Genomic DNA, 115,343 nt, shown 5'->3' on the forward strand with positions numbered 1-115,343 from the left:
GACGGGCGGTGTGTACAAGACCCGGGAACGCATTCACCGCGACATTCTGATCCGCGATTACTAGCAACTCCAACTTCATGTAGGCGAGTTTCAGCCTACAATCCGAACTGGGACCGGTTTTAGAGTTTTGCTCCTTCTCACGAGATTGCTTCTCTCTGTACCGGCCATTGTAGCACGTGTGTAGCCCAGAACATAAGGGGCATGATGATTTGACGTCATCCCCACCTTCCTCCGAGTTATCCCCGGCAGTCTCACTAGAGTGCCCAGCCGAACTGCTGGCAACTAATGACAAGGGTTGCGCTCGTTGCGGGACTTAACCCAACATCTCACGACACGAGCTGACGACAACCATGCACCACCTGTCACCTCTGCTCCGAAGAGAAGTCTCGATTAAGAGACGGTCAGAGGGATGTCAAGCCCTGGTAAGGTTCTTCGCGTTGCTTCGAATTAAACCACATGCTCCGCTGCTTGTGCGGGTCCCCGTCAATTCCTTTGAGTTTCACACTTGCGTGCGTACTCCCCAGGCGGAGCACTTAATGCGTTAACTACGGCACCGAAGGATCGCTCCCCCGACACCTAGTGCTCATCGTTTACGGCGTGGACTACCAGGGTATCTAATCCTGTTTGCTCCCCACGCTTTCGTACCTCAGTGTCAGTTACAGTCCAGAAAGCCGCCTTCGCCACTGGTGTTCCTCCTAATATCTACGCATTTCACCGCTACACTAGGAATTCCGCTTTCCTCTCCTGCACTCAAGCCATGCAGTTCGTAAGGCTAACAATGGTTGAGCCATTGCCTTTCACCCCACGCTTACATAACCACCTACGTACTCTTTACGCCCAATAATTCCGGATAACGCTTGCCCCCTACGTATTACCGCGGCTGCTGGCACGTAGTTAGCCGGGGCTTCCTCCAAGGGTACCGTCATTTTTTTCTTCCCCAAGGACAGAGCTTTACGACCCGAAAGCCTTCATCGCTCACGCGGCGTTGCTGCATCAGGCTTGCGCCCATTGTGCAATATTCCCCACTGCTGCCTCCCGTAGGAGTTTGGACCGTGTCTCAGTTCCAATGTGGCCGATTACCCTCTCAGGTCGGCTACTGATCGCTGCCTTGGTGAGCCGTTACCTCACCAACTAACTAATCAGACGCAGGCCCATCCCATACCGATAAATCTTTGGCGAAAGTGTCATGTGACACTCGCGCGTTATGAGGTATTAATCCCGGTTTCCCGAGGCTATCCCTCTGTATGGGGCAGGTTGCCTACGCGTTACTCACCCGTCCGCCGCTTTCCGCTCAATCATTCGACCGAAGTTTCATTCATGAGCTTCTCGCTCGACTTGCATGTGTTAGGCACGCCGCCAGCGTTCATCCTGAGCCAGGATCAAACTCTTAATAAATTTGGTATCTAAACGCTCCTTACGGAGCCTTCAAATCTAGCTCAGCCAAACGCATTGCGTTTCGCTTCTTTTTTTCATTTCATATTTGCATACGAATCTGAAATTATTGTTTTTAAGAAATTGTACGAAGATCCATCCAATTCATTGAATGTTTCTTACCAATCTTTTGCAGATTGTTTTTGTACTTAAGTCTTTTTCGTCTCTGTCAGTTTGCACTGTTTCGACGTTTGAGATTTACTTAAAAATCTCTTTGACTCAATTTCTACACTATGGAGTTTTCAAGGTTCGTGAACCTATCTTCATTTGTGCAATGCGCAAATGCCAGAAGGCTCTGGACTGAAAAATCACAAACTTTAATTTGTAGATTTTTATCGTCCGATGCGCTTTTTTCAAGCGCCGCTCCGTGGTAACGAAGCTTTTTTATTATAGCTTACTGCGCTCATTTTGTCAACCACTTTTTTCTGTTTTTCAACTTTTTTCGTGGTCGCCGTTTTGGCTTTCGAAGGTGAGATTCTCACGTTTCGAGCGCCGCATCTTCACGAGACAGCTTATTTATAATATCAATTTTCTTTGCATCTGTCAACCACTTTTTTTCGTTTTTTCAACTTTTTTCGCGGTGCACATTCAGTTAATGAAGAACCAATCAAGGACTCCGTGAAACCGCCTGTGCAAGACAGCTATATTAGAATAGCAAAGTAATTCGCATCTGTCAACCAATTTTCTAATCTTTTTTCCATTTTTTTATGCGATATTTATTAAACATTTCTCAATTCCTTTAATTGCAACAACTTAAGTCTGTCAAGTTATTTACTTGCTACTCCATTCCCAGTATATCTTTTCCAAAAAATAAAACTATATACATGATTTCCAATCAAATGAACAAAAAAAACTAAAATATTCTCTTACAGGATCGCTGACAATGCTGGAAGTAAAAAAGGTACTAAAAATGTTAATATGGTTCCGGTTATTAAAGTAACCAGTCCCAATTCCGCTCCTACAAACTTTGTTACCGGAGCAAGCATGGTATCCATATTGCCAGCTGCTCCACCAGCAATCGGACTGCCTTTACTGATTTTAATCAACATCGGCATTAAAAGAACAGTAAAAAACTCTCTAAGCACATTTACAATAAATCCATAGGTTCCCACCTCAACTCCATAAGCTTGTGTCATAAACGCACCTGTAATACTATAAAAGCTCATACCTGATGACGATATAACAGATACATGGAGGGGGATTTTTAACAAAACTCCAGAAACTATCCCGCCAATTAAACTCCCTGCTAATATTGCGGCTGAAAGCCATAGCACTCTAAGACCTAATTCCTTTACAAAGATAAATACTTCTTTGTTCGAGCCTTGACTGATCCCTACACATATATAAAGTATGATTAAAAAAACAGTAAAAAAAGAATCCAGACTAGAGCTTTCAATCATTCCTCTAGATAACAATCCGAAAACCAACCCTAAAATGATGCTGCCTGGCATAATCCAAACTAAATGAGATGTTTTGTTTTCACCTTCCTCAATTAAATTAACTTCCTGCAATCCATTTAATGAGTTAGTATCCAAGCTTAATTTCCTATTCTTCAGTTCTCTGTCAATGTCCTCCAATGGAAGCACCGTTTTTTCACATAAGTATGTCATTAAAATACTAAAGAACACCGCAGATAATGAAATAACTATACAATGAAATCCAATGCTTGTAAAACGACTCATAATTGAATCATTAAGTCCGATATTCGTACCTATAGTAATCATAAGTAAAATAAGTGAAACCGTCGAAACCTTATCAGCTACTGTTAAAAATTTTTGGTTTTTTATAAACAATCCTAAAAATATGCCAATTCCCAAACAGACAAAAGGTAATAAAGCCATAGTATACTCCTTGTAAATATAATAATAAGTGCAAAATTTATAACATAATCAACATTGTTAATAACTGGTATTTCTTCAATTACTAATTAAAAAAGAGAAAACAAAAACTTATTTTCGAAAGGAAAATAAGTTTTTATATACCTTCTAAGCTTTCTGCTCTCGTCTTTTATATTCCTCATAGAGCATAGAATAGATGATTTGATCCAGATAACCTCTTTCGCTTTTGTAATTCTGACGAAGGGTACCGTCACAATGCATTCCCAATCCTTCATATAATTTAATGCCGATTAAATTATCCGGATATACATCCAGCCAAAAACGATTCATTTCTAATTTATCAAATGCATATTTAAAAAAACCATTCATAACTTCTTTTCCAAAACCATTTCCTTTTTTAGAAATGGCAATACGTCGTAATTCCCATTTTTTCGAAGCATAATCCAAACGTATCAATGCATACCCAACAACTTCTTTGCTAACTTTTTCCTGAAATACTACTAATTCATGATTCGGATCATTGATTTCATTTTTATGCTCCTCATATGTACCAATCCATAGATAATCTCGATTTTCTCGATGGCTTTCAAGTGCGATAATATCGTCTATATCCGTTTCCTTTGCTCTTAATATTCGAAGTCGTTCTGTTTCAAATAAACATTCTTCGTTTTCGTTGGTTTTATACGAACATTCCTCTGCTAAAGCTTTTAGTGGCTCATCACAAAGTCGATATACCCGAATGTAAGGTACCTGAAAAGCCCCCCAATTACGATAATGTTCTGCGGCATCATGATTCCAATCATGAACCCACCATTCTAAACGTTCCATTCCACTGCTCACAGCCAAATCTGCTAAATAAGCTAACATTTGTTTGCCGCATCCTTTTCCTCTCATTTGCGGCTCTACATATAAATCAACCAATGTAAGCCCTTGTTTTCCTAAAAAAGTAGAAAAACTTCTATGGAAAAAGGCAAATCCTACTGGCTCTCCGTCAATTTCAGCGATTAATGCTTCTGCACCCTGATCAGCAAACATTTCTTGATCCAACCGTTGCGTCGTTACACAAACCTGATCCAACTCATTTTCATAATCTGCAAGATCTTTGATATACTTTATAATTAGTTGAGCATCTTCTTTTTTTGCCATACGAATATTCATATTATTTTTACTCATGAAATTCCCCTCCATCGCATATTAACTTGCATTCTATTATACGTTATGAATTTTAAAGAACAAGTGGATTGGCCTGAAAGGGCAATCTATGGAATGAAATGGCACTGTTTTTTAACTTCCTCGTAAAAAGTTGCACTTACATAACAAACATCTTTTCGCTCATTAAAATGAAGGGTCCATAGTCGACGATCTAGCTTTGTACACCCTCTCACTTTCTTCGTATTAACCGCAAAGCAACGATGACATTTCTTAATATACGGTACATCCAATCGTTCAATGAAGTTAGAAAGCCCTTCTCGTTTACATTGAAATATTTCTCGTTCCGTGTATATATAACAATCTTTGTTCCTCACTTCTAAAAAAAGAATTGAATCCGTATTTAAAAACGTTTCTCCTCTTAAATGGTGTATATAAATTGCACGGGATTCCTGCAGCCGTACTTTCTTTTTCACTAAACTTTCAAGAAACTGACTTAATGCCTTTTCTGATTCTGAGTTTAATAATGGATTAATTAAAAAACTGTTTGTTTGGTTATGAGATATATGCGCTAAACCATGAAACGGTCGTTCTGTAATAAAAACAATTGGAATTTGTTTATACCTTGGTTCTTTTCGTATTTGCTCTGCCAATCGAAATCCATTACCCTCTTTTTGTATAGATGCTAAAAAAATCAAGTCAAAATACCGTTCTTCTTGATAAATCAAAAATAAAGCTTCCTCTGCACAAGAAGTTCTTAGCAATTCTACTTCCTCAGTTAAGTTCATAATCACAATTCCGGCAACCATAGCGCAACGACTTCGATTACTATCTACCATTAATATTGAAACCATCGACTCCTCCATGTTAAATCACTTAAATTACAATTAATCAATAAAATTTTCTTGTGGCTTTTTATGCAATCCAAATGATAAATACACCAAAACCCCTAATAAATTCATAATTGCAAATCCGATATATACTGCACCACTCCCAAATCGATCCATAAAATAACCTCCAATCAGCTGGCACAATATCGTACTCCCATTGCAAGATATGGCTTGTATTAATGTCATAGAAAGTCCTAAAAACGCAACATCAACAACTTTAGCAGCATAACGAATAAATTCAATTAGAAGAATACCATTTACAATTCCCTGCAAAAAAAAGGTTGCCATTAACAAAATAGCCGAAGGGCCCGTTCCATACCAAAAAAAGCGGCAAGCTGACAATATCATCGCGAACAAAATCATTCGTTCCAATGTAAATCGATTGGAAAAACGATGCACCCAAGCCATACAAGGTGCTTCACTTCCTGCCATAAATAAAAAAACCAATCCGATTCCGCTGATGGTTCCACCCCCGCTTGTATATAAAAATCCAAAAAAAGTATTATTTGCAATATTGGTTCCCATTACAAAAAATGCGCTTAATAAAATAGCCACATATTTTTTATTGCATAATAACTTTGGTATACTTACAGTTTTTCGTTTACTATAAATATCATTTTTATGTTCAACCTCTTTCAAAACCGTCTTTGCTCTCATAATGAATAACACCATAATTCCGGCCGCAAAAGAAGTCATCGAAAACATAATAAAAATCCAGTGCAATCCAAGATAAGCCGCCAATTGACCTGCAACAAATACCCCACCGGCATATCCAACAGCCCCCCATTTTCGAATGGAACCAAAATCATGATTTCCCTCTAAAGTCATTGTGTCAATTAAAGGGCAAATAGGAATTTGAAAAAAGAATAAAATAATATAACCCATAAGAAATAGTGCAAAATTAGAAATAGGCAAAAGAAGAACAGGAACGATAACTGCTGCAAAACAAAGTAGCAATACTACTCGTTTACTGTTATTTGTTTTATGATATACACTTCCCCAAAAAGGTGCTGCAACAATACCAATTGCAGTTGCAGAGGCAGTTACAATACCAATTTGAGTACCCGTAAATCCCAATTTCATCAAATATTGTCCAATTAAAGGAAAGACCGCTCCCATGGCTGAATACACAAATATATAAAGCAAGGCAAATTTATAACTATTTTGTTTCATATTTATCTCCTGTTGAATCTGTTTTTTCATCTTTTATTATATAACATATTTTTGTATAGACTACAAAATTGTGCACAAAATAATTGATAATTGTAATTTAATCTCACTTAAATAAGCTGTGATTGGTAGGTATAAAATGATTATTATATTAATAAGGACATTCATATTATATTTAGTTGTATTATTTGTGCTTCGAGTAATGGGAAAAGGCGAGCTATCAAAAATGGATCCCTTCCAAATGGTTATCCTTTTTATGATTGCAGAATTGGCTTCTTTGCCGATTGAATCTCCGGACGTCTCTCTGCTTAACGGTGTTACTGCATTATTTTCTTTACTTTTTCTTCAAGTGCTGATTTCAGTGTTGTCTTTGAAAAGTGAACGTTTTAAAAAAATTATAACTGGAACTCCATCTATTTTAATTGACAAAGGAGCTCTTGACTTGCGAGAAATGAAACGTTTGAGAATCAGCATTGATGATTTAGTAGAACAACTTCGCCTAAAAAATTATCCTTCCATTGCAGATTTGGATTATGCCGTTTTAGAGGTAAATGGTGATTTAAGTGTGATTCCAACGCCAAACAAACGACCTGTTACTCCATCGGATTTGTCCATAACTATGAAAGAAGAAACAATTCCTATGGTGCTCATTTCTGATGGTGTTCTATATATGCAAAATCTTTGTCACTTAGGCATCTCTGAAAATGAATTAAAAAGTGAACTTTTAAAACAACAAATTACGCATTATAAAAACGTTTTCCTCTGCTATGCGGATGAAAAGAAAAACCTTCATATTTATCAACACAATGATTCAAAAAATCCAATCAAACACATTGTTAAAGAAGGGGGGAAATAAAAATGCGTTCTTTTATTATTTCAATTATTAATCTCCTTTTGATTTTAGGAATTTGGCTTGTCTTTATGTTTTATTGTGAAAAATCGATTGACGAATTATCAAAAAATCTTGAACAGAATATCATGATTGAAATTGAAAATGACGACTGGGGTTCAGCAGAAAAGCATTTTAGTGATTTTTCAGACAAGTGGCATGATAATAAAAAAATCTATACTTTCTTCTTAGACAGTAGAGCATTGCTTGATACAGATTTCTCCATTGGCCGTGCAGAATCTTATATAAAGTCTAAAGATTCATCACTTGCACTTGGAGAATTATCGTGCATTCATGAACAATTAAAATTCCTTTATTTAAATGAAAAAATCTCTCTTGAAAATCTTTTCTGAGCATAGTATGCTAAAAGCAGTAGAGTAAATATTGCGCGTTAAGTGTCATAAGATGGGATGTTGCTTATGAACGAAAAGCGGAAGCTTGCGATGTAATGTTGCGTCCACTACTGCATTAGAGAAATGAATAAGGAAATCGTAAGGAATCCTTTCCTCTTTAGTGTAGTTTTTTGCTATAGCTATTTAGAATAGAAAGGATTTTTTTAGTATGAAAAAAAAGTTAACCACAAAAAATTTATTATTAATTACACTCTTTGCTACGATCAGTATTGTATTGACTCGATTTTTAGCCTTCTATCTTCCATTTCTCGGATTTAATTCCGTTCGTATTAGCTTAGGAAATATCCCTCTTATGCTGGCTGGTTTTCTCTTAGGTCCTTTATCCGGTGCCATTACAGGCATCCTTTCCGATTTAATCGGAGCTACTTTATTTCCGGCAGGACCTTATTTTCCGGGCTTTACTTTGACCGCGTGTCTTACAGGTTTTTTACCGGGGCTATTAAAATCAATCATAGGCGGTCAAATGAAATGGAAAAACGTTTTATTGATAACACTCCTAACAGAAGGTGTATGCTCGATCGGTCTTAATACACTCTGGTTATCTATCCTCTTTGGAACAAGTTACCTTGCATTGCTTTTTCCAAGAGTGCCTGTAACCATTTTAATGACAATTGTATACTCTCTCTTAGTAACAATTTTATACCATCGTCTCCGAAAAGAGATTTACTATTAAAATTTGAATGCTCTAGAAAGGAATTGCTGTCAACATAACCCATAGGATAATCCCAGGTATACCAAGCAATCCAACAACCGCTGCTGAAATAAGGTTTAGAGCTAAATGGAACCCAAAACATCCACCAATCCAATTTAAAACCAAAATGGTAATTCCACCAAGAATACTATTCATTATTAATCGAACTACTAGCTTAATTGGTACTAAAAACATGTACCCTAAAACATAAAGTAATAAAATTCCCATTGCATAGGCTAGTAAGATACCGATTTCAGCTTGCATATCCATAAAAATCACACTCCCTCCCGTATAATTTATGATAATTGGCATAAAATAGAATGAAAAAGCGGAAAGGGATGTGAAAGTAATGTGGAAAAATTTTATTAATCTTCCTCAGACAGTCACAGAAGAAAGTAAATTAATCAACTCGATCGATAAAGCGCAAAGAGATTGGCGTGATGCAGAATCACGTTTTAATGAAGCGGTTGACGCTGATTTAATCGATCAAGCCATTTATGATATGCTGGCAGCAAAAACAAAATATAGTTATCTCATGAAATTAGCAAAAGAAAAAGGCCTCCATGGTTAAGGAGGTCTTTTTTTAATTCTCTTTTAAAATAGAGACGGATGCACTTGCTCCAATACGGTCCGCTCCAGCTTCAATCATTTTTTCCATTGTCTCTAATGTTCGAATTCCACCAGATGCTTTTACGTGCATTCCATCTCCTACTGTTCTCTTCATTAGTGCTACATGATGAACTGTTGCACCTCCGGTTGAAAATCCCGTTGATGTCTTCACAAAAGCAGCCCCCGCTTCTTTTGAAAGATTGCAGGCAATAACAATTTCCTCATCGCTTAAAAGACAAGTTTCTAAAATAACTTTAACAATGGCATTCTGCTTTTTCGCTGTTTCTACAACAGCGCGAATATCATCACGTACCATTTCGAATTTACCATCTTTTAACGCTCCAACTGAAATGACCATATCAATTTCGTTCGCCCCTTGAGAGCAAGCCCATTCAGTTTCGAAAACCTTTACCGGTGTGCCACAAGCACCCAAAGGAAAACCGATTACAGAAGCTACCTTTACTTCACTGCCTTCTAATTGTTTTTTCGCTAAATTAACGTAACATGCATTGACACAAACCGCATAAAATCCATATTTTTTTGCTTCGTCACAAATTTTAATTACATCGCCTTCAGTCGCTTCTGCTTTTAAAATTGTATGATCGAAGTATTCATTTAGATGTTTCATTCTTCGTTCTCCCTTCTATTTATACTAAATAAAAATCAAAGAAAAAAAGAGGCATTACTTTGCATTTTATTCAAAACATGCTACGTAATGCCTTTAATCAAGCTAAATTATTTTAGAAGTTCACCGAAAGAATTGTTTCCAAGGCCAGCTGCGTTTCCTTCATCTGTATCCAAATGAATTTCACATTCATGACCATTTCCGGAACGTACTAATACGTTGTCGAAGATTAAACCTCTATCGCCTTCAACTTTAATGCTTACGATGTCCTTGTCTTTTACACCAGCTTCCTCTGCCTGTGCTGGAGAAAGGTGAATGTGACGCAATGCTACAATCACTCCATGATCCAACTCAACTTCTCCTGCAGGTCCAACCAGCTTTACTCCTGGAGTTCCTTCAAGCTTTCCTGATTCACGAATCGGGGCAGCAATACCGATGGTTCTTGCATCTGTCATTGCAAGTTCAATCTGAGTTTCAGGGCGAACCGGACCCAATACACGAATTCCTTTTAAGGTATTTTTAGGTCCTACAATATCAACTTTTTCTTCACATGCAAATTGTCCCGGCTGCTTTAAATCTTTAGTAGGGTGCAGCTCATAACCCTTTCCAAACAACGCTTCAAGATCTGCCTGACTTAAGTGCAGATGCTTATTGGATAATCCGATTGGTGCTTTGTAACTCATTTTTTTACTCTCCTTTTTTATGTACGTAAATTCTATTATTAAAAGGCTCAGAATTGAGTCTCCATAAACATTTATTTTTCAACAAGAGAAGTGATATAAGGAAGGTTACGGTATTTTTGATTGTAATCAAGTCCATAACCAACAATAAATTGATCTCCAACTTCAAAACCAGAATAATCTGCAGTAACATCCGCAGTTCTTCTAGCTGGTTTATCAAGTAACGTACAAATTTTTAAACTCTTTGGTTTTCTTCCTAATAAATAATCTTTAAGATATTTTAAAGTCAATCCTGAATCAACAATATCTTCTACAATTAAAACATTCTTACCCTCTATCGCTGTATCCAAATCCTTTAAAATACGTACGACACCAGAACTTTTTGTAGAAGCCCCATAACTGGAAACAGACATAAAGTCAATCATAACGTCCAAATCGATTTCACGAATCAAATCCGTCATAAACAACACGGCACCTTTTAAGATGCATACTGCTAAAATGGATTCACCTTTATAATCCTCTGTAATCTGCTTTCCTAATTCTTTGGTTCTTGCTCTCAATTGCTCTTCGCTAATTAAAATTTCACCAAATTCATATTGCTTTTCTTTCACGATCGTCTCTCCTTACTTTTCATGCAATCTTCTTTGCATTCTTCATCACTTTCCTGTTTCGTACACTCCTCATCCTCGCATACTTCAAAGTTTACATCATTTATAATGTTTTTTCCACGATATTTTTTTGAAGTTGTTTTGATTTCTTCATCTCCAACCCAATATTTGTCCAGCTCGTCCTTCAAGTAGCTCAAGATAAATAACCATAAAACAATATCATCCAAAAACCCCAAAACAGGAATGATGGGTGGTATTAAATCAAAAGGAAGAATCAAATATACAATACCTGCTATAATCAATGCCTTCTTTCTTTTTGGCACAGACTTATCTTTCATCATATATATGATTGCCTTAATTCGCTTTATTAGTACACTCCAGCTAATAAATTGCATGGTTTAATCCTCCAGCAGTAAATCAAAAACCTCCAGCAATTCGGTACTTCCGGTTTTCTTAAGTGAGGAAACCGGAATCACCAAATCATCTTGTGATAATTTTAAAGTTTTTCGAATGACTGAGATATTCTTAAACATCTCATTTCTTGAAATTTTATCCGCCTTCGTTGCCACTACGATACCATCTAAATCATAATACCGAAGCCATTCATACATTTGCACATCTTGCACAGATGGTGCATGACGAATATCTACAAGCTGTATTACTTTTAATAGATTCTGACGGTTGGACAAATAATTTTCCATCATATCTCCCCAACCCTCAGAAATAGACTTTGATACCTTTGCATATCCATATCCCGGAAGATCAACAATGCGAAAGCTATCATTGATTTCATAAAAATTAATGGTTCTTGTTTTCCCTGGATTGCCACTGACACGAGCAAAGTTTCTTCGATTTAATAGCATATTGATGAGTGAAGACTTTCCAACATTCGATCGTCCAGCAAAAGCAATCTCTTTTTGGTTGTCCTCTGGATACTGGGATTTTTTTACTGCAACCGCCAGCAAATCTGCCTTTTTAATAATCATAACTTTCCTCCGTCGTTTTATTGCTTTTACTTTACCAAAGCTTCTTTCAATGCATCTTCCACGGTATCCAGTAAAACAAAAGTTAAGTCTTTTCGTACCGCAGAAGGAATTTCTTCAATATCCTTTTCATTGCCTCTTGGCAAAAGAACTTTTTTGATGCCGGCACGATGTGCTGCCATGACCTTTTCACGAATTCCTCCCACAGGAAGAACTTTACCCCTAAGTGTAATTTCTCCGGTCATGGAAACATCTTTTCTGACTGGCGTATTTGTCAAAGCAGAAATTACGGAAGTACACATTGTAACACCAGCCGAAGGGCCATCCTTTGGCGTTGCCCCTTCCGGAATGTGAATGTGCAGATCTTTCTCCTTATAAAAGTCTTCATTGATGCTAAACTCTTTACATTGAGAACGAATGAAGCTGATACCAGCCTTTGCTGATTCCTGCATAACATCTCCAAGCTGACCGGTTAGAACCAGTTTTCCAGTTCCCGGCACTACGGTAGTTTCAATAAACAAAGTATCTCCACCTACAATTGTCCATGCCATCCCTGTTGCAACACCAATTTCATCATTATCTTTGATGCGATCGTAGTGATAACGCTTTTTTCCCAAGTAGTGTTCGATATTCCTTGGAGTAACTCGCTTCTTTTTATCTTTTCCCTCAACAACTTGACGTGCAGCCTTACGACACACATTTGCAAGTTCACGTTCCAAATTTCTTACTCCAGATTCTCTTGTATAGTCATTTATGAGAGAACGTATTCCATCTTCGGAAATGGTAAGATCCTTTTCTTTCAGACCATGCTCTTTTCTTTGTTTCGGAAGCAGATATTTCTGTGCAATTTTCACCTTTTCTTCTTCCGTATAACCGGAAACAGAAATTACTTCCATACGATCAAGAAGCGGTCTTGGTATTGTTTCCGTTGAATTTGCTGTCGTAATAAACATGACCTTGGATAAATCAAATGGAAGTTCTAAATAATGATCCATAAATTCTTTGTTTTGCTCCGGATCTAAAACCTCTAAAAGTGCCGAAGCAGGATCTCCTCGGAAATCTGCACCAATCTTGTCCACTTCATCAAATAAGAAAACGGGGTTACTGCTTCCTGCATCCTTCATAGCGGAAACGATTCTGCCCGGTATCGCACCAATGTAAGTTCTTCTGTGTCCGCGAATTTCTGCTTCATCGCGTACTCCACCAAGTGACATACGGACAAAGTTTCGATTTACTGCTCGAGCGATGGATTTTGCGACAGAAGTTTTTCCCACACCTGGAGGCCCTACTAAACATAAAATAGGTCCTTTCATACTTCCTGCTAACTTCATAACAGCTAAGTACTCTAATACACGTTCCTTAACCTTATTTAAGCCATAATGATCCTGATCCAAAATCTTCTTTGCTTCTTTGAGATCAATGCTATCCTTTGTAGATTTATTCCAAGGCAAAGCCAAAACCCATTCGATATACGTACGAATGACGCCACCTTCAGCGGATGACGGCTGAATTTTATTCAGTCTTTTTATTTCCTTTTCCACTTTTTCATGCAACTTTGCCGGCAACTTTAATTTCTTTAATTGTTTCAGCCACTTTTGGATTTCATCCTCAATCCCCTCGTCTTGTCCCAATTCTTCTTGAATTGCACGAATCTGCTCACGTAAATAATACTCTTTCTGAGTTTTATTCATTTGAGTCTTTACCTTTGTACTGATATCGTTTTCAATATGAAGAATTTCAATTTCTCGGCTAAGCAATGATCCAAGAATCTCCAATCGTTCTTCTATATCAAAGGCATTTAAAATGGATTGTTTCTCCTCAATTTTAACATCAAGGTTAGAAGTTATAATATCTGCGAGTCTACCCGGCTGATCCTCAGATGCAACCGAAGAAAGAACATCCATACCGCCCTTCGGTGTAAAGCTAAGATATTCTTCAAATTCATTTAGAACAGTACGCATAAGTGCTACAATCCGTGGAGGCAGCACTTCAAAACGTTCGTCATAAATTTCATCAACCTCACATTTAAAATAAGGGACTTCCTTTAATAAGTTACACATTTCTCCACGACACACGCCCTCAACCAAAACACGAATATTGTCTCCTGGAAGTTTTAGCATCTGTTTAATTTTAGCTACTGTACCTATATGATAAAAATCTTTTTTAGTAGGTAAATCTGTTTCTGCATCTTTTTGTGCAGTCAAAAATACCATTTGATTAATCATCATAGCTTTTTCTAAAGCTGCAATGGATTTTTCTCTGCCTATATCGAAATGAAGAACCATATTTGGAAATACAGTCAATCCTCTAAGAGGAATCAAAGGCATAATATGGGAGCCTTTTTCCTGTGTTCTATCTATTTCATCTTGTTTTTCATTATCGGCATTCATTTCAACATCTATATTTGTATTGATTTCAACAGGTTCTTGTTCTTCTAGGGCAGCCTTTTTCTTTTTCTCTACCATAGTTGTTCCCCTCCTTCTTAAAAAAACTAGATGCGCAAAGTAACAAAAACAGGCGGCAGAGCCGTCTGTTTATGATGCGGATTCTTCCTTTTCACTGCCTTCAGTGCTTTGGGTTCCCTCCAAAAGCACCAATGCCGGCCCAGTGTTACAATCAATTGTGCCTTTCGTTATAATACATTTGCGTATATCGTTTCTCGACGGAATCTCATACATAATATCTGTCATAACCTGCTCTAATATACTTCGTAATCCACGAGCACCGGTTTTTCGTTCAATCGCTTTTTCAGCTACACGCATAATTGCGTCTTCTTCAATCTCTAATTCAACATCATCCAGTTCAAAAAGCTTTTTATATTGTTTTAAAATTGCATTCTTAGGCTCTCTGATAATTCTTACTAAAGCATCTCTGGTAAGTTCTTCCAAGGTAACCATAACCGGTAAACGTCCAATGAATTCTGGAATCAAACCAAATTTCAGTAAATCTTCTGGTTGTACTTTCTTTAATAAATCAGAAGAGTCAACTTTAGTTTGAACAATCTCTGAATTAAAACCAATGGTTTTTTCACCAATTCTTCTTTGAATGATTTTATCCAATCCATCAAAAGCACCGCCGCAAATAAATAATACGTTGGTTGTATCAAATTGAATGAAGTCTTGATGTGGATGCTTTCTTCCACCTTGCGGCGGTACACTGGCAACCGTTCCCTCCAAGATTTTCAACAATGCTTGTTGAACCCCTTCTCCACTTACATCACGTGTAATGGAAGGATTTTCTGATTTCCTTGCAATTTTATCAATTTCATCCACATAGATGATACCTTTTTGAGCTTTATCTACATCATAGTCTGCGGCTTGGATTAATTTTAAGAGTATATTTTCTACATCCTCACCAACATAACCAGCTTCTGTAAGTGCCGTAGCATCAGCAATGGCAAAAGGTACATTTAATATCTTTGCCAATGTCTGTGCAAGCAATGTTTTACCTGAACCAGTTGGTCCAATCATAACAATATTACTTTTTTGAAGTTCAACATCGTCACTCTTTTGTTTTTTTATGCTGTTAATTCTCTTGTAATGGTTGTATACTGCTACAGCAAGCGTTTTCTTTGCACTATCCTGATCAATAACGTAATCGGATAAAATCTGTGCAATTTCTTTAGGTCTTGGTAAGGACCCAGATTCTATTTGACTTTTTCCCTGTTCTTCAACCACAGAGAACTCTTCATTTATAATATCTTGACATAACTCGATACATTCATCACAAATATATACATTGGGCCCTGCAACTAATCTGCGAACCTGGTCTTGCGGTTTCCCGCAGAAGGAGCATCGAAGCTGCTTGCTTTCATCATACTTGCTCATATATCCTCCCCTCATTTTCTAGTGGCAATCACCTTGTCAATAATCCCATACTTCAAGGCATCTTCTGCATCCATGAAATTATCACGATCGGTGTCACGCTCAATGGTAGCAAAATCCTGCCCTGTGTTTAAGCTTAAAATACGATTCAGCTTATCTTTTGTTTTGATAATCCGCTCTGCATGAATTCTTAAATCCTCTGCCTGACCTTTCATACCTCCCAAAGGCTGATGAATCATAATTTCTGCATTTGGCAGCGCAAATCTCTTTCCCTTTTCACCCGAGGATAACAGAAATGCCCCCATACTTGCTGCCATACCAATGCATATCGTTGAAACATCTGGTTTGATGTACTGCATCGTATCATAAATTGCCATCCCTGCGGTAATTGAGCCTCCCGGGCTGTTAATATAAAAGCTAATATCCTTTTCAGCATCCTCAGATTCTAAAAACAAAAGCTGAGCAACCACAAGACTTGCTGTGGTTTCATTTACTTCCTCACCTAAAAATACAATTCTATCTTTCAATAATCTTGAATAAATATCATAGGAGCGTTCGCCTCTGCTGCTTTGTTCCACTACCATAGGAATTAAACTCATTTTTTCTTTACCCCTCTCTTTTTGATGTATATACTATTTATTACTCAATTATCGCATTTTCAAACATAAATTCGATGGCTTTTCTCATTTTTATATCCTGCTGTAAGTAAGCAAGGTTTTCCATCTGCATCATAGCCTGTAGCTTAGACAGTTCCATTTTATACATATCAGCCATAGCCTGCATTTCTTTTTCCATTTCTTCTTTTGAAACTTCCATTTTTTCTGCATCAGCAACTGCTTCTATTACAAGACGAGTTTTAACCTTTTTCTGAGCATCTGGACGAAGGTCTTCTCTCAAATCTTTCAATTCCTTATTCAAATATTGACAGTACATTTGTAAATTTAGTCCTTGGCGTGACAACTGCTGCTCAAACTCCTGAAGCATTTCATTTAACTGATCTTCAACCATGCAATCCGGAATATCAATTTCATTTGCTTCGTATACCTTTTCCAATACAGCATTCTTTGTTTCATATTCTACCGCTTCTTCTGCTGCTTTTTCTAATTTTTCTATTGTTTCCTTTTTTAACTCTTCGAGAGTGTCAAATTCACTTACATCTTTTGCAAAGTCATCATCAAGTACTGGTAATTCCTGTTCCTTAATTTCATGTACCTTGCATTTGAAAACAGCTTCTTTTCCAGCTAAGTTTTCTGCATGATATTCTTCAGGGAAAGTAACCTTCACATCTCTTTCCTCACCGGCATTTGCACCAATCAACTGTTCCTCAAATCCAGGAATAAATGTATTGGATCCTAAAGCTAACGGCTGTCTTTCTGCAGTGCCACCTTCAAACTGTTCTTCGCCTACAAAACCAGCATAATCAATTAATACAGTGTCGCCTTCTTTTGCTGCTCTATCAACAACAACCATTCTTGCATTTCTCTTCTGTAATCCTTCTAACTCTTTATTTACATCTTCATCCGTAACTGGATGTTCGATTTTTGCTACCTTAACGCCTTTATAATCCTTAACTTCAAATTCAGGCATACAAGTTACGGTAATGGTAACTGTAAAATCTTTACCTTTTTCAATTTTATCCTCACCAAAATCAGCAGATGGTCGATCTACCGGGTTCAATGACAAGTCTTTTAAAGCCTGCGGATATCCTGCTGCAAACATTTCGTTGATTGCATCCTCATAAAAAACATCTTCGCCAAACTTAGATTCAATTAATTTTCTCGGAGCCTTTCCTTTACGAAAACCATCCACTACAAATTTACCTTTGCTCTTCTGATAAGCCTCTTCCAATGCCTTTTCGAAATCTTCAGCAGAAAAGGTCATAGTGAATTTTGCGTCATTTTTTTCTTTAGTTAATAAAGTTGCTTTCATTTTTGTCCTCCATCTCAACGAACAAGGCAAACAAAATGACCATATCTCTTTAGGAATAACCATAAATTTGCCTAGCTATATTTTTATTTTATTTTATTCCCATATGCAGAATAGCAAATGGGTATAAGTGTAAATCTTTTTACACTTGTTTTTTCTTATTTTCTACGTCTAATTTACGAAAATGCATAAACTGCGCACATTATTATATCGTTTTCCCACTATAAAGTAAAGAGTATTTACGAAAAAGAGGCTTTTGACCACATTTATACCCCTTTATCACCCTATATTACCCTTTTTTTATTAAAAATAATAGAAGAGACTCGATTTTTTCATCAAGTCCCTCATTATTTTTCTATTTTTTATCGTTTTTTTTGGCCATTCCTACCTTTAACAGATCCAGGCCTCTCGCATATTTACTTCGATTCTCAGCCTTTAGATTGTATTTTTGTGCAAGTCGTTCCCCAATTACGCTTACTTCTTCCTCCTCACCAGAGAATAATTCAATCTCCAGTTCACAAATCGGTACCGTACCAAAATCTGTCACAATTTCACCTTCATCAATTGCAACTTCACAAATGGCATTTCCCGAATCAATGCGCATACGTTTGCGTAAAAAACAGGTTTCAATTAAACTACGCAACTGCTTATCCCCTAAAAGTTCAAGGACAGCTCTCCCTTGTTCACTTTCCTTAAAAACTTCCGGTGACGGCATAATTAAACATGCCTCATCGTTGATTGGAACATTAATTTCCTCTCTACTATGAAGTCCTTCTTCGCAGCTTCCGTTCCATTTTAAGGAAGCTACCACTCGATTTCCTTCCATCCGTACACGAAAAGCAATATCATGCTTAGACAAGACATAATCATCGGTGTCAAAATACGCGGCTTTCATTAAAATAGTTTCTCGTGATTCTATGTCTGCTATGCGTAAAAGATCCTCGTCATCCCAAATATTTTCGGCACATTCTTTATCCCCTATGCCATATTTCATTTCTATTTCCATCTTAAGACCTTTTCCTTTTTTTCTTCAGTTTTCACAGTAAGAGTTCCTTCTTTGGAAAAAGAAGACTATTAGATAGTACCATTTTTTAAGCAATATTACAACTGAAAGTTCTTGTTTGGTTTTGTCGAATAAAATTGAAATAAACATTTTATTATCATGTTTGCTTGGTTTTTATCGTGGGTATAATAAAAATATTAATAAAATATAAACCTATATTAAAGGAGGAAATGATTATGTTATGGAAATGTAGTGTATGTGGTTATATTACGGAAGGGGATTCCGCTCCAAGTACCTGTCCAAAATGTGGTGCTCCAGCAGAAAAATTCACTTCTCTTTCCGAAGAGGCATCTGAAAAGATATATAAGGCAGATCGTACCAATGATATTCACCATGAAATTGCAGCTTTAGCAGCAAAAATCAATACACTTTGCAAAGAAGGCTTGGAAATCAACCTAGATCCAGGATGCAACAGTGCTTTCTATGCCTCTAAAAAGCGTGCTTGGCAAATTAAACAGCTTGTAAAAGCAGAAATTGCTTCTCACGTTGCGAAAGAAAAATATTAATCACTTAATTTACATATTTAATGAGATAGATTGATATTTATTTTAATAATTAAAAGGACGTTTCAACTGAAACGTCCTTTTTCATACAACTATTATAGATCTAATTTATAATCGCCTACTTTAATTTTTCCTAATTTTTTCAAACCATAATCTGTAATCCAAGCAATAACAGCTGGAAGAATAAAATGTAAAATTAAAATAAAAAAGAAGACTTGTCCATGAAATCCCATAGAGGTAAATGTTCCAATTTGTCCAACAAATCCAGATGTTCCCATGCCTGAACCAGCCGGTATATTCGTCATTGTAAAGTATTTACTGGTTGCAATCGGACCGATGATTGCACCCGCCAACGTTGGTGGAAGTAATATCCAAGGATTCTTTATAATATTTGATACCTGCAGCATAGAAGTACCAATACCTTGCGCCAGTAATCCTCCAACTCCATTTTCCCGAAAACTAATGACTGCAAATCCAATCATTTGTGCACAGCACCCTACCGTTGCTGCGCCTCCGGCTAATCCGCTCAAATCCAGCATAATGCAAAGTGCAGCACTTGAAATCGGTGCAGTCAAAACTAATCCAACAACAACTGCAACTATAATCCCCATCAAAAATGGTCTCATCTCCGTAGCTGTCATAATAATTTTTCCAAGCCCAGTCATCAATGCTGAAACAACAGGTCCAAAAAAATGAGCAGCAACCGCTCCCATAACAATTGTCACAAATGGTGTTACAATAATATCTACCTTTGTTTCTTTTGAAACCGCTTTCCCAAACTCTGCTCCAAATGCTGCGGCAAGAAAAGCACCTGCCGGTCCACCTAATTCAGCACCCATTCCTCCTGTAATGATACTTGCAAAGAGTACTAAAGGTGGTGATTTTAGTCCAAAGGCAACAGCACCGCCAATCGCTGGACCCATAAATTTCATTGCAGTACCCCCAGTGGCAATAAAGAAGTCAGACACTACATTACCACCTAAAAGCAAAGCACTTTGCTCCCCCAATGTTTTTATAATTAATCCAATTAAAAGAGAGGCAAATAAACCTAAGGCCATTGCCGATAAAGCATCATTAAAATAACGCTTGGCAGAAAACTCAATATCCTTTCGTTTTAAAAACTGTTTTACACGCTCCATTCTTCCCTCCAAATAAAAATCTATGTACTAAAACGTTTTTATTTTATCAGACAGCAAGATACATGTCAAGACACATATCAAGTTGTCATTTGACCTATGTGTTTATGTATGCTATCATAATCATATTAAATTATGAAGGGAGCATCGTTCATGCAAACAGAAACAAGACGTCAGCAAATTCTAACTGCGCTGCAAAAGTCAGATTCACCAATCAGCGCAACAGCTCTGGCTTCCCAATTTAAGGTAAGTCGTCAAGTAATTGTTGGAGATATTGCTATTTTACGAGCTTCCGGCAACAATATATCTGCTACCCCTCGAGGATACCTTTATACTGCAGAGGATGATACCCAAAATTCCTTTGGATACATCGGTGTAATTGCTTGCAAACATACTGCTTCACAGCTAATTGAAGAACTTTATACAGTTGTCGATTATGGCGGCTGTCTCATTGATGTAACCATTGAGCATGCAATCTACGGGCAAATATCCGGTTCTCTTGCTATTCATTCCCGCTATGATGCTGATTTATTCGTTGCAAGAGTGCAAGAGGGAGAGGGCAAACCGCTTAGCGATTTAACCGAAGGAATTCATCTGCATCGGATTGGTTGTAAAGATATTTCTGCATTTTTGCGTATAGAAAATGCCCTTTTAAAAAAGGGCATTGCTCTGCAAAAATAATTCTCATAATTATTTATTATTTAAGTAAAGATTTGATTCGTTCGTTTAACATTTGGAGTGCAACCACGTTATATCCGCCTTCTGGAACGATAATGTCGGCATATTTTTTACTTGGCTCAACAAATTCCTCGTGCATCAATTTAACCGTTGTTAGATATTGATGAATGACGGATTCCAAACTACGTCCTCGATCACTGACATCTCTTAAAATTCTTCGAATAATCCTTACATCTGCATCCGTATCAACAAAAACTTTAATGTCAAACAAGTCTCTTAATTGTTTGTTTTCAAAAATCAAAATACCTTCTACTAAGATTACTTTTTTGGGTTCTACAGAAATAGTTTCTTTGGTACGATTATGAATTACAAAATCGTATACGGGCCGAAGGATCGTCTTTCCTTTTTTTAAAGCTATAATATGCTCAATCATCAAGTCCGTATCAAAAGCATCCGGATGATCATAATTAAGTTTTTCCCTATCTTCAAACGGCAATTCATCATGACGCTTATAATAAAAATCATGACTTAATATAGATACTGCATTGTCAAATTCATTTTTGATACGATCGATTAACGTACTTTTTCCTGAGCCCGTTCCTCCTGCAATTCCAATAACGATTACCTCTTCCAAAAAATTAATCCTCCTTTATCTTTTGTGCCTTTATCTCAATGGTTCTCGGTTCTTCTTCCAGCGTGATCGTTGAACCTAAATTTAATGTACTCTTCTGCAATTCCAATATAATATTGTTTATTTCTATGAGGCGCTCTGGGGTAATGGAATCTCCCATCGCCAAATTGGTACGGTATAGAATGTTTTCTAAATCGTCATGAATGTCTGCAATGCGATCCCGCATTTTTAATACTTCTTCTTTATCAACGATTTCAGCATTTGCTTCTTGTGATGTAAGTGTGGTAACATGATTCAATTTATATTCGGATACACTATTAATAACCGTACAATCATATCCCAATTCTTTCTTTACCGTCTCTGCAAAATCATTTTTTGATTCTTGTTCACCATGCACTAAGAAAATGTCGTGAGGAGCCTTTTGAAATCCGCTCAGCCAATCCAGCAAGCCTTCTCTGTCTGCATGACCCGAAAAACCTTCTAAATTATGAATTTCCGCATTCACATGAATTTTCTCTCCAAAAAGTGTAATATCCTTTTCTCCCTCAACAAGATATCTGCCTAAAGTACCTTCTGCTTGGTATCCTACAAAAACAATGCTGTTGCGAGAATCCCATAAATTATGTTTTAAATGATGACGAATCCTTCCTGCCTCACACATACCACTTGCAGAAATGATTATTTTGGGCTCATGATTAAAATTAATCGCTCTTGATTCATCACTCGTTCTGGTAAATACTAGATTCTTAAAATCAAGCGGATTGTTACCATTTAATATATAAGCTTTTGTCTCTTCGTCAAAAACCTGTGCATTTTTTCGGAAAACCTCCGTTGCTGTGGTTGCCATTGGGCTATCCACATATACAGTAAGTTTGTCCAACTCTTGTTTATACTTTGAATTTTCTTCATAAAAACGATTAAATTCGTAAATTAATTCTTGTGTCCTTCCAACTGCAAAAGAAGGGATGACAACATTTCCGCCTCTCTTCGTTGTTTCTAAGACAATGTCAATTAACCGGTCAATACTAATGGAATTTTTTTCATGAAGACGGTTTCCATATGTTGTTTCCATAATAACGTAATCTGCTTTTTTTATTTTCGTTGGGTTTCTTAAAATAGGCCGATTCATAACACCCAAATCACCTGAAAAAACAATTTTTGATACTCGCTCTTCTTCCTCAACCCAAAGTTCTATGATAGAAGAACCTAAAATATGCCCCGCATCATTGAATACAACTTTCATTTGTTCATTGATTTCGACTAGTTGATCATAAAGTACAGGAGTAATGTATTTTAAAGAATCCAAAGCATCATTATAAGTATAGAGAGGTTCTACCAATGCTTTTCCTGCACGTTCAGCCTTACGGTTTTTCCACTCTGCCTCTTTCTCGTGAATGTATCCACTATCCTTTAACATTACCTCAACCAAATCAGCAGTTGCATCTGTGCAATATATTTTCCCTTTAAATCCACTCTTTACTAATAAAGGGATTCTCCCGCAATGATCAATGTGAGCATGGCTGAGTAAAACATAGTCAATTTCTGCCGGATTAAATCCGAAATCTTCATAATTCATGGCATCCATTGCTTTGCCACCCTGAAATTGCCCACAATCCAGTAAAATTTTATACTTTTCGGTAGTAATCAAATGGCAGGAACCCGTTACCGAAGTTGCTGCTCCGCAAAATTTAATCTTCAATGCTTTTTTCCTCCATTACGTTTCTTTCATACAGGAATAATTGCTGTTATTATTTTTTTTATTCTAGCATAGTTTTCTGATAAATAAAAGACTGCCCTCATTTTTTAGGACAGCCTTCTACAATATCTTGCTTAGTTCTTCTTATTTCTACTTAATATTTATATAAACAAATTAGTGTCGGAAGTTTCAGCTGCTCCAAGGAAAGTGGCCACACCACCGATTTCTACACCGTCAATCAATTCCTCTGCACGTATTCCCATTACATCCATTGACATTTGACAAGCTACAATACGTACACCATTGTCTATCGCTGTCTGAATTAACTCTTCCAAAGAAGAAACGTTCTTGGATTTCATAACACGACGAATCATTTTTGCCCCCATACCGCTCATATTCATTCGTGATAATCCGAGCTTCTGACTTCCTCGTGGCATCATTTTTCCAAACATTCCTTCCACAAGTGATTTATTGACTTTTACAGCCTGATGTTTGCGAAGAATGTTAAGGCCCCAGAAAGTAAAGAACAAGGTCACTTTACGATCCATTGCTACAGCACCGTTTGCAATAATAAAGGCTGCAATTGCTTTATCCAAATCACCGCTGAATACAACCATCGTTTTATCATTTCCACCGATTGGCTGTGTGAGATCATTGCTGCAAGCGCCTGGTACTGATCCTTCCATCTTTTGTAATTTAACTTCATAAATACCTTTTTGATTTTTAATTCCTTCCAGATGATTTCCAGTACGTTCGCACCACACCTTTATATCTGATGCAAATGCAGGATCACTTGCACGAATAATTAGATGCTCACCGTCTTTCATTTCTTTCATCGCCGAAGACACCTTCATAATCGGCCCCGGACACTGTAAACCGCAGGCATCAACTTCGATAGTTTTTGTAGTTTGTGCAGTTTTTTGTTGTTCAGTCACATCTTGCTGTGCTGGTTCAAAATCACTTTTTTCAATCAAAAGAGGTTCCTCCTCATCTATTTTATAAGTTACATGGCTATAGGTTCGATAACCACCACTTAAATTTCTAGCATCAAATCCATTTTGTCTTAACATACGAGTTGCAATGTAGCCTCTAAGTCCTACTCTGCAAGTTACATATACCGGCTTGCTTTTGTCAATCTCATCAAGATGCTGACGTAAAGAATCAAGATTAAGATTAACCGCGTTCGGTAATGTTCCCATCATAATTTCTTCCGGTGTACCGATGTCTAAAAAGGTTACAGAATTTAAGTCCATTGTTTCTAATTCCTCTGCATACCATACTGGCATATCACCTTTTAGAATGTTTGCAGCAGTGAAACCCAACATATTTACCGGGTCTTTTGCAGAAGAGAACGGCGGTGCATAACATAGCTCCAAATTTTCTAAATCATAGACCGTTCCGGAAAAACGCATAGCAGTTGCAATAACATCAATTCGTTTTTCAACGCCTTCATAACCTACAGCCTGAGCACCTAAAATCTTTCCATCCTTATCAAAGAGGAGCTTCATGCTGATTGGAGTTGCCCCCGGATAATAAGAAGCATGAGATTGTGGATGTACATACGTTTTTTTGTACTCCATCCCTTCTTTTTTAAGTTGTTTCTCATTCATTCCGGTCGATGCAGCTGTTAATTCAAATACCTTTAGCACCGCACTTCCCTGCACACCCATACCAATGGTTTTTTGTGCACCAAGCGCATTTTCTGCCGCAATACGGCCTTGCTTGTTTGCTGGTCCTGAGAGTGGAATCAAGCCCTCTTTTCCACTTACAAGGTTTACAATACTAATTGCATCTCCCACTGCATAAATATCCGGATCAGAAGTCTGATAAGAATCATTGACCGAAATACTTCCTCCAAGTCCAAGTGTCAGACCAGCATCCTTGGCCAAACGGCTTTCCGGAGCAACCCCCATACTTAATATTGCCATTTCACAATGGAGTGTTTTTTGCTGTGTTGTTTCAAGTTCCAGACTTCCATCCTCTTGTTTTTTAAAGGAAGTAACTCCGGTATTTAAACGAAGCTTTATCCCATTTTCAATCAAATGCTGATGTAAAATATTAGCCATTTCCACATCCAAAGATGCTACCACTTGATTGCTGTATTCCACAACAGTAACGTCGAGACCTTTTTCCTTTAAATTCTCTGCCATTTCAATCCCAATAAAACCACCGCCGATCACGACTGCCGATTTTGGATTACGTTCCTTTATATATTCATCAATCTTAAATGTATCCGGAACAGTACGTAGAGTAAAGATACCATCTTCGTCTACCCCTGGAAAACTAGGCTTTTTAGCCGCTGCTCCAGGTGAAAGAATCAATTTATCATAAGTTTCTTCATATTCCTCTCCGGTAATATGATTTTTAACCACTATTTTTTTATCCTTCGGATGAATCGCAAGTACTTCACTATTTATTCTCATATCTACATCAAAACGATTACGTAACAATTCCGGCTTCGTGACAATTAAGTTTTCCTTTTCTTTGATTACTCCTCCTATATAATAAGGTAAGCCGCAATTTGCATAAGAAATATATTCTCCCTTTTCAAACAAAACGATTTCCGCATTTTCATTTAAACGACGCAAACGTGTTGCCGCACTTGCACCACCTGCTACGCCTCCAACAATACATATTTTCATTTTGTGCCTTCCTTTCTTTATTTTAAAAATCAAAATCTTTTTTTCTTTATTTAGCATAGCCAATTTTTATTTTTTTGTATGTGACAAAGTCACTTTATTTCATTATTTTTTCGTGATTAAGTTACAGAAAAACATTTTTTTTAGACTTATACTTATCTCAACAAACAGCTTTCAAGGCTGCAAAATTAAAAATCACTCTTAAAAAATGTGAATGTAAAGGAGAGAAATGATATGACTATGAAGATTACAAAAAATAATTTCGAACAGGAAGTATTAAAAAGCAACAAACCGGTTTTATTGGATTTCTGGGCACCATGGTGCGGACCTTGTCAACAGCTTGGCCCTATCATGGAAGAACTTTCTCAGGAAATCGAAGGGGAAGCAATTGTTGCTAAAATTAACGTAGATGAACAGCCGGAACTTGCAAGAAAATACCGGGTTATGTCCATCCCAACAGTAATGATTTTCAAAGATGGTGTATGCACACGTACATCCGTCGGCGTAAAATCAAAGCAAGAATTTATCCAAATGTTAAAATAAACAACTCTTTATTGGTTTGATTCTTTCAATGTTTGCTTTGCTTGTAACAATGGCTTTGATAAGGTATAATTTAATCCAATAAAGGAGGTCAATCATATGCCTTTTACAAGCAAAGAAATTGAATTTCTTCAAACCACCTTGCCTTTTTGGAACCATTTAACACCAGTGCAACAGGATTCTCTAAAAAAAGATATTGTAAAGCAACACTTTTCAGTTGGAGAATCCTTACATACTGGTTCAGAAAATTGTTCCGGTTTATTTTTGATCCAATCAGGACAGCTCCGTGTATACATGATTTCTGAAAGTGGAAGAGAAGTTACTCTCTACCGACTTTTTGATCGAGATGTATGCATTTTTTCTGCTTCCTGCATAATGCGAAACATTACTTTTGATGTTTACATTGAAATTGAAAAAGACACAGATTGTTTTCTTTTACCAACAGCATCTTATCGTCAACTTGCAAACGAAGCCATTTCTGTGCAAGCATTCATGAACGATTTGATGGAATCTCGCTTTTCTGACGTAATGTGGGTTATTGATCAAGTTTTATTTGCCAGTTTCGATCGTCGTCTATCTAATTTTTTATTAGAGCAATCCAATATTGAACAAAGTGATACTATAATGATTACGCATGAAAAAATTGCAAATAATATTGGTTCTGCTAGGGAAGTTGTTACCCGTATGTTGAAATACTTTCAAAGTGAAGGAATTGTACGTTTATTTCGTGGAGGCATCGAGATCCTAAATAAGAAAAAATTGCAGGAATAATCACACAAATGCTGTATTTATCTGTATTAATATGTAGAAAAATAATTAATTTTATGCTATATTATTAATTAGTTTATTTAACATTATTCCCAAATTAGGGGAAATTCATTTAAGGATTGAGGAGTTTCAATGATATATCTTCCATTGCAGCATCTACAACCAGGTATGGTACTTGCACGATCGGTATATTACCATCCGACATGTCTTCCGCTTATCGTTGCAGGCCAGCAGCTATCTCCAGCAATGATAAGAAAACTTACTGAATTGAATATTTGTGGTGTGTATATTGAAAGTAAATTTGCAAGTGACATCGAAGTGAAAGAATTTATTGATCCAAAGGTAAAACAGCAGGTTACAAATGATTTGAGAACACTTTATAGCGGATACATTCATAATGTACCACTTTCTTCTTTTACAATTGATTCCATGCGCAACATCGCGGAAAATTTATTAAATTACATAGCTTCAAAAGAAGAGTTTCTACTAAACATCATTGATATAAAGGATTATGATACCTATACCTACTCACACAGTATTTATGTAGGTACTTTAAGTGTTTTAATTGGTATGCAGCTTAATTATTCACAAAACCTTCTTCTCCAGCTTGCTATGGCAGGGCTTTTTCATGACATTGGAAAATTAGATATTTCTTTAGATATTATCAACAAAAAAGGTCCTCTAACACCTGAGGAATTTAATGAAATTAAAACACATCCCAAAAAAGCTGTTAGTCGTTTGGAGTTTAGTCAAAAAATCCCAAACATTGTGTTGTCTGCTATAGAAAGTCACCATGAAAAGTATAATGGTACAGGATATCCATATGGACTAAAAGGAGATAACATCCCAATTTACGGTCGTATTTTAGCTTTGGCTGACGTTTACGATGCATTAACCTCCTCTCGTTCTTACCGACGAGCATGGTTACCGAACGAAGCGGTAGAGTATATGATGGGATGCGGAGGCACCCATTTTGATCATGATATTTTAAAGGCATTCCTTAAAATCATTGCGGCTTATCCAGTTGGTACTATCGTTCAACTCAGTAATGGTTCTTTGGCTGTTGTAATTCAAAACTCACAAGAACACATTTTACGCCCAGTAATTCGTTTATTAACACCAGACCATCTGGCAAATACAGACGTAAACCTTGCAACAGATCGTACTTACTTTAATGTTACCATTACAGGTACCATCACAGATATCGAGGAATTACCAAGTACGATTTTTGAATAATAATTAAAAAATAGAAAATGCATAAAGCATTTTCTATTTTTTTTAGTAAGTACATATACCTGTAAATTCTTGTATCTGATACAATTTATATTTAAAAAAGCTATTATCTACATAGGTATTAAACTCTACCGTATATTCACCATCCTCATTATTCCATATCCTCTCAAAATAAGATTGAATATCCTTTGAAATGTCTGAATCTTTTACAGTAATAATTTCTAAATCACTTTCCAAATTATATCCTTTCATATTTCTTCTGGTATAATTTGCAGAACCCATAAGAATTGTATTATGTACCGGATAAGTAAAGGAAGCTATCTTTGCATGATATTGTTCATCACCGATGTTATACCATTTGATACTAAAATTATCCCATTTATCGCCAAGTTTTGATAAGGATTGGCAATTGGGTGATCCATTCATTTTAACTCCAAACGCATTTTTGTTTGGGTCAGCAATCATCTCTATAGAAACTCCACGTTCTGCGGCTTCCTCCAATGCATCAATTACAGAAAACTCACTGAGATAAAATATTCCAATTTGAATTTTATCCCCTTTTTTCGTAGCTTTAATACATTCAAGCAACCGAGTATAAATTGCTTTTTCCGTTAAATACCTTACTTTTGTATTAGGAACATAATTTTGATTTGCTTGCTTATACTCAAGAGAAGGTAACGTTTCCCCAGAAAATGCTGCAATGGTTCTTTCTGCCTCAATAATATCATTAATGACTTCACTTTTTAGTCTTATTGCTATATTCGAATGGTAACTGCTTGGATCGTGAGGATTTGCAGATGTAATCATACCTTCTTGATCCGTAACAAGAATCTTTCGATGATTTGCTTTTAGATTTAATAATCTTAAAAAATTTCGAATTGTTACTTTTGGCTTATTATTATCGGTAGGATTTTTTATCCAACCAGGGCCACTTGTTCCAAACCACTTGATATAAGATCTATAATAACCGAAAAAAAGTGGGTTGGAGTCTTTCATTTGATCTAAATCTGTAACAATTACTTGAATTCCATTTTCTTTCATACGCTTTATATTCGCTTCTTCGTATGCACCGTAAAATCCATTGATTGGGTCTGTTATGAAAACAATCATCATATCGGGATTGTCCTTTTTTTTCCCAATCAGTGCATTGGTAACACTTTCAACTGATTTTGGATATTCCATAATGCTTCGATCATAGGCATCGTTAAATAGGAACATATCCATTAAAATAAATTCCTGCGCTGCTTCAATCATATCCAATTCTTGTGTTAAAATATTTAATTCATGGAGTACAGCTCCTTCTTTTTGATAGGTCAAATCAGCTAAAAAATCAATTGAGCTTACTTGATGATAATCACCTTCAAAGGAAGTACCCTCCGGGACCTTTTGTATGAGACTCCATATAATCGGCACCACAATTACTCCAAATAAAACAATAAAAATTATTATCTTCTTCATAAAATCCTCTAACTAAGTTATTACAAAAAATTATTTATAAAAGCATTATATCATAATTACTTTTATAATAGAAAATTTTAAGCTTAAAAACCTTTTAACGAATATTATTAAAATACTATATCATATTCTTGCTATTTTTTTCTTTTATCGTCAATTTGCGATAACCGTTAAATCAGATTTTAGATATTTTTCTTTTACATTGTATGTCCGTATCCTGCATACTTTGTTAAGAGACTAACTATTAAAAGTCAAGCTAAAAATAAGTGAAAATATAAAAACTAATTAACCTTTTAAAATTGCACAACAAAAAGAGCATTGTAACAATGCTCTAAAAACAATATTAAAACAGAATAAGTTAAGCTGCTCTAATATATATTTGACCTGATTTCTCAAGCTGATAAATTACTCGAACAAGTTTTTTTGCTGCATGAGAAATTGCAACATTATAGTGTTTGCCTTCTGAACGTTTCTTTGCAAGATAGGCAGCAAAAGTAGGATCCCACTTACAAACAAATTTAGCAGCATTAAAAATAGCATACCTTAAATATCTCGATCCACGTTTTTCCATCTTGGCATGAGTGGAATAAAGCTGACCCGATTGGTAAGTTGACGGAGACAATCCGGCGAAGGCAAGGATTTTGTCAGGTGAACCAAAATTTGTAAAGTCACCTATTTCAGCAATAATCATAGCTCCTGTAGCTAAACCGATACCTGGGATTGAAAGAATGGGTGAATTAATTTCTTCCATTATGCGTTTGATTTCCGTTTCAATTTCTTCAATTTCTCTATCAAGCTCGGCTATAGATTTTATGGTATGTTTGAGTTCTAAAGATTTTGCAGGCATGTGAGAACCTATAGAATTTCTAGCGGTTTCACGAAACAAAATTGCCGTTTCTTTTGTAAAACGACCTCTTGAGGATTCAGAAAGTAGGTTTGTCAATTTTAATAAATGAGCATTTGATATAGCTTTCGCACTTGGGAATTCAAAAAGAAGTGCATAAATAGATACCATATGCAATGTTGCAACTAAGCCTTCAAGTTCAGGAAAGAGTATGTTTACCAGCCTTGAAATAGATTGTTTTAATTTTGCACGTTGATTTACCTTATCAAAGCGATAGCGAGTGAGTGATTTTAATTCTTCATTATGGTATAATGTGTCTGTGTAGGACTTTAAGTTCACATCAGACATTAACATACTTGCAATAGTGCGGGAATCAACTTTATCCGTTTTCGTCTTTCTAAGGCTTAGACTTTTTCTATAAAGATTGGTATGTAACGGATTGATGACAAAGGTGGGAAGACCTTTATCTAGGAGATAACCCAAAATGTTGTAGGAGTAATGTCCTGTGGCTTCCAGTCCTACTTTTATTTTGCTTAAATCCTTTGTGGTAGATGAAATCTTCTGATAAAGATCAATAAATCCCTCCATGTTGTTCGTGATGGTAAATGATTTAAATAAAACTTCCCCTTCACTGTTCATAATAAAACAATCATGCTTGTCCTTTGCTACATCAATTCCTACTAAAATCATATCATTCGCTCCTTATAAAAGTATTTGATACTGTTTTTAGACCACGGTTGCTCTTTGCAATTGTAACCTCGTTCTAAATTAACCGTCATGCGGTATCTAACTAATTAACAACTGTACAAAGAGACTGTGGTTAGAGCCTCTCTAAAAACCATCAAGTGGTAGGTGATTAACACTAATCCACAGTATCTATAACAGTATAGCATTTAGTCCTTGAAGAGGGACTTTAATAACTACGACTTTATTATACGAGGTGATTTATATGACTCCGCAAGAAGTGACTACTTTTATTACATTTACTGCTAATATAATATCAAAAGATATGTCTTCGGATGAAATAGATTGCTTAGCAGATTGCTTTTACTATCTATCTAACACTCTTTATTTGCTTTCAAGCCTAACGGAAGATCGAGAGAATTTAAATGGTTCAGATAATCTAAATAATTTCGATCAATTAGATAATTTAAATCCTTGAATTTTATCAAACATATTTTTCAAAATTATATTATTATAATTTTCATTATGGAAAATCTTTTAAATTTTAAAAAATAAAAAACGCACAAATTAATTATTTATGCGTTTTTTCTATTTTTTATATAATTATATTTAAGCTTCTATATTTTTCTATACCATTTATTTTTTTGATAAAGCACGAATGATTAAATCCTCCATTAAAGAATAATCTAAATGAAATGCTTTTACACTTGCATCTAACATCTCTTTACTGCTTATTTTCATAAAATCCAATCGATATCCATTAAATGCAGCAAGTTTTTCTAGAAACATTCTCTGAGCTCGGCCATTTCCTTCCCGAAAAGGATGTATCGCGTTCATTTCACTCAAATAATATGCAAGACGCTTTCCAATTTCATCGATACTCTTACAGTCTGTTAAATAATTTTCTTGTTTAAGTGTTAAAAAAATTTGAATCATCTGCTCATCAATGTATTGAAATAAGCAAAATTGATTTCCTTTTGATATATTTACATTTCTAACCTTTCCAGCCCATTCATAAATATCTTGAAAAAGAAAATGATGGATAGCCTTTAAATGTTCATAATCAAATTTCCCATCTATGCCTTCCACCATAATTTGTGCTGTACGAAGTGCAGTAATTTCGCGTTCTACATGCCTCAATTCATCTGCATCCAATATATTCAGTTTATTTTTCAGAGTATTAGAATTTGGGTAGCAATAATAGTTGTCCCGATCATACTCATAAAAATACATTTCGTCCATAACTATACCGCCTGCTTACGGAAATATTTTGTAACTAAATTTTTAACTGCATCTTGGAATGAAATCGAACCCTCTAAGCAATTTTTAATTCGTTCTTTATCAATAGGCTTAAGAGGCATATCTTCCATACTCATCGTAGCATTTACATTTTCAATTATACGCTCAAAATCACTCATATGCGTGTTTTTTCCTTTCTATTGTTCTAATATATTATAACATTTTTTTGTTTTTTTATAAAGATAAATTTATTAAAATATCACGGTTTCTGAAGGTCAATATTTAAAATTAGTCAGCTGTGAATTAATTCTTAAATAGTAAATTAAAAAACGTCATTCGCTCTTATAAGAGAACGATGACGTTTTTTATTTGTTATTTATTATAATATTGATTTGATTTTTTTTAAGTTTCTCGTTAGTATATTCAAGTCTTCAATTCTTCTAGCAACTACATAAGTACTAGTCTCTCGATACATCATGATTCGATTTAACGTAGTATGCAGTTCACTGCACAGCTGTTCCAGCTCATTAGAAAATCGTTTGCTAAGATCCGATACTTTGTTTTTTAAGAGAATGGTATAATCCAAGATCATTTTCTCAAAAATACGATCAAAATCATCTTTAGATAATTGAATATTTTTATCTATTGTCTTCTCTAAAAATTCTACATCTATATTCTTTTCTGAGTGGTCCATTCTACTATCCCTATTTAGATTAAGGGTTTTAATTTCATAGTGATACTCCATACCAAAAAGCTCGGATACGGTAGATGCCAATGAAAGCTTTATTTCATTCAAATTTGCTTCCAAATCATTGGACATTTCCCAACAAGCATCCTCAATCTTTTGAATCCCCTCTTTGTAAAGTTGAATCAATTCAATCTTAATCAAGCCATCTTCTGCTTTTCGAATGTGATCGCCACGAAGGGAAAGCATCTTCTTTAGTTCTTCGATAAGCCTTTCGGCTTCTTCCTCAAATTGAAAAACAACTTCATTCTTTCTTGTTTGGAAATCACTAAGATATTTTCCCATCTTATTAAATCGATTATCAAATCTACCAATCGGCATTTTTAATGCATTCCAATATAATTCTAATTGTGATAAAGTACAGCTGATGATATCTTTCAATTTCATAGCAACCGAATCTTCTATAATTTTTTTTGCAGCAGCTTTGCAATCGTTTAGAATACTATCTTTTAACTGAACAATCCCATCCCCGTTTTTTGCACTTACTGCATACATATTTATACTTTCAACGTCCATCAGACGGCAAAGTAATTTACGACAATAGTTCAAATATGCGGAAAGTTCCTCTTCAGATACAACATCTATCTTATTTACTACAAAGTAAAATTTAGATGCATATTCTTTTGCATTCTTCAAAAACTCAATTTCTATTTCATTAATTGGGCTATCAACAGATAGTGTAAAGATTACAGCATCACTTTCTTTTACAAACGCATACGCTGCATCAGAATTGTGTTTATGAACAGACCCCACACCAGGAGTATCTACAACTGTCAAACCATCTTTTAAAAACTCAGAAGGAGTCTGTAATGTTACTGAGGAAACTCCTAGCTCGTTATCTGGATTTTCCTGTTCACTGATATATTCTGACAGAGCTTCAAAAGCTACGGGTCGAATAATACCATTTTCAAAATGAACAGCAGCTGATTTTTCTCCATATTGAATTCTGGTAACGGCAGACGTTACAGGAACGATGCCTACCGGAAGTAGTTTCTCACCAAGAATTTCATTTACTAAAGTACTCTTTCCCCTTTTAAATTGTCCAATAACCGAAACTGTAATTTGTTGATTTTTTAGCTTATCACTTAATTCTCTAACCCTTACGGCTTCCTTCCCACATATTTCAGAAGAATTCAATAAATCCTCCGTCTGTTTTACAATATCTATAATAGAAGTTCTCATGTTACTTTCTCCTAATTTTATAATTAAATTAAAAACTTTTACATTCCATAATATCATAAATTTAGATAGATTTCACTCTTAAATGAGTAAATTCAGTTCTTGCAACATTTATCGCCAATTTACAATATAATATATCTTTTGTCTTAAATATTTATTTACTTCTTATATTAAAAAAATATGAGTCTTATACTCATATTTCAGACTGTAGACAAAATACCTTGCTAAATTTATATTCTTATAATTTCTGCAAGGTATTTTCTATTTTTTCTATAAAGCTTTTAAAAAAAGAAAAAATAAAAGGATATCTCTATGCCATTTGATTCCTTCTTTCAGATTTATGAATCCATGTTGCTAGTTTTTTTAGATTCATGGACGCAAAAAGAAGATTCAGTTCCATTTCTATCTTCTGAATCCCTCGATATTGTGTATAACGCATATTATGTTTTTCTTTTGCATCGGCAAAGACTCGCTCAATGGTTTGACTCCGTAGTTTGTAAAGATCTCGATACTTTGGAGTATGACGAATGTCCTCACATTGCTCTATGTAGTTTTCCCATATATGACGTGTGACTACTTTTACATGGTCTTTACTTGCTGTGCATTCTGATAAGGAAGGGCAACTCTTGCAAATTTCTCCTTTACTCTTATATTCCCGATACCCTTCTCTATTTGTTGTAGTATAGTTTAACACTTGGTTTTCTGGGCATACAAAGCAATCATAGTATTCATCATAAGCATATTCGTGTTTTTTAAAATAACCATTTTTTGTCATAGGTCGTTTGTATGGTAGGATAGGAATTCGTTTATCTTTGAGTATTTCTCTAGCAATTGCAGGTGTTTTATATCCGGAATCCATTACAATATTTTTTACACCTTTATATCTTTTTACTTTTTCATAAATCTTTGGGAATGCAACTGAGTCATGTACATTTCCTGGATTTGTATGAAAAGCAAGTATGTAATTGTTTCGATCGCAAGCTACATTTGCAGCATAAGCAAATACTACCTTATGCTTTCCTTTATGAAATACACCGCAATCCGGATCTACGGTACTTTTCTTGATTACTTTTGTCTTTTCTTTGGCTTCCGTTTTTTTTTACAAGCTTGTTTTCCTCGTTCAATGCGATCTTCGTTAATTTCTTTCATTAGTTCTTTTTCATAGTATTTAACGGATTCCAAAACGGTTTCTTTTTCACTGTTATGGTTATTTGCACTTGCTTTAATATGTGTACCGTCAATGAAAATGCTTTCTGAATTAATGAATTCATATTCCATAATTTCAGCAATGACTCTTTGAAAGATTTGTTCGAATAAGTCAGTATTTTGAAACCGACGAGAGTAGTTTTTACCAAAGGTAGAAAAGTGAGGAATTTCTTCCTCTAAACTATAACCAAGATACCATCGATAAGCTACATTCGTTTGAATTTCTTTAATGGTCTGCCTCATGGATCGAATACCAAAGGTATATTGAATGAGGGTAATTTTAATTAAGACGACAGGGTCGATGCTTTCTTTTCCCACATCAGAATACAAATCTTTTACAAGGTCATAAATGAAAGAGAGATTAATCGCAGTATCTATCTTACGAATAATATGATCTTGTGGAACAAGAGAATTCAAGGTTACCATTTGAAATTGATCACGACCTAATAAATCTTTCTTACCCATCATAAAGCAAATACCTCCATGTATTTATACATATATTTTACCATAAATACAATAAAATGTATTACATTATGTAAAAAAAACTGTAGGCAAAGATAGAGATATCCTTGTCTACAGTCTGAAATATGAGTCTTATACTCATATTTTTCTTTTTCAATTATCCGATTAAATATTTTTATAAACAACAGATTAATAATTTAAACTGCTTGCCCACTTAAGCGCATCCAGATACAATTCCATATACCTTTTTGAACTAATTTTATAAAGCAAGGATGATTGATTTGTATCTAAGGCAGCTGATTCATAATTGATAATGCAATTTAATAATTTTCTTTGATCATTTTCAACCCCTAGCAATGCCATTTTAACATTGTCTGTAAAAGGCAACCATTTTATAATTTCCTCCATATTTTTATTTAGAAGGATATCTATAAAAGAAAACATACCTACGAAAAAATACTCTGAATTTGAGGTATCCATTCCTAACTCCATTGCCAGTGAGTCCATAAGCTTCCCACGTATAAGAGATAGCTTTATGAGTTCCGAATTTTCTATGCTTTGAAAATCCTTCAGCATCATCAGTGATACCCATTGATAAATTTTGTTCATTCCTAAATAGGATAAAGCCTGATGAATGGATGTAATTTTATTTTTTGACCCAAAATATGCAGAATTCGCAAGTTTTAAAATCTTATAAGTTAATCCAAGATCACTTTGAATAATTTCAGCTATTTTTTTATAACTCGGTTCCGGTTTATTAAGCTCTTCAATAATACAAAAAAGATTACTATTTAAACTGGCTATCTCTCTTGTTTTCATTACAAAAGGCTTACTGAAAAAATAGCCTTGGAATAAATCATATCCCAAATCAAACGCTTTTTGATACTCTTCTCTTGTTTCAATTTTTTCTGCTAAAAATTTTACCTTTGATTTATATTTCTGAATGAGATTACGTTGAATGTTATAATTAACAGAAGGAAATTCAACCTTTACAATATCAATTGTTTCCATTAAAGACATAAATTTATCTTCTAAAATAAAATCATCCAGCGCTAGCATATATCCCATAGAACGCATTCTTTTACAAGCATCTATGATTTCTTGAGTGGTATCCTCATGTTCTAAAATTTCAACAACAACATTATTTTGGGGAAGCAATAATGGAACACTGCTATTTATAAGACCCTTAGAAAAGTTTATAAACGCTTTGGTCCCATCTGTTAAATTATTAATACCAAAAACAAGAAAAGAATTACAGATTAGCTCAGCGGTAGCCTGATCATCGTCAATCCCCGTATACATGTTAGTACTGTTTTTCCGATAAAGCAATTCGTATCCATATACGTCCATATTTCTATCAAATATTGGTTGCCTTGCTATATATACATCCATATTTACACGTCCTTAAAAATATAAACATCAAATGATGAATAAGCGATAAATGAGATAAACTATTTATTTTTTTCATCCATTATTATTTTTTCTGCAACATCAGTCATATTTGGAAAAAGACTAATTGGAACAAATGCTTCTCCAAGTTCATTAAAAACCATATATCTTGCACATAATTGATTGTTCCCTTCACAATATTTTTTCTTATAAATTGAACCGATTCCTTTTTCCATTGGCATCTTATCATGATAAAAAAGGCAGTTGTTTAATTTTTCGCACATCATATTGTTTTCTCCTTTCAAGTATTTACATGGAAGCAACAATAGAGCATACTATGTCTAATTTTTTATTTTATCTAAAACAAAAGACCCCTTTGTTTACTTTTCATCAAGCAATCTTGAATAATATGCATTTGCTTGATATAATGCAGCAACAGGATTATGACCTAGAACTCTATCCTTTGCAATTAAAGTAGTTACTAGTGCATCTGAATATTTATAAAATAGGCTGTCATGACCCACGCACAATCCAATTACTACATTTAATTGTGTATGCTGACTGTTAAGTATCTTGGCCTGTAAAATAGGATTACACATATTTTTCCCTACAACTTCACATTTTTCAGAGATGCCAATTTTCGTTTTAAGTTGAGCTCCTACCTTACAGCCAACTCCATACACCTCAAAACCATGTTTTCGAAAAATTTTGGCCGCAATTCTCGCTTCTCCAAGTAAACCAACACAATTTGCAATACCAATTTTTTTTGCACCAATTTTTTTTGCAAATTCCATAATTTCTTCAATTCTGGTCATCTTACAATAATTTTCCGCTTCCACTTCTGCCGATGCATTGGCAATTTTTCTATTATCTTCATTTTCTAAATAAAGTTCCATGGCATCTTTTAGAATCTCCTTATCCATATTTGTTGTTGGACAAAAATCAGGATATTCCTTATCCATAAAATCACAATTTATGGTTCCGCAATCAACACAGCTCCTACTTATATCTTTTTCATTCATTTTTTCTCCCTTTCTTTTATTTTTAATTAATTCCAGTTATGTGTCTTTCTATTTCAAACTCCTAGTTTTATTATACACTAATTTAAATGGATACCCCAATACCTTCACGTTGCGTAAATATATCTTTTTCTGCAGCTAGATATATTGTTTACATCTATTTCAAAATTCGACTTTACAACCTTAAAATCTTGTCATTGCAACAGTAATCGTTCATTTACGATGCACACTTTTAATAAAATTACCACCCTCAAATATATATGCTAGCCGTATCTGCATAAAAAAAATATGGGGTACAAGCCCCCATATTTTATTTTTTTAACTTACCAATTTCATCTGCCCAGTATCCCCAGATTTCTTGTAACAATTTTCTTCCTGCAAACATAGAAGCAAGAGAGGGGTCTAATGAAGGTGCAATTTCCACAACATCAAATCCAATTACATTTAAGTTTGTAAATAATTTTTCGATTAAAGTCATTACCATACGTGAAGTAAGTCCTCCGAACTGAGGTGTTCCAGTTCCTGCTGCATATGCAGGATCTAATGCATCAATATCAAAAGTAATATATGTTTTCTTATACTTACTCATAGCTTTAATGCAGTCATCAGCAACTTTCTCAATGCCCTCATGATAACAATCATATGCGGTTTTTACTTGAATCTTATTTTCTTGCATGAAAGAAAATTCATCCTCTTCAATTGAGCGAATTCCTATGAAAAATAAATTTTCTAACCCTGAAATATTTTTTAATTCCAATGCTCTTCTTTCTGTACTCCCATGAGATAATGGATCTCCTTCTAATGCTTCACACAAGTCCATATGCGCATCAATATGAATGATTCCAAATTCCTCATCCAATGCATTATTGATACCTCTTTCAACTGGAATGGTTACGGAATGGTCTCCACCAACCATAATGAATTTTTTTCCTGCTCTTACTAACTTTTCAGTGTAAGTTTCCACTTCTTTGAATATTTCATCTCTTGTACCGTCTTTAAAATCACCTGCATCTACAATGTTTAATTCATCATAATATTTTAATCTTTCCGTTGATGGCGTTGAAGACAATGTATTTTTTCTTAACATATCCGGTGCTTCTGCCGCACCACCTCGATAGCTTACTCCTCCATCAAAGGGGATTCCAAACAATATAACATCTGCTTCTTCTTCTTTCATATTCGGTTTGTTTAAACCACACCATGCCTTACTGTTTTTTGCAAATTCATCTTTTTTTAACATAATCTGACTCCTTTAATATCTTATTAATCTTTTTTATAACTGCTGCGCTAAAAATTCTTCTTTTTCGCCTTCTTTAAATTGTTCAATCGTAAATCCTGTATATCCATATATTATCGATACAATAGGGTTAATGTAATTAAAGAATGCAAATGGAACATAAGCCAATGTCGGAACGCCAAATACACCAAAAACAAACGCTCCACATACATTCCAAGGTATCAACGGTGAAGTAATTGTACCAGCATCTTCAAGACATCTCGATAAATTTTTAGGTTTTAAATTGAAATTAAGATACATTGAATTAAATATTTTTCCTGGTAATATAATTGCTAATGCCTGGTCTCCAGTCACGACATTCGTACCGAATGAAGTTAAAATTGTAGCAGTAATCAGTCCACCTTTTGTATGGATCAGCTTTAACATTTCATCTGCCAAAATCTGCAACATTCCCGATGATTCAAGAACCCCACCAAACATCATCGCACATATGATTAATGAAACCTGATACATCATACTATCCAAACCTCCTCTTGAAAGAAGGTTATCAACTAATTCCACACCAGTTGTTGAAACATTTCCGTAATGTGCGGTATCTACTACTGTATATAAATCAGAACCCTGCACCACCATAGCTACTGCAGCACCAATAATAGCACCAATCATCAAAGTCGTAATGGCAGGAACTTTTTTTACGGCTAAAACTACAACAACAAGTACCGGTATGATTAACAAAGGTGATATTACATAATTCTCCTGCAAAGTACTAGTAATCAACTGTACTTCTTCCATCGAACTGCTTCCAGCACTGTGCTTTGTACCTAATATGAAGAAAAATATGATTGCTAAAGTAAAACTGACTCCTGATGTGTACACCATATGTTTAATATGCTCAAATAAATCTGTGCCTGCAATGGCAGATGCCAAATTGGTTGTATCAGACAGTGGTGACATTTTATCACCAAAATACGAACCTGAAACAATTGCACCTACTGTAATCATAGGAGAAATACCCAGACCCATTGATATACCATATAATGCTATACCTACTGTACTCATCGTCGTCCATGAACTTCCCACACACATAGCAACAACACCACACAAAATAATAGCTGTTGGAAGGAAAAATGATGGCGATATGATTAATAAGCCATAATAGATCATCGTAGGCACTACTCCGGAAAGCATCCATAATGCGATTAATATACCTACTATCATTAATATTACAAATACTTGTGAAGCAGTATTAATAGTCCGCACCATTCCTTTTTCCATGTCTTTTAGAGAACATCCACTACTCACTGCTAAAAACATTGCAAATGCAGTGCTTGTAATTAAAGGGATATGTGACAATCCCGTCCCCCATTTTAAAGACCATACTAATGAAAGTGCCAAAAATGTAACGGCACATATCGCTTTGCCTACTGTCATTTTCTTTTCCTTAGTTTTTTTAACATTTTCCATGTCATCTTACTCCTCATTTTTTGTTAATAAATAATGGCGCCTCATAATTTATTACACTTATTTTTAACGCAAAATATATGCCAACTTTAAAAGGCTTGCAATTTCTATGATCTAAAATTCAAAAAATAAAAAAGCAAAAAAACTTGCATAAAAAGGCAAGTTTTTTTGTTTTTATAAATTATATTTATCAATTTTATATTGTAAAGATTGTCTTGTTATTTTTAATTTCTTCGCTGCTATTGTAACATTTTTGGAATTCTTCAAGGTTCTAATAATTATATCTTTTTCAAAGTTATCTACCATCTGATTCAAATTAAGATCTTCATCAATTTCAATCACCTGCTCCATATCTTTCATATTAGTTAATAGTAAATATTCTGGTAAATCAGAAACTTTTATGATACCACCCATTGATAAATTAAAGGCTGACTCTATCACATTTTTTAATTCTCTTACATTTCCCGGCCATGAATAATCATAAAGAATATCAGCTACAATACCGTCAATACCAGTAATATTTTTATCCATTTCATTATTGAAAACTTTAATAAAATAAGACACTAATTCCGAAATATCTTCTTTTCTTTTTTCTAATGGAGGTATTTCAATCTGAACAACTCCCAATCGATAAAATAAATCTTTTCTCAATTTTCCATTTTTAATAGCATCAAAGGGATTTATGTTCATCGCTGATATAATTCTGACATCCGTTGATAAATATTTTTCTCCGCCAACCTTCATATATCTTTTTTCTTCAATTGCCTTAAGAATTTTTGCCTGTAATTCAATATTCATTGAATTTATCTCATCAAAAAAAATAGTACCCCCATCCGCTATTTCAAAAATACCTTTTTTATTTTCGGCACCTGTAAAACTACCTTTCACAGTACCAAATACGGTACTTTCAAGAAGATTTTCCGGTACTGCCGCACAATTTAATGACATAAAAGGTTTTGAGGCTCTATTGCTCGATGTATGCAGTGATTGTGCAACTAATTCTTTTCCGGTTCCAGAATCACCATAGATCAATACCGCAGAATTTGTTAGCGCACTCTTAAGTATTTTTTCCTTTATTTTTAACATCTGCTTATTTTTCGTTATAATATCATCAATCTCAAATAATTTATGACATTCATCAATTTTGACCTTATTGGGAAATACGGATACATCCATCGTTCCTATCACTTTTTCATCATGAATAATAGGAAAAGTGCTGTTAATCAGTTGAATCGTTCTTCCATTTAAATCCGTTAATGTCTGCAATTCATTTAAAATAGGTTTACCGGATTTCATAACACGTACATGACTACTCTTTTCATACTCTAAATCAGGGTAAGCGTCAAACAAGTTTCTTCCTATAATATTTTCTGCTCTAAGCTGCTTACTTTCATCGGTTATCATCGCAGAATATTCAATAATACAATCCTTGTTTACAATAAGCATAGCATCTATTTTTCCATACATTTTAGTTGAAAATTGTAAATCTTTTATTATCATAGTACTTACTCCTTGCCGGTATTTTAATTACTTTTATCCCACATTCTAACATTTAATAATCATTATGACAATGATAGCTGCGACTTCTTATACGATTCCAATTCCTGGTATACACATAGTTTGATCTTTCATTGCGAATGCAATATTAAAGTAAACAAAATAAAATCAGAATATTTCATACTTTTTAATTATTTTGCGTTTTCTTCTTGCTCTATAACTTACCTTTCATTTAAAATAACCTTGAGTCATATTGTTTTAAATTACCATTAAATTTATGAAAAATAAATCAGGAGGTTTTAAATATGAAGAAAAAAAAGAATGCTATCGTTAGTCTCACCGTGACGGCCCTTTTGGTGACAAGTTTAAGTGGCTGTCAACCACCTGTAAAGGAGGCAGTAAATCAATCCATTCCGACATTAGTCTCACAGACTAATTTTGCGTCTTACCGCGAAGTTCCTGTAGACGTTCATCCATCAATAAAGGCCTACCGAGTATCTGACGGTCTAAGCAACGTTACCAACCAAGATCGCTTCGCTTTCTCTACCGAAGCACAGGATTATTTGATTAAAAATGGTTTTGTTGTAATTCCTGGATATAATAAAGAATTCTTTACTACCTATGAGTTAAATCGCTACGACTTAACTCCTAATTTTATTACAACGGATGCAATGCTTCATAACTATCATCTATTTTTCAATTACTTACTTAGAACCTTAGAAAAGGACAACCTTAGCAATGAGTTGCATGCTTTAACAGAATCCATGCTAGAAAAAAGTCAGAAACAATATGACTTATTACAAGGCTCAAACTGGGAAAATTCTGCAAAACGTAATGTGGCTTTTTTTGCCGTAGCAGCGAAACTCTTAAATCCCGAGACTGCCATTCCTTCCTACGTACATGAAGAAGTGAATACAGAATATCAATTCATTACCGATCATGAGCAATCTTTTACTCCATCCCCAGTTATGAATATAGGCAATACCAGTTCCGGATTAGCAGAAATACTGAATGAGGATTATACTCAATATATTCCACGCGGACATTACACCAAGTCAGATGACTTAAAAACATATTTTAAGACTATGATGTGGTACGGCCGTATGACCTTCCGCGCTTCCAATACCGATGAAACAAAATCTGCAGCTTTACTTACCCTGCTTCTCAGTAATCAAGACGACTATAACCACTGGAACAATATATACGAACCCACCAATTTTTTTGTAGGAAAAAGCGATGATTTAGGCTTCACCCAGTATTATCCGCTGTTAAAAGATGTTTACGGTAAGGTTCCTACACTAGAAGATTTGACTGCAAATACAAAGCAATGGGATACATTCCTTAGTGAAATAGAAAAATTAAATCCTCCGGTTATAAATTCCCTTCCAATCTATGATACCCCTCTTTCATGCAAAATCAAGGTTGGACTCGAAAGCAGCTGGAAACTTATCTAGGTAGCTGGACTGAGCTCAAACACGATACCGTACTCTATGCAAAGCAGGTTTATGCTGAAATGGGCGGAGGCGGAGAGGAGCAGGACGATAGAGGTTATGTGGAACCAAATCCAGCAGTTTATGGACGTCTTGCCTCCCTGACAAGAATGACGATCGATGGATTGCAAAGCCGAGGTCTTCTGGATGAGAATATAATTACTTCATTAGAACAACTGGAAGAGCTGTCTTTACAATTAAAAACAATTTCTGAAAAGGAATTGACTGAACAGCCTCTTAGTGATGAAGAATATGATTTAATCCGAAGCTTTGGTGGTCAGCTAGAGCATTTCTGGCTCGAAGCATTGAAAGACGAAGGAGTGGACAGTCCATCATCCGTGGTTGAAAATCCAGCTGCCTTAATTACTGATGTAGCAACTGATCCCAACGGACAGGTTCTTGAGGAAGCAACCGGATATGTCAGTGATATCTACGTAGTTGTACCTGTTGCAGGAAGTTTGCGTATTGCCAAAGGTTCTGTTTATTCCTATTATGAATTCCCATGGTTATCCAATGACCGACTGACGAATGAAAAATGGAAGGCTATGCTAGAAAACGACAAAGCTCCTTCTGCACCTTCTTGGACTAAAACCTACACTGCACCAAAGGGGTCATCCAAATGGTAAATAAAAATATTCTTTCAAGATCGCTCCTGTTGCTGCTGTTGCTCCTAACTTCCATTCTATTTCTTTCGGGTTCTCGGAACTTCGGTGCTCAGCTTTGTACGAAAGGGGATCTTGATGGAGATGGTATAACAGAGGAATATAAGCTAACTAATCACGTCCTCACCGTAAAGGAAGGTTCACAGGAAATTTGGAAATCCTCCTCGGACTATTATATAGACAGTTTCGCTCTAGGAGATATCAATAATGATGGAGAAGTTAATCTTGTTGTCAGCCTTTGGAAAAAAGGCAGTTTTGGAGAGATGAAGCCATTCTGGCACACCGGAAAAGATAACGATTATAAGAATCATCTATTTGTATATCAACTTAAGGAGAATACATTCCGTCACGTATGGTGCTCCTCTAATTTAGATCATCCGATTCTTTCTTTCGACATTAAAGATAATAATGGTGACGGTCGAAACGAATTGGTTGTTGAGGAGGGTCAATACAAAAAAATAGTCGGAGAGAAATACACCGCTAATCCTAATGGAACAAAACGAACTGTCATTTGGCAGTGGGAAGAATGGGGTTTCTGTTTGCAGAAAATCCTTTAATGTTATTACCTTTTTAAAATCTATTATACAAAATAAAATATAGGGCTTTGACCCTATATTTCAGACTGTAGACAAAATACCTTGCTAAATTTATATTCTTATAATTTCTGCAAGGTATTTTCTATTTTTTCTATAAAGCTTTTAAAAAAAGAAAAAATAAAAGGATATCTCTATGCCATTTGATTCCTTCTTTCAGATTTATGAATCCATGTTGCTAGTTTTTTTAGATTCATGGACGCAAAAAGAAGATTCAGTTCCATTTCTATCTTCTGAATCCCTCGATATTGTGTATAACGCATATTATGTTTTTCTTTTGCATCTGCAAAGACTCGCTCAATGGTTTGACTCCGTAGTTTGTAAAGATCTCGATACTTTGGAGTATGACGAATGTCCTCACATTGCTCTATGTAGTTTTCCCATATATGACGTGTGACTACTTTTACATGGTCCTTACTTGCTGTGCATTCTGATAAGGAAGGGCAACTCTTGCAAATTTCTCCTTTACTCTTATATTCCCGATACCCTTCTCTATTTGTTGTAGTATAGTTTAACACTTGGTTTTCTGGGCATACAAAGCAATCATAGTATTCATCATAAGCATATTCGTGTTTTTTAAAATAACCATTTTTTGTCATAGGTCGTTTGTATGGTAGGATAGGAATTCGTTTATCTTTGAGTATTTCTCTAGCAATTGCAGGTGTTTTATATCCGGAATCCATTACAATATTTTTTACACCTTTATATCTTTTTACTTTTTCATAAATCTTTGGGAATGCAACTGAGTCATGTACATTTCCTGGATTTGTATGAAAAGCAAGTATGTAATTGTTTCGATCGCAAGCTACATTTGCAGCATAAGCAAATACTACCTTATGCTTTCCTTTATGAAATACACCGCAATCCGGATCTACGGTACTTTTCTTGATTACTTTTGTCTTTTCTTTGGCTTCCGTTTTTTTTTACAAGCTTGTTTTCCTCGTTCAATGCGATCTTCGTTAATTTCTTTCATTAGTTCTTTTTCATAGTATTTAACGGATTCCAAAACGGTTTCTTTTTCACTGTTATGGTTATTTGCACTTGCTTTAATATGTGTACCGTCAATGAAAATGCTTTCTGAATTAATGAATTCATATTCCATAATTTCAGCAATGACTCTTTGAAAGATTTGTTCGAATAAGTCAGTATTTTGAAACCGACGAGAGTAGTTTTTACCAAAGGTAGAAAAGTGAGGAATTTCTTCCTCTAAACTATAACCAAGATACCATCGATAAGCTACATTCGTTTGAATTTCTTTAATGGTCTGCCTCATGGATCGAATACCAAAGGTATATTGAATGAGGGTAATTTTAATTAAGACGACAGGGTCGATGCTTTCTTTTCCCACATCAGAATACAAATCTTTTACAAGGTCATAAATGAAAGAGAGATTAATCGCAGTATCTATCTTACGAATAATATGATCTTGTGGAACAAGAGAATTCAAGGTTACCATTTGAAATTGATCACGACCTAATAAATCTTTCTTACCCATCATAAAGCAAATACCTCCATGTATTTATACATATATTTTACCATAAATACAATAAAATGTATTACATTATGTAAAAAAAACTGTAGGCAAAGATAGAGATATCCTTGTCTACAGTCTGAAATATAGGGCTTTGACCCTATATTTTTATTTTTGTAAATCTATATAATTATTTACTTTTTAATATAGTACCATAATAGATTTTATGTAAATGTCACCTTAATTCTCATATGTTTCCATTAGATTGTTCACCGCTATCCTATTAAAATAGTAATAGAGTTGAATTTCTTAAAAGCTTGCCTAGACGGCATAAGGAGGAAACATGAACAAGATAAAAGCAATCAGACCATTCTACTTAACTATTTGCTTAATATTTAGTATTACTTTATTCTTAATTAATGCTTCATCACCAATTACTTTAATTGACATTGATTCCAGTCAAAAGGCAAGTCAATTATCCAAATCCGCGGAAAATAAAGAAATAATAAACAATACCTCAAATATTGAACAGTTACCAGATGCTTCTTTCGATACAGAAGAAGATAAACCAATATCGTTACTTGATGAACAAAATAACGGTGTCCAAAATGTCGTATCCCGAGGAACAAGTGATAGAAATACATATTCTACTGAAAAAGAGAAACTTAAAAAAACAGCTACAAAATCCGCTGCTCCAACTGAAGTATCATCGAATACGATTCCCCAAGCTGTACCAAGTACTCAGTCACAAACTGAATCCCAATCTGATAATGACTTGGACTTGCTTGCAAGGTTGATTACTGCAGAAGCACAAGGTGAACCATACGACGCAAAAGTTGCAGTGGGTGCTGTTGTGATAAATAGATTAGAGAGTGGTTTATGGGCAAATACAATCAAGGATGTTATCTACCAAAAGATTAACGGCTATTATCAATTTACTCCAGTCGCAAACGGATGGATTAATAAGCCTGCTAAACCGGAGTCCATTGAAGCAGCAAAAGCTGCTATGCGTGGAGTGGATCCAACAAACGGTGCACAGTTCTATTATGATGATAACTGTACCAATGAATGGATCTTATCGAAGCCCATCTCTATACAAATCGGACATATGATCTATGCCTATTAAAAAATAGTAAAATAACCACCGATATTTAATAATTCGGTGGTTATTTTATTTTTTGTGGTGAAGGCGGTGAGAGTCGAACTCACGTCCGAAAGCATTTCCACAGGACTTTCTCCGAGCGCAGCTGGTGATTTAAAACTTCGCCTTAACAATCGCCCATCAGCAGGCTATCATCTCGGCTATCCTATTGTTCCCCTGTGCTACTAGGAGCTCACACAGAGTTTTCCTGTATAATTGACGCCAGATTTCCCACCTACAGGTGAATCGGAGCTGACGACGCGCCGCTTTGCGGCAGCTGCTTAAGCAGCTAAAGCGTAATTGTTATTATTTTTAGCGTTTATATTTAAACGTGCCACTTTTAACGTAGACTTGGCAACTACGGCTCGCTTATCCGGCTTCTACACCCCCGTCGAAACCTTTACGCCCCCAGGTAGTGATAAAGCTTTTGCTTTACATATACATTATACCTTAAAATTATTATTTTAACCATTAAAAATTTATTAAATATCGAGGTTATATTTAATATTTATGGATATATTTTACATTGATTTTTTTGTAAAAAAAACATATAATAAAACGATTTTATTTCATTTTTTGACTAAGGAGATGTTTATGACTAAAAAATTGGCACAATATTTTCAGCTTGAAGAACACAAAACAACACTGCAAACAGAAATCATTGCAGGAATTACAACCTTTGTTGCTATGGCTTACATTTTAATTGTTAACCCAATCATTTTAGAAGAATCGGGTATGAATTTCGGAGCAGTGTTTACAGCTACCGCAATTTCTGCAATCTTAGCTACATTTTTTATGGGAATTTGGGCCAAGCTTCCAATTGCCCTTGCCCCTGGAATGGGACTAAATGCCTTTTTTACTTATTATGTTGTCTTACATTTAGGATATACTTGGCAATTTGCCCTAACGGCAATTCTAATCGAAGGTATCATTTTTATGCTATTATCCTTATTTGATGTACGTGAATCTATTATAAATAAAATGCCTGCAACACTAAAAAATGCTATTTCCGGTGGTATTGGTTTTTTTATCTGCTGCATCGGCTTAAAAAATGCTCATATTATTGTTGCAGATACCTCTAATTTAGTCACACTTGGAGATCTTTCTGAACCAACAGCATTGCTTGCTTGCATCGGTTTAATGATCACGGGAATTTTTCTTGTAAGAAAAGTTCCTGCAGCTCTGCTTCTGGGAATCATCACTACAACAATCATTGGATTCTTCTTAGGTGTAACAACACTTCCAGACTCCTTTATCAGTCCTCCGCCAAGCATTGCTCCTGTATTTTTTCAGTTTGACTTCACAAACATTTTAAGCACTGATATGTTATTTGTCGTTTTCACATTCCTTATGGTTGATATTTTCGATACAGCAGGAGCGTTGATTGCCTTCGCAACACGAGCTGATCTATTGGATGAAAACGGAAATTTTCCACATGCAAAGAAAGCACTTTTATGTGATGCCATTGGAACCACAGTAGGTGCTTGCCTTGGAACAAGTACTGTTACAACCTTTGGTGAATCCGCAGCAGGAATGGCGGCCGGCGGTAGAACCGGATTAACTGCGTTAACAACAGCAATTTGTTTTGTATTTGCTTTATTCTTATCCCCGATTATTTTAATGGTTCCAAGTGCAGCAACTGCCCCGGCACTTATTTTAGTCGGACTGTTTATGGCTGTTCCTCTAAAGGACATCCCTTTTGATGATTACTCAGAAGGAATCCCTGCATTTTTAACCGTTACTATGATGCCGTTTGCTTCCAGTATTGCAGATGGAATTGGATTCGGTGTCATCTCTTATTGCTTATTAAAGCTAACTGGCGGTGCCGAAAAAAGAAAGGATCTAAATGCAATGATAATTATAGTTGCATTGTTATTCTTATTTAAATACTTATTCTTATAAAAGTTCAAATGACATAATCAAATATTCATATATGAAAATAACCTATAATTGTAATAAAAAATAAAGCATTGGCTACTGCCAATGCTTTTTCATTTGCTTTTCCATACGGCGATCCGCGTCTTTTTTCGCAATGTCATCTCGCTTATCGAACAATTTTTTTCCTCTTGCAACAGCGATCTCCATCTTTACCAAGCCACGATCATTCAAATATAATTTAAGAGGAACAATGGTTAATCCTTTTTGTGTAGTATACCCAATTAATTTACGTATCTCCTGCTTGTGAAGCAGCAGCTTTCTTTCACGCATCGGGTCAACATTATAACGATTCCCTTGTTCGTAGGGACTGATGTGCATATTATAAATCATCACTTCCCCATTATCAATTTTTGCATAGCTTTCTTTTAAGTTTACTTTTCCCTGACGAACGGATTTGATTTCTGTACCTGTCAGTACAACTCCTGCTTCATAAACTTCATCGATGAAGTAATCGTGTCGTGCTTTTTTGTTATTGGCGATCAGTTTCTTTTGTCCCACTGCAATTACCTCCTTTTTCTCTATAGAAAGCCTATTTCATCAAATGGATAAAGTCGTAAAACAACCTTTCCCAGAATGTCCTTTATTTCCACTTGCCCAATACTTGGATCTCTGCTATCCAAACTGTTTCCGCGATTATCACCCATTACAAAAATACAATTTTCTGCAACAGTAATTTCCTCCAACTCTCCAGGAGTAACGCCATCATAAGTATAATCTTCTTTTAATGCTTCCCCATTTCGATATACCACTCCGTTGCTTACAGAAATGCGATCACCGGGTATACCAATTACTCTTTTAATTAGATCCTTTTCTTCGCCGTTTTCCATATAAATATGTGCCTTAAATACAATAATATCCCCATGCTGTGGCATACCCTTAATATAAGGAATTTTATTCACAATCATGTAGCTGTTAGGCTGTATGGTTGGATACATCGAATAACCTTTTACTAACGTTGGCTTAATAAAACTTGTAATAAAAATGGCAATTACCAAAGCCATTAATATTGTTTTTAAAAAATCCCAAATTGCCGACTTCATTCTTTTCTCCCCTTTTAATCGTTAAACTATTTAAGTAATCCAATTTTATCAAATGGATAAAGACGTAAAAATGCTTTGCCGACCAAACGGCTCTGCCCAATACATCCTACGTCTGGATCTCTACTGTCAATGCTGCCTTGCCTGTTGTCCCCCATTACAAACAAACTGTCCTCCGGTACCGTAACCTCCGACATAATCGTAGAGGTATATTGTTCTAAAGTAAAGGGTTCATTTAATGGCTGTCCGTTTCGAAAAACAACACCATCCGTTATGCTGATAACATCCCCCGGCAACCCTACGATACGCTTAACTAACATTTTTTCTTTTCCGTCTGCAGTTTTTAAATCACTGTGAAATACAACAATATCACCATACTTTGGTTCTTCAAATACATAGGATTGCTTACTTAAAAAAATATAATCATTTTCATTTAATGTAGGCATCATTGAATGTCCTTGTACAATGGTTGGCTTTATAAATTGTATAATAATAACTCCAATTGCGACTGCAAATATTATATCTTTCATCCATTCCTTGATATTTTGGCTCAAAACAATCATCCCTTTCCTTAATTATTTGAGTAACCCAATTTTATCAAATGGATAAAGTCGTAAAAATGCTTTACCGACCAAACGACTTTGTTCAATACATCCTACGTCCGGATCTCTACTGTCAATACTATTTTGTCTGTTATCCCCCATTACAAACAAACTGTCTTCCGGTACTGTTATATCCGACATTATTGTAGAAGTATATTGCTCTAAAGTATACGGCTCATCCAATGGTTGTCCATTTCGAAAAACGACGCCATCCGCTATGCTGATGACATCACCCGGTAATCCGATAATGCGTTTAATTAGCATTTTTTCTTTCCCCTCCGCAGTTTTTAAATCACTGTGGAATACAACTATATCACCATACTTTGGTTCGCCAAAGGTATAAGATTGTTTGCTTAAAAAAATATAATCGTTTTCATTTAGTGTGGGCATCATTGAATGTTCTTTTACTATAGTTGGTTTAATAAATTGTATAATTATCAATCCGATTACAATTGCAAATACAATATCCTTAATCCATTCTTTGGCATTTTGACTCAAATTAATCAACTCCCTTTCATTTTTACATTTGTAACTACTTATCTTATTCTTTTGGGTACAAATAAATCTTTTTTAATCGACTCCATATAGGAAGATAATGGTGCTATAACTTCTTTTCCGCTTAAGTATTTTACCGGTTCATACGCATCGTTAAAATACAGTTTGTATGCATGTAAAAATTGTGTGGATAATCCAAAACGATGTTTCAATTCACGATTCACCTTTGCATTTCCATATTTTTCATCACCAATTACGCAATATCCTGCTTTCTGCATATGAGCACGAATTTGATGTGTTCGACCGGTCACCAATTCAATTTCTACCAAAGTGTATCCATTGGCATACTGTAAGGGACGTGCAATGGTTTCCATAATCTTACCGTCCATAGCATCCGATAGTTTGTGTACGGTAACTTTATTGCTTTTTTCATCTTTAGACATCTTATCTTTTAAATGAATCTCCTGCTTTAATTCCCCAGAAACAATCGTTAAGTAGTATTTTTTCACGCAGTCTTTTTCTCTTATCATTTGATTTAAAGTTTGTAAAGCGCGATTATTTTTACCGAATATTACTAAACCCGTAGTGTTTCGATCAAGTCGATTTACTGGTGAAGGCACAAATGTACGTTCGATACGAGGACGATAATCTCCTTTTTCAATTAAATAACTAACGACTTGGTTGGCTAACGTATTCTTCTTTTCCGTTTGATCACCATGCACCAAAAGTCCAAAAGGCTTTTCTACAATAAGAATATGTTCATCCTCATAAGCAATGTTAAATTGTTTTTTTGAGTGCTGCAGTTTTTTTGATTTTTGAAGATTAGTTACCTCATCTTCACTGATATAGACAGTTAACTCATCTCCTAGATTCAAAATAGTCTCTGCCTTGCCTCGTTTTCCATTTATTTTTATGTCCTTACGAATTAGCTTATAAAGATAGCTTAACGAAGCACCGCTAAAGTACTTTTTTAAAAAACGATCCAACCTTTGATTTTCTTCGTTTTCCGTAATGACTAATTTTATCATACTTCCTCCCGATGCAATTATTACTTTGCTATTATACATCATTTTTTAAGAAATGGGAAATACAAGAAACCTGTAATTGAAATTTAATAATCCTATTAAGTGTTTTTATTGAGATTATTAGACGATTATGATAAATTATAAGAGAAGTTTGACGAAAGTCATCAAAAAGGGGAATCAATATGAATAAGTTAAAAGATATTTTATATGATAAAAATGACATTCTAGTTGTACTTATTATACTTGCCATTGCAGCATTGATTATATCAAATAGGATTGATGCAATTATGGCTTATCCACAAATTGTTCTTGCACAAGATGAAAAAGAAAACAAGGAACCGGTTTTAGTCAGTGACCTTACAGACTCAGATGATTCAAATGTCTCAAAAGAAAATAATAAAGAGCCGGAAAAAGAAAATCCTGCCGAAGCTCCATCGGACAAAAGCAATAACAATGCAGTTTCCAATGAAACAACGGCAGAATCTGCTGAAGTCAACTATTCCGTTTACATAGAATCTGGTTCCACGGGATCAAAAATAGCGCAAACGCTAATTGATTCTGGGCTAATTAAAGACAAAAATGAATTTTATGACGCTGTTTCAGCCGCCAATGCAGAAAGTAAGCTGAAAGCGGGGAACTTTATTATTCCCGAGGGTTCTACACCTGAACAAATTGTACAAATTCTGAGCAAATAATAATACAACTGGTAAATGTCAATCTTCTTCTAATAGTTGTAATACTCGATCCATACGAGCCTTCTGTTCTGCGTTCATCATACCACGCAAGGAACGGATGGCTCTTATTTGTTTTTCATACTGTGTACGATCTGCCTTCATGCTTTGCTTTAATTTTAAAATTTCTTTCAATAGCTCATCTTCTCCTTTTCCTTTATAATTTTCCGCCATTCTCTCAGCACGTTTTACGCTTTTTTCATTGTCGCCGGAAAAACCAACTTGATTAGCAAGCTCCTTTAATAACTTTTCATTAATATCCATAAAATATCCTCCTTTTTCTCTAACGATTCCTTTATATATATGCACCTTTTGTGCTTCACTTTCATAGAATAGGAAATAAACATAAAAATGGAGGCTACTATGAATCCATTATTACTTTTAATTGTTTTTTTAATATTTTCTAATGGAGGAAAATCATCTTTGAAAGGAAATCCTTACATAAACATTCCATCAATTAGTAAATCCTTCCTATCGCCTTTTTCGATTACCTACTTTGATACATTTAAAATGGAACTGCTCTTAGACCGTTTAAAAGCAATTACAGAAGCACTCGATAAAATCAATCATTTAAATCAGATGCGAACATTACCTCCAAGCAAAGAAAATTCAATGAATCGCATTCAAGAGTCACTGGATGCTGCAAAAGGTTTTTTAGCGGATACGAAAGCTGAGAAAAAAATTGATACTTTGAGCAATACTATTTCAGGTGTAAAGCAATTTCAAAACATGGAAAGCCTTATCAGCAACATGGGACCTATTCTATCTATGCTTAACAGCAATAATGAAAATGACAATTAGGGATAGCAACTTTTCCTCTTTCGGTGTATACTCTTCATAGAGATATGTGAAAACTTACCTTTTCACATTACGTAAAGCCATTGAAGGAGGATTTATTATGGCATTGGTAACAACAAAGGATATGTTTGCAAAAGCATTAAAAAGCGATCATGCAGTCGGTGCTTTCAACGTAAACAATATGGAAATCATACAAGGTATTGTAAACGCAGCACAGGAAGAACAAGCCCCACTTATTTTACAGGTTTCAGCCGGAGCAAGAAAATACGCAAAACCAGTTTATCTTTTAAAGCTGGTTGAAGCAGCAATTGAAGATTCCGGTCTGGATATTGCACTTCACTTAGATCATGGTGAAGATTTTGAAATCTGCAAAAAATGTGTGGATGATGGTTTCACTTCAGTAATGATTGATGGTTCAAAACATTCATTTGAAGAAAACATTGCTATAACAAAACAAGTCGTAGAATATGCACATGAGCACGGTGTTGTAGTAGAAGCTGAACTCGGAAAGCTTGCAGGAATTGAGGATGATATTAAAGTGGACAGTCGTTCCGCAACATTTACCGATCCGGACGAAGCTGCAGAATTTGTAGAACGAACTGGAGTAGATTCGCTAGCCATTGCGATTGGGACTAGTCATGGTGCTTATAAGTTTAAAGGAAATCCATATTTAGATTTTGAACGATTACAAAAAATTCACTCTCTGATTCCAAATACACCACTCGTACTTCATGGCGCATCAACCGTACTTCCTGAATTCGTAGCACGATGTAACCAGTACGGTGGTAACATTCCGGGCGCTCAAGGCGTTCCGGAAAACATGATCCGTACTGCAACAAAATATGGAATTTGTAAGGTAAACATCGATACCGATTTGCGTTTGGCAATGACAGCTGAGGTTCGTCGATACATCGTAGAAAATCCAAGCGATTTTGATCCAAGAAAATACTTGGGACCTGCAAGAGATGCTATCCAAGCGATGGTGCAGCATAAAATTAAAAATGTGTTAAATGCAAGCAATCAAAGATAATATAAAAACTATTATTTAAAGTAAAAAGGAGCATGAATTAGTCTATGCTCCTTTTTATAATTCTTTTTTTAATCTATGTTATTTCACTTGATTTAATTATTTGTCTATTGAATATGCAGCTTTTTTAATTTATATTTTAAAGTCTGACGAGGTAACATTAACATTTTAGCAGCCTTACTTTTATTTCCGTTACACTTATCTAAAACTGATTGTATGAGATTCTTTTCAACCCTGTTTATTATTTCAGTATACGCAATAGCACTACCCTGTGTTTTCTCTTCTATATCACTTTTTATATCTTTCATTATTTCTTTTTCAATTAATTCTTGATTTTCTTTCTTTTCCTCGAACAGGTTAGAATGAGCTTCCCCAATACGCTGCTGCAAATACTTTGGTAAATACTCTACACTTAAAAGAACGTTATTTTCTGCAAACTTTATCATAAGTTCAATTGTGTTTTTTAATTCACGCACATTTCCTTCCCATGAATATTCCATCATAATTTCTCGCAAATCTTGTGTGATTCCACGTATCTTCTTTCCATATAAATCTCCAAAATATTTGATATAATATTCAATAAATAAATCGATATCCTCTTTACGCTCTCTTAATGGTGCAAGACGAATCATACTACTTGAAAAACGATAAAATAAATCTTTTCTAAATTGATTGTTTTCCATAGCAACAATTGGGTCTATATTCATTGCACCAATAATCTTTACATCTACATATTTATCTTTATTATCTCCTAATGAACGAAAAATACCATCTTGAATGACACGAAGCAATTTAGCCTGAATATGATATGGCATTGAATTTAATTCATCTAAAAATAATATCCCGCCATCTGCTTCTTCAAATAATCCAACTCTGTTTTCTGCACCTGTATAAATACCTCTTTTGGTTCCAAATAAAATAGATTCTACTAAATTTTCCGGAACAGCTGCACAATTAAGAACGACAACCTTTGATTTCTTTACACCACTATAATGAATGATTGACTGCGCAAATAGCTCTTTTCCAGTTCCTGTTTCACCATAAATTAATGTAGGATTTGGAAGTTTTGCTAAAACCTTTCCTATTTCAATATTTTTTAGCATTTCTTTATTTTTTGTCATAATAGAATCAAAAGTAATCAGTCCGGATTCTTTTTGAATCTTTTCTACTAATCGATCAAAATCAGTATCACTTTTTTGTGATTCAATATTCTCTAAAGCCTCAATATCTTTTACTAATTCAACGACCCCAACTATACTATCGCCTCGCAGAATAGGTACTGTTACATTATTTGTCGTACGAATTCTGCCTAAATAGTCTTGATATGTCTGGTTTTTACATACAACAATTTCTCCTGTTTCCATACATTTTACTACGGAGCTCTCTTCTCTTTTTAAATTTGGATATGCTTCAAAAAAATTACGATTTATAAAACCATTTTTTATATTCGAAATAGGAGTGTTTGTTTTTTCGTCATACCTTGTATTAAAAGCAATATTGTAGTTACGATCCACAATCAAGACATAATCCAAGCTATTTAAAATTAAATCTCCAATACTTAACACGGACGATTCCTCCTATCATACATTAAATTTTATAATTTTGTATTAACTCCTTTAAAACAAATTAATTACTGACTCTATTGAGATTAACAAAATTATACAATAAAAATTGTAATAACACCAGAAACGAACAAATCTCTTATAAAGGAGATCTATTATAAGAGATTTGTTTGTATAGAACCAGATTGTACTTCATTTATTTTTTTATTATCTATAGTGTTAACTAAATGAAAATCCGATGATTAAATAGCCGATACAAGCTACGATAGCTGAGCAACAAGCGTAAAACATCTGTGTCTTAACATGATCAATATGGTCCGCTCCGGCAGCTAACGAAGACAGAATCGTCGTATCAGATAACGGAGAGCAATGGTCACCAAAACATCCTCCTCCCATTACTGCTGCAATTGTTGCATATACAATTGCATTCGCTTCGCCGCCTGTAACGCTAAATGCGAGAGGAACACATATTGGTGTCATAATTGCATATGTACCCCAAGATGTCCCTGTAAAGAAAGAGATAAATGCACAAACTAAAAATGCTGCAACAATGATTATGCCAGGTGATATCCATTTTTCCGTTACTTCAATTACAAAGTTTGCAGTACCTAAGTCTTTTGAAATGTTGTTAATGCAATACGCTAGCGCTAATATTAACATTGCATTCATTACAGATTTAATTCCCTCAATCGCTGTATCAACGAGTTCTGTCAAAGTTCCCATTCTTTGAAATAACATTAAAATAAACAAATACATGACTGCTACAATAAATGCCTCTAAAGTTTTCGCAGATCCCCATGCAATGTATGTTCCTATTGTAATGCAGATAATAATAAGTGCTGGCATAAAAAAGTGAAGTATTAAATTGGGTTTTGTACCTTCATTCGGTTGAATCTTTTCTAGTTCACTTGAAAGGAGTGGGTGTGCTCCTTCAGCCAATACCTTTCCTTCCTCTCTCGCTCTCTTCTCTGCTTTTGCCATTGGCCCAAAATCAGGAATAATTCCACTGGCTATACATCCGACTAAGATAACGGATGCAATTCCATAAAAATTATATGGTACCATTTTAACAACCGCTGCCTGTGCAATGGTAGCATCCGTAAATACTCCAATACCAACTAATAGCCCTGCCATATAAATGCCCCAAGCAGAAAATGGAATTAAGGTACAAACCGGAGCGGATGTAGAATCACATATAAAGGCAAGTTTTTCTCTGGATACCTTTGCTTTGTCCGTAATATTTCTCATTACAGTACCTACATATAAAGGTGAAAAGTAATCTGAAAAAAAGATGAAGATTCCTAAAAGCCAAGCCATTATTTGTGCACCGCGCTGTTTTAAATTTCTTTTTCCAACCATATTAGAAAATGCGTAAATTGCTCCTGATTTTTGAAATAAAGCAACTAAAATACCAATAAATACTTCTATTGCTATAACCCAGATAAAATCAGGATTACCGAGTGCACTCTGCATAATAGAAGAAAACCCCATTATTATATTTTCACCAGTAATTACTACTCCAACAAAAACACCGATTAATATAGAAATAAGTGCATTACGAGTCACAAATGCCAATACCAAAGCGATAAAGGCGGGTGCCAACGATAAAATTCCATAATGATCCATTAAGTGCTCCTTTCTTTATTTCCCATATAGCATAGAAATTTTCCTATACATTTATTTGTTTTTCAATAGAAATTATAATTATTTATATTAGGAAAGGTCGATATAACCTCTCCTAATACCCTATTCATTTAAATCTACTTTCTATAAGCAAACCATTATAAAACCTTTAATAACGCATCCATACTGTATTTTGTAAGCCCTAAACTCTCCATGGTTCTGGCTTTTTCAGCTTTATAATCTCTACCCATAATTACAGAAGATAATTTTAAAACAGCATCAATTGCAGGTACATCTAATCCAATTCGTTCTGCTAAATCCGCAAAAAATACCAATCCAAATCCAGCATCTTCATTAAAATATCTATAATCTAGCTGAGGTTGCGCCTTTATTCCTTTAAATCCCGGAGCCTTTGAATAACCTTCACTATAATTTTCTACTGCTTGATAACCTTGTATCTTTCCCAGTACTGGATCCGAAATAATTTCTACTCCCAACTTTTTACCAAGTAAAACTCTTTCCAAATCTAATGCTTCAATCACACGGCCTACTCCATCGGTTACTCCTTCCTCATAGAATAAAAAATTACCATGTGTTCTCTCAATCAATGCAGTATTGCAAATCGTTACAGATGGATGAATGATTGGATTTGCATTTTGAAGTGTTGTCTGTAATATATTTTCTGCTTTTTGACATTCAGGATATACCGACGCAAATACTTTATAAATTTGATCATTTAAGCGACTCGGAATGGTTGCAAAAAAGTAACCACCTTTTAACCGATTATAAACTGCAACTTTAGCTTCTCCTACAATACGTACTGCATATGGCAATGTAGAGGTTTCAGATACAGTTACGATATCATCTTCAAAATCCAAACCCAATGCATTTTTAAATACAATGCTTCCAGCACAAGAACCGGGGCATACGATATAGATTTGACCTTCCTTCACATAAGGTTTACATGCGTTACCAAATGCTGCTGTTGAATAGGCAGGACCTACCGCTAGTATTACTTCTGCACCATCCATAACTTTAGCTATATCATGACCTGCATAGGCGATTTTCTGAAAACCTTCTAATTCTCCTTCTGCATAAATACCCCCTACATTTGCAATTTCATTAATGATTTTGGGGAAATCTTCAAAGTCGAACATATTAACACGATGTCCTGCTTTTGCCCATTCAAATGCAACTGCGCATGCTCCGTTTCCAGAACCTAATACTGCTACTTTCATTTTTTCTCCTCCTAGTTCCATGTTTCATTCCTTAATGAACTTAAAACATATCCTAATGTTAGATACCATTTAAGAAATAAAAAATAATTTACAGTATTTATATGAGCAAATATCATGCCAGTGTTATAAACGTTGAATTTTCAACGTTTAACTATTTATAAAATAAAGAGTGGCTAAATTTCGCCACATTAATTTTAAAATACTGGTCCAATAATTGACCAGTCGATGGCTTAATGGCAATTTTTCGCCATTTAAGATTTTAATTATATAGGATGATACAATAAAAGAATATACGAAGCGGTTACTATGTAAGGGGCATACGCACATGTCGAATCCTTTTGGTATACTTTAAATAATAGCAGGATTGTACATCCTACTCCACAAAATATCATAGACCATGTCAATATCCATAGAACTCCTGAGAATCCAAAATATAAACCAAGGGAAAAAAACAATTTAATATCACCAAATCCTAAAACCTCTTGTTTAAAAAGGAAGGATAAAAAAAATGCAAACACCCAAAGAAAAAGGGTTAGCAAAAATACTGAAAGTAGTACAGACCCAATCATCTTCACCTCGTTATTTACTACAAATTGCAAAAAAGATATTATAATGTTTGCAATAACCCATTGATCCGGAATAATTTGATAATAGAAATCAGTTACTGCAATCTGTAATAAAATCCAAACAAAGCTCATTTTTAAAACGAACAAAAAACAATAATCTATTTTTCCACAAGGTATTAAAAAACTAAATACAAATAAGATTACCATTACAAGAATAACTAAGCCTCTTGGAATTTTCTCTTGTTTATGAGATTTATCTACTGTTTGTCCATAATCACAAAGCCATGTTTCGGGAATTTGTTTCCAGATAATAATCCATAACATTCCTATAAAAATTCCGAATGTACATCTAAATATTTCCCACATATTCTTATCCTTCCAGCAGAATTACATTTATTATTACAAATTCAATAATTTTACATATGTTGCCCAAAATTAATTGCCAAAGAATTTATTTGGCAATTATAATTTACATATTAAGTAGATCTATTAATAATCCACTTCCAACACCAATGGCATATAAGAGAAATGTAATTTTAAGATTATCTTTTAAATTTCGGTTTGTCTTAAACAACACTGCAAATCCAATGCCTGCACCCGTACACAAACCAGCTACTATGGATCCAAAACGAATTCCACCAGATAAAAACAACTGTGTTAACACTAAGGATGCTGCACAATTAGGTATTAAACCAAACAACCCGGTTAAAAATGGCTGCAAAATGCTATCTGCCATCAAAAATGCAGACATTGTCACCTCGTCTACATAATAAAAAATAGTATTAAGTATAAATGAAACGGCTAAAATAAATAAAAATATTGTTGAAGTATGACGAACCGCTGCGGAGAAAATCCCTTTTTCACAATGACAATCATCGCAAAGCTCGCATGCTTCACCTGATTGTATAATATCAGAGGCAAGTCCACGTTTTCGATCTATATAGTCAATAACAAATCCCGCAATTAAACCAATTAGTATTTTGATCGCTATTAACTTCAATAAAACCTTGCCACTGCCCGGAACTGCCAGCAATACAGGAATGGCTTCATCCGAAGTCGATAAAAACACTGCAAGAAGCGTACCTCTCGTAATCATTTTTCCACTGTAAAAATTTGCAGCTGCTACGGAAAATCCACATTGTGGAAAAGCTCCTAAAGCGGCACCCCCTAATGGTCCATACTTGCCGGATTCTACAAGAACTTTCTGTAGCTTTTCACTGGAACGATGTTCTATAAATTCAATTAAAAGATACGCTGCTAACAGAAACGGTAACATTCGAATCCCATCAAAGAGTGTATCAATTAAAACTTCTTTCATAGATTATCATCTCCAACCTTTTTTATTTTTGGCTTGCTTTTTCTTTACGAAAAACGATAAATAAAAGGGCACTTATAGCCATCAAAACTGGATAGTACATATAAGGTATAATATCAAACGGTGTAAGTCCAGTTAAACTCGCCGCAGACAAAAGCTGGGCTCCATATGGAATCAGTCCCTGAAATACTGAAGTAAAAATATCCAAAATAGAAGCGGAACGTATTGGTGAAATATCAAACTCTTCACTGATTTCTTTCGCAATCGGACCTGCCATAACAATTGCTACTGTATTATTGGCGGTTGCTGCATCTACCATCGAAGCAAGTGCCGCAATACCAAGCTGTCCACCTTTTTGGCCTTTTATGTTTGAATGAATTAATTCTAAAATGAACTGAATTCCACCATATTCCTTAACGAGTGCTACAATAGCGGCAACCACAATCGAAATTACGGTAATGTCATACATTCCTGTAACCCCATTGCCAACTACTTTGAATACATCCCCAAGAGGAATGGAACCACTTACCACACCTACAATAAGAGATGCGATTGTTCCACCAATCAATACTCCAAATACATTAAAGCCCAAAAGCGCTCCAATCAATACTAAAAGATATGGGATTACTCGGAAAATATTATAAGGTAAGTCTTGACTGATTTCAAAGCTTCCATTCATTGTTAAAAACAGAAATAGAATAATTGTTATGATTGCAGCTGGAAGAACAATAAAAAAATTCGCCTTAAACTTGTCTTTCATTTGACAACCTTGTGTTCGTACTGCTGCGATGGTAGTATCCGAAATCATAGACAAATTATCGCCAAACATCGCTCCACAAACAACTGCGCCAATGCAAACAGGTAAGGCAAACCCTGCTTTTTCACTGATTCCAACAGCAATCGGTGCAAGTGCTGCAATTGTTCCCATTGAGGTTCCCATAGATACCGAGATAAAACATCCAATCAAAAATAATCCTACCACTGCGACCTCAGATGGCAATACTGATAAACCCAAGTTTACTGTACTTTCAACACCTCCGGCAGCTTTTACCGCTCCGGAAAAGCCTCCGGCAGCAAGAAATATCAAACACATGATAATAATGTTCTCGTCACCTACACCCTTTGCAACAATAGAGAATTTTTCTGAAAAACTTACTTGTCTATTTTGCATAAAAGCTATGAATAATGCAATTAAAAATCCTACAATAGCAGGCATACTGTAAAAATCACTGGTTACAATACCTGATCCAATAAAAATAACTAAAAAAACCCCGATCGGCAATAATGCAATCGGATTACCCTTTTTCTGTACGTCTTTCAAAGCCTTCCTCCTATGTCTTTCGTGCATTTTTAAGATATATTGTACCATATAAGCAATAAAAAGTCAAAAAATTCCACAAATTTATATCATTTGTAAATTTATAAAAAAGCAAAAGCAAGCAAAATCTTAAAATAAGAAATTAGCTTGCTTTTAATGAATAATATTATGATTTGATTCTTAACTTTATTTTTTTAAATTTTATCTTACTTATCCACAGAAGCCATATGCTGAATCAACATCAAGATTTTGCTGGAATAACCCCATTCATTGTCATAAAATGCAATCAATTTAAAGAAACGATCATTTAGCATAATTCCTTCTCTTGCATCGAAAATAGAAGTATGCGGATCACCGATAAAGTCGCTGGAAACCACTTCATCATCTACATATTCCAAAATTCCTTTCATAGAGGTTTCCGAAGCTTCCTTAATTACCTTACACATTTCTTCATATGTCGTAGGATTTTTGAGCATAATGTTCAAATCCACTACTGATACATCTGCTGTCGGCACACGATAAGAAATACCTGTTAACTTGCCTTTTAAGGATGGGATAACCAATCCAACTGCTTTTGCTGCTCCTGTAGAAGATGGAATTACATTTCCAAATACGGATCGACCTGTACGCCAGTCCTTTAATGATCTGCAGTCAACAACTTTCTGTTTTGCAGTCGCTGCATGAATGGTAGACATTAAGCCCTGTTCAATTCCAAAGTTGTCCTCAATAATCTTAGCAAGAGGCGCTAAACAATTTGTTGTACAAGAAGCATTGGATACTACATTCATATCCTTCGTATATTCCATATGGTTTACGCCCATTACAAAAGTAGGGGTGTCCTTATCCTTTGCCGGCGCTGAAATAATAACTTTTTTTGCACCGCCAGCTAAATGCTTTGACGCTGCTTCCGTGGTAACATAGGCTCCGGTTGCTTCTACAATATACTCTGCACCACATTCAGACCAAGGAATTGAAGCGGCATCACTTTCACCGTAAACCGGAATTTTTTTACCATTTACAATAATTCCTTTTTCATATGTATCCAGAGTTCCTTGAAAACGTCCGAAAATGGTATCGTATTTAATCATATATACCATGTAATCCAAATCGGCGTTTCTTACATTGATTCCGCAAATGTCGATGTCCTCTTCTTTCATTGCAGCACGAAATACAACTCTTCCGATACGTCCAAAACCGTTAATACCAACTTTAATAGCCATTTTAACTTGTGTCCTCCTTTAAAAAACCTTTCCTAACACAAAACTAGGCGAATTTGCCCGCTATTTCTATGTTAACATATATTGCCCCCAAAGTCTTAAGGAAATAGAAAGTATTTTAATAAATATTTTTTTATCAATCTTTGTTTTGTATTAATAATTTGTTATATTCTCTAAAATCACAAAATTCTTTTCTTTCATTTATCTGGCGAAAACCATAAAATAACCCAATACTAAAATACCCAGTATAATACGATAATATCCAAATACTTTAAAGTCATACTTCTTAATATAATTCATTAAGAATTTAATGGATAAAATGGATACCACAAATGCAACCAGCATTCCAGTGAATAAAAGTGCAATCTCTATACCCGTAAAAACAAATCCAAACTTTAGAAGCTTTAATAGACTTGCTCCAAACATTACCGGTATCGCAAGATAAAAAGTAAATTCCGCTGCAATGGTTCTTGATGTTCCCATTAGCATACCTCCAATAATGGTGGAACCGGAACGTGAAGTACCGGGAATTAAAGATAACACTTGGAACAAACCAATAAAAAATGCTGTTTTATAACTTAATTTTGAGATATCATTGATGGCAAAACGTTTTCCCCGATTCCAATTTTCTATTAAAATAAATGCAACACCATATACAATAAGTGTAATCGCCACCACAACATAATTGTTAAACTTCTCTTCTATCATGTCATTTAAAGGAAGACCGATGGCTGCAGCTGGAATGGCAGCAAAAATAATCTTAAACCACAGATTAAAAATATCTTTTTTAATAAATGGTTCGCCTTTCTTAAAAGAAAATGGAAACAATTTATTCCAATAAAGTACAACGACCGCTAAAATTGCGCCAAGCTGAATGACAACTAAAAACATATTCCAAAATTCCCGGCTAACATTCATCTTTAGAAATTCGTCAACCAAAATCATATGTCCGGTGCTGCTAATTGGAAGCCATTCCGTTATTCCCTCAACAATACCTAAAAAGACTGCTTTTAAGATTTCAATAAAGTCCATAGTTCTCTCCTCTTTACCTTTCACTACCCCTTTGAATTCTGTCTTCCCCCTAAAAATAGCAGGCTTTGACATTGCAAAGCCTACTTTAACTCATTTAGCCTATCAAAAATATAGTTGGCTGTCAATATTTCCAAATTTACTTTTTTTCCAATCACATCATATCCTCGTCCTTTCCTTCATATACATAGGGTAACTGGTAAATTTTTCACACAGAATCTAATTTTTGTGCAGGTAAATTATCTTTAAAGGAGTGTCGTGCATTATGAAAGATTATATAGAAGAACGTGTTTTGGAGCTTGCCAAATATATTATTGAAACGAAAGCCACAGTTCGATCTGCTGCAAAAAAATATCGTATATCCAAATCAACTGTACATAAAGACGTAACCGAACGACTTCAAGAATTAAATCCCGGACTTTGTCAGGAAGTAAAAAACGTATTAGACAATAACAAAGCCGAACGTCACATTCGTGGTGGACTCGCTACACAGAAAAAATATAAGAGAAAACATGAATAAGAAAACGAGTAGCCGCGAGCTTATTCGCGGCTATAACTTTGTACTTATAAATCCGGAGCTTCTCAATTCCAAGACTTCCTGAAACCCCAGCTTACGAAGTTCTCTTTCTACGTCATCAAATGCATAGTCTAATCCTTCTGTTGCATGGGCATCCGAACTTAAAATTACACTTCCACCTAATTCTTTCACCAATCGCAGAAGTGAACTCGCAGGATATGGTGTATCACAATAACCCCGAAACATTCCGCCGGTATTCACTTCTAAAACCGATCCTGCTTTGATTACCTGTTCCATTGCATTTAATGCAATCGCCTTATAAATCGGCGACGCTTCATCAAAGAAACGATTCCCGCGATTTAACTTTCGAATTAAATCAAAATGACCCAAAATTGTTGGCTTATAGGTAAACGCCATATCTATAACATTTTCATAATAAGCTTTTACCATTGCCGCAACATCTCCGCAAAAGCCTTCCTGGATACACGCTTCAAGTTCAGAATCACAATAATCAATTGTATAATATTTACCGGTAAGCGGACTTTGAACATAATGAACACTACCAATGGTATATTCCCATTGACAAGGATCAATTACGGAATAATAATCCCATTCAATTCCACAAAGAATTTCTAATTCCCCTTCGTATTTTTCTTGCAAAGCACTGACATTTTCTCTATAGTCTCTTGTCCGTTGAAGAGTCATGCAGCAACTGTCATCAAAAGGGGTATAAGAATGTCCACTAAATCCCAGACATTTAAACCCTTTTTTAATAGCAGATTTTACCATAAGTTCTGCACTATCTCTTCCGTCACAAAAACTTGTATGTGTATGTACATTTGAAGAAACCAACATTATTTCATACGCTCCTGTTTTATTTTATGATCAATTACATGTCGTTTTGCCAGCTCTGCCGTGACATCGCTGCATGTAATTCCCATTTCAACCATAAGAACCATCATATGATATGTTAAATCTGCAATTTCATATACCGCTTCTTCTCGATCTTTTTTTGCTGCAGCAATAATTACTTCGGTCGATTCTTCGCCTATTTTTTTCAGAATTTTATCCATACCTTTTTCAAACAAATAGGTTGTATAGCTTCCTTCTTGTTTATTGACTTTCCGTCCCTTAATTAATTCATATAATGCATCATATGAAAACGGTGTAATCTCGTCGCTTAAATAAAGGGGTTGATAAAAACAACTTTCTGCACCTGTGTGACAAGCTGGTCCATCCTTGAGCACCTCTACAACAAGTGCATCTGTATCACAATCTGCAAAAATGCTCACGATATGCTGACGGTTTCCGCTCGTTTCTCCCTTTCTCCATAACTCCTGACGACTTCGACTAAAAAAACATGTTTTTCTCTCTCGTATACTGATTTCCAAGCTTTCCTGATTCATATAAGCAAGGGTCAATACTTGTTTGGTATAGTAATCCTGCACGATTGCAGGAATTAAACCTTTATCATCAAATTTTAATTCCATTATACCTCTCCCTTCAACGTACCTCTACACCATTTTCTCTTAAATAGCACTTCAAGTCATGAATGCTGACCTCTTTAAAATGAAAAATACTTGCCGCAAGCCCCGCATCCATTTGAGGATATTGAAAAAGCTCCTTAAAGTCTTCCATTTTTCCTGCTCCACCGGATGCAACAATCGGAACCGATACTCTTTCTGCAATGGCAAGCAGCATTTCAATGTCAAATCCTGCCTTTACCCCATCGGTATCAATACTGTTTACAACCAGCTCACCGGCGCCTCTTTTCACACCATCCTCTGCCCATTCCAATGCGTCGATTCCCGTGTTTTCTCTGCCTCCCTTGGAGAATACACGAAACACACCATCTACACGTTTTATATCCATGCTAAGCACCACACATTGCTTTCCATACTTTTCAGCTGCCCGTTGAATCAAATCTGGATTTTGAATGGCCCCACTATTGACACTGACCTTATCTGCACCACACTTAAGAACACGATCAAAATCTTCAATTGTTCGAATACCTCCGCCAACCGTTAACGGTATAAAAATCTGACTGGCAACCTTTTTTAATATATCTGTAAATATGCCTCGTTCTTCTACACTTGCAGTAATATCATAGAAAACTAGTTCATCCGCACCCGCCTCATTATAAAAACGAGCCATCTCTACAGGGTCAGCAACATCTTGTACCCCTTCAAAATTCGTTCCTTTTACAACACGTGCATCTCGTACATCCAAGCATGGAATGATTCTTTTTGTTATCATAGGAAGCCTCCTATCCTTCATTTTATATTAATTTCATCGCCTCTTCCAATTTAATCGCTCCTGTATAAAGTGCTTTTCCAACAATTGCAGCGGAAACAAAATTCTTTAATTGCATTAATTCTAATATAAAGCTAATCCCACCTGAGGCAATCACATCAAGACCTTCTATTTTCGCCAATTCCTCATAGATATCCATATTGGTGCCCTCTAACATCCCATCCTTCGAAATGTCCGTATAGATAACTGTTTTTACGCCCATATCACGCAACTCCCTACAAAATGTAACGCCGTCGGTATTCGTCATTTCTTTCCAACCTTTGATTGCTACCATGCCACCTCGAACATCTACACCAACAGCAATTTTGTCACGATACTTTTCAATCATTTCCTTTAAAAAGATTCGATTAGTCGCAGCCACTGTACCTAACACAACACGATTCACTCCCAAATCTAGATAGCGCCGAATCCGTTCTTCATCTCGAATTCCACCACCAACTTGCACAAAAAGTCCACCAATCTTTACGATATCTGCTATCGTATCAAAATTTGTTAAGGTTCCATCCTTTGCACCATCTAAATCTACAATATGTAAATGTGTTGCACCTTTTTCTTTTAATCCCCTTGCAACCTCAACCGGATTTTTCCCGTATACCGTCATTCTTTGATAGTCGCCTTGAAATAGACGAACTGCTTCTCCATTATAAATATCAATCGCCGCAAAAATATCCATACATACCCTTTCTCGCATTAGCGTCACTTACTATTTTTCTTTTTATATTACCATAGATCAAAATCAATCAAAGATACAAAATTAAATGTAAAATTTATTAAGATACTTCCGAAAAAGCCTGCAATATTCGAAGTCCCGCCTCACCACTCTTTTCCGGATGAAATTGTGTTCCGCAAATATTTTTATACGCAACGACTCCTGGAATGTCCACCTGATATTCCGAAGTTGCCAAGGTGCTTTCTGCACAATCTGTCGCATAGAAGCTGTGTACATAGTATACATAATCCCCTTCTTTGGTATATTTCAAAAGAGGATGCTCCTTTTTCTTTTGTAATCGATTCCATCCAATGTGTGGAATCTTTAATGCGTCAGAAACAATTGGCCTTAATGGAGAAACCGTTCCTTTTATGAGACTCAGTCCTTCATGTTCTCCAAACTCAAAACTCTTATCAAACAATAATTGCATGCCAAGGCAAATACCTAAAAGAGGCTTTCCTTTTTCTGTCTCATTTTTAATTACATCAACCAATCCTGTATTATTTAGTTTTTGAATGGCATCAGAAAACGCACCAACTCCGGGAAGTAAAATACGATCTGCCTCTAAAATATCTTCTTCACGATTCGTAATTATATTTTCAAGATTTAAATACTGTAAAGAGGAACGTAAAGAAAACAAATTTCCTACGCCATAGTCAATAATTGCAATCATTTTCTACCTCCTATAAACTACCTTTTGTGGACGGAATTTCATCTTTATATTTGATATCGACTGCAATCGCCTGAGCCAAAGCTTTTCCCAATCCCTTAAAGATTGCCTCTATAATATGATGACTGTTTTCTCCTGCCAATTGTTTGATGTGTAACGTTAATCCAAAGGCTCTGCAAAATCCGAGTAAAAATTCTTTGACTAATTCCGTATCAAAGGTTCCTACCTTCTGGGTCGGAATGTTTGCATTAAATACCAAGCAATCTCTTCCACTGATGTCTAATGCACATAAAATTAAAGCCTCATCCATAGGAAGAATAAAATTTCCATAGCGTTGAATCCCTTTTTTATCTCCAATGGCTTGTAAAAAAGCATTTCCAAGTGCAATTCCAACGTCTTCGACCGTATGATGATCGTCTACCTCTATATCCCCTTTGCAAGTAACTTGTAAGTCAAATCGTCCATGCTTTGCAAATAAATCCAGCATATGATTCAAAAATCCACATCCCGTATCATTTTGATAAATCCCGCTGCCATCTAAATTTAGTTCCAATTCAATCTTTGTTTCGTTGGTATCTCTGATTACTTTACTCTTTCGCATAACTCCTCCTAAAGACCTATAATCTCCTTTGTCACCTGATATAAACATTCCATCTGTGCTTCGGTACCAATGGTAATTCTAACAAAATCAGAAATAAGTGCATCATCCCAATGCCTTACTAATATTCCTTTTTGTTTCAGCGCTTTAAAATATTCAGAACCCTTTATTTTAGAATGGCGGACAAATATGAAATTTGCTTTGGACGGAAGAACTTCAAATCCTAATGTTTCTAAGTTCTTAGTGGTTTTTTCTCTTGTTTTTATAATCGCATCAGTGCACTTTTTAAAATATTCGTCATCTTCCATCGCAGCTTTTCCCAATGCCATTGACAAACGGTTTACATTATATGGATTAAAACTAAATTTTATTTTATTAAGGTCTTCAATAATCTCTTTGCTGGAGATTGCAAATCCAATTCGGGCACCTGCTAAACTTCTTGATTTTGAAAAAGTTTGTATCACTAAAAGATTATCATATTTTTTTAATAATGAAATACAGCTTTCTCCGCCGAAATCAATGTATGCTTCATCAATCATAACCAGATGATTGGAATTTGTCTTTAAAATCGTTTCAATATCTGAAAGCGGCAAACAAATACCAGTTGGTGCATTGGGATTTGCAAGAATAACATTCTTGCCACAATTTAAGTAGTCTTCTACATCGATTTTAAAATCCTTTGTTAGAGAAATTTGTTTGTTCGCTATTTGATAAAGATTAGAAAACACTTTATAAAATCCATAAGTAATTTCCGGAAAGCAAATTGCTGTATTCTCATCATGAAAAGCTTGAAAAGCAAACGCTAAAATCTCATCAGACCCATTTCCTACAAGTATTTGATTCGACTCAACCTTATAATAAGCAGCAATTGTATTCGTCAAATCTTTTACCTCAGGGTCCGAATAAAGCCGTAAGTTTTCTAAGGATGCTATATTCGCTGTACCTAATACTTTAGGACTTGGAGCATACGGACTTTCATTTGTATTTAATTTTATATATTGCATATTCTGAGGCTGTTCCCCCGGTGTGTAGGGTTTCATAGATTGAAAACTTTTACTCAAAAACCGACTCATTACTACACCTCCTCAAAACGAACAGTAATACTTTTTGCATGTGCGCTTAATCCCTCACGGTTCGCAAAATCTGAAATTTGATCTTTTACATTTTCCAACGCTTCTTTTGTATAGTATAAATAACTGGATTTTTTTATAAAATCATCCACACTTAAAGGACTCGAAAAACGAGCAGTACCACTTGTAGGAAGTACATGATTTGGTCCGGCAAAATAATCTCCCAAAGCTTCAGGTGCATATTTACCAAGAAAAATCGACCCTGCATTTTTTACTTTTGAAAGCAGAGAAAATGGATCGTCCACACAGATTTCTAAATGCTCCGGCGCAATATCATTTGCAATTTCAATGGCTTCCTCTAAGCTTGCAGTCAAAAGAATCTTACCTTTGCTGTCAATGCTGGCCCTTGCGATCTCTTCTCTAGGAAGAAGAGAAACCTGTCTTTCAATTTCATCTTGTACTTTTTTTGCCAAATCCATGCTATTTGTAACTAAGATCGCACTCGCCAGTCTGTCATGCTCTGCTTGGCTAAGTAAATCCGCAGCAACAAAGCTAGGATTACATGTTTTATCTGCTATAACAAGAATTTCACTAGGACCTGCAATCATATCAATGTCAACCAGACCAAAAACTTTACTTTTTGCAGTTGCCACAAAAATATTTCCCGGACCCACGATTTTATCCACTTTAGGAATGCTTTCTGTTCCGTAAGCCAAAGCTGCAATGGCCTGTGCACCGCCAATTTTAAAAATCTTCGTTACTCCCGCAATACTTGCTGCAGCTAGAATGCTATCTGCAATTCTTCCCTCCTTATCAGGCGGTGTTACCATAATAATTTCTTTAACGCCTGCAAGTTTAGCTGGTATTGCATTCATTAATACACTGCTTGGATAAGATGCAGTCCCTCCCGGTACATAAATTCCAGCTTTTGCAATCGGTGTGATTTTTTGTCCCATAATCACGCCTTCTTTATCATTGATGATAAAATCAGTTCGAATCTGCCGCCTATGAAAATGTTTAATGTTTTCACTCGCCATCTTTAAGGTATTTAAAAATATCGGATCTATATTATTTAATGCAGTTTGGATTTCTTGCTCTGTTACTGCTAAGTCCTTTAATTCAACCTTATCGAAACGTTTTTCATATTCAAAAAGAGCTGCATCCTTTTTTTTACGCACCTGATATATGATTTCATCTACTAACTCTGATACATCCTCGTTTTGTTTTCTTTCACGATCGAGCACATCTTCCAAAGATATTTTATCTCTTTCATATATTTGAATCATGATATGATTTCCTTTCTTTTAACTTAAACCATTGTCTGTAACTTTTCAACCATCTGACCAATCATTTCATTTTTAAATATATAGCTACTCTTATTTGCAATAAGTCTCGCACTTATCTGCTTAAATTCATCAATAATTTTTAAATTATTTTCTCGAATTGTATTACCAGATTCTACAATATCTACAATAACATCCGAAAGGCCCAATATCGGCGCTAATTCTATGCTTCCGTTTAGCTTAATAATATCAATATCACGATTCATCCCAGCATAATAGTCTTTTGCAATGTTCACAAACTTAGTTGCAACTCGTAACGTCCGATCTTTATCTTCCACATAATTATTCTTTGCAGCAACCGCCATACGACATTTTCCCAGATTTAGATCTAAAAGTTCATATACATCCGGTTGATGCTCCAGTAAAATATCCTTTCCTACAATTCCGATGTCTGCTGCATGATGCTCTACATAAATGGCTACATCACTTGGTTTTACTAAAAGATAACGAACTCCATTCTCTATATTTTCAAATACAAGTTTACGATTTTCCTCATAAATACTTTTACAATCGTATCCAATGCGCTCTAATAGTTCATAGACCTGATCACCCAAGCGCCCCTTTGGCAATGCTATATTTAACATTCCTTTCTCTCCTCTCTTAATCCATCTTGGGTAAAGCGATATAATGTTTTGTATCTTAATCCCTTAGGGATTGCTTCTGCTGCTCTTACACGATTTCCCTCTTTTATTAATTGACGAACTGCAGATGCCAATTTACCATAATCTGTATCCTTGTCATATAATATCATCGCTTCAACATCATATATGGAAGGTTCCATCGGCAGATGCTGCAGTTCACTGAGGTATAAAGCAAAACCTAAAGCCTCTGCATCCCTTCCCATCTTTTCCATCATCACAGAATATTCTCCACCTGCTAAAACGCTTCTTGGCAATCCTTCTATATAGCCTTGAAAGATAATCCCATTATAATAATCAATATCATTTATCATAGAAAAATCTAGTTGAATCTTTTTTCCTAAATTTAAAGTCCTAAGCACTCTATAAATAGCCTCTAATTCCTTTAATGTTTCTTTCATTACATTATTTACTGCAATTTCATTTGCCTTGCGTAAAGTGCTTGAGAAGTCTCCATATAACGTAAGAATTTTACAAAGTACACTCAGCTGCTCTTCTTTGATCTTTGCTTCCTGGCCTGCCAACTTTAATTCATTTGTATTTTTACTTCTGATACATTGGAGAATCCTCTTCTTTTTCTCTTCATCCAATTGTAACTCGTCGAAAAAACCTAATACAAAATTCATATGTGACACGGAAAGGATAAATTGCGGACTAATTGCATTCAAACTATGTTCCGCTAATGATAAAACTTCAATGGCTGCATACCGATCAACATTCCCAATGATCTCCAGTCCCATCTGACTAATTTCCTTATATGTGTGACTTTCCTTGCTTTCTCGATATACATTTTCAATGTAATATAACTTTTCTGTATTTTCTCGATTCGCTTTTGTATTTTTCACGATGCTAAGTGTTACATCCGGCTTCAGCGCTAAAAGTTTTCCATCTAAATCAGTAAATGTAATAACATTTTCGCTCGCTAAAAATCGCTTGTTCATCGCATATAAACTATATTCTTCAAAGCGGCCCATACGGTATTTTTTATATCCATACGATTCATACAATCCGCGTAATTGTATCGTAACCGTTTCCTCCGGCTTCAATGATTTAATTTGGAGCTTCATTTTTTTCCTCCTTTAATCGCTTCATTACTTTTCTACTTTATGTAATAATATTTCTCTAAAATTATATACTTGCTTTATTACTCTATTGCTTTATTGCGTTAAAATATTAAAGGTATTTTATCACATAAAATTTTTCTGTGCAAGCAAAAAAAGAAAAAAGCTATCACATAATCCAAACCTAAAAAGTTTGTATGAGATAGCTCTTAGCAATCTACTTTATATAAGAAGAAGGATCCTGTACCTCTCCATTTTTTTGTATCTCGAAATGCAAATGCGGTGCGTCTAAGCTTTCAAATAAAGCAGTATTTCCAACTCCACTGATTACATCTCCCTGTTTGACTACATCTCCCTCTTCCACCATTTTGCTTGTACTTAAGTTAGAATATTGAGTAACCACTCCATCTCCATGTGTAATTTGGATGGTAATGCCCAATCGATCATCTGTATAAACCTTTGTCACCGTACCTTCGGCAGCTGCGCAAACTTGTGTATCCAAAGGAGCTTCAATGTCAATTCCTGAATGCACCGTAAATTCATCCAATGTTTTTGAATAAATCGGAACATCCATTGCAAAGTCTTTTACAATTGTTCCATTTAGCGGACTGATAAATGCACTTTTATTTTTTTGAGAATTTGAATCGGGATCATTCGTTTTTCCAGTATCCCGGCTATCCACCGTTGGTACTTGTTTCACTACATTTTGATCGTTCGGTACGGTTTGCTGTGGATGTTCATTTGATAAATCTATACCATTATTCCCATATCTCGCCATCCATTGCGGATAAGATCGAATGGCAAAGACTGTGCCAATGAGAATCAAACATACACATACCACTGCAATCATCGTATATCGTAAGCTTTGTTTTTTTTCCTCCTCCTGAGGAATGTATTCATTTCCATTTTTTAAACGCATATAAAAACACCTCCATTGCTATTCTTTCCTTTCTGAAAAGAATTCATACAATAAGGTGTCTTGATTTTAAAAGAAAATCATTACGGCAATCGGAGAACATATTGCAGTTGCCATACCTGCAAGTGCAATGGCTAAGCTACTCATTGATCCTTCAATTTCTCCTTCTTTAAATGCTCTTGAAGTTCCAACAGCATGTGATAAAGTACCAATAGCAATTCCTTTTGCTACCGGATGCGTGATACCCATAAGTTTTAAAATTTCTGGTCCACATACTGCACCAAAACAACCAGCAACAACAACCATCGCTACAGTCAGCGAAGGAATTCCGCCTATTTGTGCAGAAACTTCTAATGCAATTGGATTCGTAGCGCTTTTCGGAAGCATTGAAATCAAAATCATTTCCTTTGTACCTATTATTTTTCCAATTGCAATTAAGCTTAAAATAGTTGCAATTGTTCCGGCAACGATTCCAGAAAAAATTGGAATTGCATATTTTTTTAGTACATCTAAATTTCGATAAAGTGGTACTGCCAAAACGACCGCCGTCATCGGCAAAATAAAATTAAGGAATTGACTTTTTTCATTGTATTCTTCAAAAGAAATTCCTGTAATGATTAAAAAGGCTATGATTAATGCTGCACAGACTAAAATAGGTTGCAGCAAAGTCCATCCAGTTTTACGTTGTACCCACATACCAATTGCATATGTAAATAAAGTTAATAAAACTGCCCAGTATGGACTGGCTAAAAGCAATTCTTTCATCGCGCCTGCCTCCTTTTTTTCCATTTTATTTGTAAATTAATCGCCAGTTGTGTCACTTTTCCAGCCACAAAAAATCCGATAATAATTGAACCGAATAAAGGCAGAGCAATCTGTAAAAATGATTCTTTAATTAAGTCAAAATATAGCATTAAACCAACGGTTGGTGCAACGAAAAATAATGCCAAATGTTTTATAATAAAATCAGCTGTATCTTCCACATCTTTTAATTTAATCAAACCAATTATTAGTGCAAAAAGCAGTAGCAGCAATCCTATTACATTAGATGGAAGCGGAATTCCGAACCCTTCTGATGCAATAAATCCAATAAATAATGCTGCCAAAAGAATAAAAAGTTGTTTAATATACAATGATTTTCACCTTCTTTCTTTATTTTTTCCATTAAGCTAAAAAAAATGCTCAAAAATAATTATGTATTTTCAACAAACAAATACGATTCCTATTTTAACATAAAATTTCTTGCGTGGGAAAGTCTTTATGATATAATTAAATCTATTATGAAAAAAAATAATAATTGAATTTATTGCAGCACAAATTACTTTATGTAGTTATGTGATGTTTATTAAAAATAACGAAAGATGAGGTGATCGTATGTCAAAATTGATCATGGCACAAGAAAATGGAAGAATCATGGGCGGCCCAGATAAGATTTTTGGGGTCAGTACTTTGGCAAAAAAAAGAATCGCAGAAATTGGCAAGGAAAATGTGGTGAATTCAACCATTGGAGCCTTATTGGATGATGACGGCAATTTAATTGTTTTATCATCCGTCATTGATGTTTTAAAAAATCTTTCTCCTACGGATTACGCAGAATATGCTCCAATCGCAGGGACTCCAGAATACCTTACTACAGTAAAAAAAGCGGTATTTGGAAACTATCAACCAACGGGATATGTAGAGGCTTGTGCTACACCAGGAGGTACTGGAGCGATTCGTAATGCCATTCAAAATTATACAAAAAGAGGCGATATTATTTTAACTTCAGATTGGCATTGGAGTCCATACAATATCATCACAACTGAAATCGAGCGAAAATTAAACACCTATACTTTATTTGATGAGAATCAAAATTTCAATTATAGTTCTCTTGATCAGAAGCTAAATGAAATTTTAAAAATACAAGATGAAACCGTTATTATCATTAATACTCCGGCACATAACCCTACAGGTTATACCTTCACCTTAGAAGATTGGGATAAGGTAAATGAAATCTTAAAAAAAGCTGCTGAGGATAAAACTAAGAAAATTACGCTGCTTGTAGATATTGCATACTTAGATTTTTCCGGTGATGCAGATGAATATAGAGAATTCTTTTCAAAATTAGAAGATTTTCCAGACAACGTATTGGTTCTCATAGCATTCAGTACATCGAAGGGATACACCTTATATGGAATGCGCTGCGGTGCATTGCTTTGCCTGACACCAAATAAAGACATCGCCGAAGAATTCAAAATGGTTGCTTCCTTCTCCAGCAGAGGGTCTTGGTCAAATGGTACTCGGGCATCCATGGTAGTGCTCTCTCAAATTTTTGCAAATGAAAACCTTCTTGCAAAGGTAACTGAAGAACGTCATAAATACTTAGCAATCCTTACAAAACGAGGAAATGCTTTTATGAAAGCTGCTAAAGAATGTAATTTGAAAACTTGCCCGTTTGACTCCGGCTTTTTCATCACCATTCCTTGTAAAAATGCAGATCAAGTTGGAGAAGAACTACAAAAATCAAATATTTTTGCTGTTCCAATCGGAGCCGGAATCCGCATATCCATTGCTTCTATTTCTGAAGAGGCTTGTAAAATGATACCAGCAAAAATCGCAGAAGCAATTTCAAATGTTAAATAAATAATAACAGTAAAAAATAAGGGTCTGTCTCAAATAATATTGAAACAGACCCTCTTGTTTTTTATATAGAAAATCGTTTTAACTTTACTTTGCCCTAAGATAGTGAATATTTTTTCCAATCTTATTAAATTTGTCTTCATATTCTGTAGTAAATTGTTTTGATTTAAAATCCGTCTTGTGTAAATCATTGGTGCATTCCACTAATTGCATATCATTTTTAAAAAACTCTTCCACTGAAAATGCAAATAATCCATCGTTATCTGTTTTAAATTCAATACTTCCGCCTTGTTTCAAAACTTTTTTATATCCTTTTATATAACGTGTATGCGTCAAACGTCGTTTGGCATGGCGATCCTTTGGCCATGGATCACTAAAATTGAGGTAAATGCCATCAACTTCCCCTTCTTCAAAAAAATCAGTTATCTCATTAATATACTTCGTAATGAATTTAATGTTTTTTAAACCTTCCATGGAGGCCTTTTCCAAAGCACGTAAAACAACACTTCCTGCTCCTTCTACTGCAATGTAGTTACCGTTTGGGTTTACTCTTGCTAGAGTGGTAATAAATTGCCCTTTGCCACATCCAACTTCAATGTAAATGGGATTATCATTTCCAAAGAGTTCTCTCCAATGTCCTTTATGCATTTCAGCATCCTTTATCACATAATTCCCAAATGCTTCAATCTTTTCTTCTTCATTTTTCACCTTACGTTGACGCATGTGAATTCTCCTTTTATATTCGTACCCATCGGGTATAAATTTCGCTTCATTGTTTCATTCAGCTTCTTTGCAAACTCTTTCATCTCTTCTTCCGAGTACGCAGAAAAAGTTGCTTTTTCATTCAATAATTCTCCCTGTTTTTGAAAGGTCTGCAAATACCAAGTTTTCGCACCCTTTAGTTCTTCACTTATTACCAACAAGTCCTTAAAGCTAAGCAGTTCTTTGCAGACAGTCGTACGGAATTCATAAGCAACGGCATTGCTCAAAAGAAAATCTATGCTCCTACGAATCTCTTCCTTGTCGCTTTTTACACAAACAATTTCATCGTACCTTTTTAAAGGTGCCTTTACATCCATTGCCACATAATCTAAGAGGTTCTCTGCTACTAGCTTTTTTAAGATATTTGAATCGGTACCATTGGTATCTAATTTTATCAGATACCCCATCTTTTTTACCTGTACAATGAAGGAATATAATTCCTTTTGTAAAGTAGGTTCACCTCCGGAGATACAAACAGCATCTAAAAATCTCCTTCTTTTCTGTAAAAATTCAAAAACTTCTTCCATCTCCATTATGGAATGTATACAATTTACAATTTCAGGATTATGGCAATAGCCACAACGAAAATTACATCCGCCGAAAAAAAATACGGCGGATGCTTTCCCAGGATAATCTATTAATGATGCTTTTATAATACCTGCAATGTTCATTGTACAACAGCTTTCTTTATTTCTAATTCTTCATTGTTTATACTCATTTCCGTTTTTTCTTTTATAGAAGGGCTTTTCCTTAAACTAGTGGATACAGAAAATTCTTTTCGTTCCTTATACTCTTCCTTTTTCCCTTTATTCCAAGCCTGTACCGGTCTATGGAATCCAACGACACGAGTCCAAACTTCTGCATCTTTTCCGCAGGTCGGGCATTGGAAATGCTCGCCAGCAATGTAGCCGTGGTCTTCACAAATGGAGAAAGTCGGTGTAACCGTAACATAAGGAATGGAGGTATTCTCCATAATTTTTTTGATAAACACTTTACAAGTCTCTACATCATCAATTTGTTCACCAATAAAACCATGCAGCACCGTACCTCCGGTATATGCAGTTTGAAGCTTCTCCTGTAACTCGATGGCTTCAAAAATATCATCCGTTGCTCCTACAGGAAGCTGTGTGGAATTGGTATAATATGGTTCTTCCGTACCCTGTGCAATGATGCTAGGATATAACTTTTTATCCAAACGTGCAAACCGATAGCTTGTCCCCTCAGCCGGAGATGCTTCCAAGTTCCAAAGGCTTCCCGTTTCCTCTTGGAAAAGCTGAATCACACGGTTCATAAAGTCCATGATTTCTACTGCAAACGCATTCCCTTCCTCGGTTGTTAAATCTTCACCCAAAAGATTTAAACAAGCTTCATTCATACCATTTAAACCAATGGTAGAGAAATGGTTCTTAAAGTATTCACCAGTCGCACTTTTTACGGATGACAAATAATGTTTCGAATATGGATATAATCCTAGATCCATATAACGCTCTAAAGCAATGCGTTTACAGTCGCAAATTTCCTTTGCATATTCCATAAGCTTTCTTACTTGCTTTTTAAAGCTAGCAACATCCTTGGCTTCATATCCAATTCTTGCCATATTTAAAGTTACAACATTAATGGAACCGGTCAAAGGATTTGCACCAAACAGCCCGCCTCCTCTATGACGCAGTTCACGATTATCTAAGCGTAAACGACAGCACATTGACCGAATGTCTTCCGGAGATAAGTCTGAATTTAAAAAGTTTGCAAAGTACGGGGTTCCAAACTTTCTCGTCATTTCCATTATTGAATTTGCTGCCTCAGAATCCCAAGGAAAATCTTTCGTAATATTTACTGTTGGAATTGGAAAACTGAATGCTCTTCCGGCACCATCACCCTCCATCATGACTTCACAATAAGCGCGATTAAACAAATCCATTTCCTTTTGGAATTCTCCATACGTCTTGTCCATCATTTTACCGCCAATAATGACGCCTTGATTTTTCAAAAGTGGATGAGGAGCTATATCGAGTGTTATATTTGTAAACGGTGTCTGAAAACCTACACGAGTTGGTACATTTAAGTTATAAACAAATCGCTGTACGGCCTTTTTCACCTGAGAATATTCTAAATTATCATAGTAAATAAAAGGTGCTAAATAGGTATCTATACTCGAAACAGCCTGTGCGCCGGCTGCTTCACCCTGTAAGGTAAACAGTAAATTTACAAGCTGCATTAAAGCCGATTCAAAATGCTTTGGGGGAAGTGATTCAATTTTTCCTTTTGCCCCTTTAAAGCCTTGCAATAAAAAGGCCTCTAAGTCCCATCCGCAGCAATAAGGAGCCAATAAGCCTAAATCGTGGATGTGTAAATCCCCTCGCATGTGTGCATCCCGAAGCTCTTTTCTGTATATTTTATTCAGCCAATATTTTTTAGTAATGCTTTCTACAATATGATTATTTAAACCTTGTAATGAATATCCCATATTTGAATTTTCATTTACTCGCCAATCATCTAAAGATACATATTCTTCAATCATCTGTTCGGCATCCATAAATAAATTATTGGCAGTACGAATATCTTGATGTTCTTTTCGGTAAAGAATATAAGCCTTAGCGGTTTTTGCATGGCCTTCTTCAATTAGAATTTTTTCTACAACATCTTGAATGTCTTCCACAGAAGGAATACCTGCTGCGTGACTTTCTTTAATCACAGCTTCTACCAAACCAGCCAATCTTTGTGCTTCTAATTCATCGGTCCCCCCTACCGCTTTAGCTGCAGAAAAAATAGCGTGGCGAATCTTTGAAAGATTAAAATCTACAATCTCGCCATTTCGCTTTTGTACCTTGGTTATGCTCATTTTTCTTTACCTCCTGATACCCAAAATTACACTGTCTATCGTTGTTTTCCTTTTATCACTTACTATATATAGTATCCGATTACTACCTTTATTGCAAGGAAATTTTTCGTATTTTCAAGGCTCAATGACTGCCACAACCGTCTCATCCTTGGTATACCAATCGTAGAGAAATTTTGCATGCGATGTATAATTTCTTACACATTTATGAGACAGTGGGACCGTACCGATTGAAGAAGAAAATTCTCTTAATCCAGGATCAATACGATTGCCATTTTCCCATCTATAAGTAGCAGACACTCCATGAAGATATGCTCCACCACAAAACCGAAGTGTATATGGTGCATACCCTTGTATTTCATTTGTTCCATCCTTGATATAATAAAATTGAGGTCTTTTTTCAATTATAAAATAAAAGCCCAAAGGAGTCGGTTGCGCATACCTATTTGTCGTTCCGGTCGTTACCAAAGAATAAGAAACCATTTGCCAAATTCCTTGATTCTTTTCAAAGCAGGCTATGTTTTGATTTTTGCGGTCAATGATAATAATTTTAGAAAGTACTTTTAATGCCTCTTGCTTTGCTATATATTTCTCTGGTATATAATATTCTTTCCCATTTTGCACTAAAGCTATATGCCAAAAACCATTGCTACGTTCCAAGCTTTTTATCAATGTTCCATCTGGAATGTAAATAAATTTACTATCCTTTGAAGCACTTAAATAGCCAGGAGCACTTTGGCTTCGAGGGGTTCCTCCCTCATCAATCTCTTTCCCCTCACACAAAGGAGGTTTTCCATGATAATTCTTATAATTTCTCACATAAGTGAGATTCCCTTCACTTTCTTCCTTTTCCAGCTGTTTTATTTTCTCTTCCATTTGATCAAAATCAAAGAATCTTTTTGATACTGTATCTGCACTAACAAAGCCAAATACCCTTTTTAACATGGCTCCATCACCATTTTGATCTATCGTACCACTGCCATCCGGAACAATCTTCTTATCGTCATTTTCATACCAATACACATGATACCATTTCTCTTCTGTCACGTTATTATTTTCTTCTTTGTGATTAAATAATGTTATTGTTTCTATATATTGGAGCTTTTCCCATTTTTGAGATTTTCTTAAAATTTTAGCATCTATAGATGGTAATGTACGTATGTTTACACCCTCGTGTTCACAAACCAAATAAGTAAACGTCATAGGATAACTATTATATTTTAATTGCACGGAAAAACTAGGCTCTTGTATTTCCTCCTCAACGACAAAATCCATCTTAGGTTTATCTTTGATTTCTTCTCTTAACGCATTCGTCTGCTTACTAACCTTTAAAACAGAAATTTCTGTTTCATAAGAGTTTCTTTGTGACAATAAAAGAACGACGCTTATAAGAAGCATCGCTGCGCATCCCGCACATAAAAATTTTATCAGCTTCATCGGCATCGCTCCATCCTTCATAATCCTAATGGACTTAATACTTTATATGCAAGTGACCTTCAAGATAGACATAATTGAAAACGATATTTCCTACATAATAAAAAAGAGTGTTTTAAAGGAAATGAAAAACACTCTTTTTCTTTTTATAGATACTTATTTAAAAATATAATCGTATTTTTTTAATAATTTCATTAGAGGTAAACCAATCACATAACATGATATCAGTTCCCCTAGTCCTACCCAAAGAACGCAAGCCCAAGGAGCAACCGGAACGCCATATGCGTAATGAAGCATCAATCCAATAATAACTCCATTTGCAATCACCGGAGGCAAAGGAACAAGCAAAGGACGCTTTCTAAGCAAATAGGATCCCATTGCTGCTATCAGTGTTGTCGCACTCCCAAAAATAATATCTAACATGCCGTATGGTCCAATCATATTGGATAACAGGCACCCTACAAACAGCCCCGGAATGGCTGCTGGTGTAAAATAGGGCAAAATGGTCAATGCTTCAGAGACCCGTACCTGCATAACACCATAACTAAAAGGCATCAGCACTAAAGTGAGAACAGCATAAATGGCGGCAATTACCGCTGCTTGAATAAGAAATAATACACGTTTGTCTTTCATGTGGTTTCTTCCTTTCATCTTCCGCTCGGTATAATGTCACCTCTACTTCGCTTTTTTATTCATTTTTTACTATGTTATTTTAACTTACAAGATATAAGCTTGCAAGATTAAAACCAGAAAATAAACAGTTAACACAAAAAATGCAACTGCATCTCTTTTTTCCAAACTCATCCCATTCATTCGAGTTCTGCAATCTCCCCCTCGATAGCAACGAGCTTCCATTGCCATCGCAAGATCCGAAGCAATTCGGAATGCGCTGATAAACAGCGGTACTAAAAGAGGTATCAATGCTTTTGCTCTCTGCATAAGGTTTCCACTTTCAAAATCAGCACCTCTAGCCATCTGTGCCTTCATAATTTTATCCGTTTCCTCTAAAAGAGTCGGAATAAAACGCAATGCGATTGTCATCATCATGGCCAGTTCATGTGACGGCATACCAAAGCGCTGAAACGGAGAAAGCAATCGTTCAATTCCATCAGTTAAACTTATCGGTTTGGTCGCTAATGTTAAAATTGAAGAACCCATAATTAAAAGGATTAAACGCAAAGCCATAAAAATGGCATTATAAAGCCCTTCTCTAGTAATAGAAAGGAATCCAAGAGATATTAATATTGTACCTCTTGTCATAAACATATTTATTGTAAACGTAAATAAAATAATCAAAAAAATAGGTTTTAATCCGCGAACTATAAAAGAAAGGGGTACTTTTGATATCGCGATACAAACCGCCAAAAAAATACTGGCTATACCAAATCCCCAAAAATCTCTTACCAAAAATAAAGAAATCAAAAATACAAAAGTACTAATAATCTTTACTCTTGGATCTAATTTATGAATCCACGAACTCCCCGGATAATATTGTCCTAATGTTATATCTCGAATCATTGTTTATTATTTTCCAATCCATCGATAAATTTCTTGCTCTGCTTCCGAAATCGTCAATGCATCCGCCTGCACAGGTGCACCCTTTCTTTGTAAACGATACATAAATTCTGTGGCAGGTGGCAAAGCCAAATTCATACTCTTTAATTCTTCCGCTCTGCGAAACACCTCACTTGGAGTTCCTGTCATCACCAATCGTCCACTATCCATAACTAAGATTTTACCTGCAAGTCTTGCGATATCACCCATATTATGCGATATCAATATAATTGTAATGCCTTCCTTTTTATGAATGGTCTCAACCATCTGTAAAACATCCTGATGCGCTTTAGGGTCCAATCCCGCAGTAGGTTCATCTAAAATTAATACTCTTGGCCGCATAGCAACCACTCCGGCGATTGCCACTCTTCGCTTTTGCCCTCCGGAAAGTGCAAAGGGAGAACGCTTTGCAAGATGCTCGTAATCCAAACCTACAAGCTGCATTGCTTCTTTCACCCTTTGTTCGGTTTCTTCTTTTGAAATGCCTATATTCAAAGGACCAAAAGCAATATCCTTTTCAACCGTTTCTTCAAATAATTGATATTCCGGATATTGAAACACCAAACCTATTTTTCTTCGAATGTCACGCATTTTAACAGCTTTATCCGTTATATCTATGCCATCAATGATAATTTGTCCTGATTTGGGTTTGAGCAATCCATTTAAATGCTGAATCAGTGTAGATTTTCCTGAACCTGTATGTCCAATAATACCTACAAATTCACCCTGTTTAATCTCAAAATTGATATGATCCAATGCTACGGTTTCAAATGGCATTCCTTCTGCATAAATATGGGTCAGTTCTTTTACTTGTATTTGCGGCATAAAAAATCCACCAACCCTTCCGTATCAATGATATCCTGCGGCACTGGAATTCCATTGCTTCTCAAACGATTTCCAATCTCTACCGCTAACGGTACATCCAGATTTACAGCTTTGATTTTTTCGGACTGAGAAAAGATTTCAACCGGAGTACCATCCATGACAACATTACCTGCATCCATTATTATCACTCTATCTGCTACAGCTGCTTCTTCCATAAAATGAGTAATAAGCAATATCGTAATTCCCTCTCGATGCAAGGTCTCAATAATATCCATTACCTCTTCCCGGCCATGCGGATCAAGCATAGCAGTAGGTTCATCTAATATAATACATTCCGGGCGCATCGCAACCACACCAGCAATTGCAATTCTCTGTTTTTGTCCACCAGACAACAAATGCGGTGCATTCTTTCGATAAGGATACATATTAACACTTTTCAGAGCGTCATCAACTGTCTTTCGAATTTCCTTTGGATCCACTCCTAAATTTTCCGGTCCAAATGCAACATCATCCTCAACAATAGAGGAAACCAATTGATTATCTGGATTTTGAAATACCATCCCTGCTGACTGACGAATATCCCATAATTTTTCTTCATCCTTTGTATCATAACCATTCACGTACACCGCACCTCCACTTGGAAGTAACAATGCATTTAAATTTTTTGCAAGTGTAGATTTTCCAGAACCATTTTTTCCGATAATCGCAGTAAAACTACCTCGTTCTACATCAAGGCTTACACCATTGACAGCACGAACGACTTCCTCTTCATTTTCGTCTTTTTGATATTCGAAAACCAAATCTTTAATTTGAATGATTTTATCTTTCATCTATTGTTTAACTCTCTTTTCTGCTTCTATTACTAGCCAAGCGCAGTGATTAAAAAAAGCTTTACTTTCTGTACTGTCTTTATAATTTAGTCGATAACCTGTTTCATCTAAATAAGAAAAATATTCTTTCAATATCCACCCAGTAGTAGTATCAGGATATTCTTTTATAAAATCTAAATATGCTTTTTTTGCATCACTTGAAAATTCCATTGTAGTATAGTCAAAAATTGGAGTATTATTAGCACCCATCAATATAAAGTTCATATACATTTCGTACAAACTTTTCAAATCATTTGCCACTAAATGTTCGTCTTTATATTCATTCATAAGCAATTCAACTTCATAGGCTCTTTGAGCCAACTCCTGCCAATTAAGAATTAAGGTCGCATTTTCAATGCAAGGCTTTTCAGCTTCCAGCGCTTTTAATTGATATAAATGGAATAACGAAGGTAAAATATTTTTCTGGTAGTCCATCGATAACTTTGCATAATCCAGAGTAAGCTTTATTTCATCCTTTTTCAAACCAATTATGATATCAGCATCCTTCATCGCTTGATCAAAAGACTTTAGCTCATCTATATTTTGAGCCAATTCACGAGTTTTATCGTTCTCATCATAAAAACCCTTCATTTCTTCAATCAAGGTTTTATCTACTTCAGAATTAATAAAACGCAATGCATAATCTTCATACTCTACAAGCATATGGCTTGCTCTTTCTGTATCTAATTTTCCAATATATTTATCTAAATAAGCATCAGCACTCACTAATTTTTCAGGAGTAATCTCACCGTTCAGCATTTCTGCAAACTCGTTCTGAATCGTTTCCGCATTTTTTCCGCAAGCCCCTAAGATGCACATAATCGCGAGCAGAAAGAACACTAAAATGCTACGTTTTATCGTCCACTTCATACATCATCCTCCTAATCTTATTTATTATAACCTAAAAAAGGGAAAAATTCAACCAATGAAAAACCCAAGAGAGGGCAGGAAAAACTAACGGTCTTTCATTACAATCCAATTACAGGTTTTTCATTTTATTGCCATTTTCACTCTCTAATGCTATATTAATATCAAAAGACACTGATATATGTTCCAATTAAATGTATAAACAATTGAAGGGAAGGGAATAGAAAATGCTTGTATCTATACTAAAAAGAATGGGGAGTGGGCTTTTGGCTGCTGCATTAGTGTGTTCGCTCACCATTCCGAATATTGAAGTCTATGGCGCGTCCATGCGGGATATCAAAGGCCATTGGGCAGAGCGCTATATCAATCAAATCATTAGTGCCGGAATTGTAAAGGGCTATGAAAACGGTACTTTCCTGCCAGATAATCCGGTCACTCGTGCGGAATTTTCGCATATGATTAATGCTGCTTTAGGAAATACCGGGACCACTTCCGTATCGTTTAATGATACTCCAAAGTCCGAATGGTACTATACCGATATCTCTAAAGCACTCTCTGCCGGTTATGTTGCCGGTTACAGCGACGGTAGTTTTAAACCAAATAATCCAGTCAGCAGACAAGAAGCTGCAGTCATGCTTTCACGCATTGTACCTACTTATGGAAAAAATTCTGATATAAAACATTTTAAAGATCATGCATCAGTAGAAAACTGGGCCGTAGAATCCATGCAGCGGATGAATGGAAAAGGTTACATTGGTGCATATGATGATGGTAAACTCCATCCTACTGATAAATTAACTCGTGCACAAACTGCAAAAATTATCAGTGATATTTTAAACAAAGAAAGTATTGTAAAAAATGATCCAAATGTATCTTCAAACGGTATGTCTCTTACAAATAAAATTTACTCGAACGGAGTAACCATGAGCCGTTCCTTAGGTGATGGCAATGCATATATCGAAAATTGCGTTGTATTAGGAAAGCTCTCTGTACAAGGCGGAGGAGAAAACAGCATTAACATTTCAAATTCTCGAGTTGTAAATGCCGATGTAGCAAAATCTTCCGATTCTGTTCGTGTTTATTTAAAAGGCGAAACTAATGTCGAACATATAAACGTTTCAAACAATGCAATCCTACAAACGTCCTCACTATATGGCGGGAATTTTGGCCCAGGATTTAAAAAAATTAATGTTCAAAGAAGTGCCAAAGTTACCTTTACCGGAAATTTTCCTGAAGTCAACTTAGATGGGTCAAATGCAGAAGTTACATTTACTTCGGGTACGGTTAATAATTTAAACGTAGCATCAAACGCAAGTTCAACCGATGTTACCGTTGAAACCAATGCAAGTATCATTGACAGTAACATCAATGCCTCCTGCGGATTCCATGGAAACGGTAACATTCGTAATATGCGAGTGAATGCAAATGGTGTGACCTATTCGAAGAGACCAACCAATGTTTATATTCATTCAAAAGTAAATGTCAGACCAAATGAAGAAGATGAAAATTCAGAGATTACTATGAGTCCTTCGAATCGTTCAACAAATGTCTCTACCAGAACCGATATTACTTTGACCTTTAAAAATGCTATGACTCTATATAACGGACGTTCCATTTCTTCCTCAAATATTGATGATTTTGTGGAACTACGAGAAGGCTCTGCAAATGGAAGCAAAATAAGCTTCAATGCTTCCATCAATTCATCGAAAAGAGTCATTACCATTGAGCCTGACTCCAGATTAGATGATGACGAACGCTACTATGTCATCATTGATCGACGAGAATTAAAAGATTCAAGAGGCAACGCAAACGATGCATTCTCCGAATACTTCAGTACTGGAGACGATGATCAGGATGGTGATATTGTTATGGACCCAGCTCCGAGAGAAACAAATGTGTCTACTAGATCCGACATTACATTGACATTCAAAGATTCCATGACTTTATATAACGGTCACACAATTACTTCTTCAAACATTGATGATTTTGTAGAACTGCGAGAAGGCTCTACAAACGGAAGCAAAATAAGCTTTGATGCTTCCATCAATTCATCGAAAAAAGTCATTACCATTGAGCCTGACTCTAGATTAGATGATGACAAACGCTACTATGTTATCATCGGTCGACGAGAATTAAAGGATTCAAGAGGCAACGCAAACGATGCATTCTCCGAATACTTCAGTACTGGAGACGATGATCAGGATGGTGATATTACGATGTATCCTTCTCCGAAAAAGTCGAATGTTTCCAGAAATACTGATATTACATTGACATTCAAAGATTCCATGACTTTATATAACGGTCGCACGATTACTTCTTCAAATATTGATGATTTTGTGGAGCTGCGTGAAGGGTCTACCAGCGGAAGCAAAGTACGCTTCAGCGCTTCCATCAACTCTTCGAAGAAAGTCATTACCATTGATCCTAGTTCCAGATTGGATGATGACGAGCGATATTATGTCATCATTGATCGTCGTGAATTAAAAGACTCAAGAAACAATGGAAACAATGCCTTCTCCGCATACTTCAGCACAGGAGATGATGATGACACTTATGCAACTTACAGCCCGAGAAATGGTGAAACCAACGTTTCAACGACGGTAAAACCAACCATTCGTTTCTCAGAACGTGTGATTAAATATAGCGGTAGTAGCACTATTCGCTCCAGCGATTTAAAAAATATCATCGACTTCCGTGTCAACAATTCCAGTGGCAATCGAGTTAGTTTTGACGCCAGCATCAGTTCGGAAAGAAACATTACTATTACCCCTCGATCACCGCTCTCAGAAAATACTAAATATTATTTAGCTATCAATAGTAATACACTAAAAACATCAGCTGACAGAACAAAAATACCATCGTCATATGTTACATTTACAACTAAAGGTGTTGTTAGACCACAAGTAACAAGTTTAACTACTACCTCAACCGAAAATACTATCACCGTAAATGTAACGGGAAACTATTCTGGTACAGCTTATGTTATGCTCGTGGGCGCTTCGGATGCTACACCTACCGCTAATCAAATAATTTCAAATAATGGAACTAGTACAGGAAAATCAGTATCAGTTTCAGCAAATTCTGCGAAATCATTAGTATTTAGCGGATTAAGTCCGAGCAGCACTTATAAAATTGTGGCATTTTTACGTTCGAGTAGTATCGGTGATTCCTCTATTTCAACAAAAACGGTAACGACCAAGGCTCCGTCCATACCTTCCGCTAAGCTATCATCCCTATCGGTAGACGGCAGAGAAAGCTTCTCACCTGCCTTTAACAGTAATACCGATACGTATGATGTTGTTATGCCATTTGGCTCTACTACAGCGACTGTAAATGCTACAAACAGCAATGGATACGCAAAAATCAACAGTGATGCAGCAAATTCGTCCGTAAGCAGCAACGTCGACCTTTCTCCTGGTCAAACAACTACGGTCACAATCGTTGCTTCCGGTGATGCACAAACAAACTCCACGTACCGTCTCAACATTACCGTAGCAGGCAATACAGGAGTGTCAAACCTTACAGTCAATGGCAGCTCAATAAGTGTGAGCGGTTCAACGTTTACAGCAGACCTTGGTTCCGGCACTTCAACTAGTGCAGACATCGATATCATAGCAGATGATCCAAATGCACGAATTCGATTAACCGGTACTAACACAGGCAGTTATTCATTACGTTTGGATGACATCAAAGAATCACAGGAACTTACTTTCACCATTACTTCAAATGGAAAGAGTAAAGAATATACCTTAAGATTACAATTTACCGCAGTTCAGCCGCCAGAACCAACGCCAGAACCAACGCCAGAACCATAATTTAATGGTACTAAGCTCCATATACTTTACTTTTTAATAAACAAAAACCCATTGAGATATTCAATGGGTTTTTTATTCGTTTTTAATTTTATTGTTCGTCTTGAGCACCTATTTTTCGAAATCTTTGATAACGACTTTCTAAAAGTTCTTCTTTCGGTAATTTTAAAGCCTTTTCAAATGCATCAAACAGCAAATCTTCCAGCAGATAATATACCTTCTTAAACTCTTTTCCTTGCTCTTTCTCTTTAATAACCTTTTCTACTACACCTAATTCATAAAGTTCTTTCGCTGTCAGTTTGAGACATTGTGCCGCTTCTTTCATTTTCGAAGCATCCTTCCAAAGGATACTGGCACATCCTTCCGGTGAAATAACAGAGTACACTGCATTTTCAAGCATCCAAACCTGATCTGCAACAGCTAGCCCTATTGCGCCGCCACTTCCACCTTCTCCGATAAATAAAGAAAGAATTGGTGTCTTCAGCGTCATCATTTCCATTAAATTTTCTGCAATGGCTAGACCCTGCCCACGTTCCTCTGCCTCAATACCGCAATAAGCACCTGCGGTATCAATCAAACAAAGTATCGGCCGATTAAATTTTTCTGCTTGTTTCATCAGTCTAAGAGCCTTACGATATCCTTCCGGATGGGCAGATCCAAAGTTACGTTTTACCTTTTCTTTTGTTGTATGACCTTTTTCAATGCCAATTACTGTGATCGGCATATTTTTTAATTTTCCGATTCCGCCTATGATAGCCGCATCGTCTGCGTATCTTCGATCTCCGTGAAATTCCATGAAGTCACTGATTAAATTATCAATATAATCCTGAGTCGTTGCTCTGCCTTTTGCACGAGCCGCCATCACTCTTTTATAAGCTTCCATTACAACAGCACCTCCTTACTATGAAGTGCCAATATGTTTTTTAAATAGATCTTTTGATCCTTTCTTTCTACAATTGCATCAACAAAGCCTTTTTCCAGTAAAAATTCAGAACGTTGAAAGCCCTGAGGCAGCTTCTGTCTTATTGTCTGTTCAATAACTCTTGGGCCTGCAAACCCTATCAATGCTTTTGGTTCTGCCAAAATAATGTCACCTTCCATTGCAAAACTTGCCGTGACACCACCGGTTGTCGGATCTGTAAGTACCGTCACATAAAGATTCCCAGCATCGCTGTGACGTTTCACAGCACCACTGGTTTTTGCCATTTGCATTAAGGATAAAATGCCTTCTTGCATACGTGCCCCTCCGGAAAGTGTATACCCGATTACTGGCAGTTTCTCTTTTGTTGCATATTCAAACAATCTCGTAATCTTTTCTCCAACCACCGTACCCATGCTTCCCATCATAAATTTGGAATCCATAACAAAAATGGTTGTTTCAAATCCTCCTATGGTTCCTTTTCCACAAATGACACTTTCTGTTTCTCCGCTCTCTTCCTTTGCATTTTCTAGCTTCTCTTCATATCCCGGAAAATCAATGCGATTAAAGGAGGTTAAATCTGTATAAAATTCGTCAAACGAGCCATCATCTAATATCATATGAATCCGTTCTCTCGCACTTACCTTAAAATGAGTGCTGCAGACAGGGCATACATAATTGTTATCCTTTACTTCCGTTACAAAGAGAGTATTTTTGCAACTTGAGCAAAAAATACATACATCATCCGGTATAAATGGTTGTGCAAAAGCCTGATCCATTCCTCGGTGCTCTAATTCATTTTTCGGTTTTCGAAACAAACCCTTTCTTAACATGAACTACCCCCTTTTCTCTCTGGTCTCCATGAAGTTCGTATAATAGTCTCCCCGAACAAAATCAGCTTCCTCTAAAATCGCAAGCTGCAGCTCTGTATTGGTGGAAATTCCACCTATAATCAACTCGCATAAAGCGGCTCGCATTTTTCGAATGGCTTCTTCTCTTGTTTTTGCGTGAACAATAAGTTTTCCAATCATAGAATCGTAAAAAGGCGGCACCATATAATCCTGATAAACTGCTGTATCAAAGCGAACCCAAGGGCCACCCGGTATATGAAGCATATCAATACGACCTGCACAAGGGCGAAAGCCTTGACTTGGATCTTCTGCATTAATACGACACTCGATAGCACTACCTGATAGCTGAATGTCTTCTTGTGTCATATCCAAGGAAATTCCTGCTGCAATTCGAATTTGCCATTTGACTAAATCAATTCCAGTTACCATTTCTGTTACGGTATGTTCCACCTGTAGTCTTGTATTCATTTCCATGAAATAAAAGCTGCCGTCATTACTCATAAGGAACTCAATGGTACCGGCATTTTCATAATTTACTGCCTTTGCCGCTTTTGTAGCAACTTCTATCATTTTATTTCGAGTCTCCTCACTCATTGCAGGAGACGGACTTTCCTCAATTAGTTTCTGATTTTTTCTCTGAATGGAGCATTCACGTTCACCGAGGCAAACCACATTTCCATGTTTATCGCATAGAATCTGCATTTCTATATGTTTTGCAGGCGATATAAAACGTTCCATATAAACAGCACCATCCCCAAATGCTGTTCTTGCTTCTGCCGATGCGGTTTTAAAAGCAGCTTCAAACTCTTCTGCATCTCGAACCAGACGAATACCTCTGCCACCGCCGCCTGCCCTGGCTTTTACAAGCAAAGGAAACCCAATCTGTTCCGCTTCTTTTTTAGCTGCCTTAACATCTTCAATAACATCACAACCTGGAGTTACCGGAACACCTGCCTGCTTCATAGTTTTTCTTGCTTCATCTTTATCTCCCATTCTACGAATAACACCTGCAGAAGGCCCGATAAATACGATGCTGCACTCTTCACAGAGATGAGCAAACCTTGCATTTTCAGAAAGCAAACCATATCCCGGATGAATTCCTTCTGCTCCGGTAGCTACCGCAGCAGATAATATCGCACTCATATTTAAATAACTGTCTTTAGGTGCAGATGGTCCAATACAAATGCTTTCATCTGCAAGACTTACATGCAAAGCATCGCGGTCTGCTTCTGAAAAAACAGCCACCGTAGCAATGCCCATTTCTTTACAAGCTCGTATGATCCGTACCGCGATTTCTCCGCGGTTTGCAATTAATATTTTTGAAAACATGGATTATCTCCTCATCCTTTTACCAATGCAAAGGAAAATTCTGCACTCACACATAATTTCCCATCAACACTGCCCTTTCCTTTTGCAAAGTAAAAAGGTTCCTTTACCCGATCTATACTGCATTCCAGTTTCAAAGTATCACCGGGTTTTACAGGATTTCGAAATTTAACATTATTTAATCCTGTATAATATGGAGTAAGCAATTCTCCCTCTTCCGATTTATTAGTCCTTTCTTCATGAAGCAATACGCAACAGGTCTGTGCCATTATTTCACAAAGTATAACTCCCGGCACAACAGGGTTACCAGGAAAATGACCTTGTAAGAACCATTCATCCCCTTTTACTTTATAAAAGCCTACGGCTTGATTTTCTTCTACAACGGATGCTTCATCAACAAGAAGCATCGGTTCTCTATGTGGAATAATTTTCTTAATATCTTCCTTGTTCATTCTAATCACTCCTCAAGTAGGGTATATCTTTATTTGATATAAAATAACGGCTGCCCAAATTCTACTACATCTCCGTTTTCCACACAAATTTCAGAAATCACCCCATCGCACTCTGCAACAATCTCATTGAGAAGCTTCATTGCCTCAACAATGCAGACTACATCTCCTTTTTTTACAGTATCTCCTACAGCTATATAAGGAACATCGTCCGGCGATGGTGCCGCATAAAATACACCTACCATTGGAGATTTAATCGGAGTTCCTACCGACATTGTCTTTGCTTGATTGGCTTCCTCTGGTTTTGCTTCTACTAATGGCGCAGTAATATCTGGCACAACATTCTGTGCTTCATTCTGAACCGTTGAAAGCGCCGATGATGTTAAAATTGCATTGCTTGCTATGTTTTTTTCCAGTCGAATCTTAGTTGATCCTTCTGTAATTTCCAAACAACTTAATTTTGATTCTTCCAACAGTCTTACTAATCCTTTGATTTCCTCAATATTCATTAGCAACCGCTCCTTACTCTTCTATTTTACGAAATGCAATACAACCATTGTGTCCGCCAAATCCAAGAGATATTGACATACCAAGTTTGACATCTGCATCAACACTCTTATTTGGTGTATAGTTTAAATCACATTCCGGATCCATTTCTTTATAGCCAATCGTTGGTGGAATTTTTCCATTCTTCAATGCTAACACAGTTGCAGCAGCTTCAATCGCACCAGCGGCACCAAGCATATGTCCAGTCATTGACTTTGTAGAACTAATGTAAACTTTCTTGGCTTTCTCTTCACCTAAAGCTAGTTTAATTGCTTTCGTTTCTGTTTTATCATTAAGCGGTGTACTGGTACCATGTGCATTAATATATATTCGATCTTCTTTCATTAAAGCAGGATCAAGTGTCGCCGCTTCATCCAATGCCAAAGAAATCGCTTTCGCTCCACCCATCGCTTCCGGATGTGGTGCTGTCATATGATAAGCATCGTTTGTATTGCCGTATCCGACCATCTCAGCATATATGTTAGCTCCACGATTGATTGCATGTTCATATTCTTCCAAAATTAAAATAGCGGCTCCTTCACCCATAACAAACCCATCTCTATTTTTATCAAACGGAATTGAGCTCGCATCAGGATCATTTTTTTGGGTTAATGCCATACAATTGGTAAATCCAGCTACTGCCAAAGGAACAATGGTTGCTTCCGTTCCACCAGCAATAATTGCATCTGCATACCCAAATTTAATGGTGCGGAACGCTTCACCAATCGCATTGGTTGACGTAGCGCAAGCGGTAACTATTGGAAGACTCGGTCCTTGTGCATGGAAACGGATGGCAATGTTCCCGGTCGCCATATTTCCAATCATCATAGGAATAAAAAACGGAGAAATTCGATTTGGTCCCTTAGATAAAAGTTTTTGTGCTTCATCAAAAAAAGTACTCATTCCACCAGTTCCAGATCCCACATAAACACCAAGACGAGCCGGATCAGTATTTTCTTCCGTAATTCCTGCATCTTCTACTGCTTGCACAGCAGCAGCTATCGCATATTGTGAAAAGAGGTCTTGCTTTCTTGCCTCTGCTTTTTCCATATATTTTAGAGGATCAAAGTCTTTTACTTCACCTGCTATTTTTACCTTGTAATTACTTGTATCAAATTTTGTTATAAAATCAATGCCGTTTTTTCCAGATATTAAGCCATTCCAAAATGCATCAACTTGATTGCCTACCGGAGAAATTGCTCCAAGTCCGGTTACTACAACTCTTCTCATATTATTCCTCCTATCTTACGGTCTCTTGCTCGTACCTTGCACGAAAACCTTCTTCCAGTTCTTTAAATAACTGTTCCACCGTTAAGATACGATCCACACGATATCCATTTGCACCGATAAAAGCAAATCCATTTTCTATTTTTCCGTGAACCGCATTAATTAGTGCCGAAGAAATACAATAAGGGCTCCCTTCTTCTTTGCAAGTTTTAATACAATGCCGACTACAATTTTTAGGATTCTTTAATCCTTTTTTTGCATCGGTTAAAAACTCATTTATGATTGCTCTTCCAGGTAATCCCACGGGACTTTCTATTATTCCAATATCTTTTTTTGTGCAATTAATATAAGCTTGTTTGAACGCAAGGTCTGCATCGCACTCTTCAGTTGCTACAAAACGAGTTGCCATTTGTACACCACTTGCACCAAGGCTTAACATTGTATAAATATCTTCACCTGTATAAACACCGCCTGCAGCAATGACGGGAATGCTCTTTTTCGCATCTTCTTCTATTTTTTTTACTTCCTCAACAACTTCCGGAACTAAGCTTTCCAGACGATAAGCAGGGTCATCAATTTGTTCTTTGGAAAACCCTAAATGACCTCCGGCCATAGGCCCTTCAACTACAAACGCATCCGGAGCATATTGATAATGACTCATCCAACGTTTTGCAATCAATTTAGCTGTTCTTGCCGAAGAAACGATAGGTACTAATTTCGTTTTGCTCCCTTCAATTAAGGCAGTCGGCAAATTTAAAGGCAATCCTGCTCCAGCAAAAATAACATCAATCCCCTCTTCGACGGCAGCCCTTGCCGTTTCAGCAAATTCAGAAATAGCAACCATAATATTGACACCAAGAATACCTTTTGTCGCTAGCTTTGCCTTTCGAATTTCCTGTCTTAGAATGGATATATTTCGACTCTCTTCTTTATTTTCTTCAATTTCACATGGAATTCCAACATAGCCAAGTCCTACAGCAGATATAACTCCAATTCCTCCGGCTTCCGCTACTGCGACGGCCAGTTTCCTTCCGGATACTCCAATACCCATTCCACCTTGTACAATGGGCGTAGGGAGATGTAAATCTCCGATTTTAAGACCTTTCCCATACCAATTAAACATAAAGTCCACCATCTACCTTAATCGTTTCACCCGTAATATAGTTTGCTTGATCACTGGCAAGAAAAACAGCAATATTGGCTATATCTTCCGGCTTTCCCATTCTCTTTAATGGAATGGCTTCAATCGCTGCTTCCTTCGTCTTCTCAGAAAGCTTAGCTGTCATATCCGTTTCAATAAACCCAGGTGCTATGGCATTACAGGTGATACCTCTTGAAGCAAACTCTTTTGCAACTGTTTTTGTTAAACCAATGAGCCCTGCCTTAGCTGCGGAATAATTTGCCTGCCCAGGATTTCCCATTAAACCGGATACGGAAGAAATATTAATAATGGTTCCCTGACGCTGCTTCATAAACGGTCCGCAAAAATGCTTAATCATATGAAAGGCACCTTTCAGATTCGTGTCAATGACCTTATCAAAATCCTGCTCCTTCATAGAAAAAATCAATCCATCCTTTGTGATCCCTGCATTATTTACTAAAATATCTATTTTCCCAAAACGTGAAATTGCCTGTTTAACCACTTCGCCTGTCTGAGAAAAATCAGTAACATCACATAAAAAAGCTTCCGCCTCAACACCGAAGCTTCGAATTTCTTCACAGGTTTCCAAAGCTGCAGATTGATTGGACGCATACGCAAATGCAATGTTGGCTCCATTTTTCGCCATGGCAATTGCAATGGCTTTCCCTAAGCCTCTGGATGCACCTGTAATAAATGCCGTTTTGTTTTTTAACATAATATTCTCCTAAACCACCGCGTATTATTTTAGCTCTGCCAAAACACGATGTAAGTCGCCTTCTTTCTCCACGTTATAGACGGATGCTTGCGGTGCAATCTTTTTAATCAACCCGGAAAGTGTCTTTCCCGGTCCCACTTCTATAAATGTATCAAAGCCTTCTTCTACCATATTTTCTATAGTTGCTTGCCATAATACCGGGTTCATAACCTGCTTGGTTATTAATTCCTTACATCTTTCTTTTGTATATGGTGTTGCAGTTGCATTTGCATACACAGGATAAATTGCATCCTCTACAGAAACATCTTTTAAAAATGTCTCTAATTCTAAGGATGCCTCTTTCATAAACGGACTATGGAATGCACCGCTAACTGCAAGTGGTACAGCCATTCCTCCTACTTCCTTTACTGCCTTTATAAGATCTGGTAACGCTTCCTTTTTTCCAGCCACTACCGTTTGTACCGGACTGTTAAAGTTAACAGGAAACGTACCTGCTTCTTCATCACATAAAGAGACAACAATTTCCGGCTTTAACTTTAATACTGCAGCCATTCCACCAGGATTCCTTGCTGCTGCATCGTTCATAGCTTCGCCACGTTTATAAACCAAAGCAAATCCTTCTTTTAAAGAAATCATATTAGAAAAAGCCAAAGCTGGAATTTCACCCAAAGAAAAGCCTGCTACTGCATCAGGAACGATTCCTTTTGCTTTTAAAGCCTCTGCAATAGCTAAGTCAACAGCAAACAAACATGGTTGCGTATTTGCAGTAATAGAAAGTTCCTCTTTTGTTCCAAAAAAACATTGGTCCTTTGTTCCCTGACGCATATCCTCTATCTGATCGAAAATGCCCTTCGCAGCGTCACTGCATTCATAAAGTTCCTTTCCCATACCAGGGTATTGCGCTCCTTGACCGGCAAATACAAAAGCTATTTTACCCATTTCGTTCCTCCACGAAGTACTTTTTCTGCATCTTCAAAAATTTCTTTAATAATTTCAGCTGCCGTTTGTTCTTTTTTTACCATAGCGGCAATCTGTCCTGACATAAAGCTTCCTTTTTTTTCATCGCCCAATATAGCAGCTGCATATAAAGAACCTGCTCCATATGCTTCTAATTCTGCATCAGACACATTGCTGTTGTATTCCATCTTCAAAAACTCTCTTGAAAATGGCGTTTTTAAAGCACGAACCGGATGGCCAAGCCGCTTTCCGGTAGTCATCGTATCAATATCCTTAGCTTTTAATATCTTATTTTTATAATTTTGATGTACGTTGCATTCTTTTGCCACTAAAAATCGAGTCCCCAATTGAACGCCTACCGCTCCAAGCATAAAGGAAGCAGCAATGCCTCTGCCATCGGCAATTCCTCCTGCCGCAAGAACCGGTATATCTACCGCATCGCATACCTGTGGTACCAAAGACATTGTTGTAATTTCTCCAACATGGCCACCGGATTCTCCACCCTCTGCTATAACAGCAACCGCTCCATTTCTCGCTACTAGTTTCGCAATGCCTGTTGACGGTACAACAGGAATGACTTTTATACCAGCTTTAATCCAATCCTTCATATATTTTGATGGATTTCCAGCTCCGGTCACTACCACAGCCACTTTCTCCTCAGCAACTAACTTTGAAACTTCTTCTACGTGGGGACTCATCAGCATTATGTTCACACCAAAAGGTTTATCGGTCAGCGATTTTGCCTTACGAATTTCCTTTCTAAGCCACTCCCCATCTGCATTCATTGCAGAAATAATCCCAAGACCTCCAGCATTGGAAACTGCGGCTGCCAAATCAGCATCCGCAATCCATGCCATTCCACCCTGGAAAATGGGATATTCGATTCCTAATATCTCACAAATTGGTGTCTTAATCATGATTAACCCCTATTCCAATGCCGCATCAATTGCCTTTACTACGTCTCCAACCGTTTTCATATCTTCGTTCATTTCAAGAGAAATACTAAATTCATCTTCTAAATTCATTACTAATTCTACAGTGTCTAAAGAATCCAATTCCAATTCAGCCCATGTGCTTTCCATTTTAATTTTATCTGCTTCACAATCCTTTGCATCTACTAAAATGTTTGCTACCTTTTCAAATGTTGTCATATTCTTATCCTCCAATTTACTTTCTTTATTTGCTCCAACGTAGGATACATGCCCCTGTTGTAAGGCCTCCACCAAAGGAGCTCATCGCTAATAAGTTTCCTTTTTTTAATGTTCCTGCTTTGTTGACTTCATCCAACAATAACGGAACTGCTGCTGCCGAGGTATTTCCTCTGCAATTTATATTGGTGAGAAATTTTTCTCCATCAATATCCAATCGACCTATCGCAGAATCCAAGATTCGCATATTTGCCTGATGCGGCAAAACATAATCAATTTCTTCTCCAGTAACACCGGCTAGCTTCATAACCGTTTTGATATCCCTACACATTGAAGATACGGCAAAACGGAAAACTTCCTTTCCATCCATTTGAAGGAAAGGCTCTAGTTCACTTTCCTTACGAAACGGACAATTCCCGGAAACATTAGGAGCTGCAAGTGCATGAGTATTTCCTTTGGCAGTCAAGCGTATCGCCAATAGATCTTCTCCTTCTCCTAAAACGACCGCTCCTGCACCATCGGCAAAGATGACACTAGTGTTGCGTTCTCTCCAATCGACCAGCTTTGAAATAGCTTCTGCTGCTACAATTAAAATTTTCATTTTTGGATTTCTTGCAAAATACCCTGTCGCTACATCCATAGCGTATAAAAATCCAGTACAAGCTGCATTTAAATCAAATGCAGGGCATTTTGCTCCAATCCGAGCTTGTAACACACACGCCATTGAAGGGGTGATATAATCCCCAGATAATGTAGCACAAATAATCAAATCCAATTCTTCTGCTGTAACTCCACTATCTTCTAATGCACGTTTTGCAGCTAACTCAGCTAAATCAGTTATGGTTTCTTCTCCACAAATCCGGCGTTCCTCAATTCCAGTTCGAGTTCGAATCCATTCATCATCTGTATCCATGATCTTTGCCAGATCATCATTTGTTTTACAAAGAGACGGTAGACCACTACCGGTTCCTAATATTCGAAAGCTCATTTTTTATTCCTCGCTTCCAGTCTTTTCTTGAAAAACTCGTTTAATTTAGTAATACCTCTTACCAAAATTTCTTTTTCTTCTTCCGTCATGCCTGCAGCTACATTTCGAACCATATTCTCATGAAAATACTGATGCCCGGCATTAACCTTATGACCCAATCGAGTTAATTTCACAAAAACACGTCTTCCGTCATTTTCAGACTTAATTTTCTCAACGTAACCTTTTCTGGCTAACTTATTGATTGCAACGGTAACAGAAGATAATGTAATATTCATATCCAAAGCAATGTCGCTAATGGTTTTTCCCTTTTCTTTATCCTTTGCTACTGCTTCCAACAAATGCAATTCATTAATCGAAAGATCCGATTGCTCCGAATTCCTAACTGCCTGCTCTTCTATTTTCAATATAGAACGAAAGGTATCTGCTAATAAACCATTCAGCTCTCTGGAAAATAGATCCATTCTGTTTCCTCCTTGTATGCTATTTCTTTTAATGATATGTAAAATAATAATTAGATTGACGAACTAATTATAAAACTGATTAGTTAGTTTGTCAAACTATTTTCCAGTTTTTTTCCTATCATAAGATTTATTCCCAAAATAACACGGATTCAATCCACAGTTAAATTCTCCAATATTTTTTAAACTATACTTTATGCTATTATCTATAAAAATTCAAATAAATAAAGAAAAAAATGATTTCCACTTTTAGAAAATCATTTCTTATTAGATTCATTATCTCATTTTATTTTTTATACTATAGAATTCCAAATAGCATCTCCTATTTCAATTAAAATCATCAATATAATCATTATATAATTTATAAATGAGAGATTTTTATATAAAACAATCGTTCCCTGTTTTTCATCCCATTTTGACTGACCGTTAGAATTTTGATTAACATAATCAAAAGCGTTAAGCATCGTAAAAAGACTTATTATTGGAAATCCCAAGCCGAAACCATAAAGAAAGCACTGCCAATTGCGTACAATAAGACGCTTGAATGTTAAAGGCACCTGTTCTTTTTCAGAGATAAGTTTTATTCCAAGAATCCAACGTCCTGGGGTTGTTCCAAATTGATATAATAAGAGAGGCTCGATAAAGAAAAAAATAAAAATTATAATTAATGTAATCATTATATACACATTAGAAAAAGATACTGTTTCATAAATTTTGGAGTTTATATTTCTAACTATCAATACAGTAACTAATAAAATTATGGCATTAATAATAATACCATCAATCATTCTTGAAAAATATCTTCGCCATGGATTAGTTGGGTAATAACGATATTTTCCATAGCCTTCATATATTTTATCCGTTTTTTCTTCAAGTTCAACAACTCTGACTTCATTTTTATTTTCTTCATTTTCTTTTAAGTATTCTTGTTGCATTTTAAAACAATATGATTTATTAACCTATATAATAAATCATCCTTTCCCTTTCTTATCATTAATTAATAGCAAGATCTCTTATGCAATTAAAAGAGACTGGTTTTTTCAATCTTTATAAAAAAAGCAGCCTCTTTAAAGAATTAATTTATTTGCTTACTATTTGTGCTTATAATCCAGATACAAAATCCAATGGTAAATACGTAATTCCTTTTTCTACACGAGGAGCCTCTGACATTTTTTCGGTTGTCGTTGCCCCATTCTTAGCAATTTTGTATTCTAAATCTCCAGGAATAATGCTATAAACCGTAGAACCCTTTGTTAAAGTAATCGGCTTATCCTTTGCCGTCCATTTTACACTATACCCCTTTATATGTGCCGCATCTCGAATTGCCATACTTGCAACAAACGGTCCACCGATCCGATCTAATTTGCGTCCGTTACGATCCATAACAAAATACAGCAATTCATTATAAAGATAATCTGCATCAAAACAAGCTTTCTTTGCAATGTCCATATGCAGCTTCGTTATATAATCTTTCGCTGCTTTTGGATCTTTTGCATAAAGAGTAATCATCTGTTTCTCTGCTTTTTGCATATCCTTGTATAAACTTTCCTCATATAAGTTCCAATAGTCTCGTACACCCTGTCCATAGAAACTTCTGTTTTGCTCTGCTAACGCGCAAATTCTCTTAAACTTCCAGTAAGCACCGTCATAGTTTGGTCGTTCACCATCTACTTTGTAAGCGGAATACGTGTCATTGATTCCACTAAAATTCGGTAAGAATACAGAATGCTCTGCATTACCAAAAGCAAGCCACTGCAATGCTGAAATTTCAGCTGGATAATTTTCTTTTACTTGAATTACATGAATTTGTGATTGTCGTTCTACACCGATAAAACGAAGTCCCTTATTTTCAGGCAGTGCACCATCATATTTTGTGCCTTCATAACGATTGCGAAGAACATCCATCGCGTCCAATGCAGAAACTTTTTTGTCCGGATTATAAAACAATGGATACATAGTTTCTGTCTTATATTCTCCTACTGTGGATGGTGCTAACAATCTATGCCCCATCCAAGTACGCATATTTGAATAGTCCTCTCTTGGAGCTGCAAAGGTTAGAGCTAGGTGTACCTTACCATCTACTTTTTGTGTCCATCCATTTTTATCTGCTGTTGTAAATAAATCCTTATGGTGCATAAAATTTTCTGTATCACTTGGGTCGACCGTTTCTATCATAAACTGATTTCCAAACACAGCTATTTTATCAGTTGGCATTTTTTGTGCTGCCCACAAATGTCCACTATAAACTTCAAAAATCCATGCCTCATTTTGGTCGGCAAGCATGATTACATTTCCTTCTTCCGAACCGGATGTTTCAATAATGTCTGCCAGAAGCTTGACCCCATCCTTTGCAGTCTTACAGGTTGCTGCAATAATTCCGGTAAGAGCAGCTTCACGCAAAGATCCCTCAACATAAGGATCAACTTCCTCAATTTCCGGCTTTACGTAAGCCGATACAGTAGCCGTAATGGATAGTCCGTACTCGTTTGTACAAGCCCCTGCATAAGTTCCATCTCCAGCATCGGAATAATCCGGCACCATTGTGTATTTGTATGTTGTTGCCGGTAATTTATAGGAAAATCCATTTACATCATCGATGGTTCGACCCGGAACATTTTCCACTCGATCAACAACTACAAACATCTTGTTATAAGCACCTGTACCCTGATCCTCACTTCTTGCAAGGATAGTGCTTCCATCCGTACTTACATCCTTTCCTACGTAAACTGCAGTACAAGCAAACGCACTTGCTGTACTTAGAGTTAGCGCCGCAATCAACGCAACCGCCAAGATTCTAAATCTCCTCATATTTTTGCCTCCTTAAAGCATTATTAAATATTTAGGAATCATTTGATTTTATTTTACTATAGAAAAAGGTATGCGTCTATATTGACAGTTTGAATTTTCTAAATTTTTTATATTATTTTTGTATGTAACATTATTTTAAATAGCATACAAAATTCGACAATATTTAAAATAGTTCGGAAAGAAAAAAACCTAGAAAAATTTTTTCTAGGTTTTTATGTAGTCTTACTTGTCTTTTATCCCAGTTCCTGCCAATTTGCTGGATACACAAAATATGCATATCTTGTATAATCCGGAGTACTAAAAGATATATGGCTATCCTTTGGAATCAATATAATATCTCCTTTTTTGCCGGTAATCTTACGTCCTCCGTCGATTAAAATTTCTAAAGTCCCATCAATCACATAATCAAACTCATCATAAGTAAGCGTCCATTCAAATTCCGCTCCATCAAAAAGCTCCATGATACCCGCACCCATTCTTGGCGCTTCTTCCAACGTAACGATATCCTTAAGCTTAACATCAGTTCTTCCTTCAAATTCTTCTGTTTTTACAGTATCCGCTCGAACGACTAAAATGCCGCTTTGATCTACTTCTTTTTCAAACTCTTTCTCCATATTAGCATGTGATTGCATTAAAACTCGTTCCACAATCTCACGAATGAGTTGTTCACTGACATTCATATTTTCCTCCTCCTTGTATTTATGCTGCGATTTCACTATTTCCTTCGTCAATTTTGCTTAATAACTTAGGAGATAATGCATTTGCCAGTATCAGTGCAGTTACACCTGCAACCAACTTACCTACAACAACAGGGAAAATCATGTCAGGATTATTTCCTGCAGTAAATCCAAGATGATCACCGAAAACAAAAGCTGCGGATACAGCAAAGGCTACATTCAACAATTTTGCTTTTGGATTCATTTCATGTAAAATATTAAACATGGCAATGTTATTTGCTAAATTAGCTACCATACCTGCAGAACCCTTATCGTTCATTCCAAGCACTTTGCCGATTCGTTCCAAAGCACCACCAAAGGTATTGGTAATCCATAGAACCATAGGGAATGCACCCGCTAAAACAATTGCAATTTGTCCGCAGACCAAAAGACCGGATTCTAACCCGACGACACCACCATTCTTATCCGGATCTACCATAATGTCAAAGAGTGGGAATCGAATTCCTGTTAAATATTGGAAAATAGCAATTGCCGTAAAAACTGTAATTACAATGGTAACACCGGTTCCAAAACGGTTAAATCCATTAATCATAGAAGTTGGCTTGAACCAAAGTCCCAGTACGATCAATCCAGCTACAATGATAACCGGTATAAGGTTAATTAGAATACGAATGAGGCTAATCTTATAAGGTGTAATATTCATAACTAAACCACCTGCTATACACCCTAGCGGTAAGGTAATCAAACCTGCTAATACACCAGCGGCAAGATATGGACGATCTTCCTTTTTTATAATAGATAATGCAACCGGAATCGTAAATACGATGGTCGGTCCCATCATAGAACCTAAAATCAATCCTGAGAAATTACCAATCGTTTCATCTGCCGCCAACTCCATTGCCAACGGATAACCACCCATGTCACAAGCTAGCAAGGTCGTTGCAAACATTGCAGGGTCAGCTCCGAAAACAGTATAAATCGGTGCAATGAATGGTTTTAATAAAATTGATAATACCGGTGCTGCTGCGACTACCCCTGCCATAGCGATTGCCAAAGGTCCCATTGCATTAAAGCCTTCATCAAATTGTTCTCCATAGCCGAGTTTATTTCCTCTAATTTTATCTACGGCACCTACTAACATGAAAATCGTCATAATTGTTACAATAATAGAATTTACGGTCAAATTTGAAACATACGATTGTAAGCTCGATGTCAATACTGACACATCAAAAGCTTCTATTAGTTCATTAAACATAGATTACCTCCTATTTCATTTTTCTGTGAAATGCCTCCATACTTATACTATAATAAGTTTTCAAGTAGCTTTGGTGACGGTCTTGGTATTACCGTACTTCCTACCATAAGTTCACTTTCTTTTTGCGCAGCTGCTACTGCAGCCCTTACTGCTCCTACATCTCCGGTCAGCGTTACGATTCCTTTACCTCCAATTGCACAGCCCATACGAACTTCAATTAATGTAATGTTTGCCGCTTTTGCTGCCGCATCTGCAGCAATGATTGTTGATGCAATGGAATAAAATTCAAGGACTCCCACTGCTCCCAGATTTTCCACTGGATTTGTCATATTAATCGCTAAAATTACTTGTTGATCAATATTCGGAATGAATAAAGTATCCACTGCACATTCACCGCTTCGCAGTATACCCTCCTTCATAGCAGCTTCTACGGCTCCAGTTTCACCACCGACTACAATAATATATTTTCCCGGACAAACGGTAGATGCTCTCAATAGTTCCACCTGTGCCGCTTTTACCATGTAATCACATACTTCAATTCCTCTTGCAATGCTGTTCAATTCAACCATGCCGATTGCATTTGCCATTGACCTCACTCCTCACTTCCTATGATTACAGCCTTTTCGCTATCAATTAATGTAATTTTTCCACTGATACTGGCATGTAAGTTTGCACAAAGAACATTTTCGCCTGTAACTGCAATCAAATCACCCTTTTGAACAAATTCTCCAACTTCTCTGCAAGCCTGCGCTCCCACACCAATATGCTGTTTAAAATAAAGAGTTACTGATTTTGGCACATACTCCTTGCAAGGTTCTTTTGCATGAAGAGATGCATATTTCGTCAGTCCCAATCTCGCGATCAGCCTTTCCGTAGGAATTCTTCTCCATTTTAAATCCTCTCTCACCTGAGGTGATTGATTTTTTATTGGACTAATTTTCCTTTCAGCTAGCTGACTCTTGATATATCCATTTACTTTTCGAGGAGACAACCCCATTGGACAAGCAAACATTTCACAGACTCCGCAATCACAACAGTTTGCTGCACTTCCAAATGCCCGTTCATATTCCGCATTTTCACAAATGACTTTCTCCTTATAAAGATTTCGCATGATTTGATTTGGTCTTATATCATGACCAATTAAATAGCGAGGACACATATCTGTACACATTTTACACTGTACACAGGCACTTCTAGCTTGTGCGGCAATACTAGAGAGAGATAGGCTTGCTCGTTCAACTAGATAGTGCCCTTTTGGTAATACAATGACGTTACCGGTTGTTTTAGTAACAAACTCATTATATACTTCTTCTCCTTTGTGTACCTTTCCCATCATAGGACCACCTATGATAAAATCATATTCCGAAGAAATAGGCATTGCAATATCAATGCATTCTTTGATTGGAGTTCCAATTGGTACCTTTAACATCATAGGTTTTTCTACTTCACCCACTACCGAAAGAAATTTATCCGTTACTGGTTTTCCGCAAACAGCCTCTCCTACATTTAAAACAGTACCGACATTATCCACGACTGCACCAACATGCAAAGGCAATCCTCGTTCAGGTACGGTTCTTCCTGTAACGAATTGCACCAAGATTTGTTCATCACCTGCAGGGTAAAAGGAAGGCATTTGAACCAACTCAAAGGAAGATTTTACTTTGTGGATTGCTGTAGACAATGCTTCAATCTCTTCTTTGTATTTACTTTTTAATGCAATTATCTTTTTCTTTGATCCTAAATGAGCTGCGATTAGCTCAGCTGAAGCAATCAATTCCTCTGGAAAAGTCCTCATTAAGTATTTATCCGTTTCGATCAAAGGTTCACATTCTGCAGCATTTACAATAAATATATCTGCTTTTGCATTTAACTTAACATGAGTAGGAAACCCGGCACCACCGGCTCCTACGACCCCTGCAGACCTTACTGCTTCTATCAGTTTCATAGAATCACCTCACTATCCTGAGTCGATTTATAGCACATTTTTATCAATTTCCTGATCATCTACAATCCCTACAACAGTAGCATCAACAGGAGTTTTCAAGTCTCCAACCGCACTGCGTGCAGAACTCCCGGAAACAATCAATACCGTTTCCCCCACTCCCGCTCCAATGATATCTGCGGCAACAATTGGGCTCATTTCTTCTTTTTTTTCTAGTAGATCTACCGGCAATACAATAAGAAGCTTTAATCCAGCTAATCGTTCTTCTTTTCTTGTTGCCCAAATTGTACCAATGACTTTCCCTACCTGCATATCCTTCCTTCCTCTCTACGACAGTTCCATTGCTCTCCATCCATCTTGTTAATATGCGTCTCATTGTACAGTAAATGTGATCCCTCTTTCTCTCGCATAATCCTTCGCAAGATCGGTTACAATTGTCTTTCCACTAATCTGAAGTTCCGTTATTTGTTTTGCATACGCTTCATGGATATCTCTCTCTGTTACCACTCTTTTTACAACACGCAATACTTCTTTACCCCTAATGGGATTTAAAGGTTGCTCATTATTTTCACATGGCTCATCCTTGCATACTTTTTCCTCACAAATAACAGAATATAATTGCTCCATATCACACAATTGCACACCCGACCGTTTTAAAAGTGCTACATATTGAAGCATATGATCATAATACGCTATTGGAGCGGTTTTCTGATAAGAAAGCAGTTCCAATTCCTCAGTGGGAATAATCACTCTTTTTCCCATTAAAATTGCCTGAATCGCTAATGCTGTTAAAGGGGTGTCTCCGATACCGTTTGCAATCTTCACTAATCGTTCATTGCTAACTTTACGAAGCACTACTGTATCAGCTGCAGCTATATTGCAGTCATAATTTTTTGTCAATGCACATTCAACATTCCATTCCTGATTGGAATCCATACAATCCCATAATTCATGACATGGTTCACTATGCTCCGGCGACAAGATCAATAGTCTTTTTTTCATCTTACATTCATTTAAAGTTGTGTGACATTCCAACGAGCTTCGTTCTTCTAATTTTGTTTTTACTCTTGCTGCAATCTCATCAACCAGTTCGTTCCATTCCATTCGCTCGCCTCCTTCCTAGCCGGCAATACAATTCATAGCAATTCCTGCAGGAGTCACTAAAAATGGATTATCCGGCTTTATAGTTGCAACCCCTGTCTCTTTTTCAAAAATTCCTTCGATTCCGGTAAGACAACAGGTCCCCCCACAAAGGTAAATCGTATCAATTTCTTCAGATCGAACATACCGCTTTACAATCGTAGCCATTTTTTCTACTACCGCTTTTACTACAGGTAAAATTTCTTTATGCTTACGATAATCCTGTTTAATTACTTCTGCTTGAGCAAAATCAATGTGAAAATTTCCTGCGAGAACTAAAGAAATATGTGTTCCTCCAGTTGGTTCATCTTCCATACGAATCACCTCACCATTACGGAGTATCGCAATTCCTGTAGTTCCACCTCCAATGTCTACAACGGCTCCATTGTCGATTTGATAAACGGCATTTGCTGCAGATGGTTCATCTAAAATATTTGTAACTTCTAACCCAGCACCTTCTGCTACATATGTATGTGTGCGTATACTGCTCTCTGTACCGGCAGGCATTGCAATTGCACAATTTACCAGTTCTCTTCCACCTAGCCGTTCCTCTAATTTTGCCTTTAAATCTCTTACAATTTGTAAAGCCCCTAAATAGTCAACCACCACGCCATCCTTTAACACACTGGCGGCTTGTTTTTCACAAGCAATTGGGTTATCCATCTCGTCAAGCACAACCATAACAATGTAAGCAGTCCCCAGATCTACCCCTACCTTTAATTTTTCTCCTACAGGCAGAAAGGTATTTTTCTCTGATTGTGCAATCCGTTCCATATATTTATTTACTCTTTGCAAATCCATCATATCTCCCGCCTTTTTTCATTTTCGGATTCTTGCTATTACAAAGCCGCTGCATCCCGATGCATTTGCTTCATCGGTGTCAATATGTGCTTTGCATCTTGATTGCGTATCAATTCTTACAACTGCATTTATTACAGTTGGTCGAGATGTTAACAGTTCCAACTTTACTTTCTGTTGATCAGACAATGCTAAGGTTTTGCCCATTTCCGGCGTCATATGAACGTGTGCCTCTGCAACAATTACCCCTTCTTTCAAAGGTACTTCCCCATAAGGTCCTTTTAACATTGCGTTTCCTGAGTTCTTCAGATCTCCGGATAAACGAACCGGTGCCTTAATTCCCAGAGATAAGCAATCACTCTGAGCAAGTTCTACTTGCGTTGCTTTACGAACAGGTCCAAGAACAGATAGTTTCTTCTCCCCTTTCGGTCCTATGAGAATCACCTTTTCTTCTGCCAAATATTGTCCAGGTTGTGACAAATCTCGTTTCCACGTTAAATTTGCTCCTTTACCGAATAAGACTTCCAAATCTGACTGACACAGGTGTATATGTCTTGCAGAAACTTCTACTTGTATGAAACCATTTTTTTGTATTGCTGAGGTTACAATATCCACTATGTTATTTTCCATCTGTATTCTCCCTACTTATATATCCCTGCTAAATATCGACACATCATAATGTGCAATGCACTGGATAATCGATTCAATGCTTCTATAATATCCGTTCGGCTACATTTTCTATTTTCCATAAAAGCCATAGCTGCTGCGACCTCTACCTCACGAATAGAGGAACGAAGTCGATTTAAGATCGCATAACGACTACCCATCTGATAGGAAGGAAGTACCATCTGCTTGATTTTAAAATACTTCATTGGATTGTGAGATTGATCTCTTAATTCTTTATGACTTAATCCAATTATAGTGTCATTGTAAAAACCCTCATTTAATACATCACAACGCATAATTTCCTGTAATACGGATAGGATTCCATCCAAATCCTTTAACAAATTCTGCGCAGCTCCACTCTCTGCTAACATGGCTTGATCCAAAACAATCTGTGATTGTATGGAATCCAACTTCCCTCGAAAGTAAATCCTTGCATGGTTTTTTACTACAAGAACGTTATCGTAAAGCTGGCACATATGTTCGGGCTTATCAATATAGTAAGCTCCGCTTTCAAAGTCTACATAGTTAGGCTTTAGAGGCTCCGGAGTCTGTTTCATAGACCCCGAAACACTCTTCTCATTTTGTTTTGGTTCGGCACCTTTGGGAGCGATCTTTATTTTACGTTGCTGTAGATATTCGCGACCAGCCGGAGATAATATTTTCCCCTCCGGAATATAATAAATTTCAGGTTCCTTGTTTCTCAGCTCGTCACGTAAAATAGCTTCCGTTATTACCTTCAAATCATCTCACCTCCTGCCTCACTGCAAAGTCTTCCTTTATTTTTGCAAAGCCGGAAGTATCATTTCCACTTCTTCATGTGGTCTCGGAATGACATGCACAGACAGTAATTCGCCAACTCTTTCCGCTGCTGCTGCACCAGCATCGGTTGCTGCTTTTACAGCGCCCACATCGCCTCTTACCATAACGGTAACCAATCCACCGCCTACGTGTTCTTTTCCGATTAAAGTAACGTTTGCAGCCTTTACCATAGCATCCGCAGCTTCAATGGAACCTACTAGGCCTTTTGTTTCTATCATTCCCAACGCTTGCATCGTTGCCATATTCTCTCCTCCTTACTTTAATACTGGAAGTATCATTTCCACTTCTTCATGTGGTCTTGGAATGACATGCACAGAAATTAATTCGCCAACTCTTTCCGCTGCTGCTGCACCTGCATCCGTAGCTGCTTTTACAGCCCCCACATCACCTCTTACCATAACAGTAACCAATCCACCGCCTACGTGTTCTTTTCCAATCAAAGTAACGTTTGCCGCTTTTACCATAGCATCCGCTGCCTCAATGGAACCTACTAGGCCTTTTGTTTCTATCATACCTAACGCTTGCATTGTAGCCATATTATTTCCTCCTTATCATAACTGTCTAAACAGCTTCCAATTGTCGAATAATTTCTCGAACAATCTCATTCACTTGATTTGCTTGTAATTGTACACAACTTAAATTTTCACTTGGCTGTGAAGCTTCCTTTCGGATCTTTTCCATATTCTTTGTTCCATACGCAATATGCCGTAAATTATACAATTGCTCTGGTCCTACATTTTCGCTGGTTGCACTTCCGCCAACAGCTCCGCATCCTAACGTTAACGATGGCATCAATCCTGTCGATGCTCCAATACCACCCATAGCACCCGGGCTATTTATAATGAATCTTGATACCGGAACACGCTTTGCAAAGTAGTCTATGATCTCCTGATTTTCCGAATGAATGATAAATGTATGACCCGCTCCTTCATAATATAAGATTTCACAGCACCGATCACAAACCGCCTTATAATCCTTTTCTGCATAAAATGCTAAAATTGGAGTCAGCTTTTCATTGGAATACGGATGACCTCTTCCTACACCATCCTCTTCTGCTACAATAACACGTGTACTTTCTGGTATTGAAATTCCGGAAAGAGTAGCAATGTCTTGTGCACTCTTACCGACAATCATCGGGTTCATCGTTCCATTAGAACGAAGAATAAAGTTCCCAAGCTTTTCTTTCTCCTCAGGATTTAGGAAATAAGCACCTTGACGTTTCATTTCCGCCTGAATCGCTTCTTTTTGATCCAAATCACAGATTACGGATTGCTCAGTTGCGCAAATCGTTCCATTATCAAAGGTTTTGGAATCGAAAATGCAACGAACAGCCTTTTCCAAATTAGCAGAACGTTCAATATATGCAGGACCATTGCCTGGTCCGACTCCAATAGCCGGTGTTCCAGAGGAATAAGCAGCTCTTACCATTGCAGATCCCCCAGTTGCAAGGATTAAAGAAGTATCCGGATGACTCATAAGCACATCAGTTGCTTGAATCGTCGGTAAAGAAACGCATCCAACAAGATCACAGTTTCCACCCGCCTCTGTAATAGCTTGACGAATCACCTTTACCGTCTCTAAAATACAATTTAATGCATTCGGATGAGGAGAAAATACAATCGCATTGCCTGCTTTAATTGCAATTTCTGCTTTGTAAAATACCGTAGAGGTTGGATTTGTTGAAGGAATTAATCCTGCAATTACCCCCATAGGTATCGCCAAAGCATACGTTCTTGCTTCTTTATCCTCTTTCAGAACGCCTATTGTTTTCATATCCTTGATTCGATCATAAACACCTTTGCTCCCAAAAATATTTTTTATTTCTTTGTCTGCTACAACGCCAAAACCCGTTTCATCATGAGCAAGCTGTGCCAGTCTTTTTGCATTTCGAACGCCTGCCTCTGCAATCGACTTTACAATTAAGTCGACATCTTCTTGTTTTTTTTGTGCTAACTCAAGCTGCGCTACTTTCGCACGCTCTACTAACTCTCTGACTTCCTGCACAGACAGCAAATCCTTATCATAAAGTAGCATCAGTCTTCTCTCCCTTCATTAAATTCGCTGATTGCTTTAATTAATTCGCTCTTCTTCGCAAATTTGATTTCATTTTTTGTCATATTTGTTATTTCTAAGGTTCGTGCAAGATGTCGCAATTCCTCAACCGATTTTTGAGCCAAATCGTCTTCTGATGCGGCTGCAGGCTTAGTCGTTTCAGAAGAAACCTCTTTTTTAACCGTTTCATTTTTCTTATGCGATATCGGTTTTTGAATTTCAAGCATCTTCATAACACCTTCACTTGGTCTTGGAATTACATGCACTGACACAATTTCTCCTACACGATTGGCGGCTGCGGCAGCAGCGTCCATAGCAGCCTTTACTGCTCCTACGTCACCCATAATAATAACCGATACCAACCCACCTTTCACCTTAGTAACGCTGTGCAGGGTTACATTTGCAGCTTTCAACGCACTGTCTAATGCCTCGACTGCACTTAAAAACCCTTTCACTTCTATCATTCCTATGGCTTTCATAACCTGCATCCTTCCATTTTAACCCAATGGGTTTTCCGCAACATACTCAATTGCAGCAGCAAACGCTTCGCAAGCAGCTTTACATGCAGACTGGCTGCCTGTAAGCAAAGCACCGCCGAAGTTTGTTTCGGATGGTGGTGCATATAAAACACACATTCTAACGTCTGCAGCCTTCATAGCGGCATCAACGCCATACATTGCCTCAAGCGGAGGTGCAATGAGATAAGCCAGAGCTTCGCCTTCTTTAATTCCTGCTCCTTCCGATAAATAAGAACCTGTTCTTGAAATGCAATGAGCATAATATGGAATAGAGTCATCCTCATTTGCGGATACGAAATGTGCAACATTTTCAATAAAATCAACACATGCTTTTAATCCGCTTTTAATTTCTGCAGGATTTGGTCCAGCTAAAATACCAATAATTTCTCCTGCTAATTTTGTATTGGCATTTGCTGCACCGCCATAAAAGCTTTTTGCATAAACAACTTTAACATCGGCTGCTTTTGTCGCTTCGTCCAAAGCGGTATATGTAACATCATCACAATCAGCCGTAATCAGACCTAATGATCTCTGATCCGGGGTCAATCTCAGTTCTTTTGCCAATTCCGGATTAACGTTCGGAATCACTTTTGTAGCCAATACCGTGGCCTTCAGGGGATCT

The 115,343-nt window shown here is 36.3% G+C and carries 117 protein-coding genes, 1 rRNA gene, 1 other RNA gene, 2 pseudogenes and 1 riboswitch (1 of these 122 running past the window's edge); of the genes and pseudogenes, 21 read left to right on the forward strand and 100 right to left on the reverse strand.

Annotation, left to right across the window (positions count from 1 at the left end):
• From I2490_RS10515 to I2490_RS10535, 5 genes are all read right to left on the reverse strand, one after another.
• Positions 1 to 1,395, reverse strand: a 16S ribosomal RNA gene (locus tag I2490_RS10515); the annotation flags it as partial.
• Positions 1,396 to 2,297: 902 nt separating this feature from the next.
• Entirely contained in the window at positions 2,298 to 3,272 is a 975-nt protein-coding gene (locus tag I2490_RS10520; protein WP_206459731.1) for a lysine exporter LysO family protein, read from the reverse strand.
• A 144-nt stretch (positions 3,273 to 3,416) separates the two neighbouring features.
• Entirely contained in the window at positions 3,417 to 4,442 is a 1,026-nt protein-coding gene (locus I2490_RS10525) for a GNAT family N-acetyltransferase (protein ID WP_245157159.1), read from the reverse strand.
• Between the two features lie 86 nt (positions 4,443 to 4,528).
• A complete protein-coding gene (locus I2490_RS10530; RefSeq protein WP_206459733.1) occupies positions 4,529 to 5,272 on the reverse strand; it encodes a LytR/AlgR family response regulator transcription factor in 744 nt (247 codons plus the stop codon).
• A gap of 33 nt (positions 5,273 to 5,305) precedes the next feature.
• Complete coding sequence (locus I2490_RS10535) at positions 5,306 to 6,481, reverse strand: MFS transporter (protein ID WP_206459734.1); 1,176 nt, start codon at positions 6,479 to 6,481, stop codon at positions 5,306 to 5,308.
• Positions 6,482 to 6,617: 136 nt separating this feature from the next.
• Between I2490_RS10535 and I2490_RS10540 the strand changes: the two genes are divergently transcribed.
• The 3 genes from I2490_RS10540 to I2490_RS10550 all read left to right on the forward strand — a co-directional run bounded on the left by I2490_RS10540 (position 6,618) and on the right by I2490_RS10550 (position 8,453).
• Positions 6,618 to 7,334 (forward strand): DUF421 domain-containing protein, encoded by a 717-nt coding sequence (locus I2490_RS10540; protein WP_206459735.1) that lies wholly within the window; start codon positions 6,618 to 6,620, stop codon positions 7,332 to 7,334.
• Between the two features lie 2 nt (positions 7,335 to 7,336).
• Positions 7,337 to 7,720 carry a DUF4363 family protein gene (locus I2490_RS10545; protein WP_206459736.1) on the forward strand — a complete coding sequence of 128 codons (384 nt, stop codon included), beginning with the start codon at positions 7,337 to 7,339 and terminating at the stop codon, positions 7,718 to 7,720.
• A gap of 18 nt (positions 7,721 to 7,738) precedes the next feature.
• Positions 7,739 to 7,832: riboswitch (THF riboswitch) on the forward strand.
• 96 nt (positions 7,833 to 7,928) lie between these two features.
• Positions 7,929 to 8,453 carry a folate family ECF transporter S component gene (locus I2490_RS10550; RefSeq protein WP_206459737.1) on the forward strand — a complete coding sequence of 175 codons (525 nt, stop codon included), beginning with the start codon at positions 7,929 to 7,931 and terminating at the stop codon, positions 8,451 to 8,453.
• 12 nt (positions 8,454 to 8,465) lie between these two features.
• Here I2490_RS10550 and I2490_RS10555 read toward each other — a convergent pair whose 3' ends face one another.
• Positions 8,466 to 8,741, reverse strand: a complete 276-nt coding sequence (locus I2490_RS10555) for a pro-sigmaK processing inhibitor BofA family protein (RefSeq protein WP_245157160.1) — start codon at positions 8,739 to 8,741, stop codon at positions 8,466 to 8,468.
• Positions 8,742 to 8,820: 79 nt separating this feature from the next.
• On the opposite strand from I2490_RS10555, the gene I2490_RS10560 reads away from it, so the two are divergent.
• The gene (locus I2490_RS10560) at positions 8,821 to 9,042 is read left to right on the forward strand and encodes a YaaL family protein (RefSeq protein WP_206459738.1); all 222 of its coding nucleotides are present in this window, start codon (positions 8,821 to 8,823) and stop codon (positions 9,040 to 9,042) included.
• A gap of 12 nt (positions 9,043 to 9,054) precedes the next feature.
• Here I2490_RS10560 and deoC read toward each other — a convergent pair whose 3' ends face one another.
• The 10 genes from deoC to I2490_RS10610 form a co-directional block, all read right to left on the reverse strand.
• Positions 9,055 to 9,708 carry a deoxyribose-phosphate aldolase gene (gene deoC, locus I2490_RS10565; RefSeq protein WP_206459739.1) on the reverse strand — a complete coding sequence of 218 codons (654 nt, stop codon included), beginning with the start codon at positions 9,706 to 9,708 and terminating at the stop codon, positions 9,055 to 9,057.
• A gap of 107 nt (positions 9,709 to 9,815) precedes the next feature.
• A complete protein-coding gene (gene pduL / locus I2490_RS10570) occupies positions 9,816 to 10,388 on the reverse strand; it encodes a phosphate propanoyltransferase (protein WP_206459740.1) in 573 nt (190 codons plus the stop codon).
• Positions 10,389 to 10,459: 71 nt separating this feature from the next.
• Positions 10,460 to 10,996 carry a hypoxanthine phosphoribosyltransferase gene (gene hpt / locus I2490_RS10575; protein ID WP_206459741.1) on the reverse strand — a complete coding sequence of 179 codons (537 nt, stop codon included), beginning with the start codon at positions 10,994 to 10,996 and terminating at the stop codon, positions 10,460 to 10,462.
• Entirely contained in the window at positions 10,993 to 11,388 is a 396-nt protein-coding gene (locus I2490_RS10580; RefSeq protein ID WP_206459742.1) for a YkvA family protein, read from the reverse strand. Before I2490_RS10580 ends, hpt begins: the two co-directional genes overlap by 4 nt.
• A 3-nt stretch (positions 11,389 to 11,391) precedes the next feature.
• Complete coding sequence (yihA, locus tag I2490_RS10585) at positions 11,392 to 11,979, reverse strand: ribosome biogenesis GTP-binding protein YihA/YsxC (protein WP_206459743.1); 588 nt, start codon at positions 11,977 to 11,979, stop codon at positions 11,392 to 11,394.
• A gap of 26 nt (positions 11,980 to 12,005) precedes the next feature.
• Positions 12,006 to 14,303: an endopeptidase La gene (gene lon / locus I2490_RS10590; protein ID WP_245157192.1), complete on the reverse strand. Its 2,298-nt coding sequence runs from the start codon at positions 14,301 to 14,303 to the stop codon at positions 12,006 to 12,008.
• Between the two features lie 207 nt (positions 14,304 to 14,510).
• The gene (gene clpX, locus I2490_RS10595) at positions 14,511 to 15,803 is read right to left on the reverse strand and encodes an ATP-dependent Clp protease ATP-binding subunit ClpX (protein ID WP_206459745.1); all 1,293 of its coding nucleotides are present in this window, start codon (positions 15,801 to 15,803) and stop codon (positions 14,511 to 14,513) included.
• 11 nt (positions 15,804 to 15,814) lie between these two features.
• Complete coding sequence (gene clpP, locus I2490_RS10600; RefSeq protein ID WP_330634664.1) at positions 15,815 to 16,429, reverse strand: ATP-dependent Clp endopeptidase proteolytic subunit ClpP; 615 nt, start codon at positions 16,427 to 16,429, stop codon at positions 15,815 to 15,817.
• Between the two features lie 10 nt (positions 16,430 to 16,439).
• Positions 16,440 to 17,729 carry a trigger factor gene (gene tig, locus I2490_RS10605; RefSeq protein WP_206459747.1) on the reverse strand — a complete coding sequence of 430 codons (1,290 nt, stop codon included), beginning with the start codon at positions 17,727 to 17,729 and terminating at the stop codon, positions 16,440 to 16,442.
• Positions 17,730 to 18,081: 352 nt separating this feature from the next.
• Complete coding sequence (locus tag I2490_RS10610; protein WP_206459748.1) at positions 18,082 to 18,732, reverse strand: CYTH domain-containing protein; 651 nt, start codon at positions 18,730 to 18,732, stop codon at positions 18,082 to 18,084.
• 233 nt (positions 18,733 to 18,965) lie between these two features.
• On the opposite strand from I2490_RS10610, the gene I2490_RS10615 reads away from it, so the two are divergent.
• Entirely contained in the window at positions 18,966 to 19,295 is a 330-nt protein-coding gene (locus I2490_RS10615; protein WP_330634623.1) for a rubredoxin-like domain-containing protein, read from the forward strand.
• Between the two features lie 92 nt (positions 19,296 to 19,387).
• On the opposite strand, the gene I2490_RS10620 is transcribed toward I2490_RS10615, so the two are convergent.
• Positions 19,388 to 20,431 (reverse strand): PTS transporter subunit IIC, encoded by a 1,044-nt coding sequence (locus I2490_RS10620; RefSeq protein WP_206459750.1) that lies wholly within the window; start codon positions 20,429 to 20,431, stop codon positions 19,388 to 19,390.
• Between the two features lie 150 nt (positions 20,432 to 20,581).
• Between I2490_RS10620 and I2490_RS10625 the strand changes: the two genes are divergently transcribed.
• Positions 20,582 to 21,109, forward strand: coding sequence for a transcription repressor NadR (locus I2490_RS10625; protein WP_206459751.1), 528 nt, complete (start codon positions 20,582 to 20,584; stop codon positions 21,107 to 21,109).
• A gap of 16 nt (positions 21,110 to 21,125) precedes the next feature.
• On the opposite strand, the gene udk is transcribed toward I2490_RS10625, so the two are convergent.
• The 3 genes from udk to I2490_RS10640 all read right to left on the reverse strand — a co-directional run bounded on the left by udk (position 21,126) and on the right by I2490_RS10640 (position 26,075).
• Positions 21,126 to 21,740 (reverse strand): uridine kinase, encoded by a 615-nt coding sequence (gene udk, locus I2490_RS10630; protein WP_206459752.1) that lies wholly within the window; start codon positions 21,738 to 21,740, stop codon positions 21,126 to 21,128.
• Between the two features lie 4 nt (positions 21,741 to 21,744).
• The gene (locus tag I2490_RS10635) at positions 21,745 to 23,436 is read right to left on the reverse strand and encodes an MBL fold metallo-hydrolase RNA specificity domain-containing protein (protein WP_206459753.1); all 1,692 of its coding nucleotides are present in this window, start codon (positions 23,434 to 23,436) and stop codon (positions 21,745 to 21,747) included.
• Between the two features lie 158 nt (positions 23,437 to 23,594).
• Positions 23,595 to 26,075: a DsrE/DsrF/DrsH-like family protein gene (locus I2490_RS10640; protein ID WP_206459754.1), complete on the reverse strand. Its 2,481-nt coding sequence runs from the start codon at positions 26,073 to 26,075 to the stop codon at positions 23,595 to 23,597.
• Between the two features lie 231 nt (positions 26,076 to 26,306).
• Between I2490_RS10640 and trxA the strand changes: the two genes are divergently transcribed.
• From trxA to I2490_RS10655, 3 genes are all read left to right on the forward strand, one after another.
• Positions 26,307 to 26,615: a thioredoxin gene (gene trxA / locus I2490_RS10645; RefSeq protein ID WP_206459755.1), complete on the forward strand. Its 309-nt coding sequence runs from the start codon at positions 26,307 to 26,309 to the stop codon at positions 26,613 to 26,615.
• Between the two features lie 96 nt (positions 26,616 to 26,711).
• Positions 26,712 to 27,383, forward strand: a complete 672-nt coding sequence (locus tag I2490_RS10650) for a Crp/Fnr family transcriptional regulator (protein WP_206459756.1) — start codon at positions 26,712 to 26,714, stop codon at positions 27,381 to 27,383.
• Positions 27,384 to 27,512: 129 nt separating this feature from the next.
• Complete coding sequence (locus I2490_RS10655; RefSeq protein WP_206459757.1) at positions 27,513 to 28,616, forward strand: HD-GYP domain-containing protein; 1,104 nt, start codon at positions 27,513 to 27,515, stop codon at positions 28,614 to 28,616.
• Positions 28,617 to 28,658: 42 nt separating this feature from the next.
• On the opposite strand, the gene I2490_RS10660 is transcribed toward I2490_RS10655, so the two are convergent.
• Together I2490_RS10660 and I2490_RS10665 are read right to left on the reverse strand one after the other, a co-directional pair.
• Positions 28,659 to 30,071: a phospholipase D-like domain-containing protein gene (locus I2490_RS10660; RefSeq protein WP_206459758.1), complete on the reverse strand. Its 1,413-nt coding sequence runs from the start codon at positions 30,069 to 30,071 to the stop codon at positions 28,659 to 28,661.
• A gap of 355 nt (positions 30,072 to 30,426) precedes the next feature.
• Positions 30,427 to 31,602 (reverse strand): IS110 family transposase, encoded by a 1,176-nt coding sequence (locus I2490_RS10665; protein ID WP_206458337.1) that lies wholly within the window; start codon positions 31,600 to 31,602, stop codon positions 30,427 to 30,429.
• A 259-nt stretch (positions 31,603 to 31,861) separates the two neighbouring features.
• Between I2490_RS10665 and I2490_RS10670 the strand changes: the two genes are divergently transcribed.
• Positions 31,862 to 32,074, forward strand: coding sequence for a hypothetical protein (locus I2490_RS10670; protein ID WP_206459759.1), 213 nt, complete (start codon positions 31,862 to 31,864; stop codon positions 32,072 to 32,074).
• A 158-nt stretch (positions 32,075 to 32,232) separates the two neighbouring features.
• On the opposite strand, the gene I2490_RS10675 is transcribed toward I2490_RS10670, so the two are convergent.
• The 10 genes and pseudogenes from I2490_RS10675 to I2490_RS10720 all read right to left on the reverse strand — a co-directional run bounded on the left by I2490_RS10675 (position 32,233) and on the right by I2490_RS10720 (position 43,033).
• Positions 32,233 to 32,838 (reverse strand): Fic/DOC family protein, encoded by a 606-nt coding sequence (locus I2490_RS10675; protein ID WP_206459760.1) that lies wholly within the window; start codon positions 32,836 to 32,838, stop codon positions 32,233 to 32,235.
• Between the two features lie 2 nt (positions 32,839 to 32,840).
• Positions 32,841 to 33,014 carry a hypothetical protein gene (locus I2490_RS10680; RefSeq protein ID WP_206459761.1) on the reverse strand — a complete coding sequence of 58 codons (174 nt, stop codon included), beginning with the start codon at positions 33,012 to 33,014 and terminating at the stop codon, positions 32,841 to 32,843.
• Positions 33,015 to 33,214: 200 nt separating this feature from the next.
• Positions 33,215 to 34,762 (reverse strand): dynamin family protein, encoded by a 1,548-nt coding sequence (locus tag I2490_RS10685; RefSeq protein WP_206459762.1) that lies wholly within the window; start codon positions 34,760 to 34,762, stop codon positions 33,215 to 33,217.
• A 307-nt stretch (positions 34,763 to 35,069) separates the two neighbouring features.
• Positions 35,070 to 36,433 (reverse strand): annotated as a pseudogene (locus I2490_RS10690) (IS1182 family transposase).
• A 183-nt stretch (positions 36,434 to 36,616) separates the two neighbouring features.
• Entirely contained in the window at positions 36,617 to 37,819 is a 1,203-nt protein-coding gene (locus I2490_RS10695; RefSeq protein ID WP_206459763.1) for an EAL and HDOD domain-containing protein, read from the reverse strand.
• A gap of 59 nt (positions 37,820 to 37,878) precedes the next feature.
• Positions 37,879 to 38,103: a hypothetical protein gene (locus I2490_RS10700; RefSeq protein ID WP_206459764.1), complete on the reverse strand. Its 225-nt coding sequence runs from the start codon at positions 38,101 to 38,103 to the stop codon at positions 37,879 to 37,881.
• Positions 38,104 to 38,196: 93 nt separating this feature from the next.
• Positions 38,197 to 38,838 carry a DUF1847 domain-containing protein gene (locus I2490_RS10705; RefSeq protein WP_206459765.1) on the reverse strand — a complete coding sequence of 214 codons (642 nt, stop codon included), beginning with the start codon at positions 38,836 to 38,838 and terminating at the stop codon, positions 38,197 to 38,199.
• A 307-nt stretch (positions 38,839 to 39,145) separates the two neighbouring features.
• Positions 39,146 to 40,075 (reverse strand): agmatinase, encoded by a 930-nt coding sequence (gene speB / locus I2490_RS10710; protein WP_206459766.1) that lies wholly within the window; start codon positions 40,073 to 40,075, stop codon positions 39,146 to 39,148.
• Positions 40,076 to 40,108: 33 nt separating this feature from the next.
• Positions 40,109 to 41,536: a Na+/H+ antiporter NhaC gene (gene nhaC / locus I2490_RS10715; protein ID WP_206459767.1), complete on the reverse strand. Its 1,428-nt coding sequence runs from the start codon at positions 41,534 to 41,536 to the stop codon at positions 40,109 to 40,111.
• 171 nt (positions 41,537 to 41,707) lie between these two features.
• Positions 41,708 to 43,033, reverse strand: coding sequence for a sigma-54 interaction domain-containing protein (locus I2490_RS10720; protein WP_206459768.1), 1,326 nt, complete (start codon positions 43,031 to 43,033; stop codon positions 41,708 to 41,710).
• A gap of 302 nt (positions 43,034 to 43,335) precedes the next feature.
• Between I2490_RS10720 and I2490_RS16665 the strand changes: the two genes are divergently transcribed.
• Genes I2490_RS16665 through I2490_RS10730 form a run of 3 tightly spaced genes read left to right on the forward strand, consistent with a single transcriptional unit; the run spans position 43,336 to position 45,739 of the window.
• The gene (locus tag I2490_RS16665; protein ID WP_245157161.1) at positions 43,336 to 44,484 is read left to right on the forward strand and encodes a DUF3160 domain-containing protein; all 1,149 of its coding nucleotides are present in this window, start codon (positions 43,336 to 43,338) and stop codon (positions 44,482 to 44,484) included.
• The gene (locus tag I2490_RS16670; protein WP_245157162.1) at positions 44,439 to 45,146 is read left to right on the forward strand and encodes a DUF3160 domain-containing protein; all 708 of its coding nucleotides are present in this window, start codon (positions 44,439 to 44,441) and stop codon (positions 45,144 to 45,146) included. Before I2490_RS16665 ends, I2490_RS16670 begins: the two co-directional genes overlap by 46 nt.
• Positions 45,140 to 45,739, forward strand: a complete 600-nt coding sequence (locus tag I2490_RS10730; RefSeq protein ID WP_206459769.1) for a hypothetical protein — start codon at positions 45,140 to 45,142, stop codon at positions 45,737 to 45,739. The genes I2490_RS16670 and I2490_RS10730 overlap by 7 nt, the downstream gene beginning before the upstream one ends.
• Before the next feature lie 170 nt (positions 45,740 to 45,909).
• Here the strand turns inward: I2490_RS10730 and I2490_RS17180 are convergent, their stop codons facing one another.
• On the reverse strand, positions 45,910 to 46,665 hold the full coding sequence (locus I2490_RS17180; protein WP_206458150.1) for a transposase: 756 nt from the start codon (positions 46,663 to 46,665) through the stop codon (positions 45,910 to 45,912).
• Complete coding sequence (locus tag I2490_RS17185; RefSeq protein ID WP_442859721.1) at positions 46,665 to 47,273, reverse strand: transposase; 609 nt, start codon at positions 47,271 to 47,273, stop codon at positions 46,665 to 46,667. The genes I2490_RS17180 and I2490_RS17185 overlap by 1 nt, the downstream gene beginning before the upstream one ends.
• Before the next feature lie 316 nt (positions 47,274 to 47,589).
• Between I2490_RS17185 and I2490_RS10740 the strand changes: the two genes are divergently transcribed.
• A complete protein-coding gene (locus tag I2490_RS10740) occupies positions 47,590 to 48,372 on the forward strand; it encodes a cell wall hydrolase (protein ID WP_206459770.1) in 783 nt (260 codons plus the stop codon).
• A gap of 55 nt (positions 48,373 to 48,427) precedes the next feature.
• On the opposite strand, the gene ssrA is transcribed toward I2490_RS10740, so the two are convergent.
• Positions 48,428 to 48,797, reverse strand: a transfer-messenger RNA (tmRNA) gene (gene ssrA / locus I2490_RS10745).
• A gap of 184 nt (positions 48,798 to 48,981) precedes the next feature.
• Here ssrA and I2490_RS10750 point away from each other — a divergent pair.
• Positions 48,982 to 50,289 carry an NCS2 family permease gene (locus I2490_RS10750; RefSeq protein ID WP_330634624.1) on the forward strand — a complete coding sequence of 436 codons (1,308 nt, stop codon included), beginning with the start codon at positions 48,982 to 48,984 and terminating at the stop codon, positions 50,287 to 50,289.
• A gap of 72 nt (positions 50,290 to 50,361) precedes the next feature.
• On the opposite strand, the gene smpB is transcribed toward I2490_RS10750, so the two are convergent.
• The 5 genes from smpB to I2490_RS10775 are packed head-to-tail and all read right to left on the reverse strand — an operon-like array spanning position 50,362 to position 53,487.
• Positions 50,362 to 50,823 (reverse strand): SsrA-binding protein SmpB, encoded by a 462-nt coding sequence (gene smpB, locus I2490_RS10755; RefSeq protein ID WP_330634625.1) that lies wholly within the window; start codon positions 50,821 to 50,823, stop codon positions 50,362 to 50,364.
• Between the two features lie 20 nt (positions 50,824 to 50,843).
• Positions 50,844 to 51,365: a signal peptidase I gene (gene lepB, locus I2490_RS10760; RefSeq protein ID WP_206459771.1), complete on the reverse strand. Its 522-nt coding sequence runs from the start codon at positions 51,363 to 51,365 to the stop codon at positions 50,844 to 50,846.
• Positions 51,366 to 51,391: 26 nt separating this feature from the next.
• Entirely contained in the window at positions 51,392 to 51,916 is a 525-nt protein-coding gene (lepB, locus tag I2490_RS10765; protein WP_206459772.1) for a signal peptidase I, read from the reverse strand.
• 21 nt (positions 51,917 to 51,937) lie between these two features.
• Entirely contained in the window at positions 51,938 to 52,462 is a 525-nt protein-coding gene (gene lepB, locus I2490_RS10770) for a signal peptidase I (protein WP_206459773.1), read from the reverse strand.
• A 38-nt stretch (positions 52,463 to 52,500) separates the two neighbouring features.
• Positions 52,501 to 53,487: an RluA family pseudouridine synthase gene (locus I2490_RS10775; protein WP_206459774.1), complete on the reverse strand. Its 987-nt coding sequence runs from the start codon at positions 53,485 to 53,487 to the stop codon at positions 52,501 to 52,503.
• A gap of 179 nt (positions 53,488 to 53,666) precedes the next feature.
• On the opposite strand from I2490_RS10775, the gene I2490_RS10780 reads away from it, so the two are divergent.
• Positions 53,667 to 54,179: an endolytic transglycosylase MltG gene (locus tag I2490_RS10780; protein WP_206459775.1), complete on the forward strand. Its 513-nt coding sequence runs from the start codon at positions 53,667 to 53,669 to the stop codon at positions 54,177 to 54,179.
• Positions 54,180 to 54,197: 18 nt separating this feature from the next.
• Here I2490_RS10780 and I2490_RS10785 read toward each other — a convergent pair whose 3' ends face one another.
• Positions 54,198 to 54,479, reverse strand: coding sequence for a hypothetical protein (locus I2490_RS10785; RefSeq protein WP_206459776.1), 282 nt, complete (start codon positions 54,477 to 54,479; stop codon positions 54,198 to 54,200).
• A gap of 99 nt (positions 54,480 to 54,578) precedes the next feature.
• Between I2490_RS10785 and I2490_RS10790 the strand changes: the two genes are divergently transcribed.
• The gene (locus tag I2490_RS10790; protein WP_206459777.1) at positions 54,579 to 55,016 is read left to right on the forward strand and encodes a hypothetical protein; all 438 of its coding nucleotides are present in this window, start codon (positions 54,579 to 54,581) and stop codon (positions 55,014 to 55,016) included.
• Positions 55,017 to 55,113: 97 nt separating this feature from the next.
• Positions 55,114 to 56,043, forward strand: coding sequence for a class II fructose-1,6-bisphosphate aldolase (gene fba / locus I2490_RS10795; RefSeq protein ID WP_206459778.1), 930 nt, complete (start codon positions 55,114 to 55,116; stop codon positions 56,041 to 56,043).
• Positions 56,044 to 56,147: 104 nt separating this feature from the next.
• On the opposite strand, the gene I2490_RS10800 is transcribed toward fba, so the two are convergent.
• The 8 genes from I2490_RS10800 to I2490_RS10835 all read right to left on the reverse strand — a co-directional run bounded on the left by I2490_RS10800 (position 56,148) and on the right by I2490_RS10835 (position 65,911).
• Positions 56,148 to 57,605 (reverse strand): sigma-54 interaction domain-containing protein, encoded by a 1,458-nt coding sequence (locus I2490_RS10800; protein ID WP_206459779.1) that lies wholly within the window; start codon positions 57,603 to 57,605, stop codon positions 56,148 to 56,150.
• A 216-nt stretch (positions 57,606 to 57,821) separates the two neighbouring features.
• Positions 57,822 to 59,228: a Na+/H+ antiporter NhaC family protein gene (locus tag I2490_RS10805; RefSeq protein ID WP_206459780.1), complete on the reverse strand. Its 1,407-nt coding sequence runs from the start codon at positions 59,226 to 59,228 to the stop codon at positions 57,822 to 57,824.
• A 155-nt stretch (positions 59,229 to 59,383) separates the two neighbouring features.
• Positions 59,384 to 60,463, reverse strand: coding sequence for an NAD/NADP-dependent octopine/nopaline dehydrogenase family protein (locus I2490_RS10810; protein WP_206459781.1), 1,080 nt, complete (start codon positions 60,461 to 60,463; stop codon positions 59,384 to 59,386).
• 263 nt (positions 60,464 to 60,726) lie between these two features.
• Positions 60,727 to 61,395 carry a prepilin peptidase gene (locus I2490_RS10815; protein WP_206459782.1) on the reverse strand — a complete coding sequence of 223 codons (669 nt, stop codon included), beginning with the start codon at positions 61,393 to 61,395 and terminating at the stop codon, positions 60,727 to 60,729.
• Between the two features lie 103 nt (positions 61,396 to 61,498).
• Entirely contained in the window at positions 61,499 to 62,347 is an 849-nt protein-coding gene (locus I2490_RS10820; RefSeq protein WP_206459783.1) for a putative manganese transporter, read from the reverse strand.
• Positions 62,348 to 62,369: 22 nt separating this feature from the next.
• A complete protein-coding gene (locus I2490_RS10825) occupies positions 62,370 to 63,665 on the reverse strand; it encodes a Na+/H+ antiporter NhaC family protein (RefSeq protein ID WP_330634626.1) in 1,296 nt (431 codons plus the stop codon).
• Positions 63,666 to 63,868: 203 nt separating this feature from the next.
• Positions 63,869 to 64,882 (reverse strand): type I glyceraldehyde-3-phosphate dehydrogenase, encoded by a 1,014-nt coding sequence (gap, locus tag I2490_RS10830; protein ID WP_206459785.1) that lies wholly within the window; start codon positions 64,880 to 64,882, stop codon positions 63,869 to 63,871.
• Positions 64,883 to 65,080: 198 nt separating this feature from the next.
• A complete protein-coding gene (locus tag I2490_RS10835; RefSeq protein WP_206459786.1) occupies positions 65,081 to 65,911 on the reverse strand; it encodes an undecaprenyl-diphosphate phosphatase in 831 nt (276 codons plus the stop codon).
• Between the two features lie 262 nt (positions 65,912 to 66,173).
• Between I2490_RS10835 and spoIIID the strand changes: the two genes are divergently transcribed.
• Complete coding sequence (gene spoIIID, locus I2490_RS10840; protein WP_206459787.1) at positions 66,174 to 66,428, forward strand: sporulation transcriptional regulator SpoIIID; 255 nt, start codon at positions 66,174 to 66,176, stop codon at positions 66,426 to 66,428.
• A 30-nt stretch (positions 66,429 to 66,458) separates the two neighbouring features.
• Here the strand turns inward: spoIIID and I2490_RS10845 are convergent, their stop codons facing one another.
• The 13 genes from I2490_RS10845 to I2490_RS10905 form a co-directional block, all read right to left on the reverse strand.
• Positions 66,459 to 67,280 (reverse strand): histidinol-phosphatase, encoded by an 822-nt coding sequence (locus tag I2490_RS10845; RefSeq protein WP_206459788.1) that lies wholly within the window; start codon positions 67,278 to 67,280, stop codon positions 66,459 to 66,461.
• Positions 67,280 to 67,915: a bifunctional phosphoribosyl-AMP cyclohydrolase/phosphoribosyl-ATP diphosphatase HisIE gene (gene hisIE / locus I2490_RS10850; RefSeq protein ID WP_206459789.1), complete on the reverse strand. Its 636-nt coding sequence runs from the start codon at positions 67,913 to 67,915 to the stop codon at positions 67,280 to 67,282. The genes I2490_RS10845 and hisIE overlap by 1 nt, the downstream gene beginning before the upstream one ends.
• A gap of 13 nt (positions 67,916 to 67,928) precedes the next feature.
• Positions 67,929 to 68,681 carry an imidazole glycerol phosphate synthase subunit HisF gene (hisF, locus tag I2490_RS10855; RefSeq protein ID WP_206459790.1) on the reverse strand — a complete coding sequence of 251 codons (753 nt, stop codon included), beginning with the start codon at positions 68,679 to 68,681 and terminating at the stop codon, positions 67,929 to 67,931.
• Between the two features lie 22 nt (positions 68,682 to 68,703).
• Positions 68,704 to 69,411 carry a 1-(5-phosphoribosyl)-5-[(5-phosphoribosylamino)methylideneamino]imidazole-4-carboxamide isomerase gene (gene hisA, locus I2490_RS10860; protein ID WP_206459791.1) on the reverse strand — a complete coding sequence of 236 codons (708 nt, stop codon included), beginning with the start codon at positions 69,409 to 69,411 and terminating at the stop codon, positions 68,704 to 68,706.
• A gap of 97 nt (positions 69,412 to 69,508) precedes the next feature.
• Entirely contained in the window at positions 69,509 to 70,120 is a 612-nt protein-coding gene (hisH, locus tag I2490_RS10865; RefSeq protein ID WP_206459792.1) for an imidazole glycerol phosphate synthase subunit HisH, read from the reverse strand.
• 10 nt (positions 70,121 to 70,130) lie between these two features.
• Positions 70,131 to 70,718 (reverse strand): imidazoleglycerol-phosphate dehydratase HisB, encoded by a 588-nt coding sequence (gene hisB, locus I2490_RS10870; protein WP_206459793.1) that lies wholly within the window; start codon positions 70,716 to 70,718, stop codon positions 70,131 to 70,133.
• Positions 70,719 to 70,726: 8 nt separating this feature from the next.
• Positions 70,727 to 71,788, reverse strand: coding sequence for a histidinol-phosphate transaminase (gene hisC / locus I2490_RS10875; RefSeq protein WP_206459794.1), 1,062 nt, complete (start codon positions 71,786 to 71,788; stop codon positions 70,727 to 70,729).
• A 2-nt stretch (positions 71,789 to 71,790) separates the two neighbouring features.
• Positions 71,791 to 73,071, reverse strand: a complete 1,281-nt coding sequence (gene hisD / locus I2490_RS10880; protein ID WP_206459795.1) for a histidinol dehydrogenase — start codon at positions 73,069 to 73,071, stop codon at positions 71,791 to 71,793.
• A gap of 23 nt (positions 73,072 to 73,094) precedes the next feature.
• Entirely contained in the window at positions 73,095 to 73,712 is a 618-nt protein-coding gene (gene hisG, locus I2490_RS10885) for an ATP phosphoribosyltransferase (RefSeq protein WP_206459796.1), read from the reverse strand.
• Positions 73,706 to 74,833 carry an ATP phosphoribosyltransferase regulatory subunit gene (locus tag I2490_RS10890; protein ID WP_206459797.1) on the reverse strand — a complete coding sequence of 376 codons (1,128 nt, stop codon included), beginning with the start codon at positions 74,831 to 74,833 and terminating at the stop codon, positions 73,706 to 73,708. The genes hisG and I2490_RS10890 overlap by 7 nt, the downstream gene beginning before the upstream one ends.
• Before the next feature lie 211 nt (positions 74,834 to 75,044).
• Entirely contained in the window at positions 75,045 to 75,746 is a 702-nt protein-coding gene (locus tag I2490_RS10895; RefSeq protein WP_206459798.1) for a M23 family metallopeptidase, read from the reverse strand.
• 66 nt (positions 75,747 to 75,812) lie between these two features.
• Entirely contained in the window at positions 75,813 to 76,508 is a 696-nt protein-coding gene (locus I2490_RS10900; RefSeq protein WP_206459799.1) for an LrgB family protein, read from the reverse strand.
• Positions 76,505 to 76,876 carry a CidA/LrgA family protein gene (locus I2490_RS10905; protein ID WP_206459800.1) on the reverse strand — a complete coding sequence of 124 codons (372 nt, stop codon included), beginning with the start codon at positions 76,874 to 76,876 and terminating at the stop codon, positions 76,505 to 76,507. The genes I2490_RS10900 and I2490_RS10905 overlap by 4 nt, the downstream gene beginning before the upstream one ends.
• Before the next feature lie 241 nt (positions 76,877 to 77,117).
• Between I2490_RS10905 and I2490_RS10910 the strand changes: the two genes are divergently transcribed.
• Positions 77,118 to 78,365 (forward strand): aminotransferase class I/II-fold pyridoxal phosphate-dependent enzyme, encoded by a 1,248-nt coding sequence (locus I2490_RS10910; protein ID WP_206459801.1) that lies wholly within the window; start codon positions 77,118 to 77,120, stop codon positions 78,363 to 78,365.
• Positions 78,366 to 78,449: 84 nt separating this feature from the next.
• On the opposite strand, the gene trmB is transcribed toward I2490_RS10910, so the two are convergent.
• From trmB to I2490_RS10955, 9 genes are all read right to left on the reverse strand, one after another.
• Positions 78,450 to 79,085 (reverse strand): tRNA (guanosine(46)-N7)-methyltransferase TrmB, encoded by a 636-nt coding sequence (gene trmB, locus I2490_RS10915; protein WP_206459802.1) that lies wholly within the window; start codon positions 79,083 to 79,085, stop codon positions 78,450 to 78,452.
• Positions 79,067 to 79,795, reverse strand: a complete 729-nt coding sequence (locus I2490_RS10920) for an anaerobic ribonucleoside-triphosphate reductase activating protein (RefSeq protein ID WP_206459803.1) — start codon at positions 79,793 to 79,795, stop codon at positions 79,067 to 79,069. Before I2490_RS10920 ends, trmB begins: the two co-directional genes overlap by 19 nt.
• Positions 79,792 to 81,963 (reverse strand): ribonucleoside triphosphate reductase, encoded by a 2,172-nt coding sequence (locus I2490_RS10925; protein ID WP_206459804.1) that lies wholly within the window; start codon positions 81,961 to 81,963, stop codon positions 79,792 to 79,794. The genes I2490_RS10920 and I2490_RS10925 overlap by 4 nt, the downstream gene beginning before the upstream one ends.
• Positions 81,964 to 82,077: 114 nt before the next feature.
• Complete coding sequence (locus I2490_RS10930; RefSeq protein ID WP_206459805.1) at positions 82,078 to 83,397, reverse strand: L,D-transpeptidase; 1,320 nt, start codon at positions 83,395 to 83,397, stop codon at positions 82,078 to 82,080.
• A gap of 153 nt (positions 83,398 to 83,550) precedes the next feature.
• On the reverse strand, positions 83,551 to 84,027 hold the full coding sequence (locus I2490_RS10935; protein WP_206459806.1) for a QueT transporter family protein: 477 nt from the start codon (positions 84,025 to 84,027) through the stop codon (positions 83,551 to 83,553).
• Positions 84,028 to 84,111: 84 nt separating this feature from the next.
• Positions 84,112 to 84,912 (reverse strand): energy-coupling factor transporter transmembrane component T family protein, encoded by an 801-nt coding sequence (locus tag I2490_RS10940; protein WP_206459807.1) that lies wholly within the window; start codon positions 84,910 to 84,912, stop codon positions 84,112 to 84,114.
• Between the two features lie 6 nt (positions 84,913 to 84,918).
• Complete coding sequence (locus tag I2490_RS10945; protein WP_206459808.1) at positions 84,919 to 85,773, reverse strand: energy-coupling factor transporter ATPase; 855 nt, start codon at positions 85,771 to 85,773, stop codon at positions 84,919 to 84,921.
• A complete protein-coding gene (locus I2490_RS10950) occupies positions 85,755 to 86,603 on the reverse strand; it encodes an energy-coupling factor transporter ATPase (protein WP_206459809.1) in 849 nt (282 codons plus the stop codon). The genes I2490_RS10945 and I2490_RS10950 overlap by 19 nt, the downstream gene beginning before the upstream one ends.
• On the reverse strand, positions 86,604 to 87,512 hold the full coding sequence (locus I2490_RS10955) for a hypothetical protein (protein WP_206459810.1): 909 nt from the start codon (positions 87,510 to 87,512) through the stop codon (positions 86,604 to 86,606).
• A 224-nt stretch (positions 87,513 to 87,736) separates the two neighbouring features.
• Between I2490_RS10955 and I2490_RS10960 the strand changes: the two genes are divergently transcribed.
• Positions 87,737 to 91,324, forward strand: a complete 3,588-nt coding sequence (locus I2490_RS10960; protein WP_206459811.1) for an S-layer homology domain-containing protein — start codon at positions 87,737 to 87,739, stop codon at positions 91,322 to 91,324.
• Between the two features lie 88 nt (positions 91,325 to 91,412).
• Here I2490_RS10960 and I2490_RS10965 read toward each other — a convergent pair whose 3' ends face one another.
• From I2490_RS10965 to eutL, 29 genes and pseudogenes are all read right to left on the reverse strand, one after another.
• Positions 91,413 to 92,204: an acetyl-CoA carboxylase carboxyltransferase subunit alpha gene (locus tag I2490_RS10965; protein WP_206459812.1), complete on the reverse strand. Its 792-nt coding sequence runs from the start codon at positions 92,202 to 92,204 to the stop codon at positions 91,413 to 91,415.
• Positions 92,204 to 93,073: an acetyl-CoA carboxylase, carboxyltransferase subunit beta gene (gene accD / locus I2490_RS10970; RefSeq protein WP_206459813.1), complete on the reverse strand. Its 870-nt coding sequence runs from the start codon at positions 93,071 to 93,073 to the stop codon at positions 92,204 to 92,206. Before accD ends, I2490_RS10965 begins: the two co-directional genes overlap by 1 nt.
• 3 nt (positions 93,074 to 93,076) lie before the next feature.
• Complete coding sequence (gene accC / locus I2490_RS10975) at positions 93,077 to 94,420, reverse strand: acetyl-CoA carboxylase biotin carboxylase subunit (protein ID WP_206459814.1); 1,344 nt, start codon at positions 94,418 to 94,420, stop codon at positions 93,077 to 93,079.
• A gap of 11 nt (positions 94,421 to 94,431) precedes the next feature.
• Complete coding sequence (gene fabZ / locus I2490_RS10980) at positions 94,432 to 94,869, reverse strand: 3-hydroxyacyl-ACP dehydratase FabZ (RefSeq protein WP_206459815.1); 438 nt, start codon at positions 94,867 to 94,869, stop codon at positions 94,432 to 94,434.
• Between the two features lie 29 nt (positions 94,870 to 94,898).
• Entirely contained in the window at positions 94,899 to 95,375 is a 477-nt protein-coding gene (gene accB / locus I2490_RS10985) for an acetyl-CoA carboxylase biotin carboxyl carrier protein (RefSeq protein ID WP_206459816.1), read from the reverse strand.
• A 13-nt stretch (positions 95,376 to 95,388) separates the two neighbouring features.
• Positions 95,389 to 96,642 (reverse strand): beta-ketoacyl-ACP synthase II, encoded by a 1,254-nt coding sequence (fabF, locus tag I2490_RS10990; RefSeq protein WP_206459817.1) that lies wholly within the window; start codon positions 96,640 to 96,642, stop codon positions 95,389 to 95,391.
• Between the two features lie 10 nt (positions 96,643 to 96,652).
• On the reverse strand, positions 96,653 to 97,762 hold the full coding sequence (locus I2490_RS10995; protein ID WP_206459818.1) for an NAD(P)H-dependent flavin oxidoreductase: 1,110 nt from the start codon (positions 97,760 to 97,762) through the stop codon (positions 96,653 to 96,655).
• A complete protein-coding gene (gene fabG / locus I2490_RS11000; protein ID WP_206459819.1) occupies positions 97,755 to 98,495 on the reverse strand; it encodes a 3-oxoacyl-[acyl-carrier-protein] reductase in 741 nt (246 codons plus the stop codon). The genes I2490_RS10995 and fabG overlap by 8 nt, the downstream gene beginning before the upstream one ends.
• Positions 98,496 to 98,519: 24 nt before the next feature.
• Complete coding sequence (fabD, locus tag I2490_RS11005; protein WP_206459820.1) at positions 98,520 to 99,434, reverse strand: ACP S-malonyltransferase; 915 nt, start codon at positions 99,432 to 99,434, stop codon at positions 98,520 to 98,522.
• Positions 99,422 to 100,369: an enoyl-[acyl-carrier-protein] reductase FabK gene (fabK, locus tag I2490_RS11010; RefSeq protein WP_206459821.1), complete on the reverse strand. Its 948-nt coding sequence runs from the start codon at positions 100,367 to 100,369 to the stop codon at positions 99,422 to 99,424. Before fabK ends, fabD begins: the two co-directional genes overlap by 13 nt.
• A 9-nt stretch (positions 100,370 to 100,378) precedes the next feature.
• Positions 100,379 to 100,603 (reverse strand): acyl carrier protein, encoded by a 225-nt coding sequence (locus I2490_RS11015; RefSeq protein WP_206459822.1) that lies wholly within the window; start codon positions 100,601 to 100,603, stop codon positions 100,379 to 100,381.
• A 25-nt stretch (positions 100,604 to 100,628) separates the two neighbouring features.
• Positions 100,629 to 101,588: a beta-ketoacyl-ACP synthase III gene (locus tag I2490_RS11020; RefSeq protein ID WP_206459823.1), complete on the reverse strand. Its 960-nt coding sequence runs from the start codon at positions 101,586 to 101,588 to the stop codon at positions 100,629 to 100,631.
• Positions 101,585 to 102,049: a MarR family winged helix-turn-helix transcriptional regulator gene (locus I2490_RS11025; protein ID WP_206459824.1), complete on the reverse strand. Its 465-nt coding sequence runs from the start codon at positions 102,047 to 102,049 to the stop codon at positions 101,585 to 101,587. Before I2490_RS11025 ends, I2490_RS11020 begins: the two co-directional genes overlap by 4 nt.
• Before the next feature lie 290 nt (positions 102,050 to 102,339).
• Entirely contained in the window at positions 102,340 to 102,981 is a 642-nt protein-coding gene (locus tag I2490_RS11030; protein ID WP_206459825.1) for an RDD family protein, read from the reverse strand.
• 166 nt (positions 102,982 to 103,147) lie between these two features.
• Positions 103,148 to 104,854: a C69 family dipeptidase gene (locus I2490_RS11035; protein ID WP_206459826.1), complete on the reverse strand. Its 1,707-nt coding sequence runs from the start codon at positions 104,852 to 104,854 to the stop codon at positions 103,148 to 103,150.
• Positions 104,855 to 105,087: 233 nt separating this feature from the next.
• Complete coding sequence (locus tag I2490_RS11040; RefSeq protein ID WP_206459827.1) at positions 105,088 to 105,534, reverse strand: cupin domain-containing protein; 447 nt, start codon at positions 105,532 to 105,534, stop codon at positions 105,088 to 105,090.
• 19 nt (positions 105,535 to 105,553) lie between these two features.
• Positions 105,554 to 106,786 (reverse strand): ethanolamine utilization protein EutH, encoded by a 1,233-nt coding sequence (locus I2490_RS11045; protein ID WP_209010611.1) that lies wholly within the window; start codon positions 106,784 to 106,786, stop codon positions 105,554 to 105,556.
• 47 nt (positions 106,787 to 106,833) lie between these two features.
• Entirely contained in the window at positions 106,834 to 107,373 is a 540-nt protein-coding gene (locus tag I2490_RS11050) for a BMC domain-containing protein (protein ID WP_206459828.1), read from the reverse strand.
• Between the two features lie 5 nt (positions 107,374 to 107,378).
• Entirely contained in the window at positions 107,379 to 108,731 is a 1,353-nt protein-coding gene (locus tag I2490_RS11055; RefSeq protein ID WP_206459829.1) for a 4Fe-4S dicluster domain-containing protein, read from the reverse strand.
• A 27-nt stretch (positions 108,732 to 108,758) separates the two neighbouring features.
• Positions 108,759 to 109,040 carry a EutN/CcmL family microcompartment protein gene (locus I2490_RS11060; protein WP_206459830.1) on the reverse strand — a complete coding sequence of 94 codons (282 nt, stop codon included), beginning with the start codon at positions 109,038 to 109,040 and terminating at the stop codon, positions 108,759 to 108,761.
• Positions 109,041 to 109,100: 60 nt separating this feature from the next.
• Positions 109,101 to 109,832: a hypothetical protein gene (locus I2490_RS11065; RefSeq protein WP_206459831.1), complete on the reverse strand. Its 732-nt coding sequence runs from the start codon at positions 109,830 to 109,832 to the stop codon at positions 109,101 to 109,103.
• Between the two features lie 15 nt (positions 109,833 to 109,847).
• Complete coding sequence (eutJ, locus tag I2490_RS11070; RefSeq protein WP_206459832.1) at positions 109,848 to 110,672, reverse strand: ethanolamine utilization protein EutJ; 825 nt, start codon at positions 110,670 to 110,672, stop codon at positions 109,848 to 109,850.
• A 15-nt stretch (positions 110,673 to 110,687) separates the two neighbouring features.
• Positions 110,688 to 111,296, reverse strand: coding sequence for a phosphate propanoyltransferase (gene pduL / locus I2490_RS11075; protein ID WP_206459833.1), 609 nt, complete (start codon positions 111,294 to 111,296; stop codon positions 110,688 to 110,690).
• A gap of 11 nt (positions 111,297 to 111,307) precedes the next feature.
• Complete coding sequence (locus tag I2490_RS11080; protein ID WP_206459834.1) at positions 111,308 to 112,072, reverse strand: ATP-binding protein; 765 nt, start codon at positions 112,070 to 112,072, stop codon at positions 111,308 to 111,310.
• Positions 112,073 to 112,108: 36 nt separating this feature from the next.
• On the reverse strand, positions 112,109 to 112,393 hold the full coding sequence (locus I2490_RS11085; RefSeq protein WP_206459835.1) for a BMC domain-containing protein: 285 nt from the start codon (positions 112,391 to 112,393) through the stop codon (positions 112,109 to 112,111).
• A gap of 12 nt (positions 112,394 to 112,405) precedes the next feature.
• On the reverse strand, positions 112,406 to 112,687 hold the full coding sequence (eutM, locus tag I2490_RS11090) for an ethanolamine utilization microcompartment protein EutM (RefSeq protein ID WP_206459836.1): 282 nt from the start codon (positions 112,685 to 112,687) through the stop codon (positions 112,406 to 112,408).
• 25 nt (positions 112,688 to 112,712) lie between these two features.
• A complete protein-coding gene (locus I2490_RS11095; protein WP_206459837.1) occupies positions 112,713 to 114,185 on the reverse strand; it encodes an acetaldehyde dehydrogenase (acetylating) in 1,473 nt (490 codons plus the stop codon).
• A gap of 263 nt (positions 114,186 to 114,448) precedes the next feature.
• A pseudogene (locus tag I2490_RS17075) lies at positions 114,449 to 114,691 on the reverse strand (BMC domain-containing protein); the annotation flags it as partial.
• Positions 114,692 to 114,700: 9 nt separating this feature from the next.
• Positions 114,701 to 115,343 carry the 3' portion of an ethanolamine utilization microcompartment protein EutL gene (gene eutL, locus I2490_RS11105; RefSeq protein WP_206459839.1) on the reverse strand. Its footprint extends 8 nt past the window's final position, so the window shows 643 of its 651 coding nt (coding positions 9-651); its start codon lies beyond the right edge, outside the window; the stop codon is at positions 114,701 to 114,703.

It is taken from the genome of Anaerovorax sp. IOR16, assembly GCF_017168145.1.
Classification (GTDB): domain Bacteria; phylum Bacillota; class Clostridia; order Peptostreptococcales; family Anaerovoracaceae; genus IOR16.

Bases quoted from the DNA above. Each gene is read 5' to 3' on its own strand.
- I2490_RS10520 (WP_206459731.1), bottom strand. From the start codon at position 3,272: ATGGCTTTATTACCTTTTGTCTGTTTGGGAATTGGCATATTTTTAGGA.
- I2490_RS10525 (WP_245157159.1), bottom strand. From the start codon at position 4,442: ATGAGTAAAAATAATATGAATATTCGTATGGCAAAAAAAGAAGATGCT.
- I2490_RS10530 (WP_206459733.1), bottom strand. From the start codon at position 5,272: ATGGTTTCAATATTAATGGTAGATAGTAATCGAAGTCGTTGCGCTATG.
- I2490_RS10535 (WP_206459734.1), bottom strand. From the start codon at position 6,481: ATGAAACAAAATAGTTATAAATTTGCCTTGCTTTATATATTTGTGTAT.
- I2490_RS10540 (WP_206459735.1), top strand. From the start codon at position 6,618: ATGATTATTATATTAATAAGGACATTCATATTATATTTAGTTGTATTA.
- I2490_RS10545 (WP_206459736.1), top strand. From the start codon at position 7,337: ATGCGTTCTTTTATTATTTCAATTATTAATCTCCTTTTGATTTTAGGA.
- I2490_RS10550 (WP_206459737.1), top strand. From the start codon at position 7,929: ATGAAAAAAAAGTTAACCACAAAAAATTTATTATTAATTACACTCTTT.
- I2490_RS10555 (WP_245157160.1), bottom strand. From the start codon at position 8,741: ATGGATATGCAAGCTGAAATCGGTATCTTACTAGCCTATGCAATGGGA.
- I2490_RS10560 (WP_206459738.1), top strand. From the start codon at position 8,821: ATGTGGAAAAATTTTATTAATCTTCCTCAGACAGTCACAGAAGAAAGT.
- deoC (WP_206459739.1), bottom strand. From the start codon at position 9,708: ATGAAACATCTAAATGAATACTTCGATCATACAATTTTAAAAGCAGAA.
- pduL (WP_206459740.1), bottom strand. From the start codon at position 10,388: ATGAGTTACAAAGCACCAATCGGATTATCCAATAAGCATCTGCACTTA.
- I2490_RS10580 (WP_206459742.1), bottom strand. From the start codon at position 11,388: ATGCAATTTATTAGCTGGAGTGTACTAATAAAGCGAATTAAGGCAATC.
- yihA (WP_206459743.1), bottom strand. From the start codon at position 11,979: ATGATTATTAAAAAGGCAGATTTGCTGGCGGTTGCAGTAAAAAAATCC.
- lon (WP_245157192.1), bottom strand. From the start codon at position 14,303: ATGCCTTTGATTCCTCTTAGAGGATTGACTGTATTTCCAAATATGGTT.
- clpX (WP_206459745.1), bottom strand. From the start codon at position 15,803: ATGAGCAAGTATGATGAAAGCAAGCAGCTTCGATGCTCCTTCTGCGGG.
- tig (WP_206459747.1), bottom strand. From the start codon at position 17,729: ATGAAAGCAACTTTATTAACTAAAGAAAAAAATGACGCAAAATTCACT.
- I2490_RS10610 (WP_206459748.1), bottom strand. From the start codon at position 18,732: ATGGAAATAGAAATGAAATATGGCATAGGGGATAAAGAATGTGCCGAA.
- I2490_RS10615 (WP_330634623.1), top strand. From the start codon at position 18,966: ATGTTATGGAAATGTAGTGTATGTGGTTATATTACGGAAGGGGATTCC.
- I2490_RS10620 (WP_206459750.1), bottom strand. From the start codon at position 20,431: ATGGAGCGTGTAAAACAGTTTTTAAAACGAAAGGATATTGAGTTTTCT.
- I2490_RS10625 (WP_206459751.1), top strand. From the start codon at position 20,582: ATGCAAACAGAAACAAGACGTCAGCAAATTCTAACTGCGCTGCAAAAG.
- I2490_RS10640 (WP_206459754.1), bottom strand. From the start codon at position 26,075: ATGAAAATATGTATTGTTGGAGGCGTAGCAGGTGGTGCAAGTGCGGCA.
- trxA (WP_206459755.1), top strand. From the start codon at position 26,307: ATGACTATGAAGATTACAAAAAATAATTTCGAACAGGAAGTATTAAAA.
- I2490_RS10650 (WP_206459756.1), top strand. From the start codon at position 26,712: ATGCCTTTTACAAGCAAAGAAATTGAATTTCTTCAAACCACCTTGCCT.
- I2490_RS10655 (WP_206459757.1), top strand. From the start codon at position 27,513: ATGATATATCTTCCATTGCAGCATCTACAACCAGGTATGGTACTTGCA.
- I2490_RS10660 (WP_206459758.1), bottom strand. From the start codon at position 30,071: ATGAAGAAGATAATAATTTTTATTGTTTTATTTGGAGTAATTGTGGTG.
- I2490_RS10665 (WP_206458337.1), bottom strand. From the start codon at position 31,602: ATGATTTTAGTAGGAATTGATGTAGCAAAGGACAAGCATGATTGTTTT.
- I2490_RS10670 (WP_206459759.1), top strand. From the start codon at position 31,862: ATGACTCCGCAAGAAGTGACTACTTTTATTACATTTACTGCTAATATA.
- I2490_RS10675 (WP_206459760.1), bottom strand. From the start codon at position 32,838: ATGGACGAAATGTATTTTTATGAGTATGATCGGGACAACTATTATTGC.
- I2490_RS10680 (WP_206459761.1), bottom strand. From the start codon at position 33,014: ATGAGTGATTTTGAGCGTATAATTGAAAATGTAAATGCTACGATGAGT.
- I2490_RS10685 (WP_206459762.1), bottom strand. From the start codon at position 34,762: ATGAGAACTTCTATTATAGATATTGTAAAACAGACGGAGGATTTATTG.
- I2490_RS10695 (WP_206459763.1), bottom strand. From the start codon at position 37,819: ATGGATGTATATATAGCAAGGCAACCAATATTTGATAGAAATATGGAC.
- I2490_RS10700 (WP_206459764.1), bottom strand. From the start codon at position 38,103: ATGATGTGCGAAAAATTAAACAACTGCCTTTTTTATCATGATAAGATG.
- I2490_RS10705 (WP_206459765.1), bottom strand. From the start codon at position 38,838: ATGAATGAAAAAGATATAAGTAGGAGCTGTGTTGATTGCGGAACCATA.
- speB (WP_206459766.1), bottom strand. From the start codon at position 40,075: ATGTTAAAAAAAGATGAATTTGCAAAAAACAGTAAGGCATGGTGTGGT.
- nhaC (WP_206459767.1), bottom strand. From the start codon at position 41,536: ATGGAAAATGTTAAAAAAACTAAGGAAAAGAAAATGACAGTAGGCAAA.
- I2490_RS10720 (WP_206459768.1), bottom strand. From the start codon at position 43,033: ATGATAATAAAAGATTTACAATTTTCAACTAAAATGTATGGAAAAATA.
- I2490_RS16665 (WP_245157161.1), top strand. From the start codon at position 43,336: ATGAAGAAAAAAAAGAATGCTATCGTTAGTCTCACCGTGACGGCCCTT.
- I2490_RS16670 (WP_245157162.1), top strand. From the start codon at position 44,439: ATGCAAAATCAAGGTTGGACTCGAAAGCAGCTGGAAACTTATCTAGGT.
- I2490_RS10730 (WP_206459769.1), top strand. From the start codon at position 45,140: ATGGTAAATAAAAATATTCTTTCAAGATCGCTCCTGTTGCTGCTGTTG.
- I2490_RS17185 (WP_442859721.1), bottom strand. From the start codon at position 47,273: ATGATGGGTAAGAAAGATTTATTAGGTCGTGATCAATTTCAAATGGTA.
- I2490_RS10740 (WP_206459770.1), top strand. From the start codon at position 47,590: ATGAACAAGATAAAAGCAATCAGACCATTCTACTTAACTATTTGCTTA.
- I2490_RS10750 (WP_330634624.1), top strand. From the start codon at position 48,982: ATGACTAAAAAATTGGCACAATATTTTCAGCTTGAAGAACACAAAACA.
- lepB (WP_206459771.1), bottom strand. From the start codon at position 51,365: ATGAAGTCGGCAATTTGGGATTTTTTAAAAACAATATTAATGGCTTTG.
- I2490_RS10775 (WP_206459774.1), bottom strand. From the start codon at position 53,487: ATGATAAAATTAGTCATTACGGAAAACGAAGAAAATCAAAGGTTGGAT.
- I2490_RS10780 (WP_206459775.1), top strand. From the start codon at position 53,667: ATGAATAAGTTAAAAGATATTTTATATGATAAAAATGACATTCTAGTT.
- I2490_RS10785 (WP_206459776.1), bottom strand. From the start codon at position 54,479: ATGGATATTAATGAAAAGTTATTAAAGGAGCTTGCTAATCAAGTTGGT.
- I2490_RS10790 (WP_206459777.1), top strand. From the start codon at position 54,579: ATGAATCCATTATTACTTTTAATTGTTTTTTTAATATTTTCTAATGGA.
- fba (WP_206459778.1), top strand. From the start codon at position 55,114: ATGGCATTGGTAACAACAAAGGATATGTTTGCAAAAGCATTAAAAAGC.
- I2490_RS10805 (WP_206459780.1), bottom strand. From the start codon at position 59,228: ATGGATCATTATGGAATTTTATCGTTGGCACCCGCCTTTATCGCTTTG.
- I2490_RS10810 (WP_206459781.1), bottom strand. From the start codon at position 60,463: ATGAAAGTAGCAGTATTAGGTTCTGGAAACGGAGCATGCGCAGTTGCA.
- I2490_RS10815 (WP_206459782.1), bottom strand. From the start codon at position 61,395: ATGTGGGAAATATTTAGATGTACATTCGGAATTTTTATAGGAATGTTA.
- I2490_RS10820 (WP_206459783.1), bottom strand. From the start codon at position 62,347: ATGAAAGAAGTTTTAATTGATACACTCTTTGATGGGATTCGAATGTTA.
- gap (WP_206459785.1), bottom strand. From the start codon at position 64,882: ATGGCTATTAAAGTTGGTATTAACGGTTTTGGACGTATCGGAAGAGTT.
- I2490_RS10835 (WP_206459786.1), bottom strand. From the start codon at position 65,911: ATGGACTTTATTGAAATCTTAAAAGCAGTCTTTTTAGGTATTGTTGAG.
- spoIIID (WP_206459787.1), top strand. From the start codon at position 66,174: ATGAAAGATTATATAGAAGAACGTGTTTTGGAGCTTGCCAAATATATT.
- I2490_RS10845 (WP_206459788.1), bottom strand. From the start codon at position 67,280: ATGTTGGTTTCTTCAAATGTACATACACATACAAGTTTTTGTGACGGA.
- hisIE (WP_206459789.1), bottom strand. From the start codon at position 67,915: ATGGAATTAAAATTTGATGATAAAGGTTTAATTCCTGCAATCGTGCAG.
- hisF (WP_206459790.1), bottom strand. From the start codon at position 68,681: ATGATAACAAAAAGAATCATTCCATGCTTGGATGTACGAGATGCACGT.
- hisA (WP_206459791.1), bottom strand. From the start codon at position 69,411: ATGGATATTTTTGCGGCGATTGATATTTATAATGGAGAAGCAGTTCGT.
- hisH (WP_206459792.1), bottom strand. From the start codon at position 70,120: ATGATTGCAATTATTGACTATGGCGTAGGAAATTTGTTTTCTTTACGT.
- hisB (WP_206459793.1), bottom strand. From the start codon at position 70,718: ATGCGAAAGAGTAAAGTAATCAGAGATACCAACGAAACAAAGATTGAA.
- hisC (WP_206459794.1), bottom strand. From the start codon at position 71,788: ATGAGTCGGTTTTTGAGTAAAAGTTTTCAATCTATGAAACCCTACACA.
- hisD (WP_206459795.1), bottom strand. From the start codon at position 73,071: ATGATTCAAATATATGAAAGAGATAAAATATCTTTGGAAGATGTGCTC.
- hisG (WP_206459796.1), bottom strand. From the start codon at position 73,712: ATGTTAAATATAGCATTGCCAAAGGGGCGCTTGGGTGATCAGGTCTAT.
- I2490_RS10890 (WP_206459797.1), bottom strand. From the start codon at position 74,833: ATGAAGCTCCAAATTAAATCATTGAAGCCGGAGGAAACGGTTACGATA.
- I2490_RS10895 (WP_206459798.1), bottom strand. From the start codon at position 75,746: ATGCGTTTAAAAAATGGAAATGAATACATTCCTCAGGAGGAGGAAAAA.
- I2490_RS10900 (WP_206459799.1), bottom strand. From the start codon at position 76,508: ATGAAAGAATTGCTTTTAGCCAGTCCATACTGGGCAGTTTTATTAACT.
- I2490_RS10910 (WP_206459801.1), top strand. From the start codon at position 77,118: ATGTCAAAATTGATCATGGCACAAGAAAATGGAAGAATCATGGGCGGC.
- trmB (WP_206459802.1), bottom strand. From the start codon at position 79,085: ATGCGTCAACGTAAGGTGAAAAATGAAGAAGAAAAGATTGAAGCATTT.
- I2490_RS10920 (WP_206459803.1), bottom strand. From the start codon at position 79,795: ATGAACATTGCAGGTATTATAAAAGCATCATTAATAGATTATCCTGGG.
- I2490_RS10925 (WP_206459804.1), bottom strand. From the start codon at position 81,963: ATGAGCATAACCAAGGTACAAAAGCGAAATGGCGAGATTGTAGATTTT.
- I2490_RS10930 (WP_206459805.1), bottom strand. From the start codon at position 83,397: ATGAAGCTGATAAAATTTTTATGTGCGGGATGCGCAGCGATGCTTCTT.
- I2490_RS10935 (WP_206459806.1), bottom strand. From the start codon at position 84,027: ATGAAAGACAAACGTGTATTATTTCTTATTCAAGCAGCGGTAATTGCC.
- I2490_RS10940 (WP_206459807.1), bottom strand. From the start codon at position 84,912: ATGATTCGAGATATAACATTAGGACAATATTATCCGGGGAGTTCGTGG.
- I2490_RS10945 (WP_206459808.1), bottom strand. From the start codon at position 85,773: ATGCCGCAAATACAAGTAAAAGAACTGACCCATATTTATGCAGAAGGA.
- I2490_RS10950 (WP_206459809.1), bottom strand. From the start codon at position 86,603: ATGAAAGATAAAATCATTCAAATTAAAGATTTGGTTTTCGAATATCAA.
- I2490_RS10955 (WP_206459810.1), bottom strand. From the start codon at position 87,512: ATGAAGTGGACGATAAAACGTAGCATTTTAGTGTTCTTTCTGCTCGCG.
- I2490_RS10960 (WP_206459811.1), top strand. From the start codon at position 87,737: ATGCTTGTATCTATACTAAAAAGAATGGGGAGTGGGCTTTTGGCTGCT.
- I2490_RS10965 (WP_206459812.1), bottom strand. From the start codon at position 92,204: ATGGAAGCTTATAAAAGAGTGATGGCGGCTCGTGCAAAAGGCAGAGCA.
- accD (WP_206459813.1), bottom strand. From the start codon at position 93,073: ATGTTAAGAAAGGGTTTGTTTCGAAAACCGAAAAATGAATTAGAGCAC.
- accC (WP_206459814.1), bottom strand. From the start codon at position 94,420: ATGTTTTCAAAAATATTAATTGCAAACCGCGGAGAAATCGCGGTACGG.
- fabZ (WP_206459815.1), bottom strand. From the start codon at position 94,869: ATGAACAAGGAAGATATTAAGAAAATTATTCCACATAGAGAACCGATG.
- accB (WP_206459816.1), bottom strand. From the start codon at position 95,375: ATGAATATTGAGGAAATCAAAGGATTAGTAAGACTGTTGGAAGAATCA.
- fabF (WP_206459817.1), bottom strand. From the start codon at position 96,642: ATGAGAAGAGTTGTAGTAACCGGACTTGGAGCAATTTCTCCGGTAGGC.
- I2490_RS10995 (WP_206459818.1), bottom strand. From the start codon at position 97,762: ATGTTTAATTGGTATGGGAAAGGTCTTAAAATCGGAGATTTACATCTC.
- fabG (WP_206459819.1), bottom strand. From the start codon at position 98,495: ATGTTAAAAAACAAAACGGCATTTATTACAGGTGCATCCAGAGGCTTA.
- fabD (WP_206459820.1), bottom strand. From the start codon at position 99,434: ATGGGTAAAATAGCTTTTGTATTTGCCGGTCAAGGAGCGCAATACCCT.
- fabK (WP_206459821.1), bottom strand. From the start codon at position 100,369: ATGATTAAGACACCAATTTGTGAGATATTAGGAATCGAATATCCCATT.
- I2490_RS11015 (WP_206459822.1), bottom strand. From the start codon at position 100,603: ATGACAACATTTGAAAAGGTAGCAAACATTTTAGTAGATGCAAAGGAT.
- I2490_RS11020 (WP_206459823.1), bottom strand. From the start codon at position 101,588: ATGAGCTTTCGAATATTAGGAACCGGTAGTGGTCTACCGTCTCTTTGT.
- I2490_RS11025 (WP_206459824.1), bottom strand. From the start codon at position 102,049: ATGGATCTATTTTCCAGAGAGCTGAATGGTTTATTAGCAGATACCTTT.
- I2490_RS11030 (WP_206459825.1), bottom strand. From the start codon at position 102,981: ATGCAACAAGAATACTTAAAAGAAAATGAAGAAAATAAAAATGAAGTC.
- I2490_RS11035 (WP_206459826.1), bottom strand. From the start codon at position 104,854: ATGAGGAGATTTAGAATCTTGGCGGTTGCGTTGATTGCGGCGCTAACT.
- I2490_RS11040 (WP_206459827.1), bottom strand. From the start codon at position 105,534: ATGAATGTCAGTGAACAACTCATTCGTGAGATTGTGGAACGAGTTTTA.
- I2490_RS11045 (WP_209010611.1), bottom strand. From the start codon at position 106,786: ATGTTTAATGAACTAATAGAAGCTTTTGATGTGTCAGTATTGACATCG.
- I2490_RS11050 (WP_206459828.1), bottom strand. From the start codon at position 107,373: ATGGCAAATGCAATCGGCATGGTTGAATTGAACAGCATTGCAAGAGGA.
- I2490_RS11055 (WP_206459829.1), bottom strand. From the start codon at position 108,731: ATGAAACTGATAGAAGCAGTAAGGTCTGCAGGGGTCGTAGGAGCCGGT.
- I2490_RS11060 (WP_206459830.1), bottom strand. From the start codon at position 109,040: ATGCAGGTAGGGAAAGTCATTGGTACAATTTGGGCAACAAGAAAAGAA.
- I2490_RS11065 (WP_206459831.1), bottom strand. From the start codon at position 109,832: ATGGAATGGAACGAACTGGTTGATGAGATTGCAGCAAGAGTAAAAACA.
- eutJ (WP_206459832.1), bottom strand. From the start codon at position 110,672: ATGATGGATTTGCAAAGAGTAAATAAATATATGGAACGGATTGCACAA.
- pduL (WP_206459833.1), bottom strand. From the start codon at position 111,296: ATGGAAAATAACATAGTGGATATTGTAACCTCAGCAATACAAAAAAAT.
- I2490_RS11085 (WP_206459835.1), bottom strand. From the start codon at position 112,393: ATGGCAACGATGCAAGCGTTGGGAATGATAGAAACAAAAGGCCTAGTA.
- eutM (WP_206459836.1), bottom strand. From the start codon at position 112,687: ATGGCTACAATGCAAGCGTTAGGTATGATAGAAACAAAAGGCCTAGTA.
- I2490_RS11095 (WP_206459837.1), bottom strand. From the start codon at position 114,185: ATGCTACTTTATGATAAGGATTTGCTGTCTGTGCAGGAAGTCAGAGAG.